Origin of the sequence: Sphingopyxis sp. L1A2A (assembly GCF_005502465.1) — a bacterium.
Lineage (GTDB): Bacteria > Pseudomonadota > Alphaproteobacteria > Sphingomonadales > Sphingomonadaceae > Sphingopyxis.
In genome coordinates, this window is the sequence record NZ_SCOT01000004.1 from 55,706 (window position 1) to 169,822 (window position 114,117).

Annotated in this window: 108 protein-coding genes and 2 pseudogenes (2 of these 110 only partly in view); 42 read left to right on the forward strand and 68 right to left on the reverse strand. The window is 61.3% G+C overall.

All coding sequences use genetic code 11. From position 1 onward, the window contains the following. The 9 genes from FFS68_RS04040 to FFS68_RS04080 form a co-directional block, all read right to left on the reverse strand. A protein-coding gene (locus tag FFS68_RS04040) for a fumarylacetoacetate hydrolase family protein (RefSeq protein ID WP_037557713.1) crosses the window boundary here: on the reverse strand, positions 1-364 show its beginning. It extends 440 nt beyond the left edge of the window; only the first 364 of its 804 coding nucleotides appear in the window; it begins with the start codon at positions 362-364; its stop codon lies beyond the left edge, outside the window. Between the two features lie 2 nt (positions 365-366). Then, entirely contained in the window at positions 367-1,878 is a 1,512-nt protein-coding gene (locus tag FFS68_RS04045) for a 2-hydroxymuconic semialdehyde dehydrogenase (protein ID WP_052182496.1), read from the reverse strand. Next, the gene (locus FFS68_RS04050; protein ID WP_037557639.1) at positions 1,879-2,304 is read right to left on the reverse strand and encodes a heme-binding protein; all 426 of its coding nucleotides are present in this window, start codon (positions 2,302-2,304) and stop codon (positions 1,879-1,881) included. A gap of 9 nt (positions 2,305-2,313) precedes the next feature. After that, positions 2,314-3,237: a catechol 2,3-dioxygenase gene (locus FFS68_RS04055; RefSeq protein WP_037557638.1), complete on the reverse strand. Its 924-nt coding sequence runs from the start codon at positions 3,235-3,237 to the stop codon at positions 2,314-2,316. Between the two features lie 19 nt (positions 3,238-3,256). Next, a complete protein-coding gene (locus tag FFS68_RS04060; RefSeq protein WP_231732772.1) occupies positions 3,257-4,087 on the reverse strand; it encodes an alpha/beta hydrolase in 831 nt (276 codons plus the stop codon). Positions 4,088-4,275: 188 nt separating this feature from the next. Continuing rightward, positions 4,276-4,881 (reverse strand): glutathione transferase GstA, encoded by a 606-nt coding sequence (gene gstA / locus FFS68_RS04065; RefSeq protein WP_037557634.1) that lies wholly within the window; start codon positions 4,879-4,881, stop codon positions 4,276-4,278. A 72-nt stretch (positions 4,882-4,953) separates the two neighbouring features. Then, positions 4,954-5,976, reverse strand: coding sequence for a 4-hydroxythreonine-4-phosphate dehydrogenase PdxA (locus FFS68_RS04070; RefSeq protein ID WP_052182495.1), 1,023 nt, complete (start codon positions 5,974-5,976; stop codon positions 4,954-4,956). Continuing rightward, positions 5,960-6,454, reverse strand: coding sequence for an aromatic-ring-hydroxylating dioxygenase subunit beta (locus tag FFS68_RS04075; RefSeq protein ID WP_037557632.1), 495 nt, complete (start codon positions 6,452-6,454; stop codon positions 5,960-5,962). The genes FFS68_RS04070 and FFS68_RS04075 overlap by 17 nt, the downstream gene beginning before the upstream one ends. Then, positions 6,451-7,863 carry a Rieske 2Fe-2S domain-containing protein gene (locus FFS68_RS04080; RefSeq protein ID WP_052182494.1) on the reverse strand — a complete coding sequence of 471 codons (1,413 nt, stop codon included), beginning with the start codon at positions 7,861-7,863 and terminating at the stop codon, positions 6,451-6,453. Before FFS68_RS04080 ends, FFS68_RS04075 begins: the two co-directional genes overlap by 4 nt. A gap of 247 nt (positions 7,864-8,110) precedes the next feature. Here FFS68_RS04080 and bphC point away from each other — a divergent pair, with 247 nt between their 5' ends. The 7 genes from bphC to FFS68_RS04115 all read left to right on the forward strand — a co-directional run bounded on the left by bphC (position 8,111) and on the right by FFS68_RS04115 (position 15,745). After that, on the forward strand, positions 8,111-9,010 hold the full coding sequence (gene bphC / locus FFS68_RS04085; RefSeq protein ID WP_037557631.1) for a biphenyl-2,3-diol 1,2-dioxygenase: 900 nt from the start codon (positions 8,111-8,113) through the stop codon (positions 9,008-9,010). Positions 9,011-9,032: 22 nt separating this feature from the next. Then, on the forward strand, positions 9,033-9,374 hold the full coding sequence (locus FFS68_RS04090; protein ID WP_231732920.1) for a non-heme iron oxygenase ferredoxin subunit: 342 nt from the start codon (positions 9,033-9,035) through the stop codon (positions 9,372-9,374). Between the two features lie 4 nt (positions 9,375-9,378). Beyond that, the gene (locus FFS68_RS04095) at positions 9,379-9,867 is read left to right on the forward strand and encodes an aromatic-ring-hydroxylating dioxygenase subunit beta (protein WP_037557630.1); all 489 of its coding nucleotides are present in this window, start codon (positions 9,379-9,381) and stop codon (positions 9,865-9,867) included. 19 nt (positions 9,868-9,886) lie between these two features. Beyond that, the gene (locus tag FFS68_RS04100) at positions 9,887-11,158 is read left to right on the forward strand and encodes an aromatic ring-hydroxylating dioxygenase subunit alpha (protein ID WP_052182493.1); all 1,272 of its coding nucleotides are present in this window, start codon (positions 9,887-9,889) and stop codon (positions 11,156-11,158) included. Continuing rightward, positions 11,155-11,745, forward strand: coding sequence for a 2-hydroxychromene-2-carboxylate isomerase (locus FFS68_RS04105; protein ID WP_037557628.1), 591 nt, complete (start codon positions 11,155-11,157; stop codon positions 11,743-11,745). The genes FFS68_RS04100 and FFS68_RS04105 overlap by 4 nt, the downstream gene beginning before the upstream one ends. 30 nt (positions 11,746-11,775) lie before the next feature. Further along, entirely contained in the window at positions 11,776-13,959 is a 2,184-nt protein-coding gene (locus FFS68_RS04110; protein ID WP_082639850.1) for a TonB-dependent receptor, read from the forward strand. Between the two features lie 160 nt (positions 13,960-14,119). Further along, on the forward strand, positions 14,120-15,745 hold the full coding sequence (locus tag FFS68_RS04115; RefSeq protein ID WP_197411510.1) for a long-chain fatty acid--CoA ligase: 1,626 nt from the start codon (positions 14,120-14,122) through the stop codon (positions 15,743-15,745). Positions 15,746-15,808: 63 nt separating this feature from the next. Here FFS68_RS04115 and FFS68_RS04120 read toward each other — a convergent pair whose 3' ends face one another. The 15 genes from FFS68_RS04120 to FFS68_RS18095 all read right to left on the reverse strand — a co-directional run bounded on the left by FFS68_RS04120 (position 15,809) and on the right by FFS68_RS18095 (position 31,176). Beyond that, positions 15,809-16,477, reverse strand: a complete 669-nt coding sequence (locus FFS68_RS04120; RefSeq protein WP_161786581.1) for a TetR/AcrR family transcriptional regulator — start codon at positions 16,475-16,477, stop codon at positions 15,809-15,811. A 154-nt stretch (positions 16,478-16,631) separates the two neighbouring features. Then, positions 16,632-17,414: a glucose 1-dehydrogenase gene (locus FFS68_RS04125; RefSeq protein ID WP_197411509.1), complete on the reverse strand. Its 783-nt coding sequence runs from the start codon at positions 17,412-17,414 to the stop codon at positions 16,632-16,634. Between the two features lie 67 nt (positions 17,415-17,481). Then, positions 17,482-18,183: a class II aldolase/adducin family protein gene (locus FFS68_RS04130; RefSeq protein ID WP_037557627.1), complete on the reverse strand. Its 702-nt coding sequence runs from the start codon at positions 18,181-18,183 to the stop codon at positions 17,482-17,484. Continuing rightward, positions 18,167-19,177, reverse strand: coding sequence for a 4-hydroxythreonine-4-phosphate dehydrogenase PdxA (locus FFS68_RS04135; protein ID WP_052182491.1), 1,011 nt, complete (start codon positions 19,175-19,177; stop codon positions 18,167-18,169). The genes FFS68_RS04130 and FFS68_RS04135 overlap by 17 nt, the downstream gene beginning before the upstream one ends. Continuing rightward, positions 19,174-19,722: an aromatic-ring-hydroxylating dioxygenase subunit beta gene (locus FFS68_RS04140; RefSeq protein ID WP_052182490.1), complete on the reverse strand. Its 549-nt coding sequence runs from the start codon at positions 19,720-19,722 to the stop codon at positions 19,174-19,176. The genes FFS68_RS04135 and FFS68_RS04140 overlap by 4 nt, the downstream gene beginning before the upstream one ends. A gap of 1 nt (position 19,723) precedes the next feature. After that, on the reverse strand, positions 19,724-21,172 hold the full coding sequence (locus FFS68_RS04145; RefSeq protein WP_197411508.1) for a Rieske 2Fe-2S domain-containing protein: 1,449 nt from the start codon (positions 21,170-21,172) through the stop codon (positions 19,724-19,726). Between the two features lie 6 nt (positions 21,173-21,178). Further along, positions 21,179-22,555 carry an MFS transporter gene (locus FFS68_RS04150; protein ID WP_197411507.1) on the reverse strand — a complete coding sequence of 459 codons (1,377 nt, stop codon included), beginning with the start codon at positions 22,553-22,555 and terminating at the stop codon, positions 21,179-21,181. Positions 22,556-22,575: 20 nt separating this feature from the next. Further along, a complete protein-coding gene (locus tag FFS68_RS04155; protein WP_037557626.1) occupies positions 22,576-24,033 on the reverse strand; it encodes an aldehyde dehydrogenase family protein in 1,458 nt (485 codons plus the stop codon). Positions 24,034-24,083: 50 nt separating this feature from the next. Continuing rightward, positions 24,084-26,288 carry a TonB-dependent receptor gene (locus tag FFS68_RS04160; RefSeq protein WP_081933247.1) on the reverse strand — a complete coding sequence of 735 codons (2,205 nt, stop codon included), beginning with the start codon at positions 26,286-26,288 and terminating at the stop codon, positions 24,084-24,086. A gap of 57 nt (positions 26,289-26,345) precedes the next feature. Further along, the gene (locus FFS68_RS04165) at positions 26,346-26,840 is read right to left on the reverse strand and encodes an aromatic-ring-hydroxylating dioxygenase subunit beta (RefSeq protein ID WP_037557625.1); all 495 of its coding nucleotides are present in this window, start codon (positions 26,838-26,840) and stop codon (positions 26,346-26,348) included. Then, the gene (locus tag FFS68_RS04170) at positions 26,837-28,027 is read right to left on the reverse strand and encodes an aromatic ring-hydroxylating dioxygenase subunit alpha (protein WP_037557624.1); all 1,191 of its coding nucleotides are present in this window, start codon (positions 28,025-28,027) and stop codon (positions 26,837-26,839) included. Before FFS68_RS04170 ends, FFS68_RS04165 begins: the two co-directional genes overlap by 4 nt. Before the next feature lie 92 nt (positions 28,028-28,119). Then, positions 28,120-28,977 carry a VOC family protein gene (locus FFS68_RS04175; RefSeq protein WP_037557623.1) on the reverse strand — a complete coding sequence of 286 codons (858 nt, stop codon included), beginning with the start codon at positions 28,975-28,977 and terminating at the stop codon, positions 28,120-28,122. Then, positions 28,974-29,834: a hypothetical protein gene (locus FFS68_RS04180; protein ID WP_052182489.1), complete on the reverse strand. Its 861-nt coding sequence runs from the start codon at positions 29,832-29,834 to the stop codon at positions 28,974-28,976. The genes FFS68_RS04175 and FFS68_RS04180 overlap by 4 nt, the downstream gene beginning before the upstream one ends. 818 nt (positions 29,835-30,652) lie before the next feature. Next, on the reverse strand, positions 30,653-30,880 hold the full coding sequence (locus FFS68_RS18090) for a hypothetical protein (protein WP_037557622.1): 228 nt from the start codon (positions 30,878-30,880) through the stop codon (positions 30,653-30,655). Then, complete coding sequence (locus FFS68_RS18095) at positions 30,877-31,176, reverse strand: MarR family winged helix-turn-helix transcriptional regulator (protein ID WP_037557621.1); 300 nt, start codon at positions 31,174-31,176, stop codon at positions 30,877-30,879. Before FFS68_RS18095 ends, FFS68_RS18090 begins: the two co-directional genes overlap by 4 nt. Positions 31,177-31,220: 44 nt before the next feature. Here FFS68_RS18095 and FFS68_RS04190 point away from each other — a divergent pair, with 44 nt between their 5' ends. Continuing rightward, positions 31,221-32,096: an alpha/beta hydrolase gene (locus tag FFS68_RS04190; RefSeq protein ID WP_037557620.1), complete on the forward strand. Its 876-nt coding sequence runs from the start codon at positions 31,221-31,223 to the stop codon at positions 32,094-32,096. Continuing rightward, complete coding sequence (locus FFS68_RS04195; protein ID WP_037557619.1) at positions 32,093-32,506, forward strand: hotdog fold thioesterase; 414 nt, start codon at positions 32,093-32,095, stop codon at positions 32,504-32,506. The genes FFS68_RS04190 and FFS68_RS04195 overlap by 4 nt, the downstream gene beginning before the upstream one ends. 389 nt (positions 32,507-32,895) lie before the next feature. On the opposite strand, the gene FFS68_RS04200 is transcribed toward FFS68_RS04195, so the two are convergent. The 5 genes from FFS68_RS04200 to FFS68_RS04220 form a co-directional block, all read right to left on the reverse strand. Then, positions 32,896-34,134, reverse strand: a complete 1,239-nt coding sequence (locus FFS68_RS04200) for a serine hydrolase domain-containing protein (RefSeq protein WP_058539115.1) — start codon at positions 34,132-34,134, stop codon at positions 32,896-32,898. 59 nt (positions 34,135-34,193) lie between these two features. Beyond that, the gene (locus tag FFS68_RS04205; RefSeq protein ID WP_037557617.1) at positions 34,194-35,741 is read right to left on the reverse strand and encodes a carboxylesterase family protein; all 1,548 of its coding nucleotides are present in this window, start codon (positions 35,739-35,741) and stop codon (positions 34,194-34,196) included. A 55-nt stretch (positions 35,742-35,796) separates the two neighbouring features. Further along, entirely contained in the window at positions 35,797-37,899 is a 2,103-nt protein-coding gene (locus FFS68_RS04210) for a TonB-dependent receptor (RefSeq protein ID WP_161786579.1), read from the reverse strand. A gap of 242 nt (positions 37,900-38,141) precedes the next feature. Further along, positions 38,142-39,446 (reverse strand): hypothetical protein, encoded by a 1,305-nt coding sequence (locus tag FFS68_RS04215; protein ID WP_037557615.1) that lies wholly within the window; start codon positions 39,444-39,446, stop codon positions 38,142-38,144. Then, positions 39,443-40,120 (reverse strand): GntR family transcriptional regulator, encoded by a 678-nt coding sequence (locus FFS68_RS04220; protein WP_197411506.1) that lies wholly within the window; start codon positions 40,118-40,120, stop codon positions 39,443-39,445. The genes FFS68_RS04215 and FFS68_RS04220 overlap by 4 nt, the downstream gene beginning before the upstream one ends. Positions 40,121-40,316: 196 nt before the next feature. On the opposite strand from FFS68_RS04220, the gene FFS68_RS04225 reads away from it, so the two are divergent. The 3 genes from FFS68_RS04225 (at position 40,317) to FFS68_RS04235 (ending at position 44,005) form a co-directional block, all read left to right on the forward strand. Continuing rightward, a complete protein-coding gene (locus FFS68_RS04225) occupies positions 40,317-41,330 on the forward strand; it encodes a serine hydrolase domain-containing protein (protein WP_037557614.1) in 1,014 nt (337 codons plus the stop codon). Positions 41,331-41,807: 477 nt separating this feature from the next. Then, positions 41,808-43,160 (forward strand): AMP-binding protein, encoded by a 1,353-nt coding sequence (locus tag FFS68_RS04230; RefSeq protein ID WP_231732773.1) that lies wholly within the window; start codon positions 41,808-41,810, stop codon positions 43,158-43,160. A 167-nt stretch (positions 43,161-43,327) separates the two neighbouring features. After that, positions 43,328-44,005, forward strand: a complete 678-nt coding sequence (locus FFS68_RS04235; protein ID WP_037557613.1) for a TetR/AcrR family transcriptional regulator — start codon at positions 43,328-43,330, stop codon at positions 44,003-44,005. A 59-nt stretch (positions 44,006-44,064) separates the two neighbouring features. Here FFS68_RS04235 and FFS68_RS04240 read toward each other — a convergent pair whose 3' ends face one another. The 7 genes from FFS68_RS04240 to FFS68_RS04270 form a co-directional block, all read right to left on the reverse strand. After that, positions 44,065-44,676: an ABC-type transport auxiliary lipoprotein family protein gene (locus FFS68_RS04240; RefSeq protein ID WP_058801017.1), complete on the reverse strand. Its 612-nt coding sequence runs from the start codon at positions 44,674-44,676 to the stop codon at positions 44,065-44,067. After that, positions 44,673-45,581, reverse strand: a complete 909-nt coding sequence (locus tag FFS68_RS04245; protein ID WP_037557611.1) for an MlaD family protein — start codon at positions 45,579-45,581, stop codon at positions 44,673-44,675. Before FFS68_RS04245 ends, FFS68_RS04240 begins: the two co-directional genes overlap by 4 nt. Beyond that, positions 45,581-46,348 carry an ATP-binding cassette domain-containing protein gene (locus FFS68_RS04250; RefSeq protein ID WP_037557610.1) on the reverse strand — a complete coding sequence of 256 codons (768 nt, stop codon included), beginning with the start codon at positions 46,346-46,348 and terminating at the stop codon, positions 45,581-45,583. Before FFS68_RS04250 ends, FFS68_RS04245 begins: the two co-directional genes overlap by 1 nt. Then, on the reverse strand, positions 46,345-47,445 hold the full coding sequence (locus tag FFS68_RS04255) for an ABC transporter permease (protein ID WP_037557609.1): 1,101 nt from the start codon (positions 47,443-47,445) through the stop codon (positions 46,345-46,347). Before FFS68_RS04255 ends, FFS68_RS04250 begins: the two co-directional genes overlap by 4 nt. 355 nt (positions 47,446-47,800) lie before the next feature. Beyond that, positions 47,801-49,264 carry an efflux transporter outer membrane subunit gene (locus tag FFS68_RS04260; protein ID WP_037557608.1) on the reverse strand — a complete coding sequence of 488 codons (1,464 nt, stop codon included), beginning with the start codon at positions 49,262-49,264 and terminating at the stop codon, positions 47,801-47,803. Positions 49,265-49,271: 7 nt separating this feature from the next. Next, positions 49,272-50,843, reverse strand: coding sequence for an MDR family MFS transporter (locus FFS68_RS04265; protein WP_137752007.1), 1,572 nt, complete (start codon positions 50,841-50,843; stop codon positions 49,272-49,274). Further along, positions 50,840-51,967 (reverse strand): HlyD family secretion protein, encoded by a 1,128-nt coding sequence (locus FFS68_RS04270; protein ID WP_037557697.1) that lies wholly within the window; start codon positions 51,965-51,967, stop codon positions 50,840-50,842. Before FFS68_RS04270 ends, FFS68_RS04265 begins: the two co-directional genes overlap by 4 nt. A gap of 131 nt (positions 51,968-52,098) precedes the next feature. On the opposite strand from FFS68_RS04270, the gene FFS68_RS04275 reads away from it, so the two are divergent. The 3 genes from FFS68_RS04275 (at position 52,099) to FFS68_RS04285 (ending at position 55,016) form a co-directional block, all read left to right on the forward strand. Further along, on the forward strand, positions 52,099-52,587 hold the full coding sequence (locus FFS68_RS04275) for a MarR family transcriptional regulator (protein WP_052182484.1): 489 nt from the start codon (positions 52,099-52,101) through the stop codon (positions 52,585-52,587). A 5-nt stretch (positions 52,588-52,592) separates the two neighbouring features. Then, the gene (locus tag FFS68_RS04280; RefSeq protein ID WP_037557607.1) at positions 52,593-54,182 is read left to right on the forward strand and encodes an AarF/UbiB family protein; all 1,590 of its coding nucleotides are present in this window, start codon (positions 52,593-52,595) and stop codon (positions 54,180-54,182) included. Positions 54,183-54,245: 63 nt separating this feature from the next. Next, entirely contained in the window at positions 54,246-55,016 is a 771-nt protein-coding gene (locus FFS68_RS04285) for an NUDIX domain-containing protein (RefSeq protein WP_037557695.1), read from the forward strand. 171 nt (positions 55,017-55,187) lie between these two features. On the opposite strand, the gene FFS68_RS04290 is transcribed toward FFS68_RS04285, so the two are convergent. Both FFS68_RS04290 and FFS68_RS04295 read right to left on the reverse strand, forming a co-directional pair. Continuing rightward, positions 55,188-55,514: a 2Fe-2S iron-sulfur cluster-binding protein gene (locus FFS68_RS04290; protein ID WP_081933243.1), complete on the reverse strand. Its 327-nt coding sequence runs from the start codon at positions 55,512-55,514 to the stop codon at positions 55,188-55,190. A gap of 30 nt (positions 55,515-55,544) precedes the next feature. Then, positions 55,545-56,807: a cytochrome P450 gene (locus FFS68_RS04295; RefSeq protein ID WP_037557605.1), complete on the reverse strand. Its 1,263-nt coding sequence runs from the start codon at positions 56,805-56,807 to the stop codon at positions 55,545-55,547. A 186-nt stretch (positions 56,808-56,993) separates the two neighbouring features. Between FFS68_RS04295 and FFS68_RS04300 the strand changes: the two genes are divergently transcribed. The 10 genes from FFS68_RS04300 (at position 56,994) to FFS68_RS04345 (ending at position 70,828) form a co-directional block, all read left to right on the forward strand. Then, a complete protein-coding gene (locus tag FFS68_RS04300) occupies positions 56,994-57,734 on the forward strand; it encodes an FCD domain-containing protein (protein ID WP_037557604.1) in 741 nt (246 codons plus the stop codon). A 42-nt stretch (positions 57,735-57,776) separates the two neighbouring features. Then, on the forward strand, positions 57,777-58,919 hold the full coding sequence (locus FFS68_RS04305) for a nitronate monooxygenase (RefSeq protein ID WP_037557602.1): 1,143 nt from the start codon (positions 57,777-57,779) through the stop codon (positions 58,917-58,919). Positions 58,920-58,944: 25 nt separating this feature from the next. Beyond that, positions 58,945-60,135, forward strand: coding sequence for a transporter (locus tag FFS68_RS04310; protein WP_037557601.1), 1,191 nt, complete (start codon positions 58,945-58,947; stop codon positions 60,133-60,135). Then, entirely contained in the window at positions 60,132-60,593 is a 462-nt protein-coding gene (locus FFS68_RS04315) for an OB-fold domain-containing protein (protein ID WP_037557599.1), read from the forward strand. The genes FFS68_RS04310 and FFS68_RS04315 overlap by 4 nt, the downstream gene beginning before the upstream one ends. Positions 60,594-60,600: 7 nt before the next feature. Then, positions 60,601-61,851 carry an acyl-CoA dehydrogenase family protein gene (locus FFS68_RS04320; protein ID WP_037557597.1) on the forward strand — a complete coding sequence of 417 codons (1,251 nt, stop codon included), beginning with the start codon at positions 60,601-60,603 and terminating at the stop codon, positions 61,849-61,851. Then, positions 61,851-62,942: an acyl-CoA dehydrogenase family protein gene (locus FFS68_RS04325; protein WP_037557595.1), complete on the forward strand. Its 1,092-nt coding sequence runs from the start codon at positions 61,851-61,853 to the stop codon at positions 62,940-62,942. Before FFS68_RS04320 ends, FFS68_RS04325 begins: the two co-directional genes overlap by 1 nt. 57 nt (positions 62,943-62,999) lie before the next feature. Beyond that, positions 63,000-64,613 carry an acyl-CoA synthetase gene (locus FFS68_RS04330; RefSeq protein ID WP_037557593.1) on the forward strand — a complete coding sequence of 538 codons (1,614 nt, stop codon included), beginning with the start codon at positions 63,000-63,002 and terminating at the stop codon, positions 64,611-64,613. Continuing rightward, on the forward strand, positions 64,610-66,247 hold the full coding sequence (locus tag FFS68_RS04335) for an NAD(P)/FAD-dependent oxidoreductase (RefSeq protein ID WP_052182483.1): 1,638 nt from the start codon (positions 64,610-64,612) through the stop codon (positions 66,245-66,247). Before FFS68_RS04330 ends, FFS68_RS04335 begins: the two co-directional genes overlap by 4 nt. After that, a complete protein-coding gene (locus FFS68_RS04340; RefSeq protein WP_037557592.1) occupies positions 66,244-67,221 on the forward strand; it encodes an alpha/beta hydrolase in 978 nt (325 codons plus the stop codon). Before FFS68_RS04335 ends, FFS68_RS04340 begins: the two co-directional genes overlap by 4 nt. Before the next feature lie 670 nt (positions 67,222-67,891). Beyond that, entirely contained in the window at positions 67,892-70,828 is a 2,937-nt protein-coding gene (locus FFS68_RS04345) for a TonB-dependent receptor (RefSeq protein WP_137752008.1), read from the forward strand. Between the two features lie 824 nt (positions 70,829-71,652). Here FFS68_RS04345 and FFS68_RS04350 read toward each other — a convergent pair. Next, positions 71,653-72,687: a VacJ family lipoprotein gene (locus FFS68_RS04350; RefSeq protein ID WP_161786577.1), complete on the reverse strand. Its 1,035-nt coding sequence runs from the start codon at positions 72,685-72,687 to the stop codon at positions 71,653-71,655. 930 nt (positions 72,688-73,617) lie between these two features. On the opposite strand from FFS68_RS04350, the gene FFS68_RS04355 reads away from it, so the two are divergent. Beyond that, entirely contained in the window at positions 73,618-74,430 is an 813-nt protein-coding gene (locus FFS68_RS04355) for an alpha/beta hydrolase (protein ID WP_037557590.1), read from the forward strand. A 356-nt stretch (positions 74,431-74,786) separates the two neighbouring features. Here FFS68_RS04355 and FFS68_RS04360 read toward each other — a convergent pair whose 3' ends face one another. The 4 genes and pseudogenes from FFS68_RS04360 to FFS68_RS04375 form a co-directional block, all read right to left on the reverse strand. Continuing rightward, positions 74,787-75,008, reverse strand: a complete 222-nt coding sequence (locus FFS68_RS04360; RefSeq protein ID WP_037557589.1) for a DUF2274 domain-containing protein — start codon at positions 75,006-75,008, stop codon at positions 74,787-74,789. Beyond that, positions 75,005-76,198, reverse strand: coding sequence for a TrbI/VirB10 family protein (locus FFS68_RS04365; protein ID WP_231732775.1), 1,194 nt, complete (start codon positions 76,196-76,198; stop codon positions 75,005-75,007). The genes FFS68_RS04360 and FFS68_RS04365 overlap by 4 nt, the downstream gene beginning before the upstream one ends. A gap of 35 nt (positions 76,199-76,233) precedes the next feature. Next, a pseudogene (locus FFS68_RS04370) lies at positions 76,234-76,713 on the reverse strand (TrbG/VirB9 family P-type conjugative transfer protein); the annotation flags it as partial. A 25-nt stretch (positions 76,714-76,738) separates the two neighbouring features. Further along, positions 76,739-76,822, reverse strand: a pseudogene (locus FFS68_RS04375) (DUF5131 family protein); the annotation flags it as partial. A gap of 296 nt (positions 76,823-77,118) precedes the next feature. On the opposite strand from FFS68_RS04375, the gene FFS68_RS04380 reads away from it, so the two are divergent. Genes FFS68_RS04380 through FFS68_RS04395 form a run of 4 tightly spaced genes read left to right on the forward strand, consistent with a single transcriptional unit; the run spans position 77,119 to position 80,914 of the window. Next, entirely contained in the window at positions 77,119-77,790 is a 672-nt protein-coding gene (locus tag FFS68_RS04380) for a DUF6088 family protein (protein WP_037557226.1), read from the forward strand. After that, on the forward strand, positions 77,787-78,827 hold the full coding sequence (locus FFS68_RS04385) for a nucleotidyl transferase AbiEii/AbiGii toxin family protein (protein WP_052182450.1): 1,041 nt from the start codon (positions 77,787-77,789) through the stop codon (positions 78,825-78,827). Before FFS68_RS04380 ends, FFS68_RS04385 begins: the two co-directional genes overlap by 4 nt. Continuing rightward, positions 78,824-79,216, forward strand: coding sequence for a hypothetical protein (locus FFS68_RS04390; RefSeq protein WP_137752010.1), 393 nt, complete (start codon positions 78,824-78,826; stop codon positions 79,214-79,216). The genes FFS68_RS04385 and FFS68_RS04390 overlap by 4 nt, the downstream gene beginning before the upstream one ends. An 18-nt stretch (positions 79,217-79,234) precedes the next feature. Continuing rightward, the gene (locus tag FFS68_RS04395; RefSeq protein WP_052182451.1) at positions 79,235-80,914 is read left to right on the forward strand and encodes a hypothetical protein; all 1,680 of its coding nucleotides are present in this window, start codon (positions 79,235-79,237) and stop codon (positions 80,912-80,914) included. Here FFS68_RS04395 and FFS68_RS04400 read toward each other — a convergent pair. Genes FFS68_RS04400 through FFS68_RS04415 form a run of 4 tightly spaced genes read right to left on the reverse strand, consistent with a single transcriptional unit; the run spans position 80,888 to position 83,284 of the window. Beyond that, on the reverse strand, positions 80,888-81,796 hold the full coding sequence (locus FFS68_RS04400; RefSeq protein ID WP_081933209.1) for a ThiF family adenylyltransferase: 909 nt from the start codon (positions 81,794-81,796) through the stop codon (positions 80,888-80,890). The two genes, FFS68_RS04395 and FFS68_RS04400, sit on opposite strands and share 27 nt — an antisense overlap. Beyond that, positions 81,793-82,341, reverse strand: coding sequence for a hypothetical protein (locus FFS68_RS04405; protein WP_212742317.1), 549 nt, complete (start codon positions 82,339-82,341; stop codon positions 81,793-81,795). The genes FFS68_RS04400 and FFS68_RS04405 overlap by 4 nt, the downstream gene beginning before the upstream one ends. Next, on the reverse strand, positions 82,299-82,628 hold the full coding sequence (locus FFS68_RS04410; protein WP_037557218.1) for a hypothetical protein: 330 nt from the start codon (positions 82,626-82,628) through the stop codon (positions 82,299-82,301). The genes FFS68_RS04405 and FFS68_RS04410 overlap by 43 nt, the downstream gene beginning before the upstream one ends. Beyond that, positions 82,625-83,284, reverse strand: a complete 660-nt coding sequence (locus FFS68_RS04415) for a multiubiquitin domain-containing protein (RefSeq protein WP_052182452.1) — start codon at positions 83,282-83,284, stop codon at positions 82,625-82,627. Before FFS68_RS04415 ends, FFS68_RS04410 begins: the two co-directional genes overlap by 4 nt. A gap of 137 nt (positions 83,285-83,421) precedes the next feature. Between FFS68_RS04415 and FFS68_RS04420 the strand changes: the two genes are divergently transcribed. Continuing rightward, positions 83,422-83,772, forward strand: coding sequence for a helix-turn-helix transcriptional regulator (locus FFS68_RS04420; RefSeq protein WP_037557219.1), 351 nt, complete (start codon positions 83,422-83,424; stop codon positions 83,770-83,772). Between the two features lie 72 nt (positions 83,773-83,844). Here FFS68_RS04420 and FFS68_RS04425 read toward each other — a convergent pair whose 3' ends face one another. The 13 genes from FFS68_RS04425 to FFS68_RS04480 form a co-directional block, all read right to left on the reverse strand. Next, positions 83,845-85,494 (reverse strand): hypothetical protein, encoded by a 1,650-nt coding sequence (locus FFS68_RS04425; RefSeq protein WP_037557220.1) that lies wholly within the window; start codon positions 85,492-85,494, stop codon positions 83,845-83,847. After that, positions 85,494-86,150 (reverse strand): DUF2971 domain-containing protein, encoded by a 657-nt coding sequence (locus FFS68_RS04430; protein ID WP_037557221.1) that lies wholly within the window; start codon positions 86,148-86,150, stop codon positions 85,494-85,496. Before FFS68_RS04430 ends, FFS68_RS04425 begins: the two co-directional genes overlap by 1 nt. 393 nt (positions 86,151-86,543) lie before the next feature. Continuing rightward, on the reverse strand, positions 86,544-87,050 hold the full coding sequence (locus tag FFS68_RS18035; protein WP_197411480.1) for a DMT family transporter: 507 nt from the start codon (positions 87,048-87,050) through the stop codon (positions 86,544-86,546). 36 nt (positions 87,051-87,086) lie between these two features. Further along, on the reverse strand, positions 87,087-87,431 hold the full coding sequence (locus FFS68_RS18040; RefSeq protein ID WP_197411479.1) for a DMT family transporter: 345 nt from the start codon (positions 87,429-87,431) through the stop codon (positions 87,087-87,089). 9 nt (positions 87,432-87,440) lie between these two features. After that, entirely contained in the window at positions 87,441-88,370 is a 930-nt protein-coding gene (locus tag FFS68_RS04440; protein WP_037557222.1) for a HEPN domain-containing protein, read from the reverse strand. 62 nt (positions 88,371-88,432) lie between these two features. Continuing rightward, positions 88,433-89,371, reverse strand: coding sequence for a DUF2493 domain-containing protein (locus FFS68_RS04445; protein ID WP_037557223.1), 939 nt, complete (start codon positions 89,369-89,371; stop codon positions 88,433-88,435). A gap of 438 nt (positions 89,372-89,809) precedes the next feature. Further along, positions 89,810-90,856, reverse strand: a complete 1,047-nt coding sequence (locus FFS68_RS04450) for a toprim domain-containing protein (protein WP_037557224.1) — start codon at positions 90,854-90,856, stop codon at positions 89,810-89,812. A gap of 12 nt (positions 90,857-90,868) precedes the next feature. Beyond that, positions 90,869-95,215, reverse strand: coding sequence for a strawberry notch-like NTP hydrolase domain-containing protein (locus FFS68_RS04455; protein ID WP_137752057.1), 4,347 nt, complete (start codon positions 95,213-95,215; stop codon positions 90,869-90,871). A gap of 99 nt (positions 95,216-95,314) precedes the next feature. Beyond that, positions 95,315-95,959, reverse strand: coding sequence for a hypothetical protein (locus FFS68_RS04460; protein ID WP_037556198.1), 645 nt, complete (start codon positions 95,957-95,959; stop codon positions 95,315-95,317). Between the two features lie 93 nt (positions 95,960-96,052). Next, positions 96,053-96,553: a hypothetical protein gene (locus FFS68_RS04465; protein WP_037556201.1), complete on the reverse strand. Its 501-nt coding sequence runs from the start codon at positions 96,551-96,553 to the stop codon at positions 96,053-96,055. Continuing rightward, entirely contained in the window at positions 96,546-97,052 is a 507-nt protein-coding gene (locus FFS68_RS04470) for a hypothetical protein (RefSeq protein ID WP_197411478.1), read from the reverse strand. The genes FFS68_RS04465 and FFS68_RS04470 overlap by 8 nt, the downstream gene beginning before the upstream one ends. A gap of 125 nt (positions 97,053-97,177) precedes the next feature. Then, positions 97,178-99,304, reverse strand: a complete 2,127-nt coding sequence (locus FFS68_RS04475; RefSeq protein ID WP_037556203.1) for a ParB/RepB/Spo0J family partition protein — start codon at positions 99,302-99,304, stop codon at positions 97,178-97,180. A gap of 124 nt (positions 99,305-99,428) precedes the next feature. Continuing rightward, positions 99,429-99,830, reverse strand: a complete 402-nt coding sequence (locus FFS68_RS04480) for a DUF2958 domain-containing protein (protein WP_037556205.1) — start codon at positions 99,828-99,830, stop codon at positions 99,429-99,431. A 234-nt stretch (positions 99,831-100,064) separates the two neighbouring features. On the opposite strand from FFS68_RS04480, the gene FFS68_RS04485 reads away from it, so the two are divergent. From FFS68_RS04485 to FFS68_RS04500, 4 genes are read left to right on the forward strand one after another with little or no spacing between them, the layout of a single operon-like run. Beyond that, entirely contained in the window at positions 100,065-100,256 is a 192-nt protein-coding gene (locus FFS68_RS04485; RefSeq protein ID WP_037556207.1) for a DUF6771 family protein, read from the forward strand. 1 nt (position 100,257) lies between these two features. Then, positions 100,258-100,587: a hypothetical protein gene (locus FFS68_RS04490; RefSeq protein WP_037556209.1), complete on the forward strand. Its 330-nt coding sequence runs from the start codon at positions 100,258-100,260 to the stop codon at positions 100,585-100,587. Positions 100,588-100,598: 11 nt separating this feature from the next. After that, positions 100,599-101,111: a hypothetical protein gene (locus FFS68_RS04495; RefSeq protein WP_037556211.1), complete on the forward strand. Its 513-nt coding sequence runs from the start codon at positions 100,599-100,601 to the stop codon at positions 101,109-101,111. A 28-nt stretch (positions 101,112-101,139) separates the two neighbouring features. After that, positions 101,140-101,787, forward strand: a complete 648-nt coding sequence (locus FFS68_RS04500; RefSeq protein WP_137752012.1) for an SOS response-associated peptidase family protein — start codon at positions 101,140-101,142, stop codon at positions 101,785-101,787. Between the two features lie 22 nt (positions 101,788-101,809). On the opposite strand, the gene FFS68_RS18180 is transcribed toward FFS68_RS04500, so the two are convergent. Further along, positions 101,810-101,935: a hypothetical protein gene (locus FFS68_RS18180; RefSeq protein WP_283214590.1), complete on the reverse strand. Its 126-nt coding sequence runs from the start codon at positions 101,933-101,935 to the stop codon at positions 101,810-101,812. Between the two features lie 129 nt (positions 101,936-102,064). On the opposite strand from FFS68_RS18180, the gene FFS68_RS04505 reads away from it, so the two are divergent. The 3 genes from FFS68_RS04505 to FFS68_RS04515 all read left to right on the forward strand — a co-directional run bounded on the left by FFS68_RS04505 (position 102,065) and on the right by FFS68_RS04515 (position 104,614). Further along, on the forward strand, positions 102,065-102,682 hold the full coding sequence (locus tag FFS68_RS04505) for an AbiEi antitoxin N-terminal domain-containing protein (protein ID WP_137752013.1): 618 nt from the start codon (positions 102,065-102,067) through the stop codon (positions 102,680-102,682). A 46-nt stretch (positions 102,683-102,728) separates the two neighbouring features. After that, on the forward strand, positions 102,729-103,580 hold the full coding sequence (locus FFS68_RS04510; protein WP_212742318.1) for a nucleotidyl transferase AbiEii/AbiGii toxin family protein: 852 nt from the start codon (positions 102,729-102,731) through the stop codon (positions 103,578-103,580). Positions 103,581-103,858: 278 nt separating this feature from the next. Then, complete coding sequence (locus FFS68_RS04515) at positions 103,859-104,614, forward strand: LuxR family transcriptional regulator (protein ID WP_231729159.1); 756 nt, start codon at positions 103,859-103,861, stop codon at positions 104,612-104,614. Positions 104,615-105,420: 806 nt separating this feature from the next. Here the strand turns inward: FFS68_RS04515 and FFS68_RS04520 are convergent. Beyond that, a complete protein-coding gene (locus tag FFS68_RS04520) occupies positions 105,421-105,756 on the reverse strand; it encodes a hypothetical protein (protein WP_137752014.1) in 336 nt (111 codons plus the stop codon). Between the two features lie 113 nt (positions 105,757-105,869). Here FFS68_RS04520 and FFS68_RS04525 point away from each other — a divergent pair, with 113 nt between their 5' ends. Beyond that, positions 105,870-106,760, forward strand: coding sequence for a LysR family transcriptional regulator (locus FFS68_RS04525; protein ID WP_249340011.1), 891 nt, complete (start codon positions 105,870-105,872; stop codon positions 106,758-106,760). Positions 106,761-106,892: 132 nt separating this feature from the next. After that, positions 106,893-107,660 (forward strand): sulfite exporter TauE/SafE family protein, encoded by a 768-nt coding sequence (locus FFS68_RS04530; RefSeq protein ID WP_137752016.1) that lies wholly within the window; start codon positions 106,893-106,895, stop codon positions 107,658-107,660. 171 nt (positions 107,661-107,831) lie between these two features. Here the strand turns inward: FFS68_RS04530 and FFS68_RS04535 are convergent, their stop codons facing one another. Further along, complete coding sequence (locus FFS68_RS04535) at positions 107,832-108,383, reverse strand: hypothetical protein (protein ID WP_137752017.1); 552 nt, start codon at positions 108,381-108,383, stop codon at positions 107,832-107,834. A gap of 194 nt (positions 108,384-108,577) precedes the next feature. Between FFS68_RS04535 and FFS68_RS04540 the strand changes: the two genes are divergently transcribed. Continuing rightward, positions 108,578-109,714 (forward strand): beta-ketoacyl-ACP synthase III, encoded by a 1,137-nt coding sequence (locus tag FFS68_RS04540; protein ID WP_137752018.1) that lies wholly within the window; start codon positions 108,578-108,580, stop codon positions 109,712-109,714. Positions 109,715-109,738: 24 nt separating this feature from the next. Here FFS68_RS04540 and FFS68_RS04545 read toward each other — a convergent pair whose 3' ends face one another. The 5 genes from FFS68_RS04545 to hisB all read right to left on the reverse strand — a co-directional run bounded on the left by FFS68_RS04545 (position 109,739) and on the right by hisB (position 113,888). After that, positions 109,739-110,827: an ionic transporter y4hA gene (locus FFS68_RS04545; protein WP_137752019.1), complete on the reverse strand. Its 1,089-nt coding sequence runs from the start codon at positions 110,825-110,827 to the stop codon at positions 109,739-109,741. A 240-nt stretch (positions 110,828-111,067) separates the two neighbouring features. Next, positions 111,068-111,832, reverse strand: coding sequence for an imidazole glycerol phosphate synthase subunit HisF (gene hisF, locus FFS68_RS04550; protein ID WP_137752020.1), 765 nt, complete (start codon positions 111,830-111,832; stop codon positions 111,068-111,070). A 118-nt stretch (positions 111,833-111,950) separates the two neighbouring features. After that, positions 111,951-112,673, reverse strand: coding sequence for a 1-(5-phosphoribosyl)-5-[(5-phosphoribosylamino)methylideneamino]imidazole-4-carboxamide isomerase (hisA, locus tag FFS68_RS04555; RefSeq protein ID WP_137752059.1), 723 nt, complete (start codon positions 112,671-112,673; stop codon positions 111,951-111,953). An 8-nt stretch (positions 112,674-112,681) separates the two neighbouring features. Continuing rightward, entirely contained in the window at positions 112,682-113,290 is a 609-nt protein-coding gene (gene hisH, locus FFS68_RS04560; protein ID WP_137752021.1) for an imidazole glycerol phosphate synthase subunit HisH, read from the reverse strand. Between the two features lie 10 nt (positions 113,291-113,300). Next, positions 113,301-113,888 (reverse strand): imidazoleglycerol-phosphate dehydratase HisB, encoded by a 588-nt coding sequence (gene hisB, locus FFS68_RS04565; protein WP_137752022.1) that lies wholly within the window; start codon positions 113,886-113,888, stop codon positions 113,301-113,303. A 109-nt stretch (positions 113,889-113,997) separates the two neighbouring features. On the opposite strand from hisB, the gene FFS68_RS04570 reads away from it, so the two are divergent. After that, positions 113,998-114,117 carry the start of a ClpXP protease specificity-enhancing factor SspB gene (locus FFS68_RS04570; protein ID WP_137752023.1) on the forward strand. 363 nt of this gene lie beyond the right edge of the window, so the window shows 120 of its 483 coding nt (coding positions 1-120); its start codon is at positions 113,998-114,000; its stop codon lies off the right edge, out of view.

Sequence of the window (114,117 nt, forward strand, 5' to 3'; positions counted from 1 at the left end):
GGTCGCGCCCGACCACGATCGCGATTTCCGCTTCGACCTTTGGCTGGATGACCCGCCCGAGCCCGATCGGCTCGCCCTCGGGCACATCCATATCAGCGAAGAGCATGCCATAGTCGGGCTGGTCCACGCCGAGCTGCTTCTGGACCGCCCGCGAGGTAAGCCCGATCTTGCGTCCGACGAGACGGCGCCCCGAGGAGAGTGCGTGGCGGGTGTTCAATTCCTGCACCGCATAGGCCGCCGCGACGCCACCGCCGCTGAGGCTTTCGCGAAGCGGGGGGATCGGCGAGCGCTTTTCGGCCGCCGTTCGCAGGGCGATCGCTGCTTCTTCAATGATGTCAGGGTCAAGTGTATTTTGTTCGGACATGATCATATCTTCACGCAGATGTTTTCGAGCTCGGTGTAGAATTCGAGGCTGTGCGCTCCGCCCTCGCGGCCTATTCCCGATTGCCCCGAACCGCCGAATGCCGTGCGCAGGTCGCGCAGGAACCAGCAGTTCACCCAGCACACGCCGACGGACATTGCCGCCGCGACGCGATGAGCTCGAGAGAGATTTTCTGTCCAGACGGTAGCGCACAGGCCATAATCCGTGTCGTTCGCCCAACTTATCGCGTCGTCTTCGGTGTCGAAGGGAATGATCCCGCAGCAAGGACCGAAAATCTCCTCCCGCATGACGGTCGAATCATGAGCGAGGCCGGTCCAGATTGTGGGTTCGACCCAGAACCCGCCCGCCGCCGCGGCATCGACGTTGGGTACCCCGCCGCCCGTAACGGCGATTGCCCCTTCGGCGATCGCCCGCTCATAATATCCGAGCACTTTCTGCCGATGTTCTTCGCTGATCATCGGCCCGAGGTAATGCGGATCACCCTTGTTCCCGGGTTTCAGTGCGCGAGCGGCAGCGGCAAGCTTGGCTACGAAAGGTTCGAAGACGGATTGCTCGACATAGACACGCTCGGTCCCCAGGCACACTTGCCCGCTATTCAGAAAGGCGGCGCGCGAAATGCCTTCGGCTGCTTTCTCAAGATCGGCATCGGCGAAGACGATCGCTGGATTTTTGCCGCCGAGTTCGAAGCTGATGTCGCGAACGCCGACGGCAGCCTGCTTCATTATGGCCTGCCCGGTGCCGGTTTCGCCTGTGAAGGTGATGGCATCGACGTCCGGATGGGCGGTGAGGAACTCGCCTGCTGCGCCGGGGCCGAAGCCGTGGACGACGTTGTAGACCCCCGTGGGCATTCCGACCGCGTCCATCACTTCGCCGAGAAGGGCTGCCGTCCGCGGCGTCTCTTCGGACGGCTTGACGATCACGGTGTTCCCGCAGGCCAGCGCCGGGCCGACTTTCCAGGTCATCAGCAAGAGCGGGAAATTCCACGGGCAGACGACCGCGATGACACCCTTCGGTTTACGCACAGCGTAATTGATCGCACCGCTCCCGTCAGGCGTCGGGGTACCGAACGATTCTGTCGGGAGGGTCGTGACGATGTCGGCGAACATCCGGAAGTTCGACGCGCCGCGCGGAACATCGATGTGCGCCGCGACCGCTCTCGGCTTGCCCGTATCGGCCACTTCTGCATCGAGAAAGTCTTCCGAGCGCCGTTCGATCTCATCCGCAACAGCAGCGATGAGCCGAATGCGCTCGGCTGTTGTCATTTTGCCCCAAGGTCCTGTGAGCGCACGCTTGGCCGCCGCTACAGCGCGATCCACATCCTCACGGGTCGCCTCATGAACGCGCCCCGTCTCCCGACCGGTGGCGGGGTCGATGTTGGGGAACGTCGCCCCCGAGCCGCCCTTTACGAACCGTCCGTCGATAAAGTTCAAGATATCCGCAGCGACAGGTCGGTTTCTCTCTTCCGGTTCGACCGCAAGCTGTTGAACCTGTACCATTCAGAACTCCTTCGCACCAATCGAGGCGGCGGCTGCCCGGGCGCAGGCGATGTCGAACTCCTCGGAGCCGCCCGAGACTCCAATTCCCCCGATGCAATTCCCATCGACTATGATCGGGACACCGCCGCCGAACATCACGACCCGCGGCTGATGCGCGATGCCGTTGCATAAGGCTTCGGAGCCCGAGACCAGTTCGTAGACCGCTGCCGTCGGCACTTTGAAACTTGCGGCCGTGAAGGCTTTGTCCTGAGCGATCTTTTCGGAGTGAAAGGGAGCCGCGCCGCCTTTCAGGAACGCGACCAGTTCCCCCGACGCGCCCACGACCGCAGCGACCACGGGCGTTCCGCCGGCGGTGCCATGCCCTACGGCAGCGGCGACCGCCTCCAAGGCGGACCCGTGTGCAATCGTGTGGTAGTTTTCGACCATCGCAGGAAGTCAGGTATTGACGGTCATGAAGCGGTCGTTGAGCGCCTTTTCATAATAGAAAATCGCCTTGCCCGCCTGTTCGACGCCCCACGACCGGCGAGGATTATCGGGGTAATAATCATAACCGCCGGCAAAGGTCTCGTTCCGATTTCCCGAAGGGTCGAAGAAATATATGGTCTGACCACGCGTGATACCGTGGCGCGTCGGGCCGATATCGAGTGAGATATCATAGCGACTGATGATATCGGCAGCATTTCCGACGTCGTTCCAGGATTCCAGGCGGAACGATGTATGGTGGATTTTCGCATCCTCGGGGCCTGCAAGGAACGCGATATCGTGAGCCTTATTGCTACAGCTCAGGAAGATGCCGAGCCGAGTGCCGCTCGCTTCGTCGACGAGTTCCTCGGTAACGGAAAAATCGAGCGCTTCGACGAAGATTCGCGCCGATCCCGCGACATCGATGCCGTTGAGCGCCGAGTGATCATATCGCATAGCGCGCATGCCGCGCGGCTCACTGTGCCAGACGTCCGGGTTCTTTGTGGGAGGACCGTCTGCCGATAATTCCATGTCGGCGTAAAGGTCGAAGATATGCCCGGTAGGAACCGCGAAGCGCAGCTTGCGTCCGACGCCCTCTTCCTCGCCCGCGGTGATCCATTCGACGTCGACGCCGGTGGCTTGCAAACGGTCTGCGAATATTTCGAGGTCGCTGTCGCGGCAAACCTTGAAGCCGATCCGATCAAGACCGGGCATATCCGCCTCGCGCAGGATGACGCTGTGTCGATCGAATTCGTCGAACCCGCGGAAAAATGCCCGGTCACCCGAACGACCGACGAGTTCCAGCCCGATCCGGTCGCGATAATGGGGGATGGCCTCCTCGAGATCGAGGACGCGCATCTGGACAAAGCCTGGTCGCATCACGCCTGTAATTGCCATCACCGCTCTCCCGGGAAATTTAAAATTTTAGGCCGTGACTGAAAAATTCGATCACGGCGCGATTGAAACTGGCCATCCGCTCGATCTGTACCCAATGGCCACACTCTCCAAAGAAGCGGACGTCTGAGTGTGTGATCAGGTTTCCGAGGCGCAGCGACACCTCTTGCGGAATGACTTGGTCGGCCTTGCCGTGCAGGACGAGCACTTCATGGGGAAGCGCGGCGATATCTTCCTCGCGGCTCGACAGCATAGCAATATTGGCCTGCCGGTCGGAACCGCCGAACGTCGCATGATAGGGCTCATGCGCTCCTGGGCGGATGCTCGCGTGATAACGGGAGTCGATCAGATCGTCGGTCAGCCGGCTCTGGTCCCATGCGAGCATCTTCAGCGACTCATGCATCATTTCGCGGGATGGCTCATAACCCCAGACGAAATCGAGCGCCGGCGTGAGCGGGAATTCAAGTCCAGCCGCTCCCATCAAAACGGCACGATCGACCCTGTCGGGATGGGCGATCATGAAGGCGAGCGTCACGCCGCCGCCGAAGGAATTTCCGACCATCGAGACCTGGTCGATTTCCAGGTCGTCGAGAAGACGGACCAGTTGATTGGTCCAGATGGCCTTGTCGGTGATCCGACCCACCGAGTCGCTGTAGCCGAAGCCAATCATGTCGGGAGCAATGACCCGGAATTCCTTAGCAATCTCGGGCATATTAAGCCGCCAGTTCGCCCATGCCGTGACCCCGGGGCCCGAACCGTGGACGAGGAGGACCGGCCTGCCCTCGCCGGTGTCATGATAGTTGGTTTTGATCCCGTCAGCGACGAATGTCTTGCCGATTTCGGGCCGGACCATGTCGGGCGCCGAACTCATTGGCCAGCAACCATGTAATCATCATGTCGGGCGACCTGCCCCCAAACGGCTTCAAGCATCACTCAATCTCCGTTCCACGGGCCATCATGTCGCAGCCCTCTTGGGACAATGTTTTGCACCATGGGAAACGCGTTTGCAACCGGTAAATGAAACCGGCGCCTCTGATCCGGTCACTTCAGGCTCTCGGCTCGCACGGCTTCGAGGACACCGGGCTCCTCTTCCATCCGGGCGCGGTAGCGCGTCAAAGCGGGGAAGCCCGCGAGACCGATCTCCACTCGAGAGGGCCACCCGAGGATGCAATAGAGATAGGCGTCGGCCACGGTGAAGGCGTCCCCGAAGCAATAATTCTTGTCGGTCAATTCCAGGTCGAGCGCTTGGAGATGGTGCATGACGTCCCGCTTTGCCTCAGCGCGGATCTCCGGCCCCGCGGTTTTGGAGAAGAGCGGCACGAAGCTCTTGTGCAGCTCGGAGGCGATGAAGCTCAGGCTGTCCGTCAGCGTGTAGCGAGCGATTGTTCCGGCCGGCGGGGCGAGCCCCGCGCGCGGTGCCAGGTCGGCAACATAGAGAAGGATCGCTATCGTCTCTGTGAGAAGCTCGCCCGAATCCAGAAGGAGAGCAGGGATTTTTCCCGAAGGCTTTATCGACCGGAAGTCGGCGCCATGCTCGGTTCTGCGCGTGGGCATGTCGACTTTTTCAATATCGAACTCTGCCCCTATCCGGCGCAGCGCGATGTGCGGTGCCAGCGAGCAAAGGCCAGGCGCATAGTAAAGGAGCATCTCATATCCTTGTGGACGACTTGAGCACAGCGCGCGAATGGCCGTGCTTCACGCCGGAGTTGGGCCGGCGCGTCAGCGATCCACCTCGGAAAAGCCCTTTCCGGCGGTCAGCACCCCACAAGTCCGCATGGCACTCAGCATCATCGATGGATCGGCTTTGCCCGTTCCCACAATGTCATATGCCGTGCCGTGTGCGACCGACATATGGAGATAGGGTGGCCCCATCATGATCACGCAGTTTCCCGAGAATCCCCATGTCTTGACGGCTATGTGGCCTTGGTCGTGAAACATCGCTAGCACGAGATCGTATCGGCCTTCGATACATTGGCGAAAGACGGTATCGGGCGCGGATGGTCCATCGACATTGATGCCGCGCGCGCGCGCGCGCGCGACTCCAGGACCGATGGCACGATCTTCCTCATCGCCGATGGCATGAGGATTGAGACCCGCGACCACGATCCTGGGGTTGGCGACGCCCCAGCTTCGAAGCGCCGCGTCGATTTGCTGTAGGGCGGTATCGATCAACTCGGGCGTGATGAGGTCGCAGACCGCCCGAATCGACATATGATCGGTGAGGTGGGCGACACGGAGCGGTCCGGTGAGGAGGAGCAGATAACTCTCGCCCGGCGTCGGGCTGATCACCATATCCAGCTTTCCCGCCAGTTTAAGCGATCCGGTGCTGATCGGACCCATCACTGTGCCGGCGAAGACCCCGTCGCGCGCGAGCGCATCGAGTTCGGCTAGCCACTTGGCGGTCGCAATGCCCGATTCGAGCGTATCTTTCGCGAAGGGGAGCGCGCGGTCGTCCAGCGCACCTGTATCCAGGATATCGATGACTGCCGGGTCGTCGCTGAGCGGCTCGAGCGAACGCATGACACGCAGGCGGGCCGACACTTTAGTCAGGTCAAGCGCTCGTTCGACCGAGGCCGCCGACCCCACTAATAGGGGAACCGACACCTCATGCACGCGGCCTGACGCCCAGGCGCGAACGGTAACCTCGGGTCCGATGCCTGCCGGCTCGCCGACCATGGTACCGATGCAGGGCCGGAATCCGGCCTGCTGCGACGCTACGCCGACCTCAAATGCTGTAGACATCGAGCATCGTCTGCGCGAGGTCGTTGATGACGACGGTATATTTGCGTTTTATCACAAAGGCGTCGCCCATCGGTTCGAGATCGTAAATGGCCGACCCACTGTAGACCGTCGGCCGATCCTCCAAGACCGAGGTCACCGACCAATTCGTCCGCGCCCGAATGACGTCGTCCTCATGGTCGACCGCGAGCAGGCAAAAGATATGGGAAGTGCGCGGGGCCGGCGAACTGGCCGACGACCGGCCCGTCCGAATGCGATAGACGCGGTCCTCGAGCCCTGCCCGGGTCGGATAATAGATCAGCGAAATCTCGCGCCTTGGGTCCTCGGTCAATCGGCCGCTGTCATCCCACGCGGGGACCCAATATTCGGCATCGGGATGATATAGATCGATCCAGCTATCCCAATCCTTGGCATCGAGAGCGGCCGCTTCGCGCCCGAGAAATCGCTGGATCGCGGTCCATTGCGCAACTTCGCTGCTCATTTCGCCATCTCCGGCTTCGGGGGTAACGCGCGCTCGGCCTCTTCGCTCGCAATGGCTCCGCGCATGCGCAATATCCATTCGTCGTGGATCGCGACGTAAAGCCCCTCGTCGGCCACCGCCGTGCCGCTAAGGATGGCGTCGACGCCCAGGGCTTCGCCGTGGCTGCTGACGCCTTGCACCCACCGTGTCGATCCCCGCGACATGTCGTTCATCCGGCCAGCCCCGCCACCGAAACCGACCTGGCAATTGTTGAACTCGGTCAGGTCGTCCGGCGTAGCCATGCCGCTTGCATTGAAGAAATCTTCATACTGGCGGATGCGCAAGGCGCGGGCGTCGTCACTCTCACCCACCGGAGCTATGCAGTAGGTTGTCACCTCGGTCTCATCCACCGAGATGGGCCGGATGATACGGATCTGGGTGCTCGTCTGGTCCATGAGGAAGACGTTAGGGAACAGCTCCAGATTGCGTATCCGGCCGTTCATCCAGGTAGCGCGCTCTTCGCCGCGCTCGCGCTTCAACCAGTCCAGGATTTCGTAATTCGGCCGGTCCTGATAGTTTGCATAGTCATTCCAGAGCACGCAATGGCCGTTGTCGAAGGAGAAAGAGCCGCCCTCGAGCTGAGCCCAGCGACCGAAATCGAACGCCCTGGTATCGTTCTTCGATGTCCCGTCGACCCGGCGTGCGACCGTCATGAAGTAATTCGCGTGCACCGTGCCGATATGATAGCCGTCGAGGCCATTTTCGACCTGCAGCTTCCAGTTCCCTCGATAGCGGTAGCGCGTAGCGCCTGGAAGAACTTCGAGCTTCTCTTCGACCGACTGATCAACCATGAGATCGATGAATGTCTTCGCGCCCGCGAGATAGTCCTCAAGAGGAACGACCTCGGGGTTGAGACTGGCGAAAATGAAGCCCCGGTAAATCTCGATGCGCGCAACATGTTCTAGACCATAGTCTTCCCGCTTGAAGCCCGGCGCGTAGCCACCCCCAGCCTCATCTGTCACGTCGAGGAGTTGGCCCGCGGGATTATAGGTCCAACCGTGGAAGGGGCAGGTGAAGTTGCGGCGGTTTCCGCTCTTCTCGCGGCAAACGCGCGCGCCGCGGTGCGCGCAGGCATTGATCAGACAATGCAATTCCCCGGCCCGGTCGCGGGTCAGGATGACGGGCTGGCGGCCGATAAAAGTCGTGAGAAAGTCGTTCGGCTTTGCGACCTGGCTCTCGTGCGCAATGAAGACCCAGTTGCGCTCGAAGATATATTTCAGCTCGAGAGCGAACACGTCCGCGTCGGTAAAGGCCTCCCGGTCGATCTGAAAGCGGCCGCTTCCCTCGTCTTTTACGAGCCATGCATCGATACGCGAACGCAGTGATTCAAGCTCTGCCACGGCTGCGCCGTTTCCGTCAGGTTGCAACATCCTCTCCTCCATTTCCGGCCACCGAGATTCGTAGGTCAACTATTTGGATCAACGATTCTCGGCTCAACTCTTTGGACTCTTCCGATCCCGAATGACCCAACATAGCATGCGTGGCTCATTGTGCAATGGGTTGCACAATGATCTAAATTGCCCTATTCGAATCGCGTTGCATCATGTGCGACACGTCAACCAGGCTGGTTCAGGCGTATAAAAGCCAAAAATGGCTTGAGATTTGGGAGTGCGAAATATGGTGGGCGTGACCGAGCTGGGTTATCTAGGCTTGTCGGTATCTGATCTGGATGCATGGAAGAGCTTCGCGTGCGGCGTCGGCGGCATGGAATATGTCGATGAAGGCGAAGGCGACCGCGCGTATCTGCGAATGGACAAATGGCATCACCGCATCACGCTGCATGCTGATGGCGGTGACGATCTTGCCTATCTTGGCTGGCGCGTTGCGGGTCCGGTAGAGTTCGACGAAATTGTCGAGAAGCTGACAGTCCAGAATATCGAAGTCGAAATAGCGAGCGACGAAGCGGCGCGCGAGCGCCGGGTCCTCGGCTTGGCCAAGCTCAAGGATCCGGGCGGTAATCCCACCGAAATCTTCTTCGGCCCCCAGGTCGACAATTACCGCCCTTTTCATCCCGGCCGCCCGATGTTCGGTCGTTTTGTTACCGGCGCCGAAGGGATCGGCCATTGCATCCTGCGTCAAGATGATGTGGCCGCAGCGGTTCGCTTTTATCAGCTGCTCGGGCTGCGGGGCTCGGTCGAGTACCACCTCGCTTTGCCGAACGGTGAGGTCGCTGCCCCCTATTTCATGCATTGCAACGACCGGCAACATTCCGTGGCTTTCGGCCTCGGTCCGATGGACAAGCGGATCAACCATTTGATGCTCGAGTACAGCGAGCTCGACGATCTTGGCCTTGCCCACGACTCGGTGCGCGAACGAAAGATCGATGTCGCACTCCAGCTCGGAAAGCACGCGAACGACGAAGCGCTGACATTCTACTGCGCAAATCCGTCAGGGTGGCTGTGGGAATTTGGCTGGGGAGCGAAAAAGGCGGGCCCGCAGCAGGAACATTATCTGCGCGACCTCTTCGGCCATGGAAATGAAGCCGAGGGCTACGGAATGGACATCCCCCTCGGCTGACCACCTTAGGATATTTCAAGAGATGGATGTGATTGAAATGGAGAGACTTCGCCTGTGCCCAATTGACGCCCCCCAGGACGGCGAGCCGGTTGCGATACCGGCAGGCGCCTTCCCGGCGCTCGCGGTCTATAACGTCGATGGCCAGATTTATGTCACGGCCAACACATGTACGCACGGCAACGCGCAGCTTACCGATGGCTATCAGGACGGTGCGACGATCGAATGCCCCTATCATGGCGGCGCCTTCGACATTCCGAGCGGAGCCGCGACAACTTATCCCTGCCAGATCCCGCTTAAGACCTATGAAGTGACGATCGAGGACGGCTGGGTGACGATCGACGCTCCCGGTGCGCCGGAGAGCTGAGGCTATGGACCTTTCCACTCTGCCTCGCACCGAGCTCCTCCGGGAAGTGACGGACCTTATTGCCCTGCACGCCGAGCTGATTGACGACGATCAGCTCGAAGCGTGGCCCGATCTGTTCGTCGAGGACTGCCACTATTCCGTATTGCCGCGAGAGAATGCCGACCGCGGATTGCCGGTTGCGACGATCTTCTGTGACAGCAGGGGCATGCTTGTAGACCGCATCGTCTCGCTCCGGCGCGCCAACATTTTTCCGGTCCATCACTATCGACACATCATCAGCACCAGCCGCATTCACGAGGTTCGTTCAGATGCGGTTGTGGCACATACAAACTATCTAGTGCTCCAGACAAGAAACACCGGCCGATCATTTGTGTATAATGCTGGTAAATATGTCGATGAAATAGTGTTCTCGTCCGGGAAATTTCTTTTTCGGTCAAAGAAGGCGATTTTCGACACGGACCTGATCGACACTTTGATGGTCCGCCCCATTTAGCCCATTTCGAGGTTGCGATATGCTCAATGTTCAAGATACGGCCGTAGGTAAAGTGTCGACCGACACCGAGGAGCCCATTGGCTGCCGGATACCATATTCCGTGTTCACGGATGATGCCTTTTACAAGGCCGAACAGGAGCATCTCTTCCGCGGCCCCACCTGGAACTTCGTTGCGCTCGAGGCCGAAGTCCCGAACCCCGGTGATTTCAAATCGACCTTCATCGGCGACACGCCGGTCGTTGTGACGCGGGACAAGGACCAGAGCCTCCATGTCGTTGTGAACCGCTGCGCGCATCGCGGCGCGACGGTATGCCGCGCACGCCAAGGCAATGTGCCGCATCTCGAATGCGTTTATCATCAATGGGCTTATGAATTGAACGGAGACCTCATGGGCGTCCCGTTCCGCCGCGGGATCAAGGGCAAGGGGGGGATGCCGGCGGATTTCGATCTCAAGCAACATGGCTTGGTCAAGCTGCGCGTCGAAGCGTTGAATGGGCTGGTTTTCGCGACATTCTCGCAAGAAGTGGAGCCGCTGACGGACTATCTCGGTCCGCTCATCACCAAGCATGTCGAGCGGATCATGTGCCGCCCGATCAAGATATTGGGCAATCAACGCCAGTTCATCCACGGCAACTGGAAGCTATACGCCGAAAATACGCGCGACCCCTATCACGCAAGCCTCCTCCATCTGTTTCACAATACTTTCGGCCTCTATCGTTCGACGCAAACCGGCGAATGCCTGATGGACGAGAGCAAGCGGCATTCGTTCCTTTATTCGAAGGCGGGCAGCAACGACGCGGCGCGCGACAGCGAAGTCTATCAGGACTCGCGCAGCTTCGACACGAGCTTCTCGCTCCAGGATCCGTCGCTGCTCGCGGGCCGGAGCGAGTTTCCGGACGGCATCACCCTCGTCATCCTGGCCCTTTATCCCAACCTGATTTTGCAGCAGATCTCGAACACGCTCGCGGTTCGCCAGATCGTCACCCACGGACCGGATTCGTTCGAGCTCGTGTGGACCCAATTTGGCTATGCGGACGATGATGCGGAGATGGACGCGATCCGCCTCAAGCAATCGAACCTCATCGGACCGGCGGGCATGATCTCGATGGAGGATGGCGAGGCGGTCGAGATCGTGCAGCAGGCGGTCAGCTCGGACAGAAAGGCAAGATCCTATATCGCGATGGGCGGCGGCGGCGCCGATGATGCGGATCATCTTGTCACGGAAGGGGCCATCATCGGCTTCTGGCAAAATTACCGCGAGATGGTGGGAATCGAAGAGAGGGTCTCATGACCGCCACCATTGATTTCTACTTCGATTTCATCAGCCCGTTCAGCTATCTCGCACAGTTGCGTCTGCCGGAGATTGCGCGTCGGCACGGCCGGGCGCTCGCCTATCATCCCATCGACATCCCCGAAGCAAAGATTGCGGCGGGCAATTACGGCCCGTCCAACCGCGAGGTGCCGGCGAAGATAAAGGTTCTGACCGCGGATCTGCAGCGTTGGGCTCGGCGGTACGACGTGCCGCTTACCTTTCCATCGAGCTTCGAGTGCGGAGGCTGGAACACAGCCGCAATCTTCGCGGCCCGTCACGGTGCCGCCGAAGGCTTCGTGCGGGATGCCTATCGGCGCATCTGGGGCCTCGGAATCGATCCGCGAGACCGGGACGAATTGCGCGCCTCGGCGGCAACGGCGGGTCTCGAAGCCGATGCCGTCATGGCCTTCGTGGATTCGAAAGAGGGCAAGCGCGCCTATCGCGAAGCGCGGTCGAAAGCTTACGCCCGCGGCGTATTCGGCGCGCCGCTTATGTTTGTCGACGACCAGATATTCTGGGGAAACGACCGGCTGGATTTTCTTGAAGAGCATGTGCGGACGAATTGAAAAAAAGAATCAGGGAGAGGGAGAATGGACATGAGGACCAACAGTTATAATAGCGGGCGCGCCCTCGCGAGCGGCATCGCACTTTTCGCACTGGCCTGGAGCGCGGCCGGCCAAGCCCAGGATACGGCCCCGGCTGCCGAACCCGAGCCCGAGGCGCAGTCGAGTTCGGGTATCTCCGACATCATCGTGACGGCCACGCGCCGCGAGGAGCGTCTGCAGGACGTTGCTGTCGCCGTGACCGCGATCACCGGCGATTCGCTCTCGGCGGCAGATGTTTCGACGGTGCGCTCGTTGACCCAGGTGGTTCCCGGATTCATCGGGAGCCGCAACATGGGTGTCTTCCAGCCCGTCATTCGCGGCGTCGGGTCGACCGGCATCTCGATCGGCGACGAGCCAAACATCGCCACCTATGTCGATGGTGTCTACCAGCCAGAGTCGGCCGCCAACTGGATCGATCTCGTCGAAGTCGAGCGCGTGGAAGTGCTGCGCGGACCGCAAGGCACGACATTTGGCCGCAACGCCACCGGCGGCCTGATCAACGTGATTACCCCCGACCCCAGTTTTGACCTGCGCGGCAAGGCGTCGCTGCGTTACGGCCGCATGCGGAGGGACGCGGGCGATTATGATGCCCGCTTCTATATCACCGGCGGCCTTAGCGATAAATTGGCTGCCGATTTTGCCGCCCTCTATCGCAAGAACGACGGCTATATCGACGATCTGGTGCGCGGCGGCACGCTCGGCGACCAGCAAGTGATCAACTTTCGCAGCAAGCTGCTGTGGCAGCCTTCCGACAATGCCAAGGTCATCCTGACCGGCGAATTCTTCGACCAGAACAGCACGACCAATTCGCCCCAGCCGGTCAATGGGAATACGGCCGGCCGTCGCTTCCCGGGCGTTATACTTCCGACCGACGCTTGGCAGGCGTCACTGACCAGCATTCCTACGCTGGACTTACGGCGCTGGAGTGCGGCGCTGCATGTAAAACTCGAGTTCGACGGCTTCAACCTCGAGGCGACGAGCGGCTTCATGAATCTGCGCTGGTACCAGGAAACCGATTCGGACGCCTCGAACATCTTCCTCGGTAATTTCCCTGCAACATTTGCGACGGAATCGGGGAGCCAGGAAATCAAGTTCACGTCTGCCGACCCCGGCCGATTCCAGTGGCTCCTGGGCGGCTATTTCTACCAGTTCGGCGGTCATACTGAGTTGGATCTCGTCACGTCGCCGGGGCCTGGAATCCCTCCGACCACCCTCAACCTTGATCCCGCACTATCGGGTCGCTCGTTCGCGGGCTTTGCCGAAGGAACCTACGAGATCGTCGACGACCTGTTCATCACTGTCGGCGCGCGGTACACCACCGAGCGGCGGACCTTCGAACAGGTCGTTAATGGAAATCTGGTCGTTCCGAAGACCGCCAAGTCGTTCAACAAGTTCAACTATCGCGGCGCAGTCCGGTACCAGTTCGCACCCGACGGAAGCATTTATGCAAGCTATGGCACCGCATTCAAAAGCGGCGTCTACAATATGGCGGGCACATCGCCGAATCCGGTCAATCCCGAGAACATCAAGGCATGGGAGGCCGGCATCAAGGTCGACCCCTTCAATTGGCTCCGCACGAACCTCGCCGTTTATCACTATACGTACGACGATCTGCAAGTTCAGGCCAAAGACGCGTCGGGTCCGAGCTACGTCCTGCAGAACGCAGCGAGCGCCAAAATCTATGGCGGCGAGTTCGAGGCGATTATCCAACCGATTGACGATCTCAACATCCGCGGCTCGGCGGCCTACAGCCACGCGCGCTATCGTGATTTTCCGCTCGCGCAGAGCTTTTTCCCGCGCCCCGACGGAGGCAACACTGTTGCCCCGGCGGACGCGTCGGGTAACGTGATGACCCGCGCCCCGAAGTGGACGTTCAACCTGGGGGTCGATTGGGGCCATGAGTTCGATGCAGGGCGCCTTGGGGTCTCGGTCAACACCTTCTACTCGACCCGGCTCTATTATGACTTCCAGAATATTTTCTCCCAGCCGAGCTATACCCTTACCAATGCGTCGATATCCTTTGCCCCAACCGGTGATCGCTGGAAATTCAGCCTCTGGGCGACCAACCTCACCAACGAAAAGGTCTTCCAGACCATTCGTGTCGGGGCGCAGGCAACTGACGGCTTTTACGAACAGCCAAGAAAAGTGGGCGTCAGCGCCGAACTCCGGTTCTGACGCGCCCAAACGCGGTCCAAGGGCTTGATCCCGCGGATCGCGTGCGGCCGGGCTGCCGCCGTGTCCGCCAGCATGAGCCTCGGTGGCTTGTGCTGGCGGACTTTGTTTGCTGTCGCGTAAAGACGGTCCGTTCAACTGCTACTTGTCGAAGGATGCATGCATGACGATCACGGGACAAATGCAGCCTGCGCAACTGGCGATCGGCACGATCCTGACATATGCCGCCGCCGCGCACGCAACCCGGGAAGTGGTGTCGCGCGAAATCGGCAGCGATCGGTTGTGGCGTTATGATTATGCAGCGCTCGCCCGCCGGGTAGCGCAGGCTGCCAACATGTTCACCCTTGCCGGGATCGGGAGCGGTGACCGGATATCGTCGCTCGCCTGGAACACGCACCGGCATTTGGAACTCTTCTACGCGGTCCCGGGCCTTGGGGCAGTGCTTCACACCGCCAACCCCCGGCTCCCCGACGATCAGCTGATCTTTACCTTGAACCATGCCGAGAGTCGCATATTGGCGTTCGAGCCCAACCTCGCCGCGCTCGTCGAGCGGCTTGCGCCCAGCCTCCCGCATATCGAAAAATACATCGTACTGTCCGACGAAGGCGTCGGCATCGGCGAGGGGTTCGGGGCGCTGGCCTATGAGCCCTTGCTCGCGTCGGCACCGGTCTCGATCACCTGGCCCGAAATCGATGAAAATTCCGGGGCGTTTCTTTGTTACACCTCGGGGACCACAGGCGATCCCAAGGGGGTTCTCTACAGCCACCGGGCAGTCGTTCTGCATGCGATGGGAGCGGGCTTGGCGAGCGCGTTCGGCCTCACGTCGTTCGATTGCGTGATGCCTTGCTCCTCGCTCTATCACGCCACCGCCTGGGGCCTTCCGTTCGTGGCGCCGCTCTGCGGCGCCAAGCTCGTTCTTCCTGGCGACCGCATGGACGGTCCTAGCCTCCAGGCCCTAATCCGAGGGGAGGCGGTTTCTTTTACCGGTGGGGTGCCCACGATCTGGACCATGTATCTCGCCCACCTCGAGGCAACCGGCGGCGACACGGGAACGCTCAAGCGGATTATGATCGGGGGCTCCGCCGTACCTCGCGCGATGGCAGAAAGCTTCAAGGCCGACCATGATGTCGATGTCCTTCAGCTCTGGGGAATGACCGAGACCTGCCCGCTCGGTGTGATCGCAACACCGACGCCGGCCGTCGCGGACCTCGGCGAGGCAGCGATGCAGGATATATTGTGGACGCGGCAGGGACGGCTCCAGTTCGGCGTCGAGATGCGCATCTTGGGCGAAGACGGGCACCCCTGCCCCCACGATGGGGCGACGGCAGGCGCGCTACAGGTGCGGGGTCCGTGGGTGGTTCAGCGCTATTTTCGTCAGCCGGCGGATTGCACCGATGTCGACGGGTGGTTCGATACCGGCGACGTTGCGACACTCGACGCCCAGGGGTTCATGCGAATCACAGACCGCACCAAAGATGTCATCAAGTCGGGAGGAGAGTGGATCAGCTCAATCGACCTTGAGAATGTTGCCGCTGGGTGCAGCGGGGTCAAGATCGCCGCGGTCGTCGGCATTCCGCACCCTAAATGGGAAGAGCGCCCGCTCTTGATCGTCGAGCCTCATGATGGAATCCTTCCCGACGAAAAGGAAATTCTATCAACCCTATCCGCGGAATTCGCGAAATGGCAGCTGCCCGATCGCATCCTCGTCGGCGCGGTGCCACTTACGGCAACAGGGAAAATCGACAAGAAGCAACTGCGCGAACGCTATGGTAATGTCTACGCGGCTTGAGGGAACGGGACCCGATGGTTCGGCAGCAATCACTGCGCGGCGAGAAGCTTGTCATCGCAAGCTTCAACCAATAGCGTCTGGGCCGCCCGTCCCGTCGTTCCGCTCCCGCAGCGACTGCGCATAGCCGGACAGCAAGGCAATTGTCAGCTCGGTGACGCGCCTTGCCCGCTCGGGGTCCTTTCCGATCTGGGCTCGCACCGCCAATCCGCGGAGCACGCTCCACAGCAGCCACAATATGTCTTCGGCGTCAGACGGAGACAGGCCGGTCTTGGCAAAACGGCTGACCCAGACTTGCTCGGCCCCGACGCGTCGTTGCTGCGACATACCGCGAACATCGTCGGCGAGGGCCCGAAGCTTGTTTCCCGAGATGACGAGGTCGAGCGCGATCAAAAAATCTTCACCGTAGAAGAATGCCTCTGCATCGTCGCATGCAGCCTCGAGGAGGCCGTCATCTTCGATAGCCTTACCCGCGGCAACGGTCGCCTTCTCGAGGGCTGCCGAAAAAACCTGCTCCAGGCAGGCGGCGACTAGTTGGTCCTTTGTCGGAAAATGGTGAAGCTGCGCTCCGCGAGAGACGCCTGCGCTTTCGGCAACGTCTGCGACGCGAAACGCCGAATAACCTTTCTCGCGCAACAGATTGATAGCGGCCGAAAGGATTCGAGCCCGCATCTTTCTACTGCGTTCGCCTTGTGGCTTGTGCGAATTGTCGTGAGCTGGGGAAATGTCCGCCACTGCGTCTGCTACACCTCTTGCCGAGACCCTCATGCGGCCGAACGTACAGATGGCATAGCTTTCCTATCGGGCTTGTCAAAGTCATAGCTGCGAGATGCAACAGGATGCCGTCCGCACCCGGCTGGCCATTCCGCCCGCCTCGTTGCGGGCCTGTTCAGCGAAACGTCGTACCGCCATCGACGGCTATCGACTGGCCCGTCACAAATTCTGCGCCGTCGGACGCGAGGTAAAGCGCTGCGGCGAGCAAGTCGTCTGCGGTCTCGTGGCGCTTGATGCACTGCATGTTCAATATCTGGGTCTTTTGCGCGGGCGTCACCGTCTCGCGCTCGATCTCCGTGAAGGTTGCGCCCGGAAGCAGCGCATTCACCGTGATCCCGTCGGCGCCGAGTTCACGCGCCATGGCGCGCGTCATACCGACCACCGCCGCTTTGGAAGCCACATAATGTAAATAGTGCGGTCGGCCCATAGTCACCACCCCGGACGAGATGTTGATGATGCGCCCATGACGATTACCTCGCATTACCGGCGCGCACGCCTTGGACACCAGCATTACGCCATCGACGTTCACGCGCATGACCTGTCTCCACTCGTCAAACGGGATTTCCTCGAAGGGCCGCATTTTCAGCGTCGAGAAGATCGCCGCATTGTTGATGGCGACGTCAATGCGGCCAAAGGCCTCCAATGTCTCCGCTATGGCGGCGTCGACGGCTGCCGGATCGGCCACATCGGCCCGAATGGCGATAACGGTGCCGGCGCCACATTCCGCTTCGACCTCGGCCGCTACCGACCGTCCGCTGTCTTCGTTCAGTTCGACGATGGCGATTTTCGCACCGGCGCGCGCGAAGCCTTTGGCGAAAACCCGCCCGATTCCTTGTCCCGCGCCCGTGATGAGCGCGACGCGCCCCGCGAAGGTGTCTGTCTTGGTCATGTCGGTCATATCGTTTCCTCTTTCTTGCTGGTATTCGGGCGAGGCAACGGGGCATATGCGAGCACCGCGCCTGACGTCATCCGCCGCTTGCTCCTCGACCTTCGGTCACGTCCATCGCCGTCAGCCAACTCCACATCCGCTCAACGACGCCGCCGGCCAGGGTCTGGCGCGCGCGTATCTCGTCTTCATCGAGAAGCCCGTGTTGAGGGCCGAACCCCATCGAGCGCACGTCGCGCTCTACCCGCGCGGCGTCTTCGAGGAAGAAGGCAAAAGTCGCAGCTTCCTTCAGATCTTGCCCGACCGTAATCGCTCCGTTTCCTCGCATGACGATCGCACGAGCCTCGCCAAGGGCAATTGCAAGATTTCTCGCTGAAGCGTCGTCGCGCAGGAGCCTGGGATCGTCCCAAAGCGGCGGCCGGGGAGCGAAATAGGCGCCTAGGCCGTGCCGCGCCGCCGGTGTGATCCCGAGCGTCGACAACGACATGGTGGCGGCGGGCATGATGCGACAAATGCCGCCGACATCGGACCGCGCGGCATAAATCGCCTGGTGCGCGCGCACTTCGCCAAGCACTTTTTGGGGAAGGGCGCCATCGACCGAGACAATAGTACCGGGTTCGTCCTTGATAAGCCCCATGGGCATTGCGGCACAGACAAGAAAGTGCCGCGCATCGATGCGCGCACTGCAATGGCCGAACGCGTGCACGAGCCCGGCGTGCGCCAGGCCGCGCGCCGCCATGCGCACCTGCATCTGAAGTCCGGGGTCAATCGTCGCCGGCATAAAACCCTCTCCCGAAGCAGAGTGATTCGGCCATCTTCATCGCGGAGGCCATGCTGGCGTGCTGGGCGATGCCCTGTCCCGCAATTTCCATGGCAGATCCGTGCGGTACGGTCAGATGAACATAATCGAGGCCGATATAGATGGTGCACGCGCCTTCGAAGGCAGCCGTCTTGAGCGCAATCTGGCCCTGGTCATGATACATTGAGACAACGACGTCGTATCGCCCCTCCATGGCAAGACGAAATATCGAATCGGGCGACACCGGCCCCTCGACGCGGCGCCCCGCCGCGCGCTCCCGTTCGACCGCCGGCGCGATCTCGCGCACTTCTTCAGTTCCCATCGCGTGCGGATTCAGGCCGGCGACGCCGATCCTGGGGGCATTGACGCCCCAACGCCTGAAAGTCTCGTCAACGAGACCGATCAGCGACGACACCGCCGCGGCAGAGACAGTGCCCGGGACCTCGGCGATGCTGATATGCTCGGTGATTGGGACGATCCGCAACGAGGGGCTGACTCGCAATAGATAGGTTCCAGTCGGCTGAAGATCGTCGATCGACGATATTTCGCCAGACGCCTTGAGTGATTGCGAGTCGACCGGGGCCATGATCCAGCCATCGATCTCTCCATTGCGAGCCAATTGCTCGGCCAAGCGGATCCATTCTATCACCGCCCGGCCCGAAGCGGCGCCCGACTGTCCGATATCCCATGCCCCCCTCGCCAGCGAGCCGTGGTCGAGAACGGCGATTTCGCCAACCGCACCGGACACCTCATCCGGCGTTTCCACCTGGTAGATGGGAGGGCTAATCCCGCTCGCCGCGGCCGCGAACCGGACAGCGTCGATGCTTCCGATCAATAGGTGCCGCGCCGCGTGGTTGCCGGCGGCGAGTGCCTTGACACAGACCTCTGGACCGATACCCGCCGGATCGCCAATGACGGTAGCGATGAGTGGCTGCTCACGGCGCGGCTTGCCCGCTCCTTCGCCTGCACCTCTCATAGCAGGAAGGTCACATTGCGCATGGGCGCATCATTGTTGATCAGATAGACCTTCTTGCCCAAGATTTTGAAGCCATCGGCCCCCTGTTTCAGGAGGTGGGTCGCGCGCGCGAACAAGGATTGATGCTGACCGGAGCGCGCCTCGCCCAGGATGAAGTTTGAACTGACAAGGACATCGGATCCGCCGGATGCGGCGACCGTAATGTTCGAGACGATGCGGATCAGACGCGACTTCGGACTTTGCGAATGCATCCGCTTATCCTTCAGGCGGAATATTCGATCCGAGATCTGGTCATAATGCTCGTAGATGATCGAGACGGACCGATCGGGGTCGAGGTCGGCCTGATTGGAGGGAACCCAGTAGAGGCCGCCCGGCTCCCAGAGCGCGAGCCAATCGTCATAGGCGTGGCTGTCCATCAATTCGGCCTCAAAATACAAAAATGCTTCGATTTTGCCGAAAATGTCGCTCCCGGGCAGGATTGCCCGGCTCTCCTTCAATTCCGAGAAGACGGTGAAATCGCAAAGATCTGCTGCTACCATGTTCATCCTAACGCCTCCCATCGGGCGATTCTTCGGCCATCATCGCCAGCCATTGCCGGATCTGAGCGCGCTGCGGAACCTCGTCGGAAACATGGCCGACGATCGTCCCATCTTCATCAACCCACTCGCGCTCCATCCCGCGCGATATATTGATCCACGGATCGAGATTAGCCTCCAGGCCGAGTTGCACCCGCTCGAAAATCTCGGCGTCGTCTGTCGATCCGGATCCTGCGGGTCCATAAAAGGATTCATGCTGGCGAAGTCGCAGCGCATTGATTTCGGTGCTGACGTTGGAGAACAGCACAGGGAACATCACGACCTCGGTCTCGTCGACAGACAGGGGATTAACGATCCGGATCTGGTTGTTGATCAGTTGCAGGTTTGGAAAAACGCCGACGTGAGGATCGCCCGCCATGGCAAGCAGCATGTCCGCCCAGGCAACATCATGCTCTGCATAGAGCGCGTCGATATAGTCTGCCCCTCCCGGCGTGTTTTCCAGAAGCGCGCGATATTTTCCCGAGTGCTTGAGCCGATGCTTACGGAAATCGAGCATCGTGTGGCCATGACCGAAGTCGCGCGTTTCCGAGATTCCGTCGAAGTCGAAGGGGTTCGCACTGTGCGTGGCACCGAGGCTGTGACCCGAATCGGTGTGTCGTTCCCATGTCGCCAGCACCGAGGCATGGACGAACAACGGATGATATCCATCCATCCCGACCTGCTTCCAATTTCCTTTATAGATCGTCCGGTTGGATCCGGCTCGCACGCTCAACTCTCCGCCCGGTGCCGCGTCGACCAGGATGTCGATCACCTTGGCTGCGTTGCCGAGATAGTCCTCGAGCGGAAGGACCTTTTCGCTCAAAGCCGCGAATATGAAGCCGCGATAATTTTCGACCCGCGGCACCGGCGTGAGACCGTTTTCGCTCGCGTCGAAACTCGGCCCATAGCCGTCGGGCCCGGAAACGCTGACCAGTTCGCCAGCATTGGAATAGGTCCAGCCGTGATACCAGCAGCGGAAAAAGCTGTCCCTGCCTTCGTCCACCTCGCAGACGATTGCGCCCCTGTGTCGGCAGCGGTTCAGGAAAACGCGGATCTCGCCATCCTGGCCGCGAACAAAAATGACCGGTTGACGGCCCATCTGCCGACGCTTGAACTCGCCCGTTTTTGCAATCTCGCTCTCATGGCCGATGAACAGCCAACCGGTGTGGAAAATCCGCTCGAGTTCAAGATCGAAAATCTTCGCGTCGGTATACACCGCCGAATGAATCCAGCCCGGTGCCACAAGCGATCGCAGGCCTGCCGCGTCATAGTCGCGGCCGCGTATGTCGAGGCGGTCCGGCATGCGGTGCGGTCCTGACGGCGCGCGATCGCCCTTGCCGGCCGGCAAGGTGCCGCCGGCGCCCATTGCTAGATGATTTTCCGCTGACAATTTCATTCTCCAGACAATGATGATGAACAATTTGTGTCACACTGGATTGACGGCCTTCCACCTGGTCATGTCGCGCCCGATCGACGACCGCGCGCGCCAGAAAAGAAATGCGGAGAATGGTGCGACCAGGCTTGTAAGGATGAGGGCGGCACGCAAACTCCTGCCGGAATCTTGATCGAACTGCCACGAGATCGCGTCGCTGGCCGTCCCGACGAACAGCGGTCCCAAACCCACGCCGACCAGGTTCAAGACCAGAAGGAAGAGGGCGGTCGCGCCGCCACGGATCTCCGGCGGTGAGACGCTTTGCTGGGTACTGTGGACCGGGCCCATCCACATGGCCCCTAGCATGTTGGGAAGCGCAAGGCCCGCAAGCGCCAGCGCGCCACTGTCGATGCTGAAGATGACGGCATAACAGGGAAGGGCCGCCAGCGACGCAAACGCAGGGATGGTTACATAGGCTCGGACGTCGCTCCGGCCGAACCGATCGGCCAGCAACCCACCGAGCCACACGCCGGCGGCGCCTGCGAGACCTGTGGAAAGACCGAGCGTCAGGCCCAGGAACCCCGAAACCCCCATCCCGGCCTGGGTGGCCATGGCGACGATCTCCGGGCCATGATTGCGGATAAAAAAAGATGCGATGAAAGGTCCGAAGCCATATCCTACCGCGGCTTGCAGCGCAGTCGCGATCACGATGAGCCGGTAGGTGCGAACCGCCCAAAGCGTCTTTACCGCCGCGAGAGCGCCCGGCGGCGCCGTTCGCAACAGAGCGGCGTGCGCCTTGCGCGGTTCGCGCAAAACCAGCAGCAAAAAGGGGGCAAGGACGACACCTGGTATGCCGGCCACCAGAAAGGCGGTGCGCCAGCCATAGGCATCGGCAACCAGCCCTCCCAATGCCATCCCCGCCAACGTTCCCAACGGCACGCCAAGATAGTAGAGCGAAAGCGCCGACGCGCGCCGCTCGGGTGGGTAATAATCGACGATGAGCGAATTTGCGGCAGGTGTCAGGCCGGCCTCGCCAATCCCCACTCCGACACGCCCCACCAAAAGTTGGGGAAAGCTTCGCGCGAGGCTGCAGGCGATGGTGAACCCGCTCCAGACGAGAACGGAAAATGCCATGATCTTTGGCCGGTTGCCGCGATCCGCCCAGCGCGCGAGCGGGATTCCGGCGACGCTATAAAGCAAGGCAAAGGCAAGGCCCGACATCAGCCCGATTTGCCAGTCCGCCAGCTGCAACTCTTCCCGGATCGGTTCGGCTAGAATGTTGACGATCTGCCGGTCAACAAAGTTGAGTGTGAGAGCAAAGGTCAGGAAAAACATGGCGATGCGGCGGCGGAAAGCCGCCCCCGCCACAGCCAGCGCGGCTTCGCCCTCGCCAGGCGGCGTGCGTGCTGTGCCGAGCGCCGGTTGCAGCACAGGAGGCGCGCCCCCGCCCGTCACCGGTTGCCCGATCCCAACGAGATGAAGATATTTTTCTCCTGGGTGAACGCCAGCAGTTCGCCGAGGCATTCCTCACGGCCGATGCCCGACTGTTTCATTCCGCCGAAGGGGGCTCCAAGAATGTGGCGTGAGGTCTCGTTGATCCAGACATAGCCTACGTCGACGGCCATGGCGGTGCGGTGCGCGCGTTCGAGATCTCGTGTCCAGATTGAGCAGGTCAATCCATACTCCAGTTCGTTGACGACCTCGATCATCGTCGGCTCGTCGGACCATCGCAGGATTCCGAGCACCGGCCCGAAAACCTCTTCGCGGGCCAAGCGCATGTCAGGGGTAACGTCGGCAAACACTGTCGGCTCGATGTACAGGCCGCGCGCAAGAGCTTGGTCGGCCGGTGGCCCCCCGCCGCATATCAGTCGAGCGCCTTCCGCCTGGGCGCTATCGATGAATCCGACTATGCGCTCATGCTGTTTCGCGCTGATGATCGCGCCCATCGAAGTCGCCTCGTTGGACGGATCGCCCGGCTGAAACCGCTGGGCTTCCTCCTCGATACGAGCCAGAACCGCGTCGTAGATGTCCTCATGTATGAACGCCCGGCTCGTCGACCCGCATGATTGGCCGCACCACGCAAAATTCATGCCCTGGATCAAGGCTTTTGCTACTTCGGCGGGATCGGCATCGCCATAGGCTATCAGGGCATTCTTGCCGCCAAGTTCGAGCAAGACTGGCTTGAGCGTTGGACTGGCCTCGCGCATCAGAGCGCGACCTGCAGCCGCGCTCCCCACCAAGCTGATCATCGCCACCTTGGGGTGGGCCGCTAACGCCGCCCCCGTTTCGGCTCCTCCCGTAAGGACGCTGAACGTACCCGACGGCAACAAGCCGTCGATCAGCTCGGCGAAGCGGAGTGCTGACAGGGGAGCCTGTTCGGATGGCTTGACGATTACCGCATTGCCGGCTGCAAGGGGAGCGGCAACCTTGCCGGCGCAGAACAGAAACGGATGATTGAAGGCCAGAATGCGGGCGACGACGCCAAATGGCTGCCTGACGGAGAAGTTGACCGCATCTGGTCCGACGGGGACCGAAGCACCTTTCATCTCCGTCACCAGCCCGGAGAAATAGTCGATGAGCGCGGCTGCCACATGGGAGTCGGCCGCCAGTTCACGGACCGGGTTGCCGCAATCGAGAGCATCGAGTTGCGCCAATTCCTTTGCATTCTGGCGAATGACTGCCGCTACTTCGCGCAGCAGCCGGGCACGTTCGAGGGGTGGCACATCGCGCCAGACCCTGGATCCGACGGCGGCAGCGAGGACTGCCCGGTCGACATCCTCGCTTTCTGCCTGCGCGACATGTGCGATGAGCGAGCCGTTGGCCGGATTGTGCGAGGGACTGTACCCGCCCGCCGTCGGTGCATGCCACCCGCCATCATAGTAAAGGTCGTACTGATCTGGAATTGCCATCTATGCTCTCAATCCTTGAGGGGCGAGCCAGCCTATGACCGGCGATCGCATCAGAATTTCACTTCGACGCCGGCGCCGATACGCCGGGGCAGCTCGTACCTGAGATCGGTGCCAAGCGCGCCGGGCCGAACTTCCTGGATGATCTTCTCATTGGTCAAATTCGTCGCCCAGATCGAGAACCGAAACTTTTCGTCATCCGTTCGCCACGAAATTTCGCTGTTGATCGCCGTATAGGGATCCTGCTTCACGGAATTCAGGAAGTCGAAATAGACGACCGAACTGCGGAACAGGGTGCCGTTGATGTTCAACATTCCCGATGCGAGCGGTACGTCGAGACTTGGAGCGATGTTAAAGGTCCAGCGAGGTGCCCGCGGTAGGCGGTTGCCCGACACATCCGCTTGCGACACGATATTGCCTCCCGTTGGCCGGGGAATGAAAACTTGCGCGAGCGGAAAATCGTCATATTCCGCATGGGCGTAGGCGACCGCCGCGTTGACCCGGAAATGATCGGTTGGCGCCAAAGTGGTTTCGAGTTCGCCGCCGTAAAGAGTGGCGTTCGCGGCGTTCTGCAGGACATAACCGGGACCCAACGGATCGCGGGCAGTGACCTGCAAATCCTTATAATCATAACGATACAAGGCGAGATTGGCGCGCAGCCAGGGCGTGATGTCAGACTTGATACCGCCTTCGAGGGCTTTGAGCGTCTCGGGATCGACCGCGAGAGGCGACACGCCAGTCATGTTGAACACACCGCTTTTGAAGCCGGTGCTGTAGGTCGCGTAGATATTCGTGTCCGGTCCGATTTCGAACCGGACCGTGCCTTTATACGTGACCCTGTTAAAGGATTTTTCCGCTGTCTGCGGAAAAAGGGCGACGCCGTTTACGATCTGATCGAAACTTCTTTTCTCATGGGTGTAGCGAATGCCGCCCGTCACGAACAGGCGCGGGACGACCTCAAGCGTCGCCTCGGCGAATCCGGCATAGGAGGTCGTCTTCAGGACGGGGTCGAATGTGCGCACGAGCAGTGGCTGGCTCGGATCAGCGCGACTGCTCAGAATGAAGTTGGCGTCGCCGGAGAGGTGGAAGGCATATAAACCAGCGATCCATTGAAGCGGCCCGGAGCCGGACGAGAGCAGGCGCACTTCCTGACTATAATATTCCGATGCGATTTTGGGGGCCACAAAAGTCGCGAGCAAGATATTCGACGAATCCGAATCCGTCGCCTGAGAGGTTCGGTTGGAGGCATATGCCCCGGTCGTCTCCAGATTGACCCCGCCTAGATCGAAGCGTGTCTGCAAGGCGACACTGTATCGCCGGGTGGCGAGCGAGGGGCGCAGATCGGCGGACAGCTGCCAGGGTTTCAACGGGAGGATCGCGCCGGGAAAGGCTCGACCTGCCGTGTTATTCTCATAGGGCTGGTAGACATTCTCCGAGCCCTTGCGATCGAAATATTCTCCCGTGAGGACGATCTTGTTTCCGTTCTCGCCGCGGTACATCAGCTTGCTGCGGACATCGACAACCTGATAGCCGCCAGCTTTCCCACCGCGCACGAGATCGTCGACAAAACTGTCCGTTTTGCGGTAAATTCCGGCGATATCGGCTGCAATCGTATCGGACAGGCCACCAGTCAGATAGCCGCGCACATTATAGTCTCCGTCGCCCGTCTCGAGGGCGGCCGCGCGCGCCGAAACCATGCCGCTGAAGTCGAAACTGGGATCAGGCGTAATGACATTGATCAACCCGCCCGTCGCGTTCCGACCGAATATTGTCCCCTGCGGCCCGCGCAGGACCTCGACGCGGTCGACCTTGACGAGATCGGTCCAGGTGGAAAATGGGTCTCCCTGGTAGATTCCATCGACATAGGTTGCTACGTTTGACTCGTCCCCGACCGAAATACTGCTCGACCCCACCCCGCGGATAACGGGCAGGAACACGCCCGCAGCGCGGCCACCGAAGAAGCCGGGCACGACCTGAGTGAGATTCCGGATGTCGGCCGCACCCGAACGGCCAAGCGATTCCGAAGTCACGGCGGTCACCGCGACCGGCACATCCTGCAACTTCTGTTCCCGGCGCGTCGCGGTCACGACGATATCTACGAGGCCGCTCTGCGTCGAGGTTTGATCCTGATCCTCGGCTGGGGCCGACGGGCTGGGCGCGGACAAACCGCCAACGGGCGCCGTTTGCGCCATGGATGGCGCGGCGGTCACGGCTGCCGTCATCATCAGCAGCGCTTTGGATGCAAAAAGGCCTTTCATTTTCGGTCTCCCTCCCGATTATTTAGTAATTGATTTATAAGGTTATTCTGTCACCGCTCACAAAGGAAACACCAGATACCGCGGCACGACCGCGTTGTCGGTCACCGCGTTCCGCGACAGAAAGCGACATTGATCGTCTTCCATTCGAATAATGTCCTCGTAGGTCCCGGCGGCCAGCTGCTGCGGCAGCCCGGTATCGTCGGGGGTAAAGATCACGGAGAAGTTCGAGACCATGTCGACGAGACCATCCGCGCGGCGGCTGGCGTGCACGCGCTGAACGAAATGCCGGGTACGATAGTCCTGGAATGTACCCGCCCATATGTCTTCGATGAAGGTGCAGCGATCGATTAACCTGTCGCGGCAGTCGTCGAGCATCATCGCCACGCGCAGGCCGCTCTCGACATCGTTGCGCGCGATGCAGATGTAACTCGCGCTCGGATCATCTTCGAACGTGTCGAGCCACGACCGCATTTTCTTCCCGTCCAGTGCCGACATATATGCCGACTGGAGTTCATCGAGCCGCGCGAGCTCGTCGAGCGTCAAGCGCGTCATGCCTCCCTCCTCCGGAAGCCCATGGCGGCGCGATAATATTCCCAGTGCGGAAGATTGCCGCTCTCGTCGTTCTGACGGAATTCGAACCCGAGCCGGGATGGATCGGTGACGCCTTTTTGGAAGATGGCCTTGCCGGGGGTGCGATTGCCGATCTGGACCCGGTGGAAAACCGAGGCGTCTTCCATACTGATCAGGCCGGACGGGCCGATCGCGTTGGAGCTTTGCCTTATTCGGTGCAAGACCATCGCGTCATCGTCGTCCTGATGCGCGAAATAGGCGTAGGTGACTTCCACCTCGTCGATTGCGACAGGCGTAGCGAAACGGATGCTGATGACGTTCAGGTAATTTGAGGCGACGAGCATCGGAAAGAGAGCGAGCACGCTGGCGTTTTTCGGCCGCCCCTCGTCGCGAAACTCGATGACCGAAGCATCGCGGATTACGCTCGTGGGCTGGGGAACGGTCAACTCGGTTTCGATGCAATAATGGCCACGTCCGGTAGTCGCATACTGGCGGCCTGCGCCGCCCTGCCAGTTGAGCATCGTGAACGCCTGGTGCAGGAGCGGCGGATGATAGCCGTCGTTGTCGCTATAGGCTTTCCAGTTGGTCAGATACCGGACCCGATGATAGCCAATCAGCTTGAGGCGTCCGTCACCGGCCATGATGTCCAGCAACGACCCTTTCGCTTCCTGCAGGAAGTCGTCGAGGCTTTCGGTGTCCGGCGACAGCGTCACGAACAGGAGGCCGCCGACCGATTCCTGCCGCGGCTGGGTCAGCGGATAGTCTTTCTTGTCGAAACCGGGGATGAATTCGCGCTGATTGGGGCAGCCGACCAACTCGCCCTCTTTGTTGAACAGCCACCGATGATAGGGGCATTCGAATTCGGCTCGATTGCCCGAAGGCTTTACCTCGATCTGGGTGCTGCGATGTGAGCAGGCGTTGAAGAATGCCCTGACCCGTCCGTCGTCGCCGCGGATGATGAGCAGGGGGACGTCCGCAAGATTGCAGGTTTTGAAGTCCCCCGGGTGCGGCACTTCGCTTTCGTGCGCAACGGGATGCCACTCGGCTCCACGGAAAATCCGGTCGATCTCGGCTTGGTAGAGGTCTTGCCGGACGAAAATCTCCTTGGGGATTTCGTTAAAATTTGCCGGCCAGACAATGTCTTGAAGATAAGCCTCCGGAACCGTCATCTCCCATCCTTTCTCTTTGCTATTTCGCCGCCCGCGTCACCTCGCGATGCGGTCACATTCATCCCATGCCCGCTGCCCACCGGGGCCCAAGTCTATGTGGACAACTCCTTGATTTTCGGGGTTGCGCCCCACATGCAGAAGCTCTTCGGTTCAAAGCCGAACTGGCGTTCCCTGTAGGTCTCTTCGTCGACCTCGCGCACGCCGACGGAATATTCAAAGACCATCCCGTCGGGACCCTCGAAATATACGAACCGCGCGCCCGAAGTCGGATGCCGGCCGGGTCCGAAGACGATGGGAACCTTATGCTGGCTAAGCAGCGCGTAGCTGCGCTGCACATCGTCGATCGACTGAACCTGGTGGTTGATGTGCTGGATACCGCACCGGTCTGCGGGGACGAGCGCGATGCTGTGGTGAATCTGGCTCAGACGGAGCAGCGGGAGCTCGCCTACCCGGTCACTGACGCGTGCATTGCATATTTGGGTCCAGAAATGCTCATCGCGACCGGGATCCCGGCTGAACAGACCGACGTGACTGAAACCCGTAATTCCCGCGTCGCGAGACAGCTGCGCGCCATTGCCACCGATCTGCGGCGAAACCGCGAATTCGATGCGTCCCCCGCTGGGGTCACGAAAGGCTATGAATTCGGAAACGTGCCGCTGCTCGCGTTCCTCATGCGAACCGTAGCACACCTCATACCCTAATGCTTCGAGCGTTTTCGCCGCATTGAGGAGATCCTCCCCATTCGCCAATTCGAAGCCGACAATCGTTTCGGATGGGTCGCCGATCTCGTAGCTCATCGTGCTCATGCGACTATCGGAGCGAAACGACAGGCGATCAACCGCGCGATCGACAGGCTCCAGGCCAAGTATTCGCGTGGCGAAATCGGTAGCGGCCGCGACATCCGGTGTCTTGAGACGAGTATAAGCGATGTCAATGATGTTGATGGTCATGGCAACGTTCCTCCCAATTCTTCGAGGTTGGAGGTCGAACCCCAACTGCATAGCGAGGCGGGAGAATCGGCAAACTGCCGTGGCCGGCGTCCGACGGGCGACGGATCCGATCGGGTCGAATAGGTGAAATAGCTGTCGGGCGAGGGCCCGCTGAAGGTCAGAAACACTTCACCGCTCGCGGGTTCCTTGCCTGGGCCGCGGACAATGCCGACCTGCCGGTCAAGGAGAAAATATTTCGACTGCATCACGGCGTCGATGCTCTCGACCTCAAACCCCACGACGAGGAAGCTCTCGCGCTTGCTCGGCACAATCATGATCCTGTGATGCTGATCGTCCCAGCCGAGGTAGATTGCGTCGCCCACCCGATCGGTGATCCGCGCTCCGAGGATGTCCACCCACACAGCGGCGTCAGACGCCGGGTCCCGGCTGCCGAGGATCACGTGTGACAGGCCGACAATTCCCGCATCGCGCGATGGAAAATATCGCTCGCCGCTCTCCTCGGCCCGAACGACCAGCTCGATGAGATTGCCGCTTAGGTCGCGACAGGCGAGCCCCGCGTGATAGCGGCGGCTTCGACACAGATCGTGAGGGATCGCCTCGACATCCCAATTTCGCTCCCTGAGTTTCCCGGAGACTTCCTGCAGCTGCTCGACGGTTCTCAGCGACACCGCCACGCTGGGCCGGAGGCTGCTCCCGGAACCGTCGAACTCCAGGCAATAGGACCGAGAGTCAGAACGGAACCGTTCGGCTTCCGGCAACCGTTCGCTGTGCTGCAGGCCGACGGTATCAACGGCGAGCCGCGTGGCTTCGCTAAGCGACTGAACCGGGATCCGTACGAACCGTAGCTGCTCCAGCATTTGCCACCTCAAATCCAATGATCAGTCAGTCTGTACTGTTTGTTTTGATTCGGGGCAAGCCTTATCGCGAGTCCCGAGAGGGGTGTCGTCATGACCGGGGCGATGTGCTGAGCGGCACCTGGCAGCATAGGGTTGTTATCGCCCGCTCGTCGCGAACGTTCGATCCTTCAACGCGCAGGGCCCGAGGCAAAGAGCGGCCGGCTTCGGCGAGCCCGTCGAGAGCGATCTGGTAGTCCCCGCTGCCCCGATATCAGACGTGTCGTGTCGGGCGATCCGCCGAAAGGGGAAGCACTAGCTTGTTCGGTACCCGACCGCGTGCGAGCCTCTTCAGGATTGGAAGCGCGTTGGGATAGGCGTCGGCGAATGCCAGAGGCTGACCGTCGGCGCCCAGCCTCACTTCAAAGACCGGCCCGTCGCCACAAGCGCAGCCACCGGCACTCTGTCCTCGCATGAAGCGCTCGGGTTGAGCCATGTCGGTCTCCAAGCAGAGATTCGTTTCCTAGTAGACAACACGTTGCACAAAATGGCTCGTCGGTCAATTGGCGTTGGCATGCGAAGCCAAGAGCGGTCTGCCTCGAGGAAGAGCCCTCACCGCCGAAAGATCGCCGGCTCGGTCGGACGATTTTGCTGACACGACAAGAGGTTAGGTAGGGCTCCCTGCCGCCATATTCGCAATTCGTTAGTCGTCAGTGCTGGCGATTTGGTGCAGAGGGGGCAGAACGGCGGCGGTGCGCCGCCGCAAACGCGAGCGGCGCCAATTGGGGAAATCGGCTTGCTGACGATGAATGGCGTCGGCCATTTCAAATCTTTCAATGCTTCTATCGAGGAGGCATGTCTTCCGATCCGCTTTCGAGATTGCCTGACATTTTCGTCAGCAATGCGCGGACCGCGCGTATTTCAGTCGGTGAAATCATATGGAGCAGCCGCGCGTAGATCATGTCGGCTTCGGCGCGCAGCTGGGGCAGGATTTCGATCGCTCGGGGTAAGAGATGAAGCTCCCAGACGCGCCGGTCGCCCTTGGCAGCGCGCCGTTCCGCGAGCGTCATTCTTTCCAGCTGGTCGACAACATGGCCAACGCTGGCACGCTCCAGTTCGAGCATTTGGCGAGATCGGTCTGGGTAATGCCCGGGGTCCGATAAATATAGACGAGCGCGCGCCACTGGGTTCGGGTCAATCCGAAGCGCGCCATTGAGGCGTCGAACAAGCGGCGAAGTTTGCGTGGCACTTCTTCGATGACAAAGACAAACTCGTCTGAGTCCGTCAGAAGACTTTTCCCGAGAGAAGCATCGCTGGTGCTGCGAAAGTCGACCATCGGCTGAAACTGTAAAGCCACTATCGGCATATGAACATGCTTTACTGTAAGATATGATACAGTATGATGCCTGAATGTATGATCGGACGATCACGCTTGCGGGAAAAGCGGGCCATGCAATCGCGGCGTCGATCGATGGACCGGAACTGGGCTTTCCGGTGATTTTGGCGCACGGCGGCGGCCAGACCCGCCGGGCGTGGAAGTCGGTGACCCGTCAACTCGCGAGCCACGGTTTTCGGACGATCGCCGTCGATATGCGCGGGCACGGCGAGAGCGCTTGGGCCAGTGATGGGGCTTATGACATTTCCGATTTCGCGGCCGATCTCGTTGAGATCGCTGCGGCGATGCGAAGAAAGCCGGCGATGATCGGCGCATCGCTTGGGGGGCTGGCTGGGATCATTGCGGAGGGAAACCGCGCACCGGGGAGTTTTGGATCGCTTACCTTGGTCGACGTCACGCCGCAGATGGAACCGAGCGGCGTTGCCCGCGTGGTCGGTTTCATGGCGGCCCATGCGCGCGAAGGGTTTGCGTCGGTGGAGGAGGCCGCTGAGGTCATTTCCGACTATCTGCCCCATCGGCCTAGCCGGAAGGCCTCGCCTGGGCTCGCCCACTATCTGCGCCGCAAGGACGATGGGCGCTTCTATTGGCATTGGGACCCGACCTTCATCGAAGGAGTTACGCGGCAAGGCGGTGTCTCAAGCGACAATGGCCGCAGCGAACTGAGCGCCGCCGCTGCCAGTTTAGCCTTGCCTGTGCATCTGATCCGCGGTGGGTCGAGCGACCTAGTTTCGCTGGAAGCCGTCAAGCATTTCCGAAGATTGGTCCCGCATATGGCATATAGCGACATCGCGAATGCGACCCATATGGTGGTGGGCGACGAGAATGACGCGTTTGGCAAGTCAATTGTGGAGTTTTTGCTCAGCACCCATGAAATGGAGATGAAGTCATGAACGCCCCACGGGTCGCCCCTGGGCTTGAGGAACTGGGGGAGCTGCTGTTGCTTGCGCCTTTCCACCGCTGGCTCGGGCTCAGGATCGCCGAGGTCGGCACCGACGAGTTGGTGATCTCAATGCCCTGGCGAGACGAAATAATCTCAAATCCGACGGTCGGCGCAGCGCATGGTGGCATTTTATCGGCGCTGATCGATCTTACCGGCCTTTACACGGTCATTGCCATGGGAGGGTCTGCGCGGGCTACGGCAAACTTGCACGTCGATTTTCACCGACCGGCCTTGCCAGGGCTGATGCGGGCGATCGGCAGGCCGGTCAAACTGGGTCGGCAGATAAGCATAGCCGGGACGCGGATTGTGTCTGCAGACGGAACCTTGATAGCGAGTGGTAGAGGTGCTTACGTCGCCTGACCATCGCGCAAGAGTCGTGGCACTTCTCGCAGCCATCGTGCTGGTGCGGTCCTGCCTCGGCGACCTTTTGATCATCGCTGATCGGCTGCGGCGAGTTATCGAGCGGAACTAAGTCTTAGGGCATAGTTGCGGCACCGCGTTTGGCGCTGTCATGCGTCGCGCCGAACGCTCGAGCAAGATGCGCAGGGCGAGATGGTCCGCCTTCGGTTCTACTTGCTCTACTCGCGTTCGTATTGAACCGCTCCATGATCGAGAAAGCGGTCCTTCATGCCCTTCGAAAGCCGGCTGTCAGCACAACCACGCGGTGTCCAGCCCCCTCCGTTGAGCCAGACCGCTACCTCACGGCGCGGCCTGGCCCAGGCACCATAGGCGAAGTTTTGCCGATCGGGTCAGGGCGCCGGAGTGCGGTTCGCAATCGCATCCTCGATCAGATCCTGCATGACCTGCTCGAGCTCGACGCCCTTGCGGTCGCCTCCGCTCGATATTTCGGTCGCGATCAGGGCATAATAGCCGGTCTCGCGATCGATCCAGCCGGTCCAGCCATAGGCGCCGGGCGAAGAGTTGATCTTCGACGTCGCGCACGCCGAGGGCGTGTCGCATTCGACGAAGGAGCCGAGCGCATATTCCCAGTTCACTGTGCTCGCCGGAACGAAAACACGCGGCAGTCCGATCGTGCGCGGCTGCGTGAAGGCCGTCATGTTGGTGATGAAGCTGCCGCCGAGGAACGCGCGCAGCAGTTTCGCATAGTCGCGCGGCGTGGAGAAGGCGCCGCCGGCCACCCACGGATTGGTTGGGACGGTCGCGGGGGGGTGGGGATCGTACCACGTGGTGCTTGACATCCCGAGCGGGATGGTGACGTGCTGCGCAAACAGTTCGTGGAAGTTCCGCTCGCGTGCTGGCGACGTTCCTGGTTCTATGCTTGTATCCTTGGCCTCCAAATACGCCCCTGCGACCTGAATGCCGTGAGGACCGTAGCTATATTGAGCACCAGGCGCATTGCCCGGGCGCAGGATGTCGTAGCGCAGGTCGTGGATGCTCTTGGCGCAGTTATAGAGACCAAAAGTCGGGAGAAGCTGGCAGCCGCCGACGAGCGGGCTCGCATTAAAGCCCGATGTCATCGACAGCGTATGCTTGAGTTTGACATCCTTCTTCGTTCCGCTCGTCGTCCAGAAGGCGAGTGGTGGCCGCATCGGATCGTCGAGCGTGGCAATGCCCGCCTGCACCATGCGCATGCCGAGCGCGCCAGCAAACCATTTGGAAGCCGAGGCGAGCGGTGTCACCCGGTCGATGCCAAAACTGCCCTTGTCGAATTCGAAAAGATAAGTGGGATCGGACGCGTTCCCGACAATGAAATAGCCACTAGCGACTTCGGTGTCAGCGACGATCGCGGCCTTCAGCGCTGTCCAGTCATAGGTGTAACCGCCGACGGTCGTTGTGAGGCTTGCGGTCGCGAGCGCCGACGCAGCGGATGCCGTCGCCTTGGCGGCGGACGGCGCGGGTGGCAGTTGGACCATCGGACGCGTTTCGCCGCCGTCGCTGCTCCCGAAGCCACTTTGCGCCGCAAAAACCGCTACGCCGACCAATGCGGCGCCGGCGGCAAGCCATATCGATTTCCGTCGTCCAGACATTTTATCTCTCCCAGCTTCGTTGCACGTTTCGAAACGGTGGGCCTGTTTGGCCGAGCGGGCTAAGGCCTGGGTTGGCCTGCCGCGAAATGGATTTTCAGCAGGTGGTCGAGTTGCGCCTTGCGAAAACCGGCGACGACGGCTGACCGGGGCGCGAGATGTGCGAGACGGTCGTCAGTCGGCTGGTACCGGGGCCAGTCAGGCACCAGCGCGCAGTCGGGTACGCCATTCTTCGCGAAAGCGACCCAGCAGGCGGACACGCCTTCGCCGAAGCGGCGATCCTCGTCGTCGACGGGGCCGGCGAGCGAAGCGAAATAGCCCAGCGTCCCGAAAATATAGGGAATTTCGGAGCCATGCCCGGCGCCCTTCGCCCGATCGCGGCGCGCTGCTGCAACATAGTCGAAATGATAGAGGTAGGACGGCGCGCCGGCGGACGTCCGCGCCGCGAGCCATCGCGACGGTGCGACGAACCAGGCGTCGCCCAGAATTTGGCGGGCCAGTTCGTCATCGGCGAGCCCGGTGCCATAGGCGGCGCGGCCCGCCGCCTGGTCGGGCCCGAGATAGGTGAGCGCGGCCGCCGGCGGCACGCCCATGGCGAGGATTACGCTGGCTTCGTTGCTGTTAGCGCCGACGAGGAGCGGCACGTCGATCGGCTCACTGCGCGCAAAAACGCGCCATGGCGCTTCGCGCACCAGCTCGCCGTCGAGAATGGGGCCGACCATCGCGCCCGGCGTCCGGACATCGCCGGCCGCGACGAGCGCGTCGGCCGAAAGCGCCCGGAGCGCGTCGATCGTCGCCGAAGGCGGCGCGCCGGCGCGAGCCGCCAATGCCGTGCCTAGCGCTTCCTGCTCGATAAGCGGGCGCGGGTCGAGTAGGCCGACGCCCGACTGTACGATGGCGCGCGCGAACAGGCCCTTGGCTTCGGAGTGGGCGAGGATCGTCGTCACGCCGATTGCCCCCGCGGACTCGCCGAACAAAGTGACCTTCCCCGGATCGCCACCAAAGGCTGCGATATTTTTCTGGACCCAGCGAAGGGCGGCCATCTGGTCCATGAGGCCATAATTGGCGAGCGCCTCGCGACGCGGCTTGGCTGCGCTCAGAGCCGGGTGGGCAAAATAGCCGAGTGCGCCGAGCCGGTAGTTGATCGTGACAAGAATGACCCCTTGCCTTGCGAAGGCTGTACCGTCGAAAGCCGGGAACGTACCCGACCCGATGACATGCGCACCGCCATGGATCCAGACCATGACGGGAAGTTTCCGCGCGCCGGCCGGGCGCCAGATATTGAGCTGTAGGCAGTCTTCGGATTGATCATCCGCTACTCCACCGGCGACGAGCGCAGGCCGCACCATCTGCGGGCAAGCGGGTCCGAACTTCGCGGCATTGCGAATACCCGCCCAGCGCGGCGGAGCCTGCGGCGCGCGCCAGCGGAGCGCGCCTACGGGAGGCGCAGCGAAGGGAATATCGAAAAAACGCTCGACTCCTGCCTCTGCAGCGCCCGTTAGTCGCCCCTGCGCCAGCGTCGCTTGCGGAGGGGCAACCGCCGCCGCGGCGGATGCTGAAGCGAGCAGCGTCGCGGCTCCAGCACATGCTGCCATGACCCATTGCCGCATTTCGCCGTCCCTTTCGTCTCGGCTGGCGGCCGCAGGCCGCGGGCAAGCATATCCCCTAGAAAGAAATGCGGCCCTCGACGCCTATCACCCGGGGTTGGCTGTAACGGTTGATCGTCGGCGCCTGGGCAACATAGTAGAGCTTGTCGAAGAGGTTGTTCGCGAAGGCGCTCACATTGACCTTTCCGAAGTCGACGCCGATGCGAAGATTGACGAGGACATAATTGTCGAGGTCGACCGACGTTGCGGTCAGCTCCTGCTTGCCACCCCATTGTCCGCTGACAAGCACATTGCTCGTCAAGGCAACGTCGCCGGTGACCGGATAGCGAAGATTGAGGTTCGCCGAGGCGAGCCAGTCGGGAACCTGCGCGAGATCGAGACCGTCGTATCGGCCCGTCTTGACCTTGCCGCCCTGCCGCGAGCCGCTGAGCGCGAGGCGGCCGTCGCCTTCTCCAAGGTCGAATCCGTGGCTATATTCTGCCTCGATACCCCAGCTCTTCGCATTACCGGCATTAGTGAGATAGGCGACCGCGGCGACCGGGCAGGCCGCGTTGGTCAGCGCGCATCCATCGTCGACCTGCGCGATCAGATCCTTGAGCTCGGTATAATATCCCGCGATTGCGAAATAGCCGCGCCGCACCGGGCTGCCCTTGATGCCGACCTCATAGGAGGTGCTGCTTTCGTTGCCGAACAGTACCTGTACCGGGCTCGGAGCGCGGGGATCGGACAGGCGCGTGTTGAAACCGCCGGCGCGGTAGCTGCTGCCGACCTTGCCATAGGCGAGAATATTTGGAGTAAGTTTGTACGAAAGCGTCGCATTGTAGGAGAGATTGTCGGCGCTGATGTTGTCGTCGATAATCCGCGATGACCCGCCTGTTGGCAGGCCTGTCGCGAGATCATAGAGCCGCGCGCTGATGCTCCGGCTGTCGCGTGTATAGCGGAGCTCGCCGGTCAAGTTGAGGCTGTCGGTGATATCGAAACCGAGCGAACCATAAGCCGCATAGCTTTCGAAATGGAGCCGGGCGGGGGCGATGTTGCCCGGAGAAGGATTGGCAAGCGTCGGCGTGCGCGTCGTCGTCACGGAGAAATCGCTGTCGAGCAGCAGCATCTCGGCGCCCACGAGCCAGGTCAGACGGTCGCTCGCGCCCGTCACATGGATGTCCTGCGAGAAATTGTCGGTGGTGTCGACGACATAGGAGGCGCCGCTCGGGTCGAGCGGGGTTAGCGCCCCGATCTGACCTGCAGCGCGCGCGCGCGCAAGTTCGGCCGGGCTCACCGCGTCATTGTCAAGGTCATATTCCGAGTGGCGCTTGCGAAAGGATGTTGTCGAGGTGAGGTCGGCGCCGCCCAAGTCCACGCGGATAATCGCCTGCAGTCCATCGACATCCTGGCTGGCACGGGGCGCCGTGTTCCAGGGATAGCGGAAGCGATCCTGGGTATATCCCCCCGGGAAGCCTGGCGTGCCGGCGGGGATGGAAATCTGATAATGAACCGCCGGGGTCGTCAGCCGCTGGGTCTCGGCCATGATGATCGCGTCGACGGGTCCGCGTTTGAGACGGATCTGGCCGCGCAGACCATGACCCTTCTGTTGGTCGAAATAGACGTCGTTGTCCGGATTGTAGAAGAAGCCCTTGTCCTGCTCGACGAGATCGCCGCTGAGACGGATCGCAAGACCTTCGGCAAGCGGAACATTGATCGCGCCTTGCGTCTGGAAGCTGTTATTCTCGAAGCCGTAGCGCGCACTCGCCCAGCCTGAGAGATCGAATTCGGGCTCGGCCGAAATGATATTGATCGCGCCGCCGACCGCGTTGCGGCCATAGAGTGCGCCCTGTGTCCCCCGCAGCACCTCGACCCGGCCGATATCGAGGAGATCGAGGCGGGTGAAGTTTCGCCCGCCCACGGGACCACCGGCGATATAGGCACCGTTGCGATACAGGCCGACGCTGGGATCGCCATTGGTCGCGCGCGCGGTCGACGAGGCGCGGATCGAAATCTCGGAAGTGATCGATGAGCTGAGATTGTTGAACCTGACGCTCGGCTGGTCTGCTAGCAATTCGCCGCTGCCGCTTGCGCCGCCGCGATCGGTGAGTGAGGTGATATCGATGACAGAAGCGGCTGTAGGAACGTCGGCGAGCCGCTCCTCGCGGCGCCGCGCCGTCACGACGATCGCGCCGTCATCGTTCGCTTCCGCCGCGTCCGGAAGAGCTTCGGGCGGTCTGTCTTGCGCGAAAGCAGGCGGAGCGACGGCTACCCAAATTGCGGCCGTGCAGAAAAGAAGGTTCGCCCTGCGTCCCATGGTCACTCTCCCCATTTTGTTATCGCAATTATTATCGATAATTTTGTGCAGAAAACGCGAGCGAGTCAAGCCGGAAAGCGCAATGTCATTGCACGTGGGTCACGGGTTTAGGAGACGACGGCGCTCAGCAGGTCGCGGACGCCCCGCGCCGTAGCGGCAAGCGGGTCAGGTGTGACGGTAGATAAATCGTCGGTCACAGCGTGGTGATGACGGTGTGCGCCAAAGATGCCAGCATGACGTGTGTAGCCGGCCTTTATCACTTCCGAGAGTTCGCCCGCTGTGCCTTCCGCCGAAGGATAGGCCATTTCCAACCCTGGCTGGCCTTTGAATATCTCGCGCGCACGCGCAACGAATTCGGGCGATGTCATGAGAAAACGATAGGGATCGGCACTCGGCAGCGGCAGCAAGCGCCCCGGCATTTCCTGATAGTCACGTGCTGCGGCATTGGCGCCGAGATGCAACCAGAAAGCCGTCTCGCTGGGGGCTGGACCAAACTTGTCGGCGATATGGCTCGCACCGAGATTCTCATATTCATGCCCGCTGTTGCACAGAAAGAGCAGGCTGTGCTGGGGAAACGCTCGGGGCATCCAGTCGGCGAGCGCGAGCCACATCGCGATGCCCGGCCCCCGCTCGCCGGCGCAATCGGTCCAGCCTGAACGCGGCGTCGAGACGACGAGCCAAGGGCGGCCGGAGCGAACGAGTCGCCCGATTATATTCTGAGCTGCCCGAGCCCCACCGCGCCCGCGCAGCGCTAATTTCGCCGCGGCACCGTGGCGCGCGGCTTCAATCACCGGGGCGGCGAGTCGCGGCGCGAGCAAGGCAAGTGGCTTTTCCGATACGGGATGACCGGCCGGGACATTGAGGAGCAAGGCCTCGCCCGTCGGCCCGGTCGTAATGAGAATGACCCCGCTCGCACCGCGCGCAAGCGCATCGGCGAGCGGCTCGCGCGCTGCACGATCTACGAGGCTCGACCAGCGGCGGAAAGGCAGGCGCACTACGGCGATCGCGCCGTCGAGGCGTTCAGGAATTTCTGCGAGGCGCAGCGGCGCAGCGAGTCCAGCCTCGCCGGTTTCGATGGCGAGCGGTTGTGCGACGAGCGGTATCGTGATGTCGCCGAGCCTGAGGTCGCAGCGCGAGGCCTCGAACCAAGGCACGTCAAACGTCTGGCGTTCGACTTCGAATCCGGCACTGGACAGCCGCTTCGCTGTCCAGTCGGCGGTCCAACGATCGCCCTCGCCGCCCGACTGCTTGTTGCCGGCCTCGGTATAGCTTTGGACGTCGGTGAAGAGGCGTTCGGAGCCGAACATGGTCAAATCCCGAGATACAGCGGCAGCGGAGTTAACCTGCAATGCGATCGGCGCCGCGAGGCCCGCCTTAAGCAACGTGCGGCGGTCGGTCGGGAGGCGGCTCATGTCACTTTTGCGCGGCGGCGGCTGGGCTTAGTCTTTGCGTGCCGGGCCTTATATTCCTCGAGTGCGCGCCCGAAACTATTCTGAGTAACGCCGATCAGATCGCGCGCCACCGCATCGGCGGCATCGCCATCGCGCGTGACGATATGGCGGCAAAGCGCGTCGTAGAGGATGGCCGATCGCTTCGCGGCGTCATTGCCATGCGTCTCGATATAGCTGTCGGTATAGACATTGTGCTGCCAGCGCGCGAGCAGCGCGACCCGGTCGAGGAGCTCCAGCGCGAGCGGCGCATTGCTCCGCTTGGCGATGAAGCGGCCGATGCGGTTCGAGACTTTGATATGCTCGAACGTATTTTCGGTGCGCTGGGTGACATCCTTATATTCGACCAGACGGTGCATCAGTTCGCGCCCGTCGCGATCCGTCATCTCGACCGCAGCCAGGCGGCAAACTACACCGAACAGGGATTTCCACAGCTCATAGACCTCGTTCGCGGCATGCTCGTCGATATCGATCACATAGGTTCCGCGCCACGGGACCACCTTCACGAGACCGATCCGCGCAAGATGACGGAATGCTTCGCGCACGGGCGCATGGCTCACCCCGAAGCGCGCGGCGATTTCGCGCTCGCGCAGCCACGATCCCGGCTGGATGCGCCATTCGACGATGTCGTCAGTCAAGAGACGCGCAATGACGCGGTCTTGAGTCGGTGCACTGTCGTCTTCGGTCTTCGTCGCGCCCATTTCTCTCCGTTCGGCTTTCCCTGCTACCGGCACCATCCTAATCGGACAGTGCACGCGAGCAATCGATGATTGCGAATGAAATTATTATCGATAATATCGAGAATGACAAGCACCAGAAAATGGGAGTCGGAACTTGAAGCGCACCATCCTCTTTTTCGCAGCAGCCGTTGCGGCACAGCCGGCCACGGCAGGCGAACCCGCTCCTCTTCCCGGCTGTGCCGCGGCGATCGCCTATTCCGAGGCAAACTCTGGCGTGGCGCTGCTGATCCTTGAGGATGGCGAGGTTCGATGCCGTTCTGCAGATATTGCGACACCGCAGGAACTCTGGTCGGGCACCAAGAGTCTTGTCGGGCTGATGGCGGCGGCGGCCGTACAGGACGGGCTTTTGACGCTCGACGAGCGGGCATCAGAGACGCTCGCTGAGTGGAAGGGCGACGCCGAAAAGGAACAGATCACGCTTCGCCAACTGCTGTCGATGACAGGTGGTCAGGCCTCAACCGTCGGGAGACCCCAAGGGTATTTGGACTCGGTCAAGGCACCGCTCGCGGCGGCACCGGGCGGGAAATTCCAGTATGGCCCTGCTCCGATGCAAGTCGTCGGCGAAATCATGCGCCGAAAGCTCGTCGCCAAAGGCGAGGACGGCAACCCTCGCCATTATATCGAGCGTCGCATTCTAATGCCGCTAGGCGTAACGGTCGGCGATTGGCGCAGCGGCCCCGATGGCGCACCGCTCATGCCGCAGGGCCTAGTGCTGGCCGCATCCGAGTGGGCGAAGATCGGCGAGTTCGTCCGCGGGGGCGGAAAGCTCGAAGGCAGGCCACTTGTCGACGAAGCGACATTCGGCGAGATGTTCCAGGGTAGCCAGGTCAATCCTGCCTACGGTCTCACTTGGTGGCTACCCCGTAGCACGCCGGCTGTCGATATTGTTACTCGGTCCACCGATATCACCAGTCATGCCGCCGAACTACCGGCGGATATGGTCGTCGCCGCCGGCGCGGGCGATCAACGCCTCTATATCATTCCGTCGCTTCGGCTTACGATCGTGAGGCAGGCGAAACTCGACATTGCCGCCTTAGCGGCGGGGAAAAAAGGTGATTGGTCCGATTGGCGGTTCCTGTCGCTGTTGCTGAAACCAGCGAGTGAATAATTTGAAACGCGGGCGAGAACATCTCGGGGGCGATCGAACCTAAGCCGTGCCGCTGCAATATGATCATTGAGAATTGCTGGCTGAATGCAATCGCGGCCCGTGGAGTTTGCCCATGGGCCAGCATGATGACGGTCATTGACAGCCAGCGCGGCGATCGGAACCGAGAGGCGGAACCGTGCGCGCGACGGCGCAGTGGGGCGAAGAAGGATGCAGCATGTTGCGGGGATTGATGCAGGACGCGCCGCTGCTGATCAGCGGAATATTGGAATATGCAGCGCGCGCGCACGGCAAGAGGGAGATCGTCTCGAAGGCTGTCGTGGAGCCGGTTTGGCGGTATGACTGGCACCGCTGCGATCAGCGTGCGCGTCAGGCTGCGCAGGCCCTTGGCGTCCTCGGGATTGCGACGGGCGACGGCGTCTCCTCGCTCGCCTGGAACACTCCCACCGCCACCTCGAACTCTTCTATGCGGCGCCGGGCATGGGCGCCGTATTGCACACCGCCAACCCGCGTCTCAGCGACAAGCAGATCGCCTTCACTATCGCTCATGCAGGGAGCCGCATTCTCTTCTTCGAGCCCAATCTAGCCGAGCTCGTCGCACGGCTGCGTCCTCTCCTTCCGGGTATCGAGCGCTATGTCCTTCTCGCGGAGCGCGGAACGATCGCGCCAGATGTTGCCGACACGTTGAACTACGAAGCGTTGCTGGCAAGCGAGGACGGAGCCCTCACCTGGATGAGCTTCGATGAAAAGGCAGCCGCATTTCTTTGCTACACTTCGGGGACGACGGGCGACCCCAAGGGCGTCCTATACAGCCACCGCTCAATCGTTCTTCACGGGATGGCGGCCGGTCTAAGCAGTGCCTTCGGGTTCAGCGCTTTTGATGTCATCATGCCCTGCTCGTCCATGTATCATGCAACGGCATGGGGACTTCCCTTCACGGCAGCGATCAACGGCTGCAAGCTAGTGCTTCCTTGTGACAGGATGGACGGTGCCAGTCTTGCCGACCTGATCAACGAAGAGGGCGTCACCTTTTCGGGTGGTGTGCCGACGATCTGGACCTTGTACCTCGCTCATCTCGACACTACGGGGACGGGGGTCGGCAATCTCAAGCGCCTCGTGATTGGGGGCTCGGCCGTCCCCCGGGCGATGGCCGAGACATTCCGAGCCAAATATGGTGTCACTGTGCTGCAGCTCTGGGGCATGACCGAAACCAATCCGCTCGGCGTGATTTCGACGCCCTCCCCGCTCCTGATGGCCGAAGGCGAGGATTTCGCGAACGACCTCCCGCTGACGAAGCAGGGTCGCATGCAATTTGGCATCGAACTGCGCATTATCGACGGCGATGGCACGCCGCTCCCCTGGGACGGTGAGCAGGCGGGTGCGCTCCAGGTCCGCGGACCGTGGGTCGTCGATCGCTATTTCCCCGATATTGAGGGCGCCGGGAGCGATGGCTGGTACGACACCGGGGACATCGGTACGATCGATCGCTTCGGCTTTCTCCGGCTGACCGACCGCGAGAAAGATGTGATCAAGTCCGGGGGCGAATGGATCAGCTCGATTGATATCGAGAATGCGGCGGTTGGGTACCCCGGCGTCCGGGTCCCGGCGGTCGTTGGCGTATATCATCCAAAATGGGAAGAGCGCCCCCTTCTCGTGATCGAAACGCATGAAGGTCAAGCCGTCACAGCCGACGCAATTCGCGCGCATCTGGAGACGAAGGTTGTTCGTTGGTGGCTGCCGGACGACATCCTGTTCGCGACAGTACCGCTCACTGCAACGGGAAAGATCGACAAAAAGGCCTTACGCGAAGCGTATCGTAACCAACTCGCCTAGATGAGATCACACTGCGTCCATTCCGTGCGAATGGCAGCGATCCTTTCAGGCGGGATAATTTCAGCGGGCCTCGTGAGTCTTGCATAAGCCCGGGCAATCTCGGTCGGGCTGTCCAAGGCAAAGCGCTCTACGCTTGCAGCGCGGTCAAGGTATGGCCAAGATGAGGCATGGCGTCGACCCAAAAAACCAAAGAACCAGCTTCCGGACGAACAGGGAGGCCCACTCGACAAGCCTCGCAAGCACTTTCGAGGAAAATTCTCCGTGTCGCCCGCGATGTCTTCTTTGCCGACGGATTCGGTCGTTCAACGGCTGAACGGATTGCTGCAAAAGCAGGCATCTCCAAGCGCACGTTGTACGCCCGTTACGGGGACAAAAAGCTGCTTTTCGAAGCGGCAATACTCATGGAAATCGAGGATCGGCTCTCCTTCCTTGAACAGCACGTTCCCGAACATGGCGACGTTCGGCTCGAGCTTGAAGAGCTGTCCGATGAACTGCTATCCTGGATGCTTACCGACATTCACGTCGCGTTGGAACGCGTTGTAATGGCTGAGGCTGCACGTTTTCCCGCTTTAGCGCGAAACCTTTACGAATTCGGCGTAGGACGCACGACGAGATTGGTGGCAGAGGTCTTGCGCAAAGCCGAGGAGAGGGGAGAAATCAGGGTGTCAGACGCGAATTTTGCTGCGGAGCAGTTTATCTCCAGCGTCATTTTGTCACCTTTTCGTCGGGCCGCTCTTGGAGTGGGAGTGACCAGTCACAATGAAACCTCTTCAGCCCGAATGAGGCAAGCTGTCGATCTATTTGTGTACGGCTGCCGCCCCTCCCTGAAGGGGAGCCACCCATAACATTCCCGCTTCATCTTGGGCTGGGCCGTTGTCCCGACTAAGTTTCCATTGGCTTCACGCTAGTTGATCGCCGCAGCCGTCCAACTCGCGATTTCGTCGGCCATTTCAAGGCTCGCGCGATCAAAGGCTTCGACGATACTCGAAACGCTATTTGCACTTGCTGACCTATCAAGGACGATGCGCGTGACTGCCAGTGGTTCCGATTCTTTGGATCGGCTTAGTTCCACTTGCGCGGCGATGCGAATGATCGGGGCCGCGTCGGGCCCCTGGTCGTAATAGGCTGCAAAAGAAGAAAGCCGTGCGGATAGGACGTAATGATCGGAAGCAACGCTCTGGACAGGGATATATGCGTGATCGATTTTGCGCGCTACGCTTCCGGCAATAGCCTCGCGGATCATCTCGGGCGCAGGCCTCATCCACCGTGCTTTGGCCAGATACGTGACTTCGCGATTCTCGATCGTGAGGATCCTGTCTCCATCGGCCCCAGGCGGAAGCGTCGGTCGCGTAATATACACCGGAATCCACTGTCGTGCAATTTCACGCTCCGGTACGGGCGTGCTACTGATCCGGTACAACGTCGATTTGCCGCCAGTTCCCAGAATATTCCCGCAACCAGAAAGGCAAATTAGCGCGCCCATCAGCAAAAACATTCTTGCAGAGATCGTTTTCATTGGGGGAGCTTCCTTTCACGAGGGGTCCGTCGTAGCTGGCCGGCGAGCTGCTCGATTTCCTGCGCCGCGCTATCGAGCGATTTCAAAGTTGCAGCAATCCCGGAGCCGTCGGGCGCCGCCAATCCACTCGCGGCGTCATCAAGCCTGTGAATGACCACCCTCGCCTCGGCGATCCCCTCTCGAAGATCTCGAGCGGCTGCCGAGACATCGGCAAACGTCTTGCGACCGTCGCCATCGATCGCCGTGCGCGCCGATGCGGCCGCGGCCTCGATATCGGCCGCCGCCCGGTCCAGGCGTGCAAACGCTTGTTCAGCCTTGCTGAACATTCCGCGACTAGATCGCAATTCCGCCGTGGTAGCTGTTACATTCGCAATAGCAGCCGAAACATTTTCGATATTCTCGTCGGACAAGGTCCGGTTGACCCTTTCCAGGGCCTGCGAAGCATCCGCCAACAATGCGCCACCTCCATCCATCAGGGATTGTAGCGAACTTTTTTCCGCCTTAATCACTGGGAGCGCTTCCTTGGAAACCTCCTTCAACAACGGCTTAGAGGGCGTCCCCGCACTGATCTGGATGTAGCTTCCGCCGGTTATGCCTTGCGACTCCGTCGCGGCGGTAGAATCGACGCGCACAGGCGTATCCTCGCGCAGGCGCACTCCTGCAAGCACCCTGTTTGGATTTCTGGGATCAAGACTAATACGCGTGATTTCTCCCACCGGAATTCCGTTGAACTGCACCTCGCCTCCCTCGCTCAGCCCGCGGACAGGACCATCGAAAATGATCCGATACTCGTCGAAATCACGCGCGAATTGGGATTGACCGAGCCAGAGGATGAAGCCGAAAGCCGCCGCTAGCAGAGCCAGCGTCAGGCCCCCAATCAGACCGTAGTTCGCGTCGCGTTCCATTAGCGGTTCCTTTCCTTGGCGCGCTCCGCCCGCCCTCCCAAAAACGCCCTGATCCAAGGATGGTCAGACCTCTCAAGTTCCGCGATTGGCGAAACCTCGACAATTTTCTGATCCGCAACCACGGCCACGCGGTCGCTGATGGAATACAGGCTGTCGAGATCATGGGTCACCATCACGACAGTAAGCCCCAGCGTGTCGCTCAGCGTCCGTATCAGCTGGTCAAATTCCGCGGCTGCGATCGGGTCGAGGCCCGAAGTGGGTTCGTCAAGGAACAGCAATTCTGGATCGAGCGCCAAGGCCCTCGCTACGCTTACACGTTTTCGCATTCCGCCTGAAAGTTCAGCGGGCATTTGCCGGCCCACCTCGGCATCGAGTCCGACAAGGCCGATTTTCATCAGAGCCACGGCCTCGAGCCACGGCTCTCTAAGACGGGTATGTTCGATGAGAGGAGCCTCGACATTTTCTTGCACACTAAGAGAAGAAAAAAGCGCGCCATTTTGAAACATGACGCCAATTCGGTGATTAATTTCCGTACGATCAAAGCGACTCCCAATTTTTTTCTGAAAGATTTCGATTGTCCCATGGCTAGGCGCAATCAGGCCCAAAATGGTGTTCATCAGGACGGATTTTCCACTACCGGACCCTCCGACGACACCAAGAATCTCGCCACGATGGACTTCTAGGTTCAAATCCTGGTGGATAATGTGATCGCCAAATCGGGTTTTAAGATTCTCCACCCGAATAACGACGTCCGGATCGCAAATCATATTTCGAGCACGTTGAAGAGAATTGCAAAGGCGGCATCCAGAAGGATGATTGCGAATAGCGCTTGGACAACGGCGACGGTCACCCGCCCGCCCAGATCCTCAACATCTCCGCGTACCGAAAGGCCGTGGCGACATCCGGCAAGCGCAATCACAATGGCCAGCACCGGTACTTTTGCCATTCCAACCCAGAAGTGTCGGATATCGACCGCAGCCGAGAGTCGTTCGGCGAAATATGTCGGGCTCACGTCGAGTATGCCCCAGCTGACGACAAGCCCGCCGGCCAACCCAGCCAGCATGGCAACAATCGCCAGGAGGGGCATAATTACAAGCAATGCCAATACGCGTGGCACAACCAGCGCGTCGAACAGGTCGATGCCCATCACCTTCATTGCCTGCGTCTCTTGATTCATTCGCATTGCGCCGATCTGGGCCGCGAAAGTGGAAGCGGACCGACCGGCAAGTAGTATCGCGGGAATGAGGACGCCGAACTCGCGGAGGACGGATATGCCAACCAGTTCGACGACCAGTTCCGATGCACCCAATGTCTTGAGCAGATCGCTTCCTATGAGAGCCACTACTGCGCCGATAAAGAATGTCATGATCGCTATGAGTGGCAGCGCATCGAAGCCGGCCTTCTGAATTGACGACGCCAGTGCGATCAGTCGCATCCTTTTGGGATGTGCAAGAGATTTCATGAGCGCCACCTCAAGTTGCCCGAGAAATCGAGCGCTTGCGCCGATTTCCTGGACAGCTCGATAAACTTTTTGGCCAAGACGCACGTGAAATGGGGGAGTTTTGATAGACGGGACATCGCGGTCGGCCATGGCCGAGCCCACCAGCGCGAACAGATCAGCAAGATTGGCGGGCAGGTCTGCGGTAAATGCCGCATTGGGTGCGAGAGTCAGGATGGCGAGCGCGCCTGCGCTGTCTATCCTTCCCAGGTTTCCGAAGTCGCTTGAGAAGGAGAGGTTCGAGGGACTCAGAACATGCCCGGAAAGGCCTGCGATCGAAATCGCTGTCCAGTCACCTTCAACGACCAACGTTGAAATGCCATCTCCTTCGCGAACGAAGATGTTCGGTGCTGTGCGCGCATTCATCGCAGCAAGTCTCCAACCGGTGTCGGGAGAGCGGATCGCCCGTGGCAACTTCCTCTCCCATAGCCCGTCGTCGAGCGGATCATGCCAGCAAGCGGGACCACTGACCCCACACATTTAACCATGCCGATCCACACATCGCGCCTTGCCTCAATGACATTATGTAGACGTCAGCGTAGCGTTATATCAGGTCGCTTGCAAGGAGTATGCTGCGCACAAATCGGCCGACAGATCGTTTGAATAAGCACAGGATACTCTTGCTAAGGTTAGATAAAATTGTCAGGTGAAATCCCTATGAGATTCTTTCTGAACCGATATCGCACCTTGGAGTTTATATTAACAACACTCGTAGGTGACATTAAATCTTTGCTTGCATTTGCCATCCCAGGCCGAGTGATTTTTGCAGGGCGATCCATGACAGCGTGAGCGCCGCCTTTCCCCGGACGAGGTCGGTTGCCGCCTGCTCCTGTTTGCGAAGCGTGCGATTTAGGTCAGCGCGCGAGATCACTCCGCCGGCAAATCGTTGTCGATCAAGATCGGCTGCGCCATCTGCCTGGGACTTGATCTGCGCGAACGCCACCAGGGCAGAGCGCTGCTGGCCAAAGCGCGACAACGCGCGCTCGGCGTCCTGAAGTGCAGAAAGCACTGTCTGTCGATAGTTGGCAACCGCCTCGGCACGGGCGGCGCTCGCCTGATCGACCGAGGCATCGACCCTTCCGAAATCGAGGAAGTTCCACTGCAGCTGCGGAATAGCGAGAATTGACGGGTTGCTCACATCAAAGAGATCGTCTGGCGACGTTCCGCCAAGTCCCAAGATTCCCATGAATGACAGCTTCGGAAATCGTGCGGCCTCCGCAACACCGATCCGAGCCGTTGCTGCCGCCAGGCTGCGTTCGGCCGCGCGGATGTCGGGCCGACGTGCGACAAGGTTTGAGGGGTCGCCCACCGCGACCTGTTCCGGCGGGAGGGGAACATCGAAGATCTGTTTCAGCGCTTCGTCCGTTGTCCCTGGGATCTGCCCAGCTAAAATGGCAAGCGCATCGAGCAATACCGCCGTGTCAGCTTCGGCCTCGGCGAGCTGAGACTTGAGCAACTCGAGCTCGGCATTTGCATTGCCGAGAGGGAACAGGGGCAAAACGCCTTGCTGATACCGTTGATAGGTTAGCGAGAGGATTTGATGCTGCAACTCGCACTCGGTTCGGTACGCTTTGGCTCGAAACTGGGCCTCGCGCAGGTTGACATAGGCATTGGCGACTTCGGCGGTCAGCTGGACCTTGGCATCCTCCACATTGGCAACCGCTGCCGCTGCCTGAGCGTTGCCGGCCTCGATCCGTCGCTGCGTTCCTCCTGCGAAATCCAGCTCCCAGTTAGCGTTGAGCCCGAGATTGTAGACACTGAGGCTATCATCCGCCTGTCCCTGCGGACTAACAGGCGCGCTCGCCGAAGGCGGGGCACTGTTCTGAATATCAAGGCCCGGCAAGCGGCCCTGAATAGCCGTCGCCTGGGTTCCAAGCGTCGGAAATCTTCCGGCCTTCTCCTGTCTCACGGATGCCCGCGCCTGCGCGATCCGCGCTTGCGCAGCCTGAAGCGAAGGATTGTCCGATAACGCGGCCTCGATAAGCCTGTTCAATTCCGGATCGTTCAAAAGGAGCCACCAATCTGCCAGCTCGGGCTCGGCATCGCTGACGTTACCGCCGGCACGGACAAAGCCGTCATTTCGGTTCGCCGAGAATACTTCTGGAGGCCCGGCGTAGTCTGGGCCCGCGACACAACCGGCCAGCAGAAACGAGGCGAGAAGCGATATTACAGATTTTTTTATCATATCAGGCTCAGTGCATCGAAAGGGAAACATTCCTGGGAAGCGGCTTCAAAAAGATGACCAAAGGAACGGTCATCAAGGTTAGGACGCCCATCGCCAAGAACACATCATTGTAGGTCATTACGAACGCGTCCCGCTGGATGGTCCGGCCTAGCATCGACATGGCACCCTCCATCCCGCCGAAGCTTTTCGCGAGTTCATCAAGATAAATCTGGAGCGAAACACTGTTGGCATTCAGCGTTTCTTCCATGCGCCGGCTATGGTGCCAGATCCGCTGGTCCTGAAACGAAGCCAGTCCGGCCAAAGCGAAAGATCCTCCGAGATTTCGAGCGGCGTTAAAAATACCGGAGGCATCGCCAGCATCTGTATTTGCCACTGAGGCTACGGTAGCCTGGTTCAGGAACATCATGGACAGAATCATGCCAACACCCCGAATAAGCTGGCTTTCGATGAATACGGCGCCCCCGGATTCCGCGGTGAGGCTTATGCTGACGAAACAGCTGGCCGCCATCAGAAGCATTGCGACTCCGACGGCAATGCGGATGTGGAGCCTACGGATCATTAAGGGCAGGATCGGCATAAGCACAAAGGCCGGAATACCCATCCAAAATATAACGAGCCCGGTTTGAAAAGCGTTATAATCCGATATGATCGCAAGAAATTGGGGAATGACGTAGGTCGAACCATACATCACCATTCCCAAGGCGAGAGCCATCACCGCAACGCTTCCGAATTGGCGATTGAGAAGGAGGCGGAGTTTCAGGACGGGCTTGGACGCATTCAGCTGCCCGTAGATCAGTGAAGCGAAACCGATGACGGCAATGAGGGCCAGCCAGCGAATAAGAGCGGATTCAAACCATTCCTCGCGATGCCCCTCCTCAAGCAACACAGTCAAAGCGCCCAACCCCAGAATCAGGCCGGCAATGCCCGCCCAATCAGCATCGGTCAGATACTCCCACTTCGGCTCTTCGTGAGGAAGCCCGACGAATAGCAGCAGCAGCAGCACAGCGCAGATTGGAACATTGACAAAGAAGGCATAGTGCCAGCTCAAATTTTCGGTCAGCCAGCCACCGATCAGCGGCCCCATGACCGGACCCAGAATCACTGTCATGCCGAACAGCGCCATGCCGATCGGCTGTTGATGGGGCGGCAATCTTTTCGCCACGATGGTCATCGCAGTCGGTATCAGCGCACCACCCATGAAACCCTGACCCGTGCGACCGATGATCATGGTCGTGAGGTCGGTCGCCATACCGCAAAGAATTGAAAAGCCGGTGAACGCGGAAACCGCAATGATGAGCAGATTTCGCAGTCCAAAAAGGCGTTCAAGCCAGGCGCTAAGCGGAATTACCACGATTTCGGCTACGAGAAATGCGGTGGCAATCCAGGTTCCCTCGGTGCCGCTGGCTCCGATTTCGCCCTGGATCACCGGAAGCGCGGAATTGACGATAGAGATATCGAGTGTTGCGAGCATGGCGCCAAGTGCGCCCGCTGCGACCGCTATCCACGCGGTGATATCGGCATTCCGCCTGTCTGCAGTCGGAGTACCAGAGGCGCTGTTCGATGCCAACTCGGCGGTCATTTGTCGGTACTCGAGATCTCTTTCAGCTCTCCGGCAGCATTTCGCGTGTCGACAACTGCCACAACCGACATGCCCGGGACGAGCAGACGACGCACTTTGGGCGAGGCTATTATCGCGATACGAACCGTTATCCGCTGAACAATCTTGGTGAAATTCCCTGTGGCGTTTTCGGGCGGCAGGATTGAAAATTCTGCTCCGGTTCCGGGGGAGATGCTCTCAACGCGTCCGGCAATCTCAAAGTCGGGAAGTGCGTCGACCTCGAGCTTGACCGGTTGCCCCGCCCGCAAAAGGCCGACCTGCGTCTCCTTGAAATTAGCGATGACGTAGATTTCGTTTACCGGAACCACCGTCATCAATCGCTGGCCGGGCTGAACGAATTGGCCGACCCTTACTGTTAGATCGCCAACGCGACCTCCCTTGCTGGCTCGCAGCAGGGTCGATGTGACATCTAGGTCGGCCGCTTCCAGCTGCGCGCGGGCCGCGTCAGCTTGGGCTTCGGTCTGGTCGATCTGTTTGAACAAGGTGGCCCTCCGACCGTTGGCGGCAGAGACTGCTGCCTGGGCAGCAACAAAGTCGGCGTGCGCTTGCTGCGCCTGTGTCTCATATTGTTGAAGCTTTTCTCGCGGCTCCGCACCGGTCGCGGCGAGGGGGCGATACCTCGCTACCTGCTCATTGGCGAGGTCGAGCGCCGCGCGCTTGGCGGCGAGTTGGGCCCGCGCCTGTCGAATCGCTGAGTCCTGTTCGGTTACTTGCGAGCGGATTGTGTCGGCGCCGGCCAGCGTCGCCGCAATCTGCGCACGCGCCTGTTGCGCCTGGGCTCTATAATCTCGCACATCCAGTTGCACGAGCGCCTCGCCGGGACTGACCCACCCGTTCTCAGAGACGAGCACCGCGTCCACGTATCCGGCCACTTTTGATGAAACCACAACGCTGTCGGCCGCGACATAGGCGTTGTCGGTCGACTGCATGTACTGCCCATAGGTGACATGCCTGTAATACCACCAACCACCTGCAATCAGCGCAGCAGTGATGGCTATGATGAGGATGAGGCGAAATTTGGGTTGCGATTTCAGGCTGGATGCGGGCGCGCGATCCTGTTCCCGCTCATTTGGTTCGTCGGTCATCTGCCTCTTTCGAAGGATTTTGGACATGTGCTAAGTCGCTTCATGGCGTGGCGTAGACCGTTCCATCCAGTTAGTAAAATCGTTTAGTAATTTGCGTTTTGGCATTCCCACGAAACGGACTAGGCAGCGGTATGAACGCAAATCTCGACACAATGCCGCCACGGCTTCGCGAAGGCGCCCTCACCGACGACGACCGTATGCTATATTTGATGGACGAGATTAGTCGGGGGGCGAGGCGCGCTTATGACGCACGGATTGCCAAGAGCGGCCTCAATCAGACGCAGTGGCGCATCATCGGACAACTTCTCCGCGAACCATCGTTGACGCAGGCCGGAATTGCCAAGCGACTAGAGTTGGAATCCGCCACGATCGGTCAAGCCGTCGCTGGCCTTTGTGAGAAAGGATTGATGGAAAGGCGACGAGCCAAAACGGACGGCCGGGCATGGCAGCTCATCCTGACCCAGGAGCTCGACAGGTTGTTGCCCCAACTGAGAGAATCCGCGGACGGGCTGCATAGGGTCTTATGGCGGAACGCCACGCGCGACGAAAAACGGACGTTGCTGGACATTCTTGTGCGGATTGCGTCGAATCTCGATCAGAGCCGGACCGATGCGGAATAGGACATATGCCTGGGTTCCGAGATAAACCGATAGGAGACATCGCACGCGCCGCCGAGATAGGACAGATTCTTGTCCGGCACGGCGCCAAAAGCCTGGCGGGCGCGCTCGGCGTCATTCCGCATCCTGCCAATTCAATCGATCCAGGTGAATTGCGGCCGGCGGCGGTCGTCGCACTCCTGCGCGACATTGGTCCGGTCGGAATAAAGCTTGGACAGCTGCTGGCGACGCGCAGCGATCTGTTTTCCAGGTCCTGGATTGCTGCCTTCGCGACGCTCCACGATCAGGTTTCTCCGGTGCCATTCGAAGAAATCGAGCCCATCCTTGCCGCAAGCTGGGGAGCTGACTGGCGAGGGGAATTCACCCAATTCGATGAACAACCACTGGCTTCGGCTTCGGTAGCGCAGACCTACTCTGCTTCGCTGCTCGACGGCGCCGGCGTTATCATAAAGGTGCGGCGTCCGGGCACTGCTGCGCGAATGGAGGCCGATGTGCGGCTGCTGTCGCGCCTCGCCGCCGTTGCCGAGGATCGATCCCCTGAAATCGCCCGCTATCGCCCCGTAGAGTTCCTGCGAACCTTTGGCAGAAATCTTGCCTGGGAAATGGATCTGGCAGCCGAAGCTCGTGCATGCGAGCGTATCGGTGGCTATCTTGACACGCTTGGGATCAAGACTCCAACAATTCATTGGGAACTGACGGGGATACGGGTCAACGTCCAGGAGCGGCTGTATGGAACGCCCGCGTCTGCGCTCGAGGCCGGCTCGACCGACCCACGCGTGGCGGCGTTCGCGAGACAATATGCGAATGCAGTCCTGCGCATGATCATTCTGAATGGCGAATTCCATGGCGATCCGCATCCGGGCAATGTTTTCCTTATCGGGGAACAGGATGTGGGCTTTATCGACTTTGGATCGGTCGGCACTCTCACGAAGGCGAGACGCGAGGAGCTGGTGCGACTTGTCATGGCTATAGCCGACGAGGACACAGCCGACGTCGCGAACGTGTTGCTCGAATGGGCCGGAAATCCAAAAGTTGACCGTGATGGGCTCACCCAGAATTTGGACCAGCTGATAGGTGAATTCAGAGGAACCGTCCTTTCGGGGATTGAGTTCTCGCATATTTTCAGCCGCGTGTTCGATCTCCTGCGAGACTATCAGCTCGCACTTCCGCCTGATCTGGCGATCCTTCTTCGAACATTGCTCACGGCGGAGGGGTTTGCGCGTTCCTTTGCGCCTGGTTATAATATTGGGGAGGAAACACGCCCCATCATGTTGGAGCTGTTCGCGGAAAGATTCTCTCTCGGCCGAAATCAGCCCAATCTAAAAAAAGTTCGCCGAAAACTCCTCGCCTTGGCGGCGGTCATGCCCGACCTTCTCGATAACGCCGCCGTGATCGCCAAGTCCGGGTACGTGCCTGTCCAGATCGATCCGGCCAGTTTTGAACGGCTTGCAGCCATTCGCCGCGCGAGCCAGCCTGTCAAAGGTCCTGTGGCGGCCGCACTTATCGTCTCCGCGGCGCTGCTTGCGAATCAGTCCTGGGTGCTTGCAAGTGTTGCACTGGCTCTTGCCGGGTTGGTTCTTCTGCGCAAATGGCGATAAGATCGTTGCTCAGCCTGAACGGGCCAGCGTCCAATATCAGGCCAATTCAAACTGGAGTTTATGATGACCCTGCAGAAGCCAGTCAATCCGGTCCCCGCAGCCACCATGCTGTTGCTTCGCGACGAGCCGGAGTTCCAGGTGCTGATGGTCAAGCGGCATCACCAGATCGATTTTGCATCCGGCGCGCTGGTCTTTCCGGGTGGAAAGCCTTCTGCTGCCGATGAAGCGCCTGAATGGGCCGATTATTGCAGGGGTTGGAAAACGCTAGATCCTACGCAGCGCACCCTCCGGATTGCCGCGATTCGTGAAGCCTTTGAGGAAGCAGGCATCCTGCTGGCCGATCATCGCGACGGTAGCGAGTTCGAGGATATTTGCGATCTTGAAAGCCGCAAAGCCGTCGAGCGAGGCGAGCGCGAATTTTTCGACATTGTGCGTGAGGCCGATGTGCAACTGCGCCTTGATCGCCTGAGCGAGTTCGCGCGGTGGATCACGCCCAGCTTTATGCAAAAGCGCTTCGACACTCATTTCTTCGTCGTTCGCGCCCCAGAGCGCCAGATCGCAGCATGTGATGGATATGAAACCGTTGATGCGGAATGGCTTTCGCCAAGCAAAGCCCTGAAACTGGGTGTCAGCGGTGAACGAACGATCATCTTTCCTACGAGATTGAACCTGCAACTGCTAGCCGAAGCTGCGAGCGCAGACGATTGCGTCGCGCGGGCCAAGGCTCGCGAAATCGTGCCGGTCCTTCCAGAAGTCATCCAGCGAGACGGCACGAACATCCTCACTATTCCCGCCAACGCGGGATACGGCGCAGCGTATGAAATTTTAAGTTGAAAGGCACTGTTGGCACGCCCCCCTCGACTCGCGGGCGCACGAGAGCTAGGTCAGCACAGATCCGCCATTTGATGCTGGGACCTCTGAAAGGTAGCGAGTACCTCCTGGTTGAGCTCTACTCGCGATTTCAGACAGTCGAGCGTCGTGTGAAACACGCGTCACGCAGGCATGTCAGTATTGCTGCTCGGGAACATGCAGAATCAGACCTTCCACCAAGGGCTCGATGGGAATCTGGCAAGCGAGGCGACTATATTCGTTCGCCCCTTCCGCAAACTGCAGGAGGTCTGCCTCCGCACCGCCTTCGGCCAAGCGGCCGACCTTGTCGATCCAGGCCGGATCCACAAACACATGGCAGGTTGCACAAGCGCACACCCCGCCGCAATCACCGTCGATGCCCGGCACATCGTTGAACAGCGCCGCTTCGCGCGCTGTCTCACCTTCGGCTATGTCGACTGCCCTCCGCGTTCCATCGCTGGAAACGAACGTCACTTTGACCATATCAAGCTCCGCTTTTTTTGAATCAGCCAATCAGCGGGCGTGGAGCCTCACCGGCAGTTTCGTAATCCCTCGCACTAGGTTCGAGAACAGGCGCTCGGGTTCACCGGTCACTTCGATCTTCGCGAACCGCTTGTGGATCTCTTCCCAGATGATCCGTAGTTGCAGTTCTGCGAGCCGGTTGCCCATACAGCGATGAATGCCATAGCCGAAAGACAGATGATGCCGTGGGTTCTTACGGTCTATGATGAACTCGTCCGCCCTGTCGATGACCGTCTCGTCGCGGTTACCCGACAGGTACCACATCACAACCTTGTCGCCTTTTCTGATCTTCTTGCCGCCGATCTCCCAATCTTGCAGCGCCGTGCGGCGCATATGGGTCAGCGGTGTCTGCCAGCGGATGATCTCTGGCACCATGCTAGTGATGAGCCCAGGATCGTTATTCAATTTCAAATACGCGTCCGGGTTCTGGTTCAGTGCCAGGACACCACCGCTGATCGAGTTGCGCGTGGTGTCATTGCCGCCCACGATAAGCAGCAAGAGGTTGCCCAGAAACTCCAGGAAGGGCATGTCCCGTGTCGCCGGAGAATGCGCCATCATGGAGATCAGGTCATTCTTCGGCTCCGCATTGATGCGCTGCTCCCACAGACCCTTGAAATACATTGCGCATTCGATCAGCTCTGCGCGCCGCGCCTCATAGGATGCGACGATCCCAGTTTCAGGGGCGGCCGTTGTGACGTCGGACCAGCGCGTGAGCTTGCGGCGTTCCTCCCACGGGAAGTCGAACAGGGTCGCAAGGGTCATTGTGGTCAATTCGACCGCCACCTTATCAACCCAATCAATATCTTCGCCGACCGGCAAGTCGTCGAGGATTTGGCATGCTCGTTCGCGGATAGTTGGCTCAAGCAGCAGCAAGTTGGACGGCGCGACCGCACCAGTAACGGCCTTTCGTTGCTGGTTGTGCTTTGGTGGGTCCATCGCGATGAACATTTCAAGTTCAAGCGCGCTTTTCGCCGAGTGCATGTCCTCGATGGCGATACCGCCGAGCTTCGCCTCTGACGAAAATACCTTATGGTTGGTGTCCACGGCCATGATGTCGTCGAACTTTGTAATCGACCAATATGGTCCGACATAGCTTTCGCGGCAGTAGTGGACCGGCTCCTCTCGGCGAAGCCGCTCGAAGAACAGGCCGACCGTGTCTTTCTGGAAAAGGCTCGGACGCGCAACATCAATCTCGTCGATCGGGATGAAAGCGACCTTTTCGCGGATATTCGGCTCCACCATGTCGGTATCCATGTCGCGCCCTTCGTCGATAACAGCACAATTGCCCTACTTGAAATCGTAAATCCCTTCTGAGGCTCAGTCAATAATGCTTATAAGGTTTTATCATTTTTTTGCATCTGAAACATTTTTATCTCACGACCATGGACATAAACGGAACTTAAATCTTATAAGGCTTCGTGACAGGGGTGAGGCAGAGTGATGTTGCTGAAAGTCGAAAACGCGAAGAAAGCTAAGCGCGCACTCTCGCTTGCCCAGCACATCGTTCGCGATATCGAGGCAGGTGCACACGCCCCGGGCGACAGGTTGCCGCGTGAGGAAGAAATGCTTGCGCGATATGATGTCGCGCGAGCGACCTTGCGCGAAGCGCTCCGCTTCCTTGAGCTCCAGGGCGTTATCCATCTTCAGCTGGGCCGTAGCGGCGGTCCGGTGGTTGCGCGTCCGCAGACCGGCGACTTTGCAAACAGTCTCTCGCTAATTCTGCATTTCATGGACGCCGACCTCAGAGGCCTGCTCGAACTACGTGAAGCGATCGCCGCGGATGTTGCCGCCTACGCCGCCCAGCGCGCGACTACCGGCGACCTGAGCGCACTCGCCGATTGCCTCAAAGAGCTGGAACGAAATGAAGCCGGAGGCCAGTTCGAGGAACTGAACCGTCGTTTTCATGACCTTCTCGGCTGGGCCAGCGGCAATCCATTGTTCGGGCTATTAACGTCGACGCTGCATTTAATTACGCGCGAATTCTCTCACTCACTTGGCTATTCGGCGCAGGAGCGAGCGGTCCAATTGCGATTCCTCCGCCGTGTCCTCGAAGCAGTACGCACCGGGGATTCCGAAGCGGCGCGTCAGGCCATGGCCCGGCTCGTCTCGGGATCCGCGTCCTATCTGGCAGAGCGAAGCCCCGAGCTTGTATCCCAGCGTGTCAGGTGGGGGCAGATTTAGAAAATTGCGTCTGATCGGGCGCGGAACGGAGAGGGTAGGATAATGGCGCTGAAGAGCCCTGTTTGCAAAATTCTCGGGATCGAATATCCGATTCTTCTGGCTGGAATGGGCGGGGCGAGCGTGCCTGCACTCGCTGCCGCGGTGTCGAACGCAGGCGGACTTGGTGTTCTCGGCGCTGCCGCATGCTCGCCCGACCAGTTACGTAGCTGGATCAGGCAAACCCGCGAGATGACCGACATGCCTTTTGGGGTCGATACCTTGCTGCCGGCGTCTGTCAGGCGCGGTTCGGCGCCGGAGAGCGGAGGTGTAGCAGAAAACCCCCTGGCTTTGCTCGGCGAATATCAGGAGTTCACCCGCGAATTCATGGAGCGCGAGCATTTGCCCGCAGTGGACGCCGCCACGGCGATGCGCGCGGCGGGCGCCCCGGACATGGGCAAGGGCGGACTGCAGCTGTTCTCGCGGGAGTTCTTCGAAGCGCAGATGGAAGTAATCATCGAAGAAAAAGTGCCGGTCTATGCCGCAGGCCTTGGCAATCCCGAACCGTGGATGGAACGCCTTCATGCCAATGGCACCAAGGTCATGGCGGTGATCGGAAAGGTCAAGCACGCCCTGCAGGTAGTGGAATCGGGTATCGACCTGATCGTCGCGCAGGGTCACGACGGCGGCGGCCACAACTCTCCTGTCGGAACCTTCTCGCTGATTCCGCAAGTGGTTGATGCAGTCGGCGATCGTGTTCCCGTAATCGGTGCGGGAGGAATAGCCGATGGTCGCGGAGTCGCCGCAGCGATGATGCTCGGCGCCCAGGGGGCGTGGATCGGATCGGCGTTCCTCGCAACCGACGAAGCAGGTATCGAACAATTTCAGAAAGAAGCCATCACCGAAAGCGGCGATGCCGATACGGTGGTCAGCCGATCGCTAACGGGCAAGCCTGCCCGGATGATTCGGAACAAATGGGCCGATGCTTGGGTGGCGGCCGGCAAAGAGCCGCTTCCGATGCCTTATCAGTCGATGGTTTCGGGGCCTGTCATGGCTTCTGGCATCAAGGCCGCACGCAAGGACATCATGCCCGGCTTCGCAGGCCAGGGGATTGGTCTGATCGATGCGATCCGCCCAGCGGCAGTCGTGATGCGCGACCTTATAGAGGGCGCGGAGAGAGCATTGGCCGGCGCCGGAACTCATTTCTGACCGGCGAGCGAGACAGGGACGCGGCATGAATCTTTCATCCACCCTTTCCTTTGCCGACAAGGCAGCAATCACCGGGGTCGGCCAGACCGATTTCGTCAAGGGCACCGAGCGGACTGCAGTGGAAATGATGCTCACCGCCTCGCGCCGGGCCATCGCGGATGCTGGACTGAAACCCTCCGATATCGACGGCATGGTGCCGCCGCCAATCTATACGACGTCGGAGGAGATGGCCGCCAATCTGGGCATTGATGTGCTGCGCTATGCGGCAACCGTGCACATGGGCGGCGCCAGCCCGACAACGGCACTACAGAATGCCGCCATGGCGATCGCCTGTGGTCTATGCGATCATGTGCTCGTGACACTGGGCTGGAACGGCTATTCCGCTCTCAGACCTAAGCCGGGCGCCCCGCCCACCCGGCCGATGAACATGAACACCCTGACCAATACGATCCAAGGCTACTACAGCCCCTACGGCGTATTGTTGCCGGTGCAGATGTACGCCTGGCTGGCGACCCGTCACTCGAAGCTCTACGGCGTTGGCGAAGATGCGATGGCGGCCGTGGCGCTCGCCTGCCGCCGTCATGCGCAATTGAATCCACGCGCCTTTACCTATGGCCGCGAACTCGACGCGGAAACCTATTATTCGGCGCGCTGGATATCTGAGCCGTTTCGCCTCTACGATTGCTGCCTCGAGACCGATGGCGCCTGTGCTGTCGTCCTCTCGCGCATGGACCGTGCCAAAGACATGCCGCATGTGCCCGTCAGCATCGCCGGCGCGGCCGAAGGCCATCCCTATCCCGCCGACGACATCCCTTCCCGCCCCGACCCCTTCAAGATCGGCCTCAGCGATGCCGCCCCGCGCGCATTCGATATGGCGGGCGTCACGCGCGACGACATGGACTTCCTCCAGATCTACGATTGTTTCACCTATATCGTTCTGCTGCAGCTCGAATCGCTCGGATATTGCGAGCCTGGCGCGCAGGCCGAATTTGTCGCCAATGGCCAGATCGAGCTGGGCGGGCGCTTACCGATCAACACCCATGGCGGCTTGCTTAGCGAGGCGCATGTCTGGGGTCTCAACCATGTTGTGGAAGCAGTACGACAGCTGCGCCATGACTGCGGCGAGCGTCAAGTGATCGGAGCCCAGACCGGCCTTGTGACAGGCTGGGGAGACCTTGGCGATGGCAGCATCGCGATCCTCAGGAGGTTTGCATGAGCGACGAGCATGATGTGCCTCCCAAGGCGCGGCCCTCCGCGCAGGCAACGCCGGCCAAGCCGCAGCCGCGGCCGCAGGACCCGATCGAACAGGAGTTCTGGAGGCTGTGCCAGGACGGTCAACTCTATTTCCAGCGTTGCGGAAGTTGCGGCATCTTTCGCCACCTGCCTCGCTACATGTGTGCACGATGCGGCTCGCCAGACTATTCCTGGGAACCCAGCAGCGGCAAGGGCACGCTTTTTTCCTGGACCGTGACCCATCAGGCGCTGCACCCCGCTTTTGCCGCCGACGTCCCGTTCGTGGCTGCCGTGGTGGAACTTGAGGAAGGCGTGCGCATGGCCACGCGCCTCGTGGATTGCGAGCGTGACATCCTCGCACTCGATCTGCCGGTCGAACTCGATTTCGAAATGATCGGGGGGGACTTTCGCCTTCCTGTTTTTCGTCCGCGTGAAGGGTAGAGACGACATGGATCTCGACTACGGCCCCCAATATGACGCCTTCCGCGCGGAGATCCGCGCCTTCATCAATGCGCACAGACATTTGGCGCCACCCTCCGCCACCCGGTTCTCCCGGCCCTCAGCCGAAGCTATCCGATGGCAAAAGCTATTGATCGAGCACGGCTATACGGCGCGCACGATACCGGCCGAATATGGCGGCTACGGAGCGGCGCCGGATATACTCAAATCGCGCATTATCGCGGAAGAGTTTTCGCGAGCTCGGCTTCCGAGCGGCTTGGCGAACCAGGGCATCTCAATGCTCGTCCCGACTTTGCTCGAGTTGGGCACCGATGAACAGAAGCGGCGGTGGATCGCAGCAACGCTGACGGGCGAAGTCGTGTGGTGCCAAGGATATTCCGAACCCGGTGCGGGATCGGACCTCGCCAACCTCAAGACCAGCGCGCGCATCGAAAATGGAGAATTCGTTATAAATGGCCAGAAAATCTGGACCAGCACCGCGAAGCAAGCCGACATGATCTTTTGCCTTGTGAGGACCGAACTCGAGGCCTCGAAGCATAGCGGTATCTCTTATCTGATTTTCTCGATGGACATACCGGGGATCGAGGTACGCCCCTTGAAGACGATGACCGGTCACGCCGAGTTCAACGAGACATTCTTTACTAATGTGCGGGTTCCGGTGGACCAGATCGTCGGCCAGCGAGGACAGGGCTGGTTCGTCGCGAACGCAACGCTTGGCCACGAGCGCGGAATGCTGGGCGATCCCGACGCACTCGAGAACCGGCTGCAGGCATTGATTGGCCTGATGCAGCAGGAATCCATCGGCGAAGGTCGGGCGATCGACAATGCGGTCCTGCGCGACCGGCTGGTGGCGCTCCAGGCCGAAGTGACGGCGATGAAATGTAATGGAATGCGCATTCTATCGAACAGCCTCAAGGGCGAGCCTGGCGGCATGGCGAAGCTGATCGTCAAACTGCAGAGTTGCGAGGTCGCGCATCAGATCTCTGCGCTGGCGATCGACGCGATGGGCGAGATGGGCATTTTGTATCACCGCAGCCCGCGGGAACGAGACGGAGGGGCTTGGCAATGGAACTATATGTTCCAACTCGGCCTCATAATAGGTGGCGGCACCGCGCAGATCCAGAAGAACATCATCGCCGAACGTGGCCTAGAGATGCCGCGCGAGCCGAAGCTGGCGCGGATTTCCGACGAAGCGAAGGGAGCGGCAGGCATGCAGACCGACAGGCAGGGAGCGGCGTGATGGACTTCGGCCTTTCGCAGGATCAGCAGATACTGCGCGACGCAGTTGCGCGGTGTCTTGCCGATACCTCCCCGCTTGAGCATGTCCGCGAATGTGCCGGGCGCGACAACCCGTTAAGTGACACTATTTTCGGAGCCCTCCACGATCTGGCGGTCCCAGCCATGCTTGTCCCCGAAGAGCATGGTGGCCTAGGCATGACCCTTCTCGACGCTGCGGTCGTGGCGGAACAACTCGCCTATGCGGTCACACCAGCGCCATTTCTAGCCAGCGTAGTTCTCGCCCCGATCGCGCTGAGCGAGGCAGGAACTAACAAGCAAAAGTGCCAATGGCTTCCGAAGATCGCGCGTGGCGAGGCCCGTATCGGAGTCGCGATTTCCGCGACGGTCCAGGCGCGCGACGGCGCGGGAGTTCAATTCGTCGAAGGGAAGCTTAGCGGCACCGCCCTGTTCTGCCTCGATTTCGAAGGCGCGGACGCGTATCTCGTAGCGGACGCCGGTGGCAGGCTGCACCTCGTCCCAGCCCTAGCATCGGGACTCAAGGCGACCCGCCTCACCACCATCGATCGCACGCGCAGCGTGGGAGAATTGTCCTTTGCGGCTGTCGAGACCGATCCGCTTGCCGACGACGGCGGCACAGCATCGGCTCGGCTGCGCGATGCTGGCCGCGTGATCCTTGCCGCCGACAGCTTAGGCGCAGGGCAGGCCATGATTGAAAAGGCGGTCGATTATGCTGGTCAGCGAGAGCAGTTCGGCCGCCCTATCGGCAGCTTCCAGGCGGTAAAGCACATGTGCGCCGAAATGGCCGCACGCCATGAACCGTGCCGCGCGCTGGTCTGGTACGCCGCCCATGTCTTCGATGCGCTGCCGGAGGATGCATCTCTCGCGGCTTGCCATGCGAAATCCCTCACGGGCGACGTCCACCGATTTGTCGCCCGCACCGCCACTGAAGTGCATGGCGGGATGGGGTTCACCGATCTGCTCGGCCTGCACTACTGGTTCAAACGGATCGGCTTCGATCGGCAGGTCTTGGGTGGCCCCGAAGCGGTGCGAGCCGAGGCAGCGGCTCTGCAGGGTTGGACGAGAGCAGCCTGATAGTAACGGGAGTCATGCGCCCCGATGCTGCGGCCCCGTCCAGAGAGGAGAATCAATGTGATCGACTGGAATCTCGGGGATATTCTCGACGCGATCGAGCCCTTCATGCCCGAAGATGCGCCGGCTCTGATACATGGAGACCGGATCGTCACCTGGCCCGAGATGTCGGCGCGCTCGAACAATATCGCCCGCGGGTTGCGCCAACGCGGCATCCGCGATGGCGCGAAGGTCGCCTTCTATATGCGCAACCGACCCGAATATGGCGAGTTGATGGCGGCCTGCTTCAAGGGGCGTTTGACGCATGTGAACATCAATTACCGTTATCGGGCCGAAGAGGTGTTTTATATCTTCGACGATTCCGACAGCGAGGTCATCGTTTACAGTTCGGAATTCCGCGACACTATCGTCGAACTCAACGACCGGCTTAGGAAGGTTCGCACCTTCGTCGAAATTGGCGAGCTGTCTTCAATCGCGCCCTTTGCGATCCACTATGAGACTCTCGCGCAAGAGGGGGACGGATCGGCGCTCGGCATCACACGCTCGCCCGCCGATCTGCTTTTCATCTATACGGGTGGTACGACCGGAATGCCCAAGGGCGTGATGTGGCGTCATGATGACATGCGCAAGGCCCAACTCGACGCACAGAAGTTGCTCGGCCCCGTTCCAGAGACACTCGAAGAAAATGTCGCGCTGATCGCCCGCGAAGGCCCGGGCAGGCGCACGCTTTCCTCTTGCCCGCTGATGCACGGAACGGGCTTTATCACTGCGATCGGCACGCTGATGTCTGGCGGCGCGATAGTTACGTTGGAGGCATGGTCTTTCGATGCCGAGGAACTGTGGGATACGGTGGAAAGGCACAAGGTGGAAGGTATAGCGATCGTGGGCGACGCCTTTGCCAAGCCAATGCTTTCCGCGCTCGACGACCACCCTGGCCGCTGGGATACCAGCAGCCTCGTTACAATCCTCTCTTCCGGTGTGATGTGGAGCAAGGAGGTCAAGTCCGGCCTGTGCCGGCATATTCCGCAAATCGTACTGATGGACAGTTTTGGCGCATCCGAAGGCCTCGGCTTCGGCCTTGCCGTCACCACTGCGGAGGGCGGCACGAACACCGCGAAATTTGGGATCGGCGAGTTCTGCGATGTTTTCGACGAAACCGACCAGAAAGTCGAACCGGGGAGCGGCGTGCCGGGATTTATCGCCCGGAAGGGTGCGATCCCCATAGGCTATTACAAGGACCCCGAGAAATCCGCGAAGACGTTTCGCACGATCGATGGGGTGCGCTATTCCATTCCGGGCGACTGGTGTCGGGTAGAAGCCGATGGCAGCCTGACCTTGCTCGGCCGCGGAAGCGTCTGCATCAACACGGCGGGAGAGAAAGTTTATCCCGAGGAGGTCGAGGAAGTGCTCAAGACCCATCCCGCCATCGGGGACGCGCTGGTCGTAGGCGTGCCGGATGATAAATGGGGCCAAGCCGTAACCGCGATCGTCCACCTCAACGACCACGCCCAGTTCGACGAACAAGCGGTCAAAACCCATGTGCGCGCACATTTGGCGGGATACAAAACTCCCAAGACCATAATTCCGACAGACATCCCCATGCGAGCCTCGAACGGCAAGGCCGATTATGCAACGGCAAAAGCGATTGCCGAACGATCGAATGTCGCGACGTGAGATCGACTGGCTCTCCCGATTACGATGCCGTGATCGTCGGTGCAGGCTTCAGCGGCATCTATCTGCTGCACAAATTGCGTGACGCCGGGTTCAAGGTGCTGCTGGTAGATGCGGCCGCCCAGCCCGGCGGCATTTGGTACTGGAATTGCTATCCCGGTGCCCGCGTGGACTCGCAGGTACCGCTCTATGAGTTTTCGATACCCGAGGTTTGGAAATCATGGGCCTGGAGCGAGCGCTTTCCCGGATGGAAGGAGCTCAGAGCCTATTTCCGGCATGTTTGCGATACGCTGGGCCTTTGGCCGCTTATGCGGATGGGATCGAGGGTCCAAAGCGCAAGGTTCGATGAAGAGGGACGACGGTGGCGCCTGCAGCTTGAGGGCGGGGAAGGAATATCGACACACTTCCTTCTGCCCGCTTTGGGATTCGCATCGAAGCCGTATATTCCCGATATGCGAGGAATCGCGGCGTTCGAAGGCGATTGGTGTCACACGGCGCGATGGCCGCAACAGGGTATCGATCTTTCGGGCCGCCGGATCGCCGTCATCGGCACTGGTGCGAGCGGAGTGCAGATCGCGCAGGAGGCCGCCAAATGCGCAGAAAAGCTGACCTTGTTTCAGAGGACTCCTATTCTGGGCCTGCCCATGCGCCAGGAACGGCTTACCGAAGACATTCAGCAGCGTGATAAGCAGGGCTATCCCGCCATTTTTGTTCGGCGCAAGCGAACGAACGGGGGATTCGAATGCCAGTCGCTTGACATCTCCGCGCTCGATGTAGACGCCACGACGCGCAACAACCATTTCGAGACCCTGTGGCGGCAGGGCGGCCTCAAATTCTGGTACAACAACTTTGCCGACATACTGACCAATCGCGAAGCGAACCGCTACGCCTATGAGTTCTGGCGCAAAAAGGTTCTCGCGCGGATTATCGACCCCGTTCTGGCCGAGAAACTTGCGCCTGCGGAGCCGCCGCATCCTTTCGGCACGAAAAGACCCTCGCTCGAACAGGGATATTATGAAATTTTCGAGCAGGATAATGTCGCGCTGGTCGATCTGAAGGCAAACGCGATCATCCGTATCGAGCCCCAGGCCATCAAGATGGAAGACGGTGAGGTCGAATGCGATCTGATCATTTTTGCGACCGGCTTCGATGCCGGGCGTGGCGGGTTGATCGACATGAACATCACCGGGAGGGAGGGGCTTCCCCTTTGGCAGGCGTGGGAAGACGGTGTGCGCGCCTATCTCGGCATGGCGGTGTCGGGTTTTCCCAACATGTTGTTCGCTTATGGTCCTCTCAGCCCGTCGGGTTTCGCCAATGGCCCGACAAGCGCGGAAATACAGGGCGACTGGATTTGCGATTTCATGGTCTGGTTGCGTAGGAGGGACATCGATCTTTTCGAGGGCAAACCGGCTGCCGAAACTGGCTGGACTGAAATGGTTGCCGCGGCTGGCGCGATGACGCTCTTTCCCGAGGCGGCCTCATGGTACATGGGCGCGAATATTCCGGGAAAGAAGCGCCAGCTCATCAATTTTCCGAGCGTGTCTGGCTATGCCGCGCTCTGCGACGAAGAGGCGGCCGGCAGCTATGCTGGCTTCGCTTTCGAAAAACTCACACGCAAGGACGGCCCAACAATATGAACGAGGCGGTAAAGATTGAAGATTGCCCCGAGGACATCGACGCTCTCTGGGCGGGCGATGGTTCGCATCTGCCCGAATGGTTCGTTTCCGCTCTCAGGGTGCCGCGCGAGGAAGGCTATGTAGAGATCGAGGGTGCCAAAGCGCATTACTTTCGCTGGGGCGACCGGGCGAAACCCAAGGTACTGATGACGCACGGTTTTCTCTCGCATGCCCGCTGCTTTTCCTTCATCGCGCCGTTTCTGGCCGAAGATTATGATGTGGTGGCCTTCGATCTTGCCGGCATGGGCGACAGCGAAATGCGAGGGCACGCCGACCCCTTGGCCAGGGGGCGCGAGTTCGGCGAAATTGCCGAAGCGCTTGGACTGTTTGCGGATGGCCACAAGCCCACGATCATTGCCCACAGTTTCGGTTCTGGCGCAGCGTTGACGGCCGTCACCCAATCGCCCGATACCTTCTCCGGCATTGTGGTTTGCGACCTGATGGTCATGCGACCTGCGCTCTTGCAAGCGTATTGGAATCTCCGCCGCGCCAGCCCCGGATCCGGCGACCCGGACAAAGCCAAAAGTCGCTATCCCAGCTACGACGCGGCGCGCAGTCGATACGTCCTTTCCCCACCCCAGCCTGTCGGTGAGCCATTTCTTTTGGACTATATGGCCTTTCATTCTCTGCGGCGTGACGGGGAGGGTTGGACGTGGAAATTCTCTCCCGAAGTGTTCCGGAGGAGCAACCGGCCCGACGAGTGGCTCACCATCGGCGAGCGCCTAGTGAACGCGCCGGGCCGCAAGGCTATCGTTCACGGCGAGGAGAGCCAGCTCTTCAACCGGGATTCCGTGGCATATGTTCGTGAACTGGGGGGAGGAGCCATTCCGATCATTGCCGTGCCTCAAGCCCGCCACCATCTGATGCTCGACCAGCCGCTGGCCTTTGTCACCGCGTTGAGGAGCCTTCTCCGGCTTTGGGAAGCGCCGACTTGAGCAACGTCTAGCGCGATTTTATGGTTGCATGCGACCGTAATGGCGATGCGAGAATTGCCGATCCAACATTTAGTTAAACGATGAGGCCTCTTTTGCACAGCAAGACATAAATACTAAGGCCGAGGCAGAAATAACCAAGCAGAGTTCATATGTTCTGTTTAGATCTTCTTCTCTTGCCTGTGTTGCTTGGCGCCACAAAGAAATCTATCGTGGCACAGTTGGTCGATATGCCTTCCGAGGCAAACAGCAAGGCAAGGTCATGGAGCCACAAAAGGCTGTCCAGCTTCGGCGGGACATGCGCTCGGGATCGGGCGTGCCGTACCGCAGCCGCATCCAAAAGTCGTCGGCGCGCGCTCGACCGTGCCAAGGCTGAAGCGCTGACAGCAAGCATCGGATGTATAAACTGATTTCTTCGGATCTGAGATGGAACACCTCCCAGCGCCCCGAGCAATATAATAAAGTGCCATAATAAAGTTCTTTACCAAATACCGAAAAACTGCTCAGCTTCAAGCCGGGCGGCGAGAATCTTTTCCTCTCCGGAAATCTCCTTCTGGCCACCTCTCAAACTCGGGGCAGCTCGGCGAGCTGCCCCATTTTTGAACATCGACTACCGGGGAAAAGGACGGGTTCGCGTAAGAAACTAAAAAATCGAGACAGGGAGAGAAGGGTGATGAATAACAAAGCTTATTTGTTGGCAAGCGCCGTCCTGATGGCGTTGCCACAGGTCTCAAATGCTCAGGAAGCCATAGCTGAAGAGCCAGATGGCGGTAACGATGTCATCGTCGTGACGGCGCAACGTCAGGCGCAAAGCTTGCAAGACGTGCCGATAGCTGTCAGCGCATTCAGCGCTGAGGCGCTTGAAAGCCAGCAGATCGAAAATGCCTCGGATCTACAGCTGACGCTGCCCAATGTATCTTTCTCGAAAGGCAATTTCACCTCAGCTTCATTCACTATTCGCGGCGTTGGCGACCTGTGCGTCGGCGTCACCTGCGATGCTGCGACCGCAATTCATGTCAATGGATCACCCTTGTTCGGAACACGCCTGTTCGAGACCGAATATTTCGATCTGGAACGGATTGAAGTCCTTCGCGGACCTCAAGGCACCCTGTTCGGTCGGAATGCGACCTCCGGGGTCGTGAATGTCGTGACCGCGAAACCCAAACTCTCCCGTTTCGAGGCTGAAGCGCAATTCGAGTATGGCAATTTCAACAGCATCGAAGCGCGTGGCATGGTCAATGTCCCGATCGGGGATATGATCGGCGTGAGACTGGCGGGCATATATGTGAACCGCGACGGTTATACGACGAATCTTTATGATGGATCGGACATCGACACTCGGGACCTTTACGCGTTGCGAGGCTCACTTCGTTTCGAGCCCGGTCCTGATACGACGATCGATCTCATGGGCTATTATTTCCGGGAAAAGGACACGCGCCTCAGAAACCAGAAACAAACGTGCCAACGCGATCCATTGGGCGTGCTCGGATGCCTGAACAATCGACGTGATTTCGATACCACGAACGCAAATTCCACGGTCGGTGCGACGCTCAGTTCTTCCGAGTTCTTCGCCATTCAGGGCATTCCCGCCGTACTCGGCCTTGGCAGCCTTTATGGCCCTGACGGGTTTTCCGGGTTTCAGGAGCCTGGCGATGTGCGTGTCGTCAACACGGCCTATACGCCCTTCTATTTTGCGGAAGAGCTACAGGTGCAGGCGCGCCTTGAGCAAAAATTCGGCGCGATGACCCTGACGGCCACCGGCATTTATCAGGATACTGAAGTCGATTCCAGGCAGGACTATTTTCTTGGAATTCAAAGCCGTGCCGGTTTCGCCCCGGCGCTCAATACGCTGGCCTTTTTTGCGGCTAACGGATTGCCGACGGGTCTTGCTCCGCCGGCGCCGGCCTTCATTCCCGGCTCCTCGGCCTATTTTTCGCCGATTGCCGGCGCTCTCATCCCGGACGGTCCGCAGGGCGTGCTGTGCACCTCGGATAATGATGATGGAAGCAGAGGCGCTTTCGAAGGGAACTCGCTGTGTTCCGAAACGCCGCTTTCTTTCGATCGATCTTCGGAACAACGCGAATCGTGGAGCGGAGAGCTCATCCTTACGAGTGACTTCGACGGGCCGTTCAATTTCCTGTTGGGGGGAATTTACGCGAAATCGAAAACCACCGACAATAGCTATTATGTGAACTCGTTTGCGCTCGATTACGCCAGTGCCATATTGGGTTCATTCGGCTCCTTGTCGGGCGGCCTTCCGCCATCCTATTTCGCGACGTCGATGTATCGGAACAACTCGCTGGAATCGAATCTGGAGAGCTATGGGATTTTCGGCGAGGTCTATTTCGATCTAAGCGACCGGCTGACGTTGACCGGGGGGCTGCGTTACAACAATGACAAGAAGGATGTAACGGCGCGTACGACACTGATCAGTTTCCTGAACCCTTATGCCAACGATGGAGATCCGTTCGATACCCCGATAACGCCTCTCACCGGGCCGTCTGGACTTTTCGATGCCGACCCGGGGACACCGGGCCAACAGCTCGCCCAGTTTCGCGAAGTAAGCTTCGACGAAATTACCGGACGAGCAGTTCTGGCCTTCGAGGTTACGCCGGACAATTCACTCTATGCATCTTACTCGAGGGGTTACAAATCCGGCGGTATCAATCCTCCGCTTTCTCCGATTTTCGCCGTCAGCGAGAGTTTCGGCTCTGAATCGATCGATGCCTTCGAGATTGGCTCCAAGAACGTCTTCGCAAACGGCGCGTTGCAACTGAATGCCACCGCATTTTACTACAAATATAGTGGACTGCAGCTCAGCCGCATCGTGGCAAGAACGTCTGTGAATGACACGGTTGACGCCAATATCTGGGGTGTCGAACTGGAGTCTGTCATCAGGCCGGACCCGAACTGGCTTATCAATCTGTCCTTCAGCTATCTCAATGCCAAGGTCGCCGGCGATCAATTCTTCTCCAATCCGCGTGATCCGGGCGGCGGAGATCCTGATGCCGTGATTATCAAGGACATCAGCAATGGTGCGCACTGCGCTGTCACGGGACCTGCGCCTGGCGTTGCTGATGCGTTCGTTGCGGGAGTAAATGCGGCTCTCGGCCTTCGCGCACCGCAGGAATTTCCTTCGGACGGCAATATCGCCTCCAGCGGCGCGTTCGGCATTTGCGGTGTCCTCGCGAGCGCTATCCCTGCGAACAGCGGGATCCAGGTATTGAGTCCTGGCGTCGAGGTTAACATCAAGGGCAACACATTGCCCCAAGCGCCGAATGTCAAGGTCTCGATGGGCGTGCAGTACACGGCAGAGGTTGGGAATGGTATGACACTCGTCCCCCGCGTCGACATTTCCCTTACCGGAAAGCAATATGGCAATATCTTCAACGGCAGGATTAATCGTATCGAACCTTTCGTCCAGGCAAATGCGGTTTTACAGTTGAATGGCGCCGACGAGCGCTGGTTTGTCCGGGGGTTCGTTCAGAATATTTTCGATAGCAACTCGGTTACCGGACTTTATGTCACCGATGCATCTTCCGGTAATTTTACAAACATCTATACTCTTGATCCGCGGCGTTATGGTGTCGCCATCGGAGCAAAATTCTGACGATTTAGCGGTTCCAATCTAACTCGCATAGAAATCGCGGCGTCGGAGAGACGGGGGAACCTTCTCCGACGCCGGTTTCCATGCGCCAGGCCCAAGGCACCAAACGGGGGCATCTGCGACGGAAAGAGGCAAGTCATCTGGAGCCATCTCAAGGATCTCCGAATTTCGCGGCCTGTGCTTGCGATGTCGCATGCGACCGACGCGAACGGCGCGCTGACCGTTGCCCACGGGCACTTGTAGGAAGCACGCTGGTCTCCGGCACCGCGAGCTCGCGATCAATCCGGCAGCGTTCGGAGGCGGCACGATCATCGCGGCGGTTTGTGGCCCCTGATTGCCGAGTGCAGCATGACACTCTTGGCCGCCGCATCGATCACGATATTCCCAAGCTTGCTTGCGAACCTATAATTTTTGAACAGAAAAGAGATATCCAGATCCCAATCTGGCAGCCTGGTTTGCGCGGTAATTGAGCCATTCGGCGAGCAAAACACCCATCTGACGCGCGGCGCATCTTGCCACGCGAAGGCCCAGCGGTTCCCACGCAAAGCGACGAGCATTTGACATGGGACCATCGGCGAGTTCGGGAACGCCAGTCGGAGACAGCGCGAGGCACGCGTTCATGATCGAAAAACTCATCCGCGATGGCCGAACCGATAGCGGTTGTGGGCATTTGTCTCGACACGTCCGAAACCGGAAGACCAAACTTCAGCGAGGAAGCTTATTGAGATTCACCGCGGCGATTGCAGTTGACGGCTTGAGTTCCGTGCGAGCAAAATTTCGAAGCGCTTTGGCTTCTCTGCGCGCCCGCCAAATGTGCATCATTGGCGTTAAGGTCGCGGTGGCAAACCGTCCGAGGTCGGCGTCTCGAGTTCAAGGGGGCCGACGGAGATGAGACCTTCTGGATCGGACAAGGGCCCGGTCTGGCTGACCGTGATTTCTGTTTGAGGTCCAGCCTCGCCATTGCGGTCGCTGCGCCTAACTTTCAATGCGTCGATTTCGCGTTTGCGCAGTTCCAGATAGAGGGTCCGTGTCTCGACATAGGGATCAAGGCTTTCCTGTTGCAAGCGCTGGATTTGAGCGTCGCCCTCGATGCGGTCATTGAGTTGCCTGACCACAGTTGTCGGAACGGCATATGCCGTGCGGTCGAAAGGCGCGCCGACCGCGGTCGGCACGACGAGCAAGTCAATGCTGTTGCCCGCCAGATCGCGCAATGTCGTCGACCCGATAAGCGGAAGATAGAAATAGGGACCGGGCTCGACGCCGTAGAAACCCAATGTATTGGCAAAGCCGTTGCGTCGGTAAGGCAGATTGAAAGGCATTGTCTTCGCGACATCGAAAAGGCCGCCGACACCAAATGTCGTGTTTACGGCGAAACGGCCGAGCGTCTCGGCAGCCTTGCCGATCTTGAACTGTAACAGGAAGTTCAGAAAATTGACGGGTTCGCTGAGGTTACGCAGTGCATTGCCCAGCCCGTCGCGAACAGGTTCGGGTACGATACCTTGATAGCCCATCGCGACTGGGGCCACGAGCGCCGCATCGATCGACTGGACCGCCCGATAAGAGGCAATATTGACCGCTTGAAGCGGATCTCCCGGCGGCGCATCGCCACGGGCCGTCACCACAATATCATGGGGCGCCGAGGGCATTTCGGCCATAGTCTCGTCGTCGGAGGTTGCTGGCGCGGCTAAAGAGGGATGCGGGGTGTTGCCGAGTGCTGGCACAACGATCGGCGGCTCGGGTGGGGCCGAGGGATCATCTACCCGCTGCAACTCGGTCTCAGTCTGGCTTTCGGATGCGAGGTCGGTCGGAGGCGGCGCTACCCCGGACAGAAACAGAAGCGCGGCGACGGTTGCAGGGCTCATCGCGCGCGCGATCCCGCCACCATGAGAGGGGCGAACATTAATTCCATTTGCCAAACTCCTGCTTCGGCCAAGGGCCCGAAACGACGACCGACGACGCTCCCTCCATCGACCCATGTCAGCTGACCCACGATGCGGCCAATCCAGCTTTAATACTCCCCCATGAGTAGGGAAACATAAAGAAGCTCGGCCTGCCGTTTAGCCCAGCAACGTCCGTACGGACGGGCAATGGGACCAACCTGTTCTATCAGGTACGATTTTCGCTGGAGGACCCGGCATAGGCACTTTGCCGACGGTCGCTTAGTTCCGGGCTGGGCGGAAGCGGCTCGAAAACTAACTCTGCGGACGCGCCCGGTCTCAGCGCGAGCAACAGTACCGCCGTCAAGAGCGAGCCGAACATGCTCCGGATCAATGCTTTGCCCCCAACCACATTGCGCAACCCGATGACGAAAGTATCGCACCCTGCCTGAGACGCGAGCAGTGCTTGCCCGATCGAACTATTCAGGTTGTTCAGACAACCGCGCTGCGGCTTCAAAGGCGCGGCGCGTGTTTAGCGAGATTGATCGCCGACCCACGGCATGTCCCTAAAAAAATTGGACGCTAGCCCGAGAAATCATCCTTTGGTCACCCGGTCAATTAAGGGTTGGATGTCGTCAGGAGAAATTTTTCCGGTGGCGATCCGAGGTGAGGAAGCAGGAAAATGCGGAATGTGGGGCGGTTCGGAATTTCATTGCAGCGAAGCGTGATTCCAGCAGGCCTTTTGTGCTTTCAAGGCTTCGTTGTTGGCTGCAGCGAGGCCGAGACGCGTGATCCTGACGCTAAGGGCCCGACAAAGATGCCCGAGACGGCAAGCGTTGAGGGCAGGGAGGAGGGCGTGTGGCAACCCCAGCGGGCCATCAGCAGACGCCACCGTGGCCTGGAGCGGCGCCGAACATGGAGGATGTCAAACTTCCTCCAGAGTATAGCGAAACGGCAACGAATCCGAAACGCTTCGCCGGACGTCCGGTTACCGGCGCCTTCAACGTCACTGTGCCCACTCTCACGGTGTTTCCCGCCCAACAACCAGGCAATGGCACAGCGATGCTGGTTTTTCCCGGCGGAGGATTCTCCAAGCTCGCGATCGATCTGGAAGGTAGTGAAGTTCGCGACTGGCTGACTTCAAGAGGCACCACTTGCGTGCTCGTCAAATACCATGTTCCCAAAAGCGGCCACCATTATGATGAAGACTGCCATTGTGCAGTGACGCCCAAGCACCTCCTTGCGTTGCAGGTCGCCCAGCGTGCGATACGCCTGGTGCGCTCGCGCGCCAGCGAGCTCAAGATCAACCCCCGCAAGATCGGTGTCATAGGCTTCTCAGCCGGAGGGTATCTGGTCGCGCAGACCAGCAATATATTCGAACCTGCTTATGAGCCGGTCGACGAAATAGACAAAGTGAGCAGCCGGCCCGATTTTGCCATCGCAATGTTCCCAGGCCACCTGTGCAGATCGGGGGGCTCGCTTGATCCTGGTATCAAAGTTACCAAGATGACCCCGCCAACATTTCTTCTTCAGGCTTGGGACGATCCCGTCGATCCGATTTGCAATAGCATAGTCTATGCGCGAGCGCTGGACGAGGCAGGTGTTCCAGCGGAAGTCCATCTCTTTGCCAAGGGAGGGCACGCCTTCGCCATGCGCCCGCTGCGTCATCCCGTTGAGCGATGGCCGACGCTCGTGGAAGATTGGCTAAAGGACACAGGAATTCTTTGAGCAAATAGGGCAAGAAATGACCCCCTCTCCCCGGAATGTTCGCTACTCAGGGGAATCGCTGGTCTTGGCCGATCGGAGATCGCCGGGTTTCTGACTGAAACTAACCGAAAGCCGACAACGGTTTGAGCTCCAGGGTATCTTTTGGCGCTGCCGTACAATTATCGGTCGGCTCGCGACGCTATCCGCGCGGTGCGACCCAGAAGAGCTCTTCCTTTCAGGAAACAGAGATCTTCATCTGACGCCCGCACGGTTTCGATCGCGCGGGCGTCTTTTTTTTGGCGCACCGCCGCCAGCGGTTTGAACGAACACATATGGGTGATCACGCCTGACCGACGTGAGGATGACGCCGCAGACACTCAGCGCCGCCGCCGTTCCGTCGCAAATCCACGATCGGTCGCGATAAAGCGCTCGATCATCGGCACCGCGATCTTTTCCGGCGCCATAGGCGCCGCGAGGCCATTAGCCTTCGCATGCACCTCGGCATAGACGAGCAATTCGCGATGGAGGGATCCCGTCAATTCGATCGACAGCTTCACGGGCTTGTCGTCGGCGATGGGGCCTAGGCGCAGCTTGCTCATGGGGCCGCACCCGCCGGCGGTTCGAGTATCAGATCGCGTGTGACAAGGACCCGCAAAGCGAAGCCGGGGCGGATCGTGAGGGTTGGCGGGATGTTCATCTGACGCTCGACGAGCCGCCGTCCCGACTGGTTGACCGTATCCTGCGGCCCGTCGCGAAGCGCCCGCACGAGCGCATCATCCCCGTCCGAGCCAAGTTCGGCTCCGACGCCGAGCAACGAAGAGACGAGCGCCGCGCGCAGCATCGACCCCCAATGATGGTCGGTGCGATCGGCAATCCCCGCCATGCCCCGCGCATCGGCGCCGGGCTGACGATCGAGCCGGATCGATCGGCCACCGGGCAGGATCAACCGGTTCCAGGCCAGCAAGACGCGCTCCTGCCCCACGGATATTTCGCTGTCATAGTCGCCGATCAGCCGGGCACCCTGCGGAATGAGGAGAATGCGACCCGTCGGGCTATCGTAGACATTCTGGGTCACCTGCGCCGTGACCTGTCCGGGAAGGTCGGACCTGATCCCAGTGATCAGCGCGGCCGGAATGAGACTTCCCGCCTGAAGGATGTATGGCGAAGCAGGCGCATGAAGGCGCTCGGCACTCTCGAACGGTTCGGCGGAGCCGCCCGCGAGAAAGGCGCGCCGCGCCGCCGCCGGAGTCCGCGCGCCGCCTTCGGGTGCCGACATGGTCGCGGCGGACGGTTCGATCGATCCACGCTGCGCGTCTGCCACCGGCGCGCCCGAGGTCCCTCCTCCAAGGAATATCCGGCTCGCCGTGGCGGCCTCGCGCTCCAGCCGCGCCCGATCGCGCGCCTTGTCGGCGGGTGAGCGCCCGCCGGCGGGCGGATTTCCCATCGGCGGCACCGGGATCGTCTCGCCGTTCTGCTGCGCCGAGACGATCGGTCGCCCGAGATCGCCGGGTAGCGGCGGTCCGAGCTTCGGCACCTTGCCATAGTCGGCGGGCGCACCGGTGACGACTTCGGCGCGATTCGCTCCATCGGCCGTGTAGAGATTCTCGGCGGTCTTCGGGGCTACGGGTTGCAGCGCCCAGAGCAGAGCGCCGCCGATCGCGGTGCCGCCGGCAGCGCCGATCATCGCGAGCGCCTTGCGCGAAAGCCGCATGACCCGCGGCGTGTCGCCGCGTAGCCGAAAAGGATCGACCTCCGGGCCGGGCGCCGTGCGCTCGCCCGCTTCCGGCACGTCGGCGGGCGCCACCGCCTCGCTTGCCGGCCCGGTCACGACCGCCCCCGGCGGCGCGGCATTTCACGCTTGATCCGAACGACGCGGGCCTGCTTTCCGGCGCCCAAGCGGAGTTCGCCGCGCTCGAAAAGGCGGTCGACGATCATGTAGCGGCCCTGCACCCGGTAGTTGACAAGCTCTGCCTCGCCGCTGCCGCCGATGACGAAGAGTGGCGGCATATCGCCGGTGGCGATATCCTCACCGAATTCGATGATTAGCTGGCGCGAGTCGTCGAAGGCGCGCACCGGCCGCCACGCGGCCTTGTCGCCTGCGATGCGGTAGCGGAAGTTGAGCGCGGCGAGATCGATCGCCCCGGCAACGGGCGCCACCCTCGCCGCCTCGGCCTCGGCAAGCTGCAAGGCGATCAGCTCATCGGCGGGATAGGTCCAGGATACCGATGCCATATAGGCCGCGGCGGTCGCGCGCAGCTCGACATGATAGGTGCGCCGGTCGGTGTTGATGACCACGGAACCGCTCGGAGAAGCGCGCGGCATAGCAGTTATCGCATCCAGCGGTGATCTTCGTGCAACCTGTGACGGGGTTCCACGTAGCGTCGGTCCACTCTATTGCGCTGTGATCAGCCATTGTCGTTCTGCTTTGCCCCGTCTCGAAATCGATTAGACAACCGAATTTTCGTGAAGCTGAATCTCACATAATCCGTGCGAATGGAATCCGGTTTTTGCAGTAGAGGATTTGAGGCTTCCTGCTGAAGGTCCACAGGCTGGGCGCGGCGCCATTCTGTCTGTCCGAAGAGTGCAACATGCTTCGGACATAGCTGTCTGAAGTTTACATCATGGTTCGGACATTGCCGTCCGAACGAAGTGACATGCTTCGGACAAATTAAAATAGACATTGTCCGAAAAATGTATCATGCTTCGGACATGATGGGGAAATCGTCCGGAGCCGACGATGATGTGGGCAGGAACATCATGCGCCGAGTAAAGCGAAAGCTGGGCCAAGCATGGACCCCGGCAGACTTCAGCGACCTCGGCAACCGGCAGGTCATCGACAAGAATTTACAGCGTCTGACCAAGGCTGGCGAACTCCGCCGCATCGATCGAGGGCTCTACGATCGCCCCGTCCACAACGAACTTACGGGCAAGCCCTCGGTCCCCGATTATCGCGCGGTCATCGAGGCGGTCATTCGCCGGGACCAAGCCCGCATGGTTGTCGACGGCATGACAGCCGCTAACGACCTCGGCCTGACGACGGCTGTGCCGGCGCGGATCGAGGTCTTGGTGGATGCGCGGCTGAAACCGATCACGCTCGGCAACCAAGAAATCACCTTCAAGCACGCCGCTCCGAGCCGCCTCTATTGGGCTGGCCGCCCTGCAATGCGAATCGTGCAAGCACTCTATTGGCTCAAGGATGTGATCGACCGCAGCGAAGAGGAGCGCACTCGCGTCTATGACGCGCTCTCCGCGATATTGTTGGACCCAAGGCACGGCCGGACCCTTCGCAAGGACTTGAAGGACGGCCTCGCCGCACTTCCGATCTGGATGCAGGACTTCCTCCGCGAACTCGTCACGCCGGCCAAGGTGCGGCGCGCGTGACCCGCGCCGGCTACCAGCAGATCATCGGGTCGAGAGAAGCCGATCGCCGGGACCTGTTCCTGTCGGCCGCGAACCGGCTTGGCACGCCGCTCGGCAATGTCGAGAAGGATTTCTGGGTCTGCTGGACGCTGGACCAGCTCTATCATGAGCGCAGCGCCGACCAGCCACGGCTGCTCTTCAAGGGCGGCACCTCGCTTTCGAAGGCGCACGGCCTCATCAAGCGCTTTTCCGAGGATATCGACGTCACCATATACAGGGACGATCTCGGCGAAGCCGCGAGCGTCGACGAGCTCGAAGCGTTGTCGGGCAAAAAGCGTGAAGCGAGACTCGACGCCATCCGGGACGCCTGCAGCACTTATATCACCGGTCCTCTCCAGACCGATATCGCGGCGCGCCTCGCCGAGGCCACGAACGGCGCGGGACGCGTAGAGATCGACAAGGCCGACCGCGACTCCCAGACCCTGCTAGTCTGGTATCCGTCGCTCGAACATGACGAAGCGAGCTATATCAAGCCAGCCGTCCGCATCGAATCTGGTGCCAAATCGGCGCTCGATCCGAACGGCAAAGCCACGGTCACGCCCTATGTCGCCGAAGAGTTGCCGGATCTAGATCTCGCGGTTGCCGAAGTAACGACGATCGACGCCGAGCGGACCTTCTGGGACAAGATCGTCATCGCGCACGGGCTGCGCAGTTGGTTCGATCGCCGAGGCGTCCTCAAGAATGAGGGCCAGCGTATATCGCGCCACTATTATGACCTTCACTGCCTTGCGGATACCACGCTTGGCCGCGAAGCGATGGAGAAGGATGAACTTGGCGCCGACTGCGTGCGTCATGCCCGCATGTTCTTCAATCGACCCGACTTCGACCTCGCCTCAGCGGCGAAAGGAAGTTTCAGCCTCGCGCCGGCCAAGGCGATGCGCGAGGCGCTGCGGCGCGACTATGCCGCAACCGAGGCAATGATCTTCGGCAAGGCTCCAGCCTTCGACGAAATCATCGCAACCACCGAGAAAATCGAAGCCAAGGTGAACGGCCAATGATCGCCGACATCCAACTGGATTCGGAACAGAAATTCCCAACCGGTTCGCAGAAAGTCGTGCGGCCTTTAAGGAATACTGCAGTTTTGGGGCTAAACGGCGGCGATATTCATTGCCGACTCGCCCTGTGTTTCGTAGCGAAAGCGAATCATTGCGCCCTGCCGGCCCGGCAGGGCGCGTTCGATTCGCGAGGAGGACCCATGAAAAATGGTATAAAGTTACTCGCGGACAATACCTACGGACGTGTAGAGATTTCCAATCGCAAGGAATTCAAGCACTTCAATCTTCGACCATCGAAGAAGGCCGTCGAAGAAATCGAACGGCTCGAAGAGCTGACGCTCGCGGCAGAACAGCGACTCGGAAATTTCGTCGTCGGCGCGAACCGCGGCTGATCGGGAGGCAATCGCTGAATGCAGGCTCAAATCCAGGTAGGACCCCTGCTCGGCGAAGACGACTGGACTGAATTGGCCGAATTGGTGGGGGCCGACGAGTCCGCGCTGCTGCAACAATTGCTACGCGATTACAGGGAGGCGGGTGCGAAGGCCTATCTCCTCGAGCGGGCCTATATCGACCGCGACTTCTCCGCCGCCTATTCGGCCTTCTATTCGACCCTATTCCATCCCTATCTCAAATATTGCCAGCGTCTCCACTTCTTCGGGTGTGACCTTTCGTATCTCGGCAAGGTCGATAGCCCCGAAGGCCTGTCGCGCGAGGTCGCTTCACATGACGACGACTATCTTGGCTTTGTGGTGCTGCGCCCCGTTTCCCACGCGCCGGTTGCAGCGGCGGTAATCTCGGCAGCTGCGATTGCTTCCGACCCCTCGACGATCATCGACGTAACGGCGGATTATCCCGTTCACCTCGTGGGGGCTGACCTTACTGTCACGGGATTCCCGCTCACCCAGCAAGACACACGCGTCGGCGCCTGCGCGCAGGCGGCAATCTGGATGGCAGGACGCCATTTCCATCGCGCGCATGGCGGACCCTGGTTCTCGATGCCTGACATCAATGATGCGGCGCTGAAGCCCACAGACAATTTCGTGACCCGCTCACTTCCCGCCGGATCGGAGTTCCTGAGGCCCGACAACATAATCCGGGCGCTACGGGCGATGGACCGTCATCCGGTCTTCGATCTCGGCAAGGCCGCGGTCGAACAAGGGGTCGGCATCAAGCCTCTGCATGAGGTGATTGGTCGTTATCTCGATTCCGGCATCCCAGTGCTGATCGGGCTAAAGGGCCGGGACGGCGCGACGGTCGGCCATGCTGTCGTTGCCATCGGCCGGGTGATGCGCGAACGCGGCGATGACGACCTGCCCGATGACCCGACCTCGGCCGAACTGATTTCGCATCTCATCGTCGCCGACGACCAGAGGGGGCCGGTCTGCCGCCTGCCGGTCTACAAGGACGACGCGCTGGAGGCGGGCGCGCCCGGTGCCTATCCGTGGACGCTCGAAGAGGATGCGGTTTATTCAGTGACGCCGCTGCCCGGGAAGGTGTTCATGACCGGCGAAGTTGCCGAAACACTGAGCCGCGACTTTCTTGCGAGCTGCGTCGAGCGCATCGAAGAGTATCGCGAACTCGCCCGCATGCGCGCCGGCGAAGGCAGTGCTGCACTCGGCAAGGCGATCGCCGTCGATCCCTCCTTTTTTGCGGTTTCGCCTTCAAGACTCGTGGCGCGGACCTATCTTACCTATGGCTGGCGTTATAAGGGCAGGACGCTCCGCAATCGGCTTCCCGATATCTTCAAGTTCGAAATCTTCCGACACCAATATCCACGCTACGTGTGGGTGACCGAATTCTCGCTTCCCGACGATCTTCGCGGTTTCGACCAGTGCCAGCGGAAGGTGCGTGCCCATGTCGTCGTCGACGCGACAGGCAGCAAGTTCGGCGAGAGCATGCTGATCGTCCAGGTGCCCGGGCTTTCGATGTTCTGGACGTTTGACGCCGACAGCCCGACCCAGACTTATAACCTCATTTTCCGGACGACCGACGAAGCCGAACCCTTCCTGCCCAAGGTCCGCAATTGGCCCGACTTCGACCAGTGCGAAGTGCCGGACGCCGGGTCAGATTCGGACGCCAAGCTGGCTTAACAGGCGGCGCCACCACGATCCGCTGGTCGGCGCCACGCGCGTCTCCTCCCGTTCCGTTTCTGACTGCCTTGCCGGCGCCGGACGTCGAACATCGAACAGCGGGTCACCGGTCTCGCATGCGCCATGGTGCCGACATGTTTGCCCGGCGACCGCCTTTAAGCGATTGCTTGTCGCGACCTGATGACGATTGCCATCATATTCGAGGTAGACGCTGGCGACGGGTTCGCGCATCCACGGCAGCAGCAGTTGCATGACGAGGCCCACGGCCAACGACGCCAGCACGCCGTTCGGCCAGACCACCTGCGGTTTGCCGCCGGCGGCGCCATATTTCTGCGCCTCTTGCTCAAGCCGCGCGTCGGTGAGAACGCCAAGGCACCAGAGGCATGGCCCGCCCGGGGAAGACAGGATGACCTGGCCGCCGATCGCGAATTGATCGCCGAGGTCGTGAACGTCCATGCCCATATCGATACAGGGGATCATCATCCGGCGGCAGAAGGCTTCGAGTTCGCTCCGTTCGCGGTAGGAATCGACGCCGCCGACGATGATGTCGCATTCGGCGAGCGCCTCGGTTGCATCCTGCCACCTGCATGCAAGAGCAAGGAAACGCGGCGCCGCGACGAGCCCGCGCACCATTCGTTCGGCGACATCCGCTTTCGGCGTCGCGTTCTCGGCGTCGGCGGCGGTTGCACCGACGAGGCGGTTGAGATTGCTGTCCTCGACGATATCGGGATCGACGCAGACGAAGCCCCCGATTCCCAGATGGGCGAGCTGCTGCACCACATGCGAACCGCCGCCGCCGAGGCCGACGATGCCGATCGTCACGGCGCGGAGCCGGGCGTCGCTGTCCGGCCCCAGAAAATCCTGCCGGTCATAGCGGCTCATGACATCGCTCCTTCCATCCAGAGGGTGGCGCCGACCGCGGTGAACCGGGCAATGGGGAGCGGTCCCTGACCACGCGCAAGCCAGAGGTCTCCCGCTATATTGTCGGCGCTCAGCACGATCGCGCCATGCGGTACATGTGCGGCGACGTTGAAGAAGTCGGGCACGAACTTCGCATTCTCGCGAATGTCAGTGCCGCTGAACCCGGGACGGCCGCGATGTTCGTGCATATGGACGTGCAGCGCCGCAGTCCGCGACTGGTAGCTGCGCTGCAGCGCCTTGCGGATTGCCTTTGACCCCATCATCGCGCCGACGCTCGGGTCGTCGATATAGTCGGCGTCCTCGACCGGGTGATAATCCTGCGCGAGGAGAAATAGGCTGCCATCGCCGATGCGCGACACGCCCGCCGAAATCCAGCCAACGCGCTCATATGCGAAGGCGTGACGCCGCCTCAAGTCGCCTCGAATGGCGTCGAGAAGCGGGGCGCGGATCTTGAAATGGACGTTCACCGGAAGGCCGCCAGATGATTTGCAAGGATGGAAGTCCATGGCTGTTCTGCCTCGATGTAGTTCCAGGACCAGCAAAACCAGTTCCGGGTGAAGAGATTGTGCTGGGTCCAGTTTGCGAGATGACCGGGAACGGCGGCGTTAAGGAAGAGCCGCGTCTTATAGCCGCTATGCTCGTGAGGGCAGAGCAGCGCATCGCGCGTCACCGGTCCCGCCCGCGTCGCGATCACCAGCCCGGGCAGATGGACGAAGGTACGGCCACCTTCGACCAGCGCGACCGCATCCGGGTAGATGGCCTTGATGCGGTCGAACTGATCTTCGGCATTCACGAGGAGCCGCCCTGGCGAACGTGGCTGACGAACTTCATGCGGGCGATCACGCGGATCGCCTCGCCGGGCTGCAGGGTGCGGAAGCTGCCCTGCTTGTCGACGACGTCGAGGTCGAGATCAGCCGATACGCCGAGCGCGTCCTTCAACGTTTCGGTCGTATAGTCGCCGGCGAGGATCCGGACCTTGTCCCCGTTGAGGTCAACATTGACGTAACGCGGTTCGTCCGAGCGGTCGGCAGTGTAGAAGTGCTCGACCTCCTTGCCCTTGAGGGTGACGCTCTCGGTATCCTCGACGAGGTCGTCCCTGCCGCCCTTCGGGTCGAAAAAGATATCCTTAGCCGCCGGCACTAGCGCGAGAACGCGGAGTTCCGCGCCGCTGATCTCATCCTTACCCCAAGGGAAACGGCGCCCGTCGACGACAAGGAAGAAGAGGCGGTCGGCCTTCACCGAGCTGAACTCTTCCTTGCCGCTCGCGCGAAGGTCGATTTCTTCAGCGAGGTTGATGTCTTCGAGCAACCCGTCGCCCTGGCGATAGAAGAGCAGATGCTCGTCGACCGGGATACGGCCCGCGATTTCGAGCAGGTCGCGGCCCTTGACCAGTGGGTCGCTCAGCAGATGTTCGACGCCGTCGATCGTGATCGCAAAGCGCCCAGACATGGAATTCTCGTTCGTCACAACATTTCTCCATACGAAGGCACTTGCGCCTTGTTGACGTTTTCGACATGATGATCGTGTCGATAACGCTAAAATAGGAAACATGTCGTTTATGTCAATATATTCATCGCGAAATCGCCATGACCGATAACAGCGGATCAGGTGAGATTTTCCGGGCCCGGCTTGCAAGTGCCCGTGATGCAAGGAAAATCAGCCAAGGCGACCTAGCAAAAAAAACTGGCCTCCCGGCAAGTTCGATCTCGCATTTCGAAGGTGGCGGTCGCAAACCATCTTTCGACAATCTGCTGAGGCTCGCCGACGCGCTCGATGTTACGACCGACTATCTGCTCGGGCGCAGCGAGGATGTGGGCACGTCCGTGGCTGCGCAGAAGCTCCAAAAGCATCTGGACGGGTTGAATTCCTATGATCTCGATATTGCAGAGAAGTTCATCGAAGTTCTCGCCAGCAAATCGACGAAGCCACCCGGGTAGAAGGTGCGAAGTGTAAGTTGCGAGCTCAGGGCGTCCGCGGTCCATCAAGCCGATAAACCGGAACCGTTGAGGTCATTGACGGCTAGGGAGCGGCGTTTCCCGACCAGAATCCGATCCGTTACCTACGGCTTCGGCGACCTCAAGCCGCTCCGGACCGACCTCCCGCAGGTGATCGGGGTGAATCATGATTGGATGCTCATATCGTGATGCAAGCTCCTCCATGTACTCATAGAGATCGGGGACCATCGGCCGCACGTCAATTGGTCGAAAGGATACCGAACTGTAGACGCGCTGATCACGCGTGGTGGGCTGAAGTTCAATCTCAACGCCGTAGCTAATGCCGTCGCCCGCGAGCTCGGCACTGTTGAAGTAGATCGCCTTTAAGGCGCCCCCATCCCCCGCGATTGTATCCGTGTCGAATGCGAACCGAGCCTCTGGCTTTGCCCGAAGAAGCAGATCCGCAGCCAGCTGGATCCAGCGGCTGTCCCACAGGTCACCAATCGCGAGGGAGGCCTTGGATCGCACGCCGGCCAGTTCAAGCAACCGCCGCCAATCGGAGGCGATCTTGTAAAGCGCCGGCAGGTCCTCGACGTCGGGGCCGGTTAGCACATTGCTCATAGGCAGTTTGATCGGGCCAAAGCGACCGTCGTCACCGCTCATTACGATTGCACCTTCGCCCGAGGCGAGGTTGGCCATTGCGCGGAGCAGCATCACGAGGTCGTCGAGCGTCCGGCCGCCCTGCTCGAAGATGCCCTTGGTCTCGAAATCCGCCTCGCGCTCATGGAACAGGAAGCTGAAGTCGGCGTGACGGATGAGCATCCGCAGGCGCGCGTCGAAGGGAGGCGCGAAGAATATCTCGGCGTGGAAGGTAGCAGGCGGGGTCAGTGGCGCGCCGGTCACCACGATCTCGCAACCACCGGCTGAGGGAGGCGAAAGCATGATCTCCTCAACCGCGTTCAGCATGTCGTGATCATAGGGCACCGGCATATCGAAGCGATTGTCGAAGGCCTGAATAGCCAACGGCTTCAGCGGAACCATGCCGAGCACGACGCGGGTCAGCTGCTCGTCGCTGTCCGGTCTGAAGAAGACGTCGCCGACGATGCGGTCATCACCGTAACCCAGTTCCGCGAGCTGGCCGAGCTTCTCGGCTGAATAGGCGGCAGGATCTGGGCCGCATGCCCGTTCGATCGCTGCGCGAAGGCCCTGCGGCGTTACCTCAAAGGGGTGGCCGAGCTTGCGGTAGTCGAAGGAGATCGACTGTCGGTTGATATCGCGGTTTCCGATGAATTGCTCGTGCCTCAACCTGCGGAGCAGTTTCTCAAGCGGCGCGCCGAGAAGATGGACGACATAGCCCCTGATCGGCGTGCCATCGGGCCTCATCCTGAAGACGATGATGACCGCGGGAAGCGGGCTTTTCGCAAGCAAGTCCGCGGCGGACAATCGCAGTTGGACATTGCCAGTCCCGACCGACTTCGTGGCCTTTAGCTGGACATGACAGGTCGTCTTGCTGCGCTGGTCCAGGATGCCGTCCTGCATAGGCAGGTCCACGACGAAATCCCATCCCGAACGGTCGCGGTCACTCTTGTTACAGACGATAAGCGCGCGCGGGCAAAGATAGATGAAAAGCCCTTCAGCCGCAGCGCCGAGTTCATCGTTAGGAAGATCCAAGACGACGGGAACGCCATCGCCCTCGGCCCTCGCCTCGCCTTCCGAACCACCCATTACTGCCACAGATCCTCCCTCCGCTGCGTAACTACGCGATACGTCCCGAATGCCAGGCGCGCCTTGTGCGCTACAACCCCCCGCGCCCCATCGCCAAGCGCCTCTGCGACCTGAGCGCGCGTCGCGGGGCAGTCGGCGCCTACGATGACCTCCCGCAGGACTAGGTCGCCATCGAAGCCGCGATACCAGATCCGGCACGCATCATCATAGGTTTCGAGGTCGACGATCATGCGCACTTCATCCTCGTAGGTCCAATGGACAAACTTCACGTCCAGCGCTTTCAGCACGAATGATCCCATGTCGAACCCGGGCGCATCGATGACGGTGGCATCGACGGCGGCGCGGGACTTCCGGTACTGCACATCCCGCAGCAGCCGGTCAGGCACGTCGAAGCCCAGGCACAACCCGCGGTGATGGTCTGCATAGTGGCTCCACTGAACCGGGTTGCGCCAGCCTCGGCTGAAGCACAGCATGCCCCGCCGCTCACCGAATTCCTTTCGGGCCTTGCCCAAGGTGGCGCGGAGACCACTATCTTTCAGGTTCAACGAAAGCATCTCGAACGGGTCATTCACGTCAGCGAGAGTCGCGACTTTCAACCGCCTTCGGGCGATGTCCTGGAGACCGTATTCGCAGTTGACGAAGTGGTAAACGCGCATCGCGCTAGAATTGCCGAGAAACGGAGTGCCAGCCAATAGCCAATTGGGCCGAGTCCATGAATGACCGCTTTCGGATCCGCGCTTCTTTCACTTGGACAGCGACAAACAGGCGCAAAGCCGACATACAAAAAAGGCGGCCTAAAAGGCCGCCAAAGTTGAATGGAGGAGCCCTCCTTTTGGGTCGCATCGGGGCGCATACAGCAGCAAAAAATGCACGCCATCGAAATCAGTATTCCGTAACGGAATTACGCGTGACTGATGCATTGGCGCAACACAAAATCACTTTAGCCAGAGTTCTGACACGTATCTTGCATCGCCCCCCCCCCCGCCATCGGTTAACGACCGTCGCAGCAACTCTTCACCATACGCGCGATGCGGATCGAATTTCCCCGACTATCGCAGCTCCCGTTCGACAAGCAATTTCGTCGCTGGTTTGCGCCGCAGCGCCACGATCAACGCACCGAGCATTGCCAGCCCGCCGCCGATAGCCATCCGCATATCGAAATGATCGTGGGTGATCAGCACACCGAGCCCGATCGTCGCGAGCGGCGTCATCAATGTCAGCGGTGCGAGCAAGTTCGCTTCATAGCGGTCGATGAGGTGGTAATAGACGGAGTGCGCACCGACCGACACGATCAGCGCCGTGAATACGACAGCGGCGACAAGCGGCCGTCCAGTGGTCGTCGCCGCCGTCCATTGACCGTCTTCAAGCAAGATCGAAGCGAGTGTCAGAACGGTCGCCGACACCAGTCCCACCCAGGCCTGAAAGCGGAACGGTTTGACGCCATCAACCTGCTTCATCAGCACCGCGCCAGCGGCGCCGGCGAAGGCGCTGGCGGCGACGAACCAGAGCCCCGTCGAAAGCGAAAGTCCACCGGGCCGCCAGGTCACGATCAGCACGCCGACCAATGTCAGCGCGATGCCCAGTCCGCGGCGCTAGTAGATACGCTCGCCGAGCACCAGCACCGAGAGCAGCATGGTAAAGGGGACACCGAGCTGCAGAATAATCGCGGCCTCAGAAGGTGAGACAGTCTGCAAACCGACGAAAAGTAGTGAAAAGCTTCCGCCGCCCAGGCACAGGGCGATGGCAACAATCCGCCATGCCGGCCGCGGCATCGGCAGCAACCATGGCCACATGACCATCGCGACGACCGCAAAGCGTAGCGCCGCATAGAAAAGCGGCGGGACCGCCCAGTCCGTTACTATAATCTTGCTCAGGACATTGTTGAATGCCCAGATCAGGCACACGGCGACGAGAAGGAAGAAGTCACGAACGCGCATGTGCCGGGTCTACTCCGGAGCCTGCACAGCTTCTTCAAGGTTCGCTATCCGTTCAGAGCAGATGGCATGCACGGCGCGGCCCAGCTCCTCCACGCGTCCAGCCAGCCAGAGCAATTCTTCTTCGCTGATTCGATAATGTTTGGAGTAGCGAGCCTTCACATAGGCTTCCTTGAGCTTCTCGAAGCGCGCGCGGTCTGCCTTCACCTCGCGCGGCCAAACATCGACAAGCCGCATGTTTAATCGCTCGGCTTGCGTGCGCAAAAATCCCAGGTTGTGGACGTGGGGCGTGTAAAAATTGCAGACCAAGAGCACGCAATGATAGAGAAACTCACTGCTCTGATGGAGGTCAAACGCGGCGGGCTTCAGAAACCCTTTTTCGCGGCCCATCTTGGACAGCTCGAACCGCTGCATGGCGAGCGGAAACCACTCGTCGAAATATTCCTGCGCCATCGCCAGCGCCTGCTCGGGCGTCTTGGGCTTCGGCTTGTGCAATTCCTTGTCGTCATATTCGTAGAGCGCGATCCCGTCGCCCGCGACGTCCATGAAGAAATAGCGGCCGTGAGCCAGCCCATCGTTCACTTCCTGCAGCGTGTGGACGATGAAGTTGACCGGCGTGTGCAGCGTCTTGTCGATCGCAAGCTCGCGGGTCAGCCGGTCGTCGAGCTTCGACCAGAAGTCGATCTTGTCGGTCAACCGCTTGTCGTTGACGATGATCAGGAGATCGAAGTCCGAACGATAGCCCTTTGCGGTGTGCGGCTCGTCGACCCAGCCACCGCGCGCATAGCTGCCGTAGAGGATGACCTTGTCGATCCGACCCTTCTTTTTCCAGCCCATGGTGCCGAGCGCGATCGCATCCTCGAATTCTTCGAAGATGATCGCCTTCACACGTTCGAGCTCGCGCTGCTTGTTCGCCGGAAGATGATCGAGATCGGTTTTCATTGATTTTCATCCTGTAATCCTGCTCGCCGGATGGCAAGCGCCGTCAGATCCAAATCGACAACTCAGGCTTCCTTGAGCCGAAAATCCCAGACCGGAATGCCGAACGCCCGCGCCTTGTCGACAAGATTGTCCTGGATGCCGGTGCCCGAAAAGACGACCAGCCCGGCGGGCATCGCATCGATCAGCCGCTCGTTGCGCTTGAACGGCGCCGCTTTCTTGTGCCGGTTCCAGTCGGGCCGGAACGCTACCTGCGGCACGCCGCGCGCATCGGCCCAGCAGGCCGCAGCGCGCTCGGCGCCGGTTGGCGTCGCACCATGCATCAGCACCATGTCGGCATGACGCGCATGAACCTTGTCGAGCGCCGACCAGATGTGGCGGTGATCGTTGCACGCCGGTCCGCCGCTGAAGGCGATGCGCGTTCCCTCGGGGATCAGGGCCTGGGCCTTTTCGCGGAGGCGTTTGTCCATGAAGTCGCGGCTGTCGATCATCGCCGCGGTCATCGTCTTGTGACGGACGCGCGACCCAGTGCGCGGGGTCCAGGCCTTGCGGGCATGGATGCGGAACTGCTCGGCGGCGCATTCGCGGAAAAATTCCATCGTGTCGCGCCGCTCGATCATCGTGATGCCCTCGGCGATCGCGCGCTCGAGTTCGACCGAGCGAATTTCGCTTCCATCCTGCTCGCGCTGGAGTTCGCGCTGCGCCTGTTCGTTGCGGTCGAGCTCGCGCTCGATCCGTTCGCCGGCGCGGTGAAAGATATTGACGATGCCCCAGAGCAGATCTTCAAGATCGGGCTCGATGCGGGTATCGACCAGGCAGCCCGCCAATGCGTCGAAGATATCGGCGACGGCGCCGCCAGCGAGCCGGTCGTCTGGAAGCGGCCGTGCGTCGGGTTCGTCCTCATAGGGCCTATGACCGTAAAGCTGCATTTCCTGGAGGAGGTAGGCGCTGGCGCCGGGTTGCTGCGGTTCGCCGCGTTCGGGAAGGTCTGACAGGTCGATCATGTCATTTCTCTTGTCTGGGGCCGCGCCTCTCGCGGCCTTCGCGGCGACGCCTCGGCGGCGGCGGGTGCGGGTTCGCACCGCGCGGCACCCCGCGCGGCCGAAGCGCCAGCGAAGGATGGCGGGCTCGCGGCTATTTTGTTTCGCGATGCAAAGGGGCGCCAGCCCCGGCGGAAAATAGCCGCGAGCAGAGCCATTGCACGGCCCGCGCACGCTGCCGCAGTCGCCCTCCAGCGAAGGCCGAGGCGCGGCCTCCCGAGAACAGGCTGATCGGGCTTCCCCTTCCCGGACCGGCTTGATCCGATCCCCGCGGCGAGGTGACACACCGCTTTCCGAAACAACTATGGGATTTCGGGCATCATGAGGATGGCGCGCGCGATTGCGACGTCCCAATTCGCCGCCGCGCTGCTGGAGGCGTTGCGCCGCTGGCGCCAGGCGCGATCAGGCTGCATCGAGCATCCGCTCGGCATCGACGACGTGCATCTGCGGGGCGATCGAAGCGACGAGCTGCGAATGGCCCATCTGCATAAGATCGCTGTTCAGATCGTCCAGCGCCGGATCGAGCGGCAGGATATCGATCCCTAGCTGGACGGCTCGCTCGGCAAGAGCGGCGAATGCAGCGCGTCCCGCTGCATCCCGTTCGCGGGCAACATAGAGGCGGCGAAGCGGCGCAGGAAATTCCAGCGCCGCGAGATGGGCGGCCGACAGCCCGGCGATGAGCGGTAGTGCCGGGGCGATTTCGCGCAGCGAGAGCATGGTTTCGATGCCCTCACCGAATGCCATGACCTCGCCCGAGAGCCCGAAGCGGACGCCATGACCCAACAAATGCCCCATCGCGCGCCGCGGATAAGCCACGGGCGCCTTGGTCGATTGGTGCGGATCAAGCCATGTGCGATGAACGCCCATGAGCGAGCCGCCGAGGTCGGTCACCGCAGCGATCATCGCCGGATAGGCCGACTTGACCGACGGGCCATCCTCCTCCGACCGGCGATAATAGCAGTGCGGGTGGCATCGCAGCGCGGGCACATCGCCGACGTGCCGAAGCGCACGGCCCGCCAGATAGGTGCGCACAGGTGTCCCAGCGATGGGCTTCGACGCCGCCCAAAGCCGCGCTGCCGCCTCCGGGCTGCCAGCGGGCGCCCGGCGCGGACGCGGACGCGGCCCCTGCGTGCCCGCGTCGGATGGAGGCAAGCTCAGAAATCGCCGCGCCTCGGCGAGCGTTTCAGCGAGGTTCGTATGCGCGCAGCTGGCGGCGATGATGTCGAGCAGGTCACCATGATCGCCAGTCGCGGCGTCAGTCCATTTGCCCGCCGTGCGGCGACCATCGCCATCGGCGAGACGCACATAAAGACTGCGCCCAAGCGCATTGCCCTTATCGCCGACCATCCAATAATGGCCTTCGCGGCGACCGTTCGAGAGGTATTGGCGGCACGCCGCCTCGGCATTTTCACCGAGACGACGCGCAAGTTCACGGACCGGACTTTCCATAGCGGGGCTCCTTCAGGCGGCCTTGCGATCCGCGATCCGCTGGATCGGAAATCGATCAACCAGCCGCGCGAACACGTCGGCGCCAGCAGCCCCTGCCGGCACGTAGAGCTTCAGTTGCCACGAGACGATTTCGGAAATCAAGCCAAATGCCTTCAGCCGGTCAACACCAAGATCGTTGAAGCCGGACAGCTCGATCCGCCAGTCGTTCATGGCGCGAACGCGGCGCAGCATCTGGCCTTCCGCAAGGTGCAAGACAGCCTCGCCCTTTTGCAGAAGTTGCCACGCTTCGTCTTTTGGGAGGTCGCACGGCGTGTCGCGGATCACCGATGCCACCCAGCCCGGCGAGACCTTGCGCCCGATGATGCGTTCGCCCTCGTCGGTCTGGAGCCGGTAGACGCGCGACGATTCCTTTGGCAGCAGCCGCCAGATCGGCAGCAGCAAGCCCGACGCCATGTGCAGGGTCGACGTCTCGTAATCCGGAATGTCCGCCAGTTCGGCCTTCCAGACATCGGCGAACTGATCGCGGTCGGCAGGCTGCCAATGGCTCATGACGAAATCGGCGAGCAGCATGTGGCTGGCGTCGAGGGGCCGATGGAGCCGCACGCGGCGGTGGATTGCGCCATCGTCATCGATCACGCTGCGCGCCCCGAGCTTCACCGCAGCACGCTGCGAGCGCTGGTTCACAAGCAGTTCGCCGCCGCGTTCGCGGACGAGCGCCAGTGCATCGTCAAGATCGAGCGGCAGCACCCGCTCCTTGCGCTCGATCGTCAGAAGCTGCGTCGCCGCCCCGGTGCCGGGATGGGTGTAGATCGTCTGCCGTGCGTTCACCGCGAAGCTCTCGGCGCGCAGGGTTTCGAGGCCGATCTCATAGGTTCCCGCAGCAACCGCCGCCTCGATGCGATGCACGAGCAGACCCTCGAAGGCCTCGAACAGGATGTTCTGGAGGTCGATCGTGAGGGCAAGCATGCGATTGAGGAAGGTGGTGATCGGCGGCAGTTCCTCGCGCAGGCAGCCATCGATATCGAGCAACGACAGCCCCGTCGCACTTTCGAACGTCAGCAGCGAACAGCCCTCGACCTTGGCATTCACGATCAGAAGATAGAGTTGGCGCAGCGCATCGCGGGCATAGAAGGATTCCAGATTGTCCTCGGGCCGGAACATATTCTGCCCGCCCGTCTGGCGCTGGCCGCGCGTGATCGCCCCCATCGAATCGAGCCGCCGCGCGATCGTCGATATGAAGCGCTTCTGCGCCTTGACGTCGGTCGACACCGGACGAAACATCGGTGGCTGCTTCTGGTTCGTTCGATTTGTCCGCCCGAAGCCCTGGATCGCGGCATCCGCTTTCCATCCTGCCTCGAGCAGATAGTGAATGCGCCGCCGCTGGTTCTTGGCGCCGAGATCGGCATGATAGGAGCGGCCCGTTCCCCCGGCCTCCGAGAAGACAAGGATGCGCTTCTCGTCGTCCATGAAGGCGTGGGTCTCGCCAATGTTCGCACTGCCGGGGCGGGTCTCGACCGCAAAACGCACATCTCCGTCGTCGCCCGTCCGCGGGACAATGCGACGCGAGCGCCCCGTCACCTCGGCGACCGTCTCGGTCCCGAAATGCTGGACGATCTGATCGAGCGCGCCCGGCACCGGCGGCAACGCGGCGAGCTTCTCGATCATCGCGTCGCGCCGCCGGCACGCCTCGCGGCTGACGATCTGATTGCCGGCCTCGTCATAAGCGGGCCGCGACGCAAGATTGCCCTCGCCGTCGGTGCAGGGTTCGAACAATTGGACCGGAAAGCCGTGCGCGAGATAATCGAGCACATATTCGCGCGGGGTGATGTCGACCGACACGTCGCCCCAATCCTCCACCGGGATCTCGGCGAGCCGGCGCTCCTGCAACGCTTCCCCAGTCGAGACGATCTGGACGACGGCCGCATGGCCCGCCTCAATGTCGCGAGCGATGCTTGCGATGGCGCTCGGGGTCTGCATCGCGGTGATGAGATGGTTGAAGAAGCGCTGCTTGGTGCTCTCGAATGCCGATCGCGCCGCCGATTTCGCCTGCGCATTGAGCGTGCCATGCTCGGCGCTCGTCACCCCCGCCGCCTCCATCGCCGCGGCGAGATTGTTGTGGATGACCTGGAAGGCACCGGCATAGCTGTCGTAGATGCGTCGCTGCTCGTCGGTGAGCTTATGTTCGAGCAGCTCATATTCGACCCCATCGAACGACAGCGACCGTGACGCGTAGAGGCCGAGCGCCTTGAGGTCGCGCGCGAGCACCTCCATTGCCGCCACGCCGCCCTGCTCGATCGCGGCGACGAACTCGCTGCGCGAAGCGAACGGAAAGTCGTTCCCGCCCCACAGGCCGAGCCGCTGCGCATAGGCGAGGTTCTGCACCGTCGTCGCCCCTGTCGCGGAGACATAGACGATGCGCGCGTCGGGAAGCGCGTGCTGAAGTCGCAATCCCGCTCGCCCCTGCTGCGACGGTTTCTGGTCGCCGCGCTCGCCCTTTCCACCCGCCGCATTGGCCATCGCATGGGCTTCATCGAAAATGATCGCGCCGTCGAAGTCAGGCCCGAGCCATTCGGCGATCTGCTCGATGCGGCTCGCCTTGCCCTCGCGGCCCTGCGAGCGAAGCGTCGCATAGGTGGTGAAGAGGATGCCTTCGGCAAGCCGGACCGGCGTACCCTGGCGGAAGCGCGACAGCGACGTGACGAGCAGGCGCTCCTGCCCGAGCGCCGACCAGTCGCGCTGCGCGTCCTCGAGCAGCTTGTCCGACTTCGAGATCCAGAGCGCGCGGCGCCGGCCCTTCAACCAGTTGTCGAGAATGATCCCCGCGACCTGTCGGCCCTTGCCGGCGCCGGTGCCGTCGCCAAGGAACCAGCCGCGCCGGAACTGGACCGCTGCCTCATTATCGTCGCTCGCCGCACTCACGACATCCGCGGTCTCGTCGACCGTCCAGGCGCCCGACAAATGACCGGCATGGGCCTCGCCGGCGTAGATGACCGATTCCAGCTGCGCGTCGGACAGGAGGCCGTCGCTAACGAGATTTTCGGGAAGATGCGGCCGATAGGAAGGGCGCGGCGGCGCGACCGACGCCATCGCCGCCGACTGGACGAGCGCGGTCGGATGGGGAGACGCCCCCGCAATGCGCAAGGACTGGAGCGCATAGGGCTCGTAGATCGCCTCGCCAAGTTGTCCGACGGGCGGTGACCACTCGATCGTCTCATAGACAAGCTCGCCCGAAGCGACGCGCGCGGTCTTCTCCGGACGCGTGGCTCCCCTGGCAAGAGGCCCCCGAGAAGCCGCTGCGTCGCGCATGAATGGCATTGCCGCTGTTGGCGCAGGGGGCGGCGGGGCAGGCCGCGGCGGAACATGGCTGGTCACCCAGGCAAGAAGCGTCGCCAGGTCGGGCGCTTCGCCATGGCTCGCCGGCAGCATCGATGGATCGGCCACGGGTACCTTGTCGATAACAAGCAGTCGCGTCGCGGTCGTGGTGCCGTGCTTGGCGTAGACTTTTCCAGCGATCGCGGCGGAGAACAGGATCGTCGCCCGCTCCTGTAACCCGACGAACCCCGCGCGGAAGGCCGCGGCATCGGGTGCGCAATTCGCCCCCATGATCGCGACCAGCCGACCGCCGTCGCGGAGCCGCGCGAGCGCGGAGGCGATATGGCGAAGTGCAGTGCCTCGCATCGGGCGGTCGACGTGCGCCGTGGCGGAGAAGGGCGGGTTCATGAGGACGACGTCGGGGACGAAAGAAGCGTCGAGGCGGTCGTCGATCGACGCGCCATCATGACGCGTGATTGGCACGGCGGGAAACAGTAGCTCGAGAAGCTCGGCGCGACCGTCGGCCAACTCGTTGAGCGCGAGGCTCGCCCCCGCAAGTTCGGCGTGGATCGCGAGCATGCCTGTCCCGGCCGAGGGTTCGAGCACGCGGTCTCCGGCATGGATCGAGGCCGCGTGCGCCGCCACAAAGGCGAGCGGCAAAGGCGTCGAGAATTGCTGGAGTGACTGGCCTTCCTCTGAGCGGCGCGTCTGGGTGGGAATGCGCGCGGCAAGTCGCTCCCACATCGCAAGCACGCGTTGCGGCGAGCGGTTTTGCGTCGCAAGCGCGCCGCCGTAGCGGCGAAGCAGCAGGATCTGCGCCGCCTCGCACGCATCATAAGCCGCCTTCCAGTCCCACGCACCGGCAGCATCGCTCGCGCCAAAGGCGCGTGCCATCGCCTCGCGCAGCTGGGCCGTGGAAAAGGGGTGGCCCGCCTCGAGCAGAGGCTGAAGCGCCTGAGCGGCATCGAGCAGGCGCCGGGAAGCTGGCGCGACCGAGCTGGGACGAGCGGCCGCCGCGGCGCCGCGCGCCGCATCGGGGAAGGTCATATGCATGGCTGAAATCCTCAGGAGAGCGGGGCAGGAATGAACCGCCCGCTGCTCTCTCCAGGATCCGGGGGTTCCCCCTCCCGGCCCCGCCTCTCCCTCTCAACCGAAGCGAACCCCATCCTCGGTGAAGCCATATTCGTTGAGGCGGATCATCTCGTCGATCGCCGCGTCGGACGTCAGATGCTCATATTCGTCATCGAGCCGCCCGTAGAGCCAGCGGGCCAGGTCGCGCAGCGCCTCGCTTACATCCTCTTCGGCGTCAGCCGTCATATCCTGGACGACGGGGCTGTCGCGCTCGACGACAATGTCCATGCTATATTCGTGATAATAGCGACCGCGATGGCCAATGCGCGCGCTAAGCTGATAGAAGTTGCGGCGCTGAATCGAGCCAAGGGCATCGGCGATGCGATGAAGTTCGACATCCTTGGGCGCGTAGCGGCGGATCGTCGCCAACGCGCCCTTGGCGTAACTGTAATCGCCTTCGAAACAGGCGCCGTCACCCTGGCTCCAGCAGCCGGAAAACCAAATGCAGGGCTTCCGGCGCGTCCCGCCGCCGAAGAGGCGCACCGAGGTCATGTCGAGACGGACCCCCAATATGTCGCAGACGCGCTCGAAGTCCTCATAAACAAATTCGAACCAGTCATAGTCGAAACCGCCTTCGCGATACCAGGCGCGTGCCTTCTCCTTTGCGGCCTCGGGCAGTTCATCAAGGCAACACACGGTCGTTTGGATAATCGAGGGCATGACATCTTCCTCTCGCGTCAAGAGCCAGAAAAGGCGAAAGCCCGGCGCGCGGGCCGGGCTTTCGCAGTCGGTGAACGATGGTCTGGACAGGCGTCAGTCAGGGGCATCGCCCGACAGACGGGCGATGGCCTCCTCAAGCCATCCCGCCGTCGAGACCGCTTCGATATCGTCCGCCGTGATCAGCGTCGCGGCGCCGCCGAAACCGTCGGGCCGCATTTTCGAGCAGGTCCATGCGGCCTCGACCTCGACATGGTCGAGCGCCGACCGCTGAACGATGTCCTGGAAAATGCCCTCGAAGCCGATCGCCGACATATCGAGTTCGAGCTCGGCATCGTCGGCATCGCATTTGGCAATCTCCTGCCGGACGAGATCGGCAAGGCCGCTTGCGACACCGTCATCTTCGGTGAGCAGCGCCTTCACCTCCGCGAGGTCCAGGAACAGCAGATCGTTCGGACCATGGCCGGCGCAGAAATAGACATCGTCGCCGACATCCTCATGATCGAATATCTGGCCGAGAACCTTATATTCGAGCGCGGTCATCGCAGTGCGCGGGATATCCGGACGGATAACGGTCTGGGAAAAATAATCAGCCATGGCTCGCCTCCCGCGGTGCGGCCGCGCTTTCCGCCGCCGCCGGTACCGGCGGCGGATCGCCCTCGACAACCAGCGGCGGCACTGCGAATTCCGCGGTGTCGAAATAGGCCATCGCAGCCTCGATCGAGCCGAGCTCGACGAGCAGACGGCGATCGAGCAGGACCCGGTCGCTTTCATCGATCATATAGCTGTCGACCGTACCCGAGCCGCGGTAGACGAGCCGCTCGGGCGACCATTCGCCGGGATAGCTGCCCGACCAACGGACAAAGGGCAGACTTTTCTCGACGCAGAAGGCCTCGAGATTGTCGATCTTGCCCCAGGCGCAACTCTCGTCGAACAGCGCGAGCGGCTGGCCCACGACGCGGCTTTCGGCGTCGAAGGGCTCGCCGCCCCATTCGGGCGACAGGCCCTCAAAGGCGATGATATGGAGCAGCTCTGCGAAAACTGGAGCAGAGATTTCGCCGCCGATCTCGATCGATGCGGGAACGCGATCAGCCATGACAGCCTCCATCGTTGGAGCGGCGAATGGGATTTGAATTATTCATGTCAGGTCTCCAAAAAAGGGCCCGGCCCGGCATCGCTGCCGGGTCCGAGGTTCGATTGTCAGTGATGGGCGGAAGCCGATTATTCGGCCGCGACAGGCAGTTCGGCGTCGTTCGCGCCGTCCAGTTCGACTGCATCCTCGGCAAGGAAAGGAGGCAATTCTGAGTCGGCGGGATCGCCCTCCGCGTCGCCGAGTTCAGCATCGTCGAGCCCCGGCGTGCGCATCGGCTCAGGAAGCCAGGCCGCATCTTCGAGAAGCCGTTCCGCCTCGCGCGCCATGTCGGCCTTCTTGAGATGATCGATCATCTCGGCAAATTGCGTCCCGCGCGCCTCGGCGACGTCGGCGAGGATCCGCGGTTTCGTCACCGAGCGGAAATAGCCCTCGACCGTCGGCCGCCAGCCCGCTGCAACGAGATCGAGCCCAACCGCCCGCGCCAGCACATCGCTGTGCGCGATCCGGCGCGCCACGCCGTGCGCCGAGATGCGGCCATTGTCGTATTTGGGAACGATCTCGGCCTGGGCATTGACGCAGAGCGAGGTGCAGTGCGCGAGGAGTTTCGCCTGCTCCTCGCCGTCGAGGGTCAGCAGAAAGTCCCAAAGCTCCTTGTCGTCCTGCGGGAGCCGCTCTTTCCATGCCGACGCGCGCGCGTCGATCGCCTGCGCCGGCGCGCAATCGCGCAGGTTCGTCGGCGCGTTGCTGAAATAGACGCGGTTCGCCGCGATCTCGACGCAACTTTCGCGGGTAGCGGAATAGAAACAGCCGAGAACAAGGGCATGGAGCACCGCAGCGAAGGCAATGGCCGGATCCTGGGCAAAGGCGTCCTGGAGCGCGAGCGTGCGCCATGCGGTGAGATCCGACACGAGGCGATCGGGAAGCGGACGCAGCGCATCGGATTCGTCTTCGCCATCGCTGCCCACAGGCGGTATGACGTGATCGCCATCCCCGCCGCCACGCAGGCCGGACCCTTCGCCCCCTGCTTCCGTTTCCGGATCAGCCTCGCCATCGGCCAGTTCCCGCTCCGGCTCGTCCTCAGCCCGCACGAACCCGCGCTCGTTCCGCACCGATCCGTCGCGGTCGATCGAGACGAAGGCGCCAGCGCGTCCCATCTCGGCGGGATCGAAGACGAGCGGGCGGTCGACGAGCGCGCCGAGTTCGGCGTCGATGGCATCGATCCGCGCATGCACTTCGGCGGGCACGTCCGGCACCTCGGACCATTGCTCGCAAAGCGCCTCGCTTTCAGCCTCGAGTGCGGCGACGCGGGCCTGTTCATCGTCGGTCATCGGGACCTCCGTGCGGTCGATCGCGCGCAGGTCGCGCGTCGCGTCCCACGGCAGGTCGATCGAGGTGGTCACCCATTTCCAGCCCTCGGCGAGAATGCGCTCGCCTTCAGCTTTCAATCTTTCGTCGACCAGCCGGTCGAGCAGCGCCGGGTCGGTGAGCCAGCCGCCTCCGTCGGCCTCAAACAAGTCGCGCACCACGCCGCCGCCTGCCGTGACATAGGTATCGACGCCGACGAACGCTGCGCGCTTGTCGGTGACCCTTACGCTGTCCTCGGTGAGTTTCTGGCGGATGAAGCCGGGGCTCTTGTTGAAACTGTGATCGAGCTGCGCCCAGAGCTCCTCCTGGCGCTGATGATCGTCGGCGACGGTGAAGGCCATCAACTGGTCGAGCGTCATCCCGTCGTCGGCATAGATGTCGTGGAGCTTCGGTGACACCGCGGCGAGCTTCAGCCGCTGGCGCACGACCGCGGGGGTGGTGAAATGATGCGCCGCGATCGCCTCGACATCGTCGCCCTTGTCGACCATCGCCTGCATCGCGCGAAACTGGTCGAGCGGATGGAGGCTCTCGCGCATGGCATTTTCGGCGAAACTGTCGTCCTCGGCGAGAATATCGCTGTCCGCCGCGCGCACGACGCAGGGGATTGGCGCATCATTCGCGAGACGCTTCCGCTTCACCAGCAGTTCGAGCGCGCGATAGCGCCGCCCCCCGGCCGGTATTTCATAGCGGCCCGTCTCCTTTCCCGAGGCGTCGCGTTCGGGCCGGACGTTGAGGCTCTGGAGCAGGGTTCGCCGGTCGATATCGTCGGCGAGCGCCTCGACCGACACGCCGGCTTTCACCCGCCGGACATTGGACTGGGAGAGAAACAGCCGGTCGAACGGGATGTCGCGCGACGGGCTGAGGATGAGTTTCGGGGCCTGTCTGGCCATGGGCTTTCTCCATGACGGGCCGCCGCGAGACACTCTCCCGGCTCCTGGACCCGTCACGAAGGCGCCAGCCCCCCTCTTCCTCCCGGGGGCCGCGCGTGGCGGTCCCGGCAGGCGGCCAGGCGCGTCAGCCGCGCCCCGAAAGTCGTTCGACCGCGCGCCGGAGCCTTTGCTCCCCCAACACGATCGACCCCGCTCGCCGCGCCGCTTCGGCATAAGCCGATAGCGGGTGGCTTGCCGTGAAGTGGAGGTCGCGTTCGATCGTGAGGCCGAACGGAAGGCGGACGGACTCGAGTTCGGACAGCGCGAAGCTGCCGAGTTCGGGGCAGCCGAAGCCGAGATCGGCGAGGCCGAAGAAAATACCGTCCGCATCGATCTCGGTCGCGAGCCAGGTCGCCGCGCCGACGGGGCTGAACAGGCGGACGACCGGTTTGGGGTCCGGCTCGCGTTCGCCGCGCGAAAGCGTGTCGATCCGGGTGGCCAGATTGGCGCGAAGCTGCGCCTCGAGCGCGGGGGTCAAGAGTTTCATGGTACTTTCTCCTGGGGCGACCGGCGGCGAGCCTCTCTCGCCGCGCGCGGTCCGCCGCCCAGGGGCGGGCCATCTCTTCCTCGCCGGTTTCTGGCGTTGCCGGTGGCGGCCGCGCGCCCCGGACCGGGCGGCGACGGGCGGCAGCGGCAGCAAGCGCCCGCTGACCACGCAGGCCGCCCGCGCTGTCCCGGTCACCCACTTGCCAAATTGTTCTCTCTATGTTCTCATTAGGGCATGGACAATATCGATACTGCCCGAGTCGCAGAGACCATCCTTTCCGCCCCTGGCTGGGCGCGCGTGGGTATCACCGCGCCGACGAATCACATCCGTGTCGAGGCCGCGTTCGAACTCGCCCGTGCGATCGTCGAGAGCGTCCGTGCCGGCGCGGAGCCCGCAAGCCCCGACCAGCTTGGACTCTCCCTGTGACGTGGGCGGATGGACAAAGGACGGACAGCATCGCGCCACGCATGTCTTCGAGGCCGCGGCCTGGTTTCGGGCGATCAAGCCCGTTTGCCGCTGCGGGCATAGTGCGACGTTCAATCCCTATGGGATCTGGTGGCGCTTCGAGTGCAGGATGTGGGACGGCAATCTCGTCAAGGCGTGCCAGAAATTCTGGTGTGTTCGCTGCGGCGCGCGGACGGGCAAGCGCGTCCGCCCGGTGCGGATCGAGCTCGTCGACCCGAGCCCCGATGACATCGCCCTGCCGATGCCCGAAGAACGCGAATGGAAGCGCGCGCTCAGCCGTTTCCGCGCCTGAGGACTGAGTTCATGGATATCGAGACGGACGACGCGCTGGTCGGCATCGGCAAGCTCCACCGCGTGATGGTGTGGAACGGCCAGCGCGAATGCGAGAAGGAGATGCTGTGGGGGCTGCCCTCGCGCGATGCCGATATATTCCAGATCCCGCTCCTGAAGTCCGAGACCGCGATCATTGATCGCCCCTGTCTGCTGCTCGCCAATGAGTTCGGCCTCGTGAAGCGCGGCAAGACGATCTACGCCGCAAGCCTCATCAGCGACGAGCCTTTCTTCTGCATCGCAGCGGTCTGGCGTCCGGCGCACCGCCTGTGGCCTGAGAGCTTCGCGGTGCTCACCGTCCCGGCCTATGACGATCTGGCGCCGCACAAGGATCGCCACGTCGGCGTGGTCCGCCCCGAGGACTGGTTCGACTGGTTGATGGGGGCGCGGCCGCCGCTGGACATGTTGCGACCTTTCCCCAAGAATAGCTTCAGCATCATGCCGCCGATCCAGCAGAATTTCGACGAAATGCTCGGCGCGGCCTGACCGAAACCACCCAAGGGGACTCGCCGCCATGTGCAATCTCGTGACCCTCAAGGCTTCGGTTGCCGAAGTGGCCTCGGCGTTCGGCGCTCGGCGCCCGCTCACCAATGCGCAGCCCGGCGAAGTCTATCCCGGCGGACAAGGATTTGTGGTCCGCGACGATGCGGGCACGCGCGCGCTCCAGTCGATGACCTGGGGCTTCCCGGTGCGGCTCAAGCATATGAAACCGACGAGCAAGCCGAAGCCGGTGAACAACGCCCGCGACGACAAGCTGATGACCTTCTGGCGGACCTGGTTCACCAATCCCGCCCAGCGCTGCCTGATCCCGATCACGGCCTTCGCCGAGGCCGAAGGCGAGAAAGGCAAGATGACGCGAACTTGGCTCAGTGTCGTCGACCAGCCGCTCGCCGCCTGCGCCGGGCTCTGGCGTCCGACGGATGAGTGGGGCGACTGCTATACGATGGTGATGGTCGATGCGACCGAGGAGCTCTTTGATATTCACGACCGGATGCCGGTCATTCTTCACGCCGCCGATCATGATGCTTGGCTGCAAGCATCGGCTGAGGAGGCAATGAAGCTCGTTACCCAATATCCGGCAAGCCGGTTGGAGGTCGAGCGGACCGACGTCCCGTGGTTCAGCCGCAAGCCCCCGAGCGCTGATGCCCCGGCGCTTCTTTGAGAATCCGGATAGAGGGAACGCTTCAGCCGCCGAACAGCGACCGGATCGCGCCAACGAGGCCGGCAATGAAGGAGCCGCCGACGAGAACGGCGGCGAACCAGAATTCGATCGCCAGCGCGCGCGATTTCCATTTCGGTTCCTGATCCATCTGACCGGCATGCCATGACCGGTGAATGTAGGAAATAGTGGAATCGGGCCCATCTCCGAACGCAGTAATCATTGCATGACATGTGACAAAACCTATGATACATCGCATTTAAGTTAGAGGTTTTGTCACATGCACACATCGATAACGCAAGGCGAGACGCTTCGAGCGCTCTTTAGCGCGCATCCGATCCTGCGCGCGCGCGAGCTACGCGCAGCAGGCGTGGCACCCGAAACCATCGCTCGCGCGGTCGACAGTGGCGACATCGACCGTATCGCGCGAGGACTCTATCAGCTTCACGGCGCGCCGATCGACACCGACCAAGGCCTCGCCGAAATCACCAAGCGCATCCCGAACGGGGTGATCGCCATGGTATCGGCGCTCGCTTTCCACGGGCTCACCGACCAGATGCCGCGGCGGGTCTGGGTAGCAATAGGACCCAGCGACTGGGCACCGGTCATCGATTATCCGCCTGTCCGGATCGTCCGCCTCGCCGACAAATATCGACGCCAGGGGATCGAGCATCACAAGGTCGCCGGGGTCGATGTTCCCATCTATTCGGTTCCCAAAACGCTGGCCGACCTGTTCCGTAATCCGCGCCTCGTCGATCGCTCGGTTGCGGTCGAGAGTCTGCGCGCAGCGCTCGACCAGCGCAAGACGAGTCCCGGTGACATCGCCGAGGCCGCGGCAGCGGGCGGGGTCTGGAAGCGAATGCAGCCCTATCTCGAGGCGCTCAGCTTCAATGGCTAAGGCACCCGTCAATCTGGCAGCCTCGGTCAAGGACCGGCTGCTCCAATTGGCGCGCAAGGAGCGTCAGCCCTTCGACGTTCTGCTCGTTCGCTTCGCGCTCGAGCGCCTGCTTTACCGACTGTCGCTCTCGCCGCTACGGGACCAGTTCATTCTCAAAGGCGGTCTTCTCGTCACGCTCTGGCTCGAAGACGATAATCGAGTCACCCGCGACGCCGACTTTCTCGCCTTCGGCGATGCAAGCGCCGAACGGCTGATAGCGGATTTCGGCGCGATCATGAAAATCGAGGCGGCTGACGGGCTGACTTTCGATATCGACGCACTCACCGCGCGGCCGATCCGCGAGGGAGCCGAATATGGCGGCATGCGGCTAACAACGACCGCCTTTCTCGAACGAACGCGCATCCCGATCACGATCGACCTCGGCTTTGGCGACGCCCTCTCGGATCCGGCGCCGCCGACTTCCTTCGCGACGCTGCTGGACTTTCCCGATCCGGAGATCCGCACCTATTCGCCGACAAGCGTCATCGCAGAGAAATTTCAGGCGATGGTAGCGCTCGGGATCGCCAATGGTCGCATGAAGGATTTCTACGACCTCTGGGCGATTCCGCAGGCCTGCGACATCAATGCTCAAGCGCTCGACGCAGCACTTGCGGCGACATTCGATCGACGCGGCACGCCGATCCCGGCTGACCGTCCGCCGGGGCTCTCGGCTGCCATGTTCGAAGACGGCGACAAGCGGCGGCAATGGGATGCCTATGCCGCGAGCCTTGAGCTTGAAGGCGTGACATTCTCCGCCGTGATCGACGCGGTCTGGGGCCTTGTCGCGCCGAGCTGCGAACGACTGCTTGCCCATGACGTTTCGATCGCCACTTCGACTCCAGATGCCGCCGGTGCGTGACGCCGGCTCCGCCGCGGTCGGCGTATTAAGGCATTAGGTGTCAATCTGGGTCCGATTGGTGCACCAAGCCGCTTTATCAGGTGATTTCCTGTCGTTACACCGAAGAGGCGATCGGCATTGCGTATAGAGGCTGAGGTATCACCCGCCCGCCGCAGTGCGAGGACCATCGCGCAGCTTGTCCAACTTCATTGTCTCCCGGAGAGGAAACGGGAGCGATGAGCCATGGAGCGGATCGCGGGCGGACGGGTCGGGAACGCGTCGGCGGCCGATGAATCGACGTGAAGCATTTTAATCTGACGGAGGAACTCGCACACGACATATCAGGCGCCGACAAGGAAGAACGGCTCTTTGCCGCCCTGTCGAACGCCGCCGACCGCATGGGATTTGATCTTTTCGCGCTCGCCTTCGATCGCCGCGGCGGCGGCGGCGAGGGTGCATCGATGCTCGTGCATAATTATCCCGACGCCTGGGCGAATGTCTATGTCGGCTTCGATCTCAGCGGCACCGACCCGATCCGGCGCGCCGGCGAAAAATCCATGACGGGTTTTCAATGGCGCAATGTCGATCACTACATCCCGCTTTCTCGCGGTGACCGGCAGTTGCTGAAGGTCGCCCGCGAGAGCGGAATCGGCGACGGCTTCACGGTGCCGCGGCACTTGCCTGGCGAAGCGACCGGAAGCTGCTCCTTTGCCGTCGCTCCCAATGCCAGGATCCCGCTCGAGATGCTCCACGCCGCCGAGATCGTCGGCGCCGTGGCGCTCGCCGCGGCGCGGCAGCTCATCGGGACAGGCTCCTATACTCCGCGGGCGGCGCTGACCGAGCGGCAGCGCGAATGCGTGCTCTGGTCCGCCCGCGGCAAGACTGCTGGCGAGACCGCCAGCATCCTCGGCATCAGCGAAGAGACCGTGGTCCGTCATCTCAAGATCGCGCGCGAGCGCTATTCAGTGCCTTGTCGGCAAATGCTGATCCTCTGCGCCCTGTTCGACGGCGTCATCGGCTTTTCGGATGTCTATGACTGGTGGCGCCCGCTCTGACGCTCGCACATAAATCGTCCCGGGATTGCCCATTTCTGATTATTCTAGGCGTTGCATCGCGAAAAAGTGACCGAGCAAAGGAAACGCGCGTCTGGAGCACGTACCACCACCTTTAGCAATTGCCTGGACATACGTGGCGGAACCCGGTCACTCGCCCAGTTGACTGTACGGGCGCGCGCCTATTTCCAACAGATCGACCGCAATCAGCAACCAAAACTGCGACCGAAAATGGATCTAATTGGAGTATGCCGTCCAAAGCTGCGCCAGCGGGGTTGCGCGCTGCGATACCGGCGATCGCTAGATCGTCTGATCCTGTCCGGCGGTGCTAGCCTGAACTGATCCAATTTTCTGATGAGAGGCACCAGATTCTTACCCACGGCACGGTACTTGTCGCGACCTTGGAGAGGTTAACTGAGGGAGGATATGAGAGGCAACCTACAGGATTTGAACCGGTGACCTTCGCCATCAGAGAGTCGTCAAGATTGGTCTTGGAAAGGTCCGATCGAAGAGCAGATTTGCGCGTGGCCACGAGGTTTTTTCGCTCCTGAAAACGGTGATTGCTGGGTGATTGCTGGCCAATTTTTGGAGGTCAAAATTCTGTTAAAAGTCATTCTATTTCAATAGCATGATTGACTTGTCACATGAAGTCTGGTATTTCCGCTACCGCCGCCGCTGACCCGGAAATTTGCGGCGTCCAAACAAATGGGGCGGCCGCTTTACGCGTGCCGCCCCAGTTTAGTGGAACCGTCGGGGAGAGGGAGAGGACGGTCCGGAGATTGGTGTCTTGTCTGGCTTAGCGGTTCGTCTTAGCGCGACGCCATCTGGCTGTCGGTTTCGACTTCGGCGACGCCGGCGATCTTCAGCGCGGCGCGGAACTGCTTGGCAGCAGCGCGTTCGTTACCTGCTTCGCACAGCTTCTTGCCGGTCGAAACGAAACGCTTGGCGCTTGCCTGCTTGCCGCCGTCGACGCCGGTGGCGGCGACATGAGCCTGTTCGGCCAGACCAGCGCAGCGATAGTCGCTGCCCGACTGGGCGTAAGCGGGGGTGGCGGTTGCCATCAGGCCGGTGAACGCGAGCGCCGACGCGGCGACGATAGCGAAAGCGGCAGGAAAGCGGCGGAATGAGGAGATCTGATAGGCCATGGGAGAGGTTCCTTTCGTTTTGTTGTGCAACCTTTTTAGGCGCGGTTGCGCACATAGATAATCCTCTATAATCTGCAAGTGCTTTGAAGCAGGATTTAACAATCCCCCATGGGGTGCTCGACGGGATCGAAGCCTTCCTGCGTGTTGCGGAAAGGCGCAGCTTTTCCGCCGCCGCATCCGACCTTGGCGTGTCGCCGTCGGCGATCAGTCAGACGATCAAAGGGCTGGAAGCCCGCGTGGGTGCGCCGCTGTTCATGCGCACGACGCGCAGCGTCGGGCTGACGCAGGCGGGCGAACAGTTTCTCGAACGCGCCGCGCCCGCCTATGCCGGCCTTGCCGAGGCCTATGAAGCGGCACGCAATCTGGGCAACCGACCCGCGGGCCGATTGCGCATCAACCTGATGCGCGGCGCGATCCAGCCGCTGTTCGAACCGATTATCGCGGGCTTTTGCGAAACCTATCCGGAGATCGAGCTCGAGATATACGCCGATGATGCGCTGTCGGACCTGAGCGCCGGCGGTTTCGACGCCGGGGTGCGGATGGGCGAAGCCCTGGAAGCCGACATGATCGCGATCCGCCTGTCGGGGCCATTTCGCTTCGTGGCGGTTGCCTCACCCGCCTATGTCGCGCGCTATGGCATGCCGCAGCGACCCGAGGAATTGCGCGAGCATCGCTGTATCCGGATGCGCCTGTCGAGCGGCGCGATCATGCCGTGGACGTTTGTCGACGGGAATCGCGAATTTGATGTCCCGGTGACCGGGCCGGTGATCGTCAATGATTTTGCCGGGATCATGGTCGCGGTGCGCAGCGGGCTGGCCATCGGCATGGTCGCCGAACCGGTGGTCGACGAACATGTTGCGCGCGGCGAGCTCGACCTCGTGCTGGGCAATTTCGCGCCCAGCACGGCGGGGCTTTTCCTCTATTACCCCAGCCGCAAACAGGTGATGCCCAAATTGCGGGCGTTTATCGACTATGCGCGCGAATATCTGCCCGACCATTTTTGACACGGCCGCCGCGGCTTTGGGCTTCGGTCCGGCGCGGAAACAAATCCCTTTACCGGCAGCAGAAAAATTGGACTCGCATACAGGCACAAATCCCGGCAGCAGGTTGTCAACTAAAAGGGTTGGGATGTTACCATGATCGATTTCGCGGCCATCGACTTCACCGCCTTGCTGCCGTTCATCCTGATCGGCTTCGCCGCGCAGCTCGTCGATGGCGCGCTGGGCATGGCGTTCGGCGTGATCTGTAACACGCTGCTCGTCGCTGTACTCGGGGTCCCGCCCGCCACCGCCTCGGCGCGCATCCATGTCGTCGAAATTTTTACCACCGGTGCATCGGGGCTCAGCCATTTGTTCCACCGCAATATCGACTGGCCGCTGTTCTTCCGGCTGCTTGTGCCCGGGGTGATCGGCGGGGTGCTGGGCGCCTATGTCCTGACGTCGCTTCACGCCGATGTCGTGAAGCCATTCGTCCTCGGTTATCTGGTGCTGATCGGGGTCTGGCTGCTGGTGCGCGGCCTGCTGTATCCGCCGAAAATCTCGAAGCCGAAGGTCGTTGCCCCGCTGGCGGTCGTTGGCGGCTTCCTCGATGCCGCAGGCGGCGGCGGCTGGGGGCCGGTTGTGACCTCGAACCTGCTGGTCCAGGGCGGCGAGCCGCGCAAGATCGTCGGCACCGTCAACAGCGTCGAGTTTTTCCTGGCTGTCGCGGTGTCGATCGCGTTTATCGCCAATCTGGGGTTCGAGGAAATCCTTGGCCCGACTCTGGGGCTGATCATCGGCGGCGTCGCCGCGGCGCCGCTGGGTGCCTATATGGCCAAGCGCTTTTCGCCCAAGGTCATGCTGGTGATGGTTGGGGTGGTGCTGACCGCGACGAGCGCGTTTGGGCTGTACCGGGCGTTGATTTGATTAAAGGGCGGGTTGCCACCGATTGCGCACGGCAATTTCGTCACCCCGAACTTGATCCGGGGTCCATGACCCCTTGGGCCGTCCCAGGCTGCGAGGGCAGATGGATCCCGGATCAAGTCCGGGATGACGAATAGACGAGGGCCGCAAACCACCCCAAAGCGGACCGACCGCTCAATTCGCCGGCTTGGTCTCGTCGATCTTTTCGACCCATTCGGGGTAGAAGCTCGGCTCGCGCGCCGACCAGCCGGGCGCGGTCGCGGCCGCCTCGCTGATCGACTGGAGCAGCAAGCGCCGCTTGTCCGGGTGCAGATGCGGCAGCGACGCGGCGGCGCAAAAGGCGCCTGGCAACCACGGCCGCGCATGGGCGCCCAGCAACCGTTCGTACAAGAAACGGTACGAAGCAAAGCCCGGCAGGCGATCCTGCCCCAGGTCGAACGCCGACACCGCAACGAGCGGCGCCATGAAATGTTCGAGCGCGTCGAGGCCGCTGTCGTCGGGAATATGGGCGCGAATGTCGCCGATCCGCTGATAGACGCGCGCCTGGACGCGAATCGCGGTTTCTTCGACCATGTCGCGCGACCAGCGGGCGATCGCATCGTCGCGTTCCAGCCCGATGTCGAGCGAGCGGCGGATGTACCGCTGCGTCGCCGCCGGAAAGGCAGCAAATTCCTTGATTTCCGCAATCGACAGATCACCGGCTGCCGGTCCCGAACGCGTCGCCATGGTCGTGCTCCCGCACGGCGCCCGGGGAGCCATCCCCCCGGAGGCCTGCAACTCTGCAATCTGCCACTAAATTGGTTAGCAGCGGGTTAACCATCGCGTCGGCATGTGTTCAGCCTGGTTGAGGGGCGTTGCGCAGCGCCGCGAGCGGGCCTAATCAGCGTGCCTTGAAACCATAAGACACTTGCAGGACCATCATGTCGCACACACCGCAGCCGGTCATTTCCGCCACCGGCCTTTTCACCCCCGCCGAACGCATCGCCAACGAAGAACTTGTCGCCAGTTTTAACCAGTATGTTGCGCTGCACAATAGGGAAAATGCGGATGCGATCGCGGCGGGCGAAATCACCGAACTGACTGAGTCCAGTGTCGAATTTATCGAAAAGGCGAGCGGCATCGGATCGCGTTTCGTCGTCGACAAGGCGGGCATCCTCGACCCCGCACATATGGCGCCGCGGCTGCCCGAACGCAGCAATGACGAACTGTCGATCCTGGCCGAAATCGGCGTCGCCGCGGCGAAGGATGCGCTCGCGCGCGCCGGGCGCGACGCAGGCCAGGTCGATGCCGTGCTCTGCGCCGCGTCGAACATGCAGCGCGCCTATCCGGCGATGGCGGTCGAGATTCAGGACGCGCTGGGCATCGACGGCTTTGGCTTTGACATGAATGTCGCCTGCTCGTCGGCGACGTTCGGGATCCAGACCGCGGCCGACTATATTCGCGCGGGACATGCGAAAAGCGTGCTTGTCGTGAACCCAGAGATTTGTTCGGGGCATCTGAACTGGCGCGACCGCGACAGCCATTTCATCTTTGGCGACGTCGCGACCGCGATCCTGGTCGAGGACAAAGCGATCGCCCCGGCGGGGCATTGGGACATCCTCGGCACCAAGCTCAAGACGGTCTTTTCGAACAATATCCGCAACAATTTCGGCTTCCTCAACCGCGCCCATGGCGGCATCGAGCAGGACGGGCCGAACAGCGACAAATTGTTCGTCCAGGAAGGCCGCAAGGTGTTCAAGGAGGTCGTGCCGATGGTCGCCAACATGATCGTCGAGCAGATGGACGTGCTGGGGCTTGAAGGCGCGGACATGCGCCGCCTGTGGCTGCACCAGGCCAACACCAATATGAACCGCCTGATCGCGCAGCGGGTTTTGGGCCATGAAGCGAGCGAAGACGAAAGCCCGACGGTGCTCGACACCTATGGCAATACGTCGAGCGCCGGGTCGATCATCGCCTTTCACCTGAACCATGAAGACATGGTCGCGGGCGACACCGGGCTGATCTGTTCATTCGGGGCGGGCTATTCGGCGGGAACGGTGTTTGTGCGGAAAACCTGACCGTCGCTTGCGACGGCCAACCCGCTACGGCACGAAGGTCGTGAACAGGTAAATCGCGAACAGCATCAGGTGAATTACCCCCTGCAGCACCGTCGTCCGCCCGTTGGCCAGCGTCTGCGACGCGACGATCAGCGACAGGAACAGCAGCACCGTCGATTTGGCGTCGAGGCCCAGGCTGATCGGCATAGCGGTGATGATCGACAGCATCGCAACCGCCGGGATGGTGAGGCCAATCGTTGCCAGCGCCGATCCCAGCGCCAGATTGAGGCTGGTCTGAAGCCGGTCGGCCTTCGCCGCGCGCACCGCCGCCAGTCCTTCGGGCGCGAGGATCAAGGCCGCGATCAGAACCCCGAGCACCGCGGGCGGCGCGCCCCAGTCAGCGAGCAGCGCGCCCATCACCGGCGACAGGTTTTTGGCGAGCAGCACCACCGCAACCAGGCTGGCGAGGAGCAGCGCGCCCGAGATGGCGGTGCGCTGGATGGTCGGGGGTTCGGCATGGGCGTCGGGCACGCCGTCGCCGTCGGCATCGCCGTCGGGAAGGAAATAGTCGCGGTGGCGAACCGTCTGTACCAGCGCGAAGGTGCCGTAGAGGATCAGCGAAACGACCGCGACAAAGCCGAGCTGGACCGGCGTATAGTAGGAGCCGGGGGCGCTCGACGTAAAATTGGGCAAAACCAGCGTCACCACGGTGAGCACGGTCAGCGTCGCGAGCGCGGCGCCCATGCCGGTGCGCTGGAAACGCTGTTCATGATGCCGGATCGCCCCGCTGAGCAGGCAGAGACCCAACAAGAGGTTCACAATCACCATCACCGCCGCGAACACCGTATCGCGGGCCAGCGTCTGCGCCTTTTCGGGTTCGGCCTGCATCAGGGTGAGGATCAACCCGACCTCGATCACCGTCACCGCGAGCGCCAGGATCAGCGTGCCGAACGGCTCGCCGACGCGGTGCGCGATGACCTCGGCATGATGGACCGCCGCGACCACCGCGCCCATCAGGATGAAGGCGACGAGCCAGGCATTGACCGGCATCGCCAGGCTGGCGAGCGCCGCGACAAAGCCGAACACCGGAAAAATGTCGTTGGTGCGGTCGGCGAGGCGCAGCTTTGCGGTCATCAGGCTTCTATCGCAGCCGGGTACTCGCCTGACCACCCCCAACCGCCAGAAAGCCAGAATGCCTACCCCTTGATGGGGGAGGCAGCGAGACTTGCCAGCTTGCTGGCTAGTCGCAGCGGTGGGGGTGCGGTGTCGGCTTGATGCGGCGATGCCGTGACGCGCCATCACCCCCATCCCACTGCGCCTAGCGCCTGAAGGCGCAAGGCTGCGTATCCTTCCCCCATCGAGGGGGAAGGGGTGTCAGTGCGACCGCACGGGCAATCCGGCCGCGGCGAGCCGCACATGGGCATCGGCGATCGTCGCTTCGCCGAAGTGGAAGATGCTGGCGGCGAGGACCGCGCTCGCCCCGCCCTCGACCACCCCCGCGACCAGATGGTCGAGATTGCCGACCCCGCCGCTCGCGATCACTGGCACGCTGACCGCATCGGCGATCGCACGGGTGAGCGCGAGGTCATAACCGTCGCGGGTGCCGTCGCGGTCCATGCTGGTGACGAGCAATTCGCCCGCGCCCAGGGTGGCGAGCCGAACGGCATGTTCCAGCGCATCGATCCCGGTGGGTGTCCGCCCGCCATGGGTGAAGATTTCCCACCGGCCGTCTGCGACGCGACGTGCATCGATACTACCCACCGCGCACTGGCTGCCGAAGCGGTCGGCGATGTCGGCGACGAGTTCGGGACGCGCGACCGCGGCGCTGTTCACCGCGACCTTGTCGGCGCCTGCGAGCAGCAGCGCGCGCGCGTCGTCGGCGCTGCGCACGCCGCCGCCGACGGTCAGCGGCATGAAGCAGACCTCGGCGGTGCGGCTGACCATGTCGAGCAAGGTGCCGCGCCCCTGATGGCTGGCGCTGATGTCGAGGAAGCACAGCTCGTCGGCGCCCGCGGCGTCATAGGCGCGCGCCGCCTCGACCGGGTCGCCGGCATCGCGCAGATCGACGAAATTGACCCCCTTGACGACGCGGCCGTCGGCGACGTCGAGGCAGGGGATGACGCGGACGCGGACGGTCATGCGGACACCCTTTCCTGTTCCCCGGCGAACGCCGGGGCCCAGGGCGTAATCACGCAACGCAGGTTTTGTGGCGCTCTGGGCCCCGGCTTTCGCCGGGGAGCAGGATGGAGATTGCTCATCACCGCCCCGCTGCAATCGCTTCAGCCAAGTCCAGGCGGCCGTCGTAGAGCGCGCGTCCGGTGATCACGCCTTCGATACCGTCGGCGACATGCGGACGCAGCGCGTGGATGTCGCCCAAGTCAGCGACCCCGCCCGACGCGATCACCGGAAGTGCGACCGACCGCGCCAAGGCAACCGTCGCCTCGACATTGCAGCCCTTGAGCAGCCCGTCGCGGCCGACGTCGGTGAACAGCAAAGCTGCAACCCCGGCATCCTCGAACCGCCGCGCGAGATCCTCGACCCGCACGTCGGACACGTCGGCCCAACCTTCGGTCGCAACCATGCCGTCGCGAGCATCGACCCCGACGATGATGCGCCCGGGCAGGTCGCGCGCCGCCGACTTGACGAATTCCGGGTCTTTCAGCGCCGCGGTGCCGATGATCACGCGCTCCACGCCGAGCGCGAGCCAGCGGTCGACGCCTTCCCGATTACGGATGCCGCCGCCGACCTGCACCCGGCCCGGAAAGGCGGCGATGATGCTTTCGACCGCGGCGCCGTTGACGCTTTCGCCCGCAAAGGCGCCGTCGAGATCGACGACGTGGAGGTGGCTCGCGCCGGCGGCGGCGAACAGCCGCGCCTGCGCCGCCGGATCATCGCCATAGACGGTCGCGCGCGCCATATCGCCTTCGGCCAGCCGCACGACCTGCCCACCCTTGAGGTCGATCGCCGGGAAGATGGTCAGGCCAGAATCTACGGGCGCCACTTCAAAAACCTTTCAAGCGTCGCGAGGCCGTAGGCCTGGCTTTTTTCGGGATGATATTGGACGCCGACGATATTGTCCCGCGCCACCGCGGCGGTGAACGTCGCGCCGTGGGTGCTGGTCGCCGCGACATCGGCGGCATCGGCGAAATGATAACCGTGGAGATAATAGGCCTCGCCCGCCGCGATCACCGGATGCCGCAAAGTCGGCACGACGTCGTTCCAGCCCATGTGCGGGATGCGCAGCCCCGGCGCGGGGGCAAAGGCGCGAACGGTGCCGCCGATCCAGCCAAGGCCCTTGTGCGTGCCATGCTCCTCGCCCGCGTCGGCGAGCAATTGCATGCCGACGCAGATGCCGAGGAACGGCGCGCCATCGCCCCGCACGCGGCGCTCCATCGCTTCAATCAATCCGTCGATGGCGGACAGCCCGTTCATGCACGCGGCAAAAGCGCCGACGCCCGGCAGCACGATGCGGTCGGCTTTGGCGACAATATCGGGGTCGGCGGTGACCACCACGCCATCGGCACCCGCCGCGACGAGCGCATTATGCACCGAGCGAAGATTGCCCGCGCCATAGTCGATCAGGGCAATGGCGGTCATTGGCTAGTCCTTAGAGGACCCCCTTGGTCGAGGGAATCGCATCGCCCTTGCGCGGGTCGATTTCCACCGCTTGGCGCAGCGCGCGCGCCAGCGCCTTGTACATGCTTTCGGCAATATGGTGGTTGTTCTCGCCGTACAGCGTCTCGATGTGCAGCGTGATGCCCGCGGTCTGGGCAAAGCTGTGGAACCAGTGCGGGAACATTTCGGTGTCCATCTCGCCCAGCCGCGGCTGCGAAAAGCCGGATTTGTAAACGCAGTGCGGGCGCCCCGAAATGTCGAGCACGCAGCGCGTCAGCGTTTCGTCCATCGGCGCATGCGCTTCGCCATAGCGCGCGATGCCGCGCTTGTCGCCGAGCGCCTTCGCCACCGCTTCGCCGAGCGCGAGCGCGCTATCCTCGACCGTATGGTGCTGGTCGATGTGAAGGTCGCCCTTCACCGTCATCGTGATGTCGATCAGCGAATGGCGCGACAATTGCTCGACCATATGATCGAGAAAACCGATGCCGGTGGACACCGAATAGTCGCCCGTTCCGTCAAGATTGACGGCGATCGCGATGTCGGTTTCCTTGGTCGTGCGCTGGACAGTTGCGGTTCGCATGGTCTGCCCCATAGCAGCCACTTTTCGCCATGCAAGGCGACTCTACCCGCCTCGATCCCCCCTTGACCCCCCTTGACCAGCGCGCCGCGGCCGTTCATCCCCCTGCCCCATGAGTGACGAAGTCCGCGACAGCCTGATTCCCTATGACGAAATCGTGCAGGACGCCCTGCGCGCCGTGGTCGGCCGTGTGCTGCGCCAGGTCGAAGGCTATGACAGCCTGCCCGGCGAG

Coding starts and splice junctions, on each gene's coding strand:
- FFS68_RS04130 (WP_037557627.1), bottom strand. CDS start 18,183: ATGCCGGCGACGATTGACCCCGGACTTCAGATGCAGGTGCGCATGGCG.
- FFS68_RS04290 (WP_081933243.1), bottom strand. CDS start 55,514: ATGGTCAAAGTGACGTTCGTTTCCAGCGATGGAACGCGGAGGGCAGTC.
- FFS68_RS04440 (WP_037557222.1), bottom strand. CDS start 88,370: ATGAAAACCGATCTCGATCATCTTCCGGCGAACAAGCAGCGCGAGCTC.
- FFS68_RS04455 (WP_137752057.1), bottom strand. CDS start 95,215: ATGACCTTCCCCGATGCGGCGCGCGGCGCCGCGGCGGCCGCTCGTCCC.
- FFS68_RS04320 (WP_037557597.1), top strand. CDS start 60,601: ATGGATCTCGACTACGGCCCCCAATATGACGCCTTCCGCGCGGAGATC.
- hisB (WP_137752022.1), bottom strand. CDS start 113,888: ATGCGAACCGCAACTGTCCAGCGCACGACCAAGGAAACCGACATCGCG.
- FFS68_RS04205 (WP_037557617.1), bottom strand. CDS start 35,741: ATGCGGCAATGGGTCATGGCAGCATGTGCTGGAGCCGCGACGCTGCTC.
- FFS68_RS04470 (WP_197411478.1), bottom strand. CDS start 97,052: ATGGCTGATCGCGTTCCCGCATCGATCGAGATCGGCGGCGAAATCTCT.
- FFS68_RS04400 (WP_081933209.1), bottom strand. CDS start 81,796: ATGAGCCGCTATGACCGGCAGGATTTTCTGGGGCCGGACAGCGACGCC.
- FFS68_RS04495 (WP_037556211.1), top strand. CDS start 100,599: ATGGATATCGAGACGGACGACGCGCTGGTCGGCATCGGCAAGCTCCAC.
- FFS68_RS04340 (WP_037557592.1), top strand. CDS start 66,244: ATGAACGAGGCGGTAAAGATTGAAGATTGCCCCGAGGACATCGACGCT.
- FFS68_RS04090 (WP_231732920.1), top strand. CDS start 9,033: ATGGATGTGATTGAAATGGAGAGACTTCGCCTGTGCCCAATTGACGCC.
- FFS68_RS04115 (WP_197411510.1), top strand. CDS start 14,120: ATGACGATCACGGGACAAATGCAGCCTGCGCAACTGGCGATCGGCACG.
- FFS68_RS04240 (WP_058801017.1), bottom strand. CDS start 44,676: ATGAAAACGATCTCTGCAAGAATGTTTTTGCTGATGGGCGCGCTAATT.
- FFS68_RS04530 (WP_137752016.1), top strand. CDS start 106,893: ATGATCGATTTCGCGGCCATCGACTTCACCGCCTTGCTGCCGTTCATC.
- FFS68_RS04055 (WP_037557638.1), bottom strand. CDS start 3,237: ATGGCAATTACAGGCGTGATGCGACCAGGCTTTGTCCAGATGCGCGTC.
- FFS68_RS04255 (WP_037557609.1), bottom strand. CDS start 47,445: ATGAATGCGCGCACAGCACCGAACATCTTCGTTCGCGAAGGAGATGGC.
- FFS68_RS04260 (WP_037557608.1), bottom strand. CDS start 49,264: ATGATAAAAAAATCTGTAATATCGCTTCTCGCCTCGTTTCTGCTGGCC.
- FFS68_RS04395 (WP_052182451.1), top strand. CDS start 79,235: ATGCAGGCTCAAATCCAGGTAGGACCCCTGCTCGGCGAAGACGACTGG.
- FFS68_RS04545 (WP_137752019.1), bottom strand. CDS start 110,827: ATGACCGCAAAGCTGCGCCTCGCCGACCGCACCAACGACATTTTTCCG.
- FFS68_RS04105 (WP_037557628.1), top strand. CDS start 11,155: ATGACCGCCACCATTGATTTCTACTTCGATTTCATCAGCCCGTTCAGC.
- FFS68_RS04540 (WP_137752018.1), top strand. CDS start 108,578: ATGTCGCACACACCGCAGCCGGTCATTTCCGCCACCGGCCTTTTCACC.
- FFS68_RS04360 (WP_037557589.1), bottom strand. CDS start 75,008: ATGAGCAAGCTGCGCCTAGGCCCCATCGCCGACGACAAGCCCGTGAAG.
- hisF (WP_137752020.1), bottom strand. CDS start 111,832: ATGACCGTCCGCGTCCGCGTCATCCCCTGCCTCGACGTCGCCGACGGC.
- FFS68_RS04520 (WP_137752014.1), bottom strand. CDS start 105,756: ATGGCCTATCAGATCTCCTCATTCCGCCGCTTTCCTGCCGCTTTCGCT.
- FFS68_RS04235 (WP_037557613.1), top strand. CDS start 43,328: ATGGCGTCGACCCAAAAAACCAAAGAACCAGCTTCCGGACGAACAGGG.
- FFS68_RS04200 (WP_058539115.1), bottom strand. CDS start 34,134: ATGTCTGGACGACGGAAATCGATATGGCTTGCCGCCGGCGCCGCATTG.
- FFS68_RS04445 (WP_037557223.1), bottom strand. CDS start 89,371: ATGATCGACCTGTCAGACCTTCCCGAACGCGGCGAACCGCAGCAACCC.
- FFS68_RS04350 (WP_161786577.1), bottom strand. CDS start 72,687: ATGAGCCCTGCAACCGTCGCCGCGCTTCTGTTTCTGTCCGGGGTAGCG.
- FFS68_RS04270 (WP_037557697.1), bottom strand. CDS start 51,967: ATGACCGACGAACCAAATGAGCGGGAACAGGATCGCGCGCCCGCATCC.
- FFS68_RS04450 (WP_037557224.1), bottom strand. CDS start 90,856: ATGGAAAGTCCGGTCCGTGAACTTGCGCGTCGTCTCGGTGAAAATGCC.
- FFS68_RS04140 (WP_052182490.1), bottom strand. CDS start 19,722: ATGAACATGGTAGCAGCAGATCTTTGCGATTTCACCGTCTTCTCGGAA.
- FFS68_RS04230 (WP_231732773.1), top strand. CDS start 41,808: ATGGGCGCCGTATTGCACACCGCCAACCCGCGTCTCAGCGACAAGCAG.
- FFS68_RS04300 (WP_037557604.1), top strand. CDS start 56,994: ATGTTGCTGAAAGTCGAAAACGCGAAGAAAGCTAAGCGCGCACTCTCG.
- FFS68_RS04355 (WP_037557590.1), top strand. CDS start 73,618: ATGGAGGATGTCAAACTTCCTCCAGAGTATAGCGAAACGGCAACGAAT.
- FFS68_RS04155 (WP_037557626.1), bottom strand. CDS start 24,033: ATGGCAATTCCAGATCAGTACGACCTTTACTATGATGGCGGGTGGCAT.
- FFS68_RS18180 (WP_283214590.1), bottom strand. CDS start 101,935: ATGGATCAGGAACCGAAATGGAAATCGCGCGCGCTGGCGATCGAATTC.
- FFS68_RS04535 (WP_137752017.1), bottom strand. CDS start 108,383: ATGGCGACGCGTTCGGGACCGGCAGCCGGTGATCTGTCGATTGCGGAA.
- FFS68_RS04305 (WP_037557602.1), top strand. CDS start 57,777: ATGGCGCTGAAGAGCCCTGTTTGCAAAATTCTCGGGATCGAATATCCG.
- FFS68_RS04465 (WP_037556201.1), bottom strand. CDS start 96,553: ATGGCTGATTATTTTTCCCAGACCGTTATCCGTCCGGATATCCCGCGC.
- FFS68_RS04170 (WP_037557624.1), bottom strand. CDS start 28,027: ATGACGGTTCCGGAGGCTTATCTTCAAGACATTGTCTGGCCGGCAAAT.
- FFS68_RS04190 (WP_037557620.1), top strand. CDS start 31,221: ATGTATGATCGGACGATCACGCTTGCGGGAAAAGCGGGCCATGCAATC.
- FFS68_RS04345 (WP_137752008.1), top strand. CDS start 67,892: ATGAATAACAAAGCTTATTTGTTGGCAAGCGCCGTCCTGATGGCGTTG.
- FFS68_RS04060 (WP_231732772.1), bottom strand. CDS start 4,087: ATGGTCCGGCCCGAAATCGGCAAGACATTCGTCGCTGACGGGATCAAA.
- gstA (WP_037557634.1), bottom strand. CDS start 4,881: ATGCTCCTTTACTATGCGCCTGGCCTTTGCTCGCTGGCACCGCACATC.
- FFS68_RS04070 (WP_052182495.1), bottom strand. CDS start 5,976: ATGTCTACAGCATTTGAGGTCGGCGTAGCGTCGCAGCAGGCCGGATTC.
- FFS68_RS04390 (WP_137752010.1), top strand. CDS start 78,824: ATGATCGCCGACATCCAACTGGATTCGGAACAGAAATTCCCAACCGGT.
- FFS68_RS04215 (WP_037557615.1), bottom strand. CDS start 39,446: ATGAGCCGCCTCCCGACCGACCGCCGCACGTTGCTTAAGGCGGGCCTC.
- FFS68_RS04475 (WP_037556203.1), bottom strand. CDS start 99,304: ATGGCCAGACAGGCCCCGAAACTCATCCTCAGCCCGTCGCGCGACATC.
- FFS68_RS04250 (WP_037557610.1), bottom strand. CDS start 46,348: ATGATTTGCGATCCGGACGTCGTTATTCGGGTGGAGAATCTTAAAACC.
- FFS68_RS04275 (WP_052182484.1), top strand. CDS start 52,099: ATGAACGCAAATCTCGACACAATGCCGCCACGGCTTCGCGAAGGCGCC.
- FFS68_RS04430 (WP_037557221.1), bottom strand. CDS start 86,150: ATGCGCGTTTACCACTTCGTCAACTGCGAATACGGTCTCCAGGACATC.
- FFS68_RS18040 (WP_197411479.1), bottom strand. CDS start 87,431: ATGCGCGTTCGTGACTTCTTCCTTCTCGTCGCCGTGTGCCTGATCTGG.
- FFS68_RS18090 (WP_037557622.1), bottom strand. CDS start 30,880: ATGACGCTCGCGGAACGGCGCGCTGCCAAGGGCGACCGGCGCGTCTGG.
- FFS68_RS04310 (WP_037557601.1), top strand. CDS start 58,945: ATGAATCTTTCATCCACCCTTTCCTTTGCCGACAAGGCAGCAATCACC.
- FFS68_RS04425 (WP_037557220.1), bottom strand. CDS start 85,494: ATGGGTGGTTCGGAAGGCGAGGCGAGGGCCGAGGGCGATGGCGTTCCC.
- FFS68_RS04100 (WP_052182493.1), top strand. CDS start 9,887: ATGCTCAATGTTCAAGATACGGCCGTAGGTAAAGTGTCGACCGACACC.
- FFS68_RS04405 (WP_212742317.1), bottom strand. CDS start 82,341: ATGGACTTCCATCCTTGCAAATCATCTGGCGGCCTTCCGGTGAACGTC.
- FFS68_RS04080 (WP_052182494.1), bottom strand. CDS start 7,863: ATGTTGCAACCTGACGGAAACGGCGCAGCCGTGGCAGAGCTTGAATCA.
- FFS68_RS04480 (WP_037556205.1), bottom strand. CDS start 99,830: ATGAAACTCTTGACCCCCGCGCTCGAGGCGCAGCTTCGCGCCAATCTG.
- FFS68_RS04500 (WP_137752012.1), top strand. CDS start 101,140: ATGTGCAATCTCGTGACCCTCAAGGCTTCGGTTGCCGAAGTGGCCTCG.
- FFS68_RS04180 (WP_052182489.1), bottom strand. CDS start 29,834: ATGCTGGAGCAGCTACGGTTCGTACGGATCCCGGTTCAGTCGCTTAGC.
- FFS68_RS04505 (WP_137752013.1), top strand. CDS start 102,065: ATGCACACATCGATAACGCAAGGCGAGACGCTTCGAGCGCTCTTTAGC.
- FFS68_RS04460 (WP_037556198.1), bottom strand. CDS start 95,959: ATGCCCTCGATTATCCAAACGACCGTGTGTTGCCTTGATGAACTGCCC.
- FFS68_RS04050 (WP_037557639.1), bottom strand. CDS start 2,304: ATGGTCGAAAACTACCACACGATTGCACACGGGTCCGCCTTGGAGGCG.
- FFS68_RS04315 (WP_037557599.1), top strand. CDS start 60,132: ATGAGCGACGAGCATGATGTGCCTCCCAAGGCGCGGCCCTCCGCGCAG.
- FFS68_RS04325 (WP_037557595.1), top strand. CDS start 61,851: ATGGACTTCGGCCTTTCGCAGGATCAGCAGATACTGCGCGACGCAGTT.
- FFS68_RS04415 (WP_052182452.1), bottom strand. CDS start 83,284: ATGTCTGGGCGCTTTGCGATCACGATCGACGGCGTCGAACATCTGCTG.
- FFS68_RS04295 (WP_037557605.1), bottom strand. CDS start 56,807: ATGGATACCGACATGGTGGAGCCGAATATCCGCGAAAAGGTCGCTTTC.
- FFS68_RS04075 (WP_037557632.1), bottom strand. CDS start 6,454: ATGAGCAGCGAAGTTGCGCAATGGACCGCGATCCAGCGATTTCTCGGG.
- FFS68_RS04420 (WP_037557219.1), top strand. CDS start 83,422: ATGACCGATAACAGCGGATCAGGTGAGATTTTCCGGGCCCGGCTTGCA.
- FFS68_RS04285 (WP_037557695.1), top strand. CDS start 54,246: ATGACCCTGCAGAAGCCAGTCAATCCGGTCCCCGCAGCCACCATGCTG.
- FFS68_RS04165 (WP_037557625.1), bottom strand. CDS start 26,840: ATGACGCGCTTGACGCTCGACGAGCTCGCGCGGCTCGATGAACTCCAG.
- FFS68_RS04125 (WP_197411509.1), bottom strand. CDS start 17,414: ATGACCGACATGACCAAGACAGACACCTTCGCGGGGCGCGTCGCGCTC.
- FFS68_RS04485 (WP_037556207.1), top strand. CDS start 100,065: ATGGACAATATCGATACTGCCCGAGTCGCAGAGACCATCCTTTCCGCC.
- FFS68_RS04135 (WP_052182491.1), bottom strand. CDS start 19,177: ATGAGAGGTGCAGGCGAAGGAGCGGGCAAGCCGCGCCGTGAGCAGCCA.
- FFS68_RS04195 (WP_037557619.1), top strand. CDS start 32,093: ATGAACGCCCCACGGGTCGCCCCTGGGCTTGAGGAACTGGGGGAGCTG.
- FFS68_RS04045 (WP_052182496.1), bottom strand. CDS start 1,878: ATGGTACAGGTTCAACAGCTTGCGGTCGAACCGGAAGAGAGAAACCGA.
- FFS68_RS04380 (WP_037557226.1), top strand. CDS start 77,119: ATGATGGGGAAATCGTCCGGAGCCGACGATGATGTGGGCAGGAACATC.
- FFS68_RS04160 (WP_081933247.1), bottom strand. CDS start 26,288: ATGAAAGGCCTTTTTGCATCCAAAGCGCTGCTGATGATGACGGCAGCC.
- FFS68_RS04110 (WP_082639850.1), top strand. CDS start 11,776: ATGAGGACCAACAGTTATAATAGCGGGCGCGCCCTCGCGAGCGGCATC.
- FFS68_RS04280 (WP_037557607.1), top strand. CDS start 52,593: ATGCCTGGGTTCCGAGATAAACCGATAGGAGACATCGCACGCGCCGCC.
- FFS68_RS04245 (WP_037557611.1), bottom strand. CDS start 45,581: ATGGAACGCGACGCGAACTACGGTCTGATTGGGGGCCTGACGCTGGCT.
- bphC (WP_037557631.1), top strand. CDS start 8,111: ATGGTGGGCGTGACCGAGCTGGGTTATCTAGGCTTGTCGGTATCTGAT.
- FFS68_RS04175 (WP_037557623.1), bottom strand. CDS start 28,977: ATGACCATCAACATCATTGACATCGCTTATACTCGTCTCAAGACACCG.
- hisH (WP_137752021.1), bottom strand. CDS start 113,290: ATGACCGCCATTGCCCTGATCGACTATGGCGCGGGCAATCTTCGCTCG.
- FFS68_RS18095 (WP_037557621.1), bottom strand. CDS start 31,176: ATGCCGATAGTGGCTTTACAGTTTCAGCCGATGGTCGACTTTCGCAGC.
- FFS68_RS04265 (WP_137752007.1), bottom strand. CDS start 50,843: ATGACCGCCGAGTTGGCATCGAACAGCGCCTCTGGTACTCCGACTGCA.
- FFS68_RS04095 (WP_037557630.1), top strand. CDS start 9,379: ATGGACCTTTCCACTCTGCCTCGCACCGAGCTCCTCCGGGAAGTGACG.